General features: G+C 68.5%; 98 protein-coding genes, 5 tRNA genes and 1 riboswitch (1 of these 104 running past the window's edge). Of the genes, 72 read left to right on the top strand and 31 right to left on the bottom strand.

Going from position 1 to position 108,975, the window contains the following annotated elements; all coding sequences use genetic code 11:
• Positions 1 to 294: 294 nt before the first annotated feature.
• The 5 genes from ggt to P7A99_RS04600 form a co-directional block, all read right to left on the bottom strand.
• Positions 295 to 2,067: a gamma-glutamyltransferase gene (gene ggt, locus P7A99_RS04620; RefSeq protein WP_277792759.1), complete on the bottom strand. Its 1,773-nt coding sequence runs from the start codon at positions 2,065 to 2,067 to the stop codon at positions 295 to 297.
• Between the two features lie 232 nt (positions 2,068 to 2,299).
• Complete coding sequence (locus tag P7A99_RS04615) at positions 2,300 to 2,791, bottom strand: heme-degrading domain-containing protein (RefSeq protein ID WP_277792758.1); 492 nt, start codon at positions 2,789 to 2,791, stop codon at positions 2,300 to 2,302.
• A complete protein-coding gene (locus tag P7A99_RS04610; RefSeq protein ID WP_277792757.1) occupies positions 2,788 to 3,858 on the bottom strand; it encodes an oxidoreductase in 1,071 nt (356 codons plus the stop codon). Before P7A99_RS04610 ends, P7A99_RS04615 begins: the two co-directional genes overlap by 4 nt.
• 117 nt (positions 3,859 to 3,975) lie before the next feature.
• Complete coding sequence (locus tag P7A99_RS04605) at positions 3,976 to 5,250, bottom strand: MFS transporter (RefSeq protein WP_277792756.1); 1,275 nt, start codon at positions 5,248 to 5,250, stop codon at positions 3,976 to 3,978.
• A gap of 60 nt (positions 5,251 to 5,310) precedes the next feature.
• Positions 5,311 to 6,126 (bottom strand): 2-keto-4-pentenoate hydratase, encoded by an 816-nt coding sequence (locus P7A99_RS04600; RefSeq protein WP_277792755.1) that lies wholly within the window; start codon positions 6,124 to 6,126, stop codon positions 5,311 to 5,313.
• A gap of 168 nt (positions 6,127 to 6,294) precedes the next feature.
• On the opposite strand from P7A99_RS04600, the gene ligD reads away from it, so the two are divergent.
• The 6 genes from ligD (at position 6,295) to treF (ending at position 15,969) form a co-directional block, all read left to right on the top strand.
• Positions 6,295 to 8,910: a DNA ligase D gene (ligD, locus tag P7A99_RS04595; protein ID WP_277792754.1), complete on the top strand. Its 2,616-nt coding sequence runs from the start codon at positions 6,295 to 6,297 to the stop codon at positions 8,908 to 8,910.
• Positions 8,911 to 8,950: 40 nt separating this feature from the next.
• Entirely contained in the window at positions 8,951 to 9,976 is a 1,026-nt protein-coding gene (locus tag P7A99_RS04590) for an acyltransferase family protein (protein ID WP_277792753.1), read from the top strand.
• A 23-nt stretch (positions 9,977 to 9,999) separates the two neighbouring features.
• On the top strand, positions 10,000 to 10,566 hold the full coding sequence (locus P7A99_RS04585) for an RNA polymerase sigma factor (RefSeq protein ID WP_277792752.1): 567 nt from the start codon (positions 10,000 to 10,002) through the stop codon (positions 10,564 to 10,566).
• An 11-nt stretch (positions 10,567 to 10,577) separates the two neighbouring features.
• Positions 10,578 to 11,651 (top strand): FecR family protein, encoded by a 1,074-nt coding sequence (locus P7A99_RS04580; RefSeq protein WP_277792751.1) that lies wholly within the window; start codon positions 10,578 to 10,580, stop codon positions 11,649 to 11,651.
• 59 nt (positions 11,652 to 11,710) lie between these two features.
• On the top strand, positions 11,711 to 14,284 hold the full coding sequence (locus P7A99_RS04575) for a TonB-dependent receptor domain-containing protein (RefSeq protein WP_277792750.1): 2,574 nt from the start codon (positions 11,711 to 11,713) through the stop codon (positions 14,282 to 14,284).
• Positions 14,285 to 14,376: 92 nt separating this feature from the next.
• On the top strand, positions 14,377 to 15,969 hold the full coding sequence (treF, locus tag P7A99_RS04570) for an alpha,alpha-trehalase TreF (RefSeq protein ID WP_277792749.1): 1,593 nt from the start codon (positions 14,377 to 14,379) through the stop codon (positions 15,967 to 15,969).
• On the opposite strand, the gene P7A99_RS04565 is transcribed toward treF, so the two are convergent.
• On the bottom strand, positions 15,966 to 16,733 hold the full coding sequence (locus P7A99_RS04565; protein ID WP_277792748.1) for a Crp/Fnr family transcriptional regulator: 768 nt from the start codon (positions 16,731 to 16,733) through the stop codon (positions 15,966 to 15,968). The genes treF and P7A99_RS04565 overlap by 4 nt on opposite strands.
• A 44-nt stretch (positions 16,734 to 16,777) precedes the next feature.
• Here P7A99_RS04565 and P7A99_RS04560 point away from each other — a divergent pair, with 44 nt between their 5' ends.
• From P7A99_RS04560 to P7A99_RS04515, 10 genes are all read left to right on the top strand, one after another.
• The gene (locus tag P7A99_RS04560; RefSeq protein WP_277792747.1) at positions 16,778 to 18,802 is read left to right on the top strand and encodes a toll/interleukin-1 receptor domain-containing protein; all 2,025 of its coding nucleotides are present in this window, start codon (positions 16,778 to 16,780) and stop codon (positions 18,800 to 18,802) included.
• 23 nt (positions 18,803 to 18,825) lie between these two features.
• Positions 18,826 to 19,242, top strand: coding sequence for a hypothetical protein (locus P7A99_RS04555; RefSeq protein WP_277792746.1), 417 nt, complete (start codon positions 18,826 to 18,828; stop codon positions 19,240 to 19,242).
• A 130-nt stretch (positions 19,243 to 19,372) separates the two neighbouring features.
• Positions 19,373 to 20,989 carry an adenylate/guanylate cyclase domain-containing protein gene (locus tag P7A99_RS04550; RefSeq protein ID WP_277792745.1) on the top strand — a complete coding sequence of 539 codons (1,617 nt, stop codon included), beginning with the start codon at positions 19,373 to 19,375 and terminating at the stop codon, positions 20,987 to 20,989.
• A 311-nt stretch (positions 20,990 to 21,300) separates the two neighbouring features.
• Complete coding sequence (locus P7A99_RS04545) at positions 21,301 to 22,569, top strand: RICIN domain-containing protein (protein ID WP_277792744.1); 1,269 nt, start codon at positions 21,301 to 21,303, stop codon at positions 22,567 to 22,569.
• Positions 22,566 to 22,706 (top strand): hypothetical protein, encoded by a 141-nt coding sequence (locus tag P7A99_RS04540; RefSeq protein WP_277792743.1) that lies wholly within the window; start codon positions 22,566 to 22,568, stop codon positions 22,704 to 22,706. The genes P7A99_RS04545 and P7A99_RS04540 overlap by 4 nt, the downstream gene beginning before the upstream one ends.
• A gap of 88 nt (positions 22,707 to 22,794) precedes the next feature.
• The gene (locus P7A99_RS04535; protein WP_277792742.1) at positions 22,795 to 25,305 is read left to right on the top strand and encodes a zinc-dependent metalloprotease; all 2,511 of its coding nucleotides are present in this window, start codon (positions 22,795 to 22,797) and stop codon (positions 25,303 to 25,305) included.
• A gap of 49 nt (positions 25,306 to 25,354) precedes the next feature.
• Positions 25,355 to 27,124, top strand: coding sequence for an amidohydrolase family protein (locus P7A99_RS04530; RefSeq protein ID WP_277792741.1), 1,770 nt, complete (start codon positions 25,355 to 25,357; stop codon positions 27,122 to 27,124).
• A 178-nt stretch (positions 27,125 to 27,302) separates the two neighbouring features.
• Positions 27,303 to 28,169 carry a pentapeptide repeat-containing protein gene (locus P7A99_RS04525; RefSeq protein WP_277792740.1) on the top strand — a complete coding sequence of 289 codons (867 nt, stop codon included), beginning with the start codon at positions 27,303 to 27,305 and terminating at the stop codon, positions 28,167 to 28,169.
• 214 nt (positions 28,170 to 28,383) lie between these two features.
• Entirely contained in the window at positions 28,384 to 28,833 is a 450-nt protein-coding gene (locus P7A99_RS04520) for a MarR family winged helix-turn-helix transcriptional regulator (RefSeq protein ID WP_277792739.1), read from the top strand.
• Between the two features lie 102 nt (positions 28,834 to 28,935).
• Entirely contained in the window at positions 28,936 to 29,211 is a 276-nt protein-coding gene (locus P7A99_RS04515; protein ID WP_277792738.1) for a hypothetical protein, read from the top strand.
• Positions 29,212 to 29,225: 14 nt separating this feature from the next.
• Here P7A99_RS04515 and arfB read toward each other — a convergent pair whose 3' ends face one another.
• The 7 genes from arfB to P7A99_RS04480 are packed head-to-tail and all read right to left on the bottom strand — an operon-like array spanning position 29,226 to position 34,057.
• The gene (gene arfB, locus P7A99_RS04510) at positions 29,226 to 29,648 is read right to left on the bottom strand and encodes an alternative ribosome rescue aminoacyl-tRNA hydrolase ArfB (protein WP_277792737.1); all 423 of its coding nucleotides are present in this window, start codon (positions 29,646 to 29,648) and stop codon (positions 29,226 to 29,228) included.
• Positions 29,645 to 30,103, bottom strand: coding sequence for a YaiI/YqxD family protein (locus tag P7A99_RS04505; protein ID WP_277792736.1), 459 nt, complete (start codon positions 30,101 to 30,103; stop codon positions 29,645 to 29,647). The genes arfB and P7A99_RS04505 overlap by 4 nt, the downstream gene beginning before the upstream one ends.
• A 29-nt stretch (positions 30,104 to 30,132) precedes the next feature.
• Entirely contained in the window at positions 30,133 to 30,531 is a 399-nt protein-coding gene (locus tag P7A99_RS04500; RefSeq protein ID WP_277792735.1) for an NUDIX hydrolase, read from the bottom strand.
• Positions 30,532 to 30,560: 29 nt separating this feature from the next.
• Positions 30,561 to 31,652 (bottom strand): serine hydrolase domain-containing protein, encoded by a 1,092-nt coding sequence (locus P7A99_RS04495; protein WP_277792734.1) that lies wholly within the window; start codon positions 31,650 to 31,652, stop codon positions 30,561 to 30,563.
• Between the two features lie 32 nt (positions 31,653 to 31,684).
• Positions 31,685 to 32,554 (bottom strand): helix-turn-helix transcriptional regulator, encoded by an 870-nt coding sequence (locus tag P7A99_RS04490; RefSeq protein WP_277792733.1) that lies wholly within the window; start codon positions 32,552 to 32,554, stop codon positions 31,685 to 31,687.
• Between the two features lies 1 nt (position 32,555).
• Positions 32,556 to 33,557, bottom strand: a complete 1,002-nt coding sequence (gene hemB, locus P7A99_RS04485; protein ID WP_277792732.1) for a porphobilinogen synthase — start codon at positions 33,555 to 33,557, stop codon at positions 32,556 to 32,558.
• A gap of 56 nt (positions 33,558 to 33,613) precedes the next feature.
• A complete protein-coding gene (locus P7A99_RS04480) occupies positions 33,614 to 34,057 on the bottom strand; it encodes a DUF2147 domain-containing protein (protein WP_277792731.1) in 444 nt (147 codons plus the stop codon).
• Positions 34,058 to 34,264: 207 nt separating this feature from the next.
• Here P7A99_RS04480 and P7A99_RS04475 point away from each other — a divergent pair, with 207 nt between their 5' ends.
• The 10 genes from P7A99_RS04475 (at position 34,265) to P7A99_RS04430 (ending at position 43,196) form a co-directional block, all read left to right on the top strand.
• Complete coding sequence (locus tag P7A99_RS04475; protein ID WP_277792730.1) at positions 34,265 to 35,404, top strand: isobutyryl-CoA dehydrogenase; 1,140 nt, start codon at positions 34,265 to 34,267, stop codon at positions 35,402 to 35,404.
• Entirely contained in the window at positions 35,401 to 35,916 is a 516-nt protein-coding gene (locus tag P7A99_RS04470; protein WP_277792729.1) for a hypothetical protein, read from the top strand. The genes P7A99_RS04475 and P7A99_RS04470 overlap by 4 nt, the downstream gene beginning before the upstream one ends.
• A complete protein-coding gene (locus tag P7A99_RS04465) occupies positions 35,913 to 36,518 on the top strand; it encodes a histidine phosphatase family protein (RefSeq protein WP_277792728.1) in 606 nt (201 codons plus the stop codon). Before P7A99_RS04470 ends, P7A99_RS04465 begins: the two co-directional genes overlap by 4 nt.
• Before the next feature lie 8 nt (positions 36,519 to 36,526).
• Positions 36,527 to 37,600, top strand: a complete 1,074-nt coding sequence (locus P7A99_RS04460) for an enoyl-CoA hydratase/isomerase family protein (RefSeq protein ID WP_277792727.1) — start codon at positions 36,527 to 36,529, stop codon at positions 37,598 to 37,600.
• Between the two features lie 89 nt (positions 37,601 to 37,689).
• Positions 37,690 to 38,496 (top strand): class I SAM-dependent methyltransferase, encoded by an 807-nt coding sequence (locus P7A99_RS04455; RefSeq protein ID WP_277792726.1) that lies wholly within the window; start codon positions 37,690 to 37,692, stop codon positions 38,494 to 38,496.
• Positions 38,496 to 39,329, top strand: coding sequence for a hypothetical protein (locus P7A99_RS04450; RefSeq protein ID WP_277792725.1), 834 nt, complete (start codon positions 38,496 to 38,498; stop codon positions 39,327 to 39,329). The genes P7A99_RS04455 and P7A99_RS04450 overlap by 1 nt, the downstream gene beginning before the upstream one ends.
• A 13-nt stretch (positions 39,330 to 39,342) precedes the next feature.
• Positions 39,343 to 40,260: a 3-hydroxyisobutyrate dehydrogenase gene (mmsB, locus tag P7A99_RS04445; protein WP_277792765.1), complete on the top strand. Its 918-nt coding sequence runs from the start codon at positions 39,343 to 39,345 to the stop codon at positions 40,258 to 40,260.
• A gap of 167 nt (positions 40,261 to 40,427) precedes the next feature.
• Positions 40,428 to 41,654: a 5-aminolevulinate synthase gene (gene hemA / locus P7A99_RS04440; protein ID WP_277792724.1), complete on the top strand. Its 1,227-nt coding sequence runs from the start codon at positions 40,428 to 40,430 to the stop codon at positions 41,652 to 41,654.
• A gap of 10 nt (positions 41,655 to 41,664) precedes the next feature.
• Positions 41,665 to 42,306 carry a hypothetical protein gene (locus tag P7A99_RS04435; protein ID WP_277792723.1) on the top strand — a complete coding sequence of 214 codons (642 nt, stop codon included), beginning with the start codon at positions 41,665 to 41,667 and terminating at the stop codon, positions 42,304 to 42,306.
• Between the two features lie 95 nt (positions 42,307 to 42,401).
• Positions 42,402 to 43,196: an SDR family NAD(P)-dependent oxidoreductase gene (locus P7A99_RS04430; RefSeq protein WP_277792722.1), complete on the top strand. Its 795-nt coding sequence runs from the start codon at positions 42,402 to 42,404 to the stop codon at positions 43,194 to 43,196.
• A gap of 12 nt (positions 43,197 to 43,208) precedes the next feature.
• On the opposite strand, the gene P7A99_RS04425 is transcribed toward P7A99_RS04430, so the two are convergent.
• Positions 43,209 to 43,652, bottom strand: a complete 444-nt coding sequence (locus P7A99_RS04425) for a MucR family transcriptional regulator (protein WP_277792721.1) — start codon at positions 43,650 to 43,652, stop codon at positions 43,209 to 43,211.
• Positions 43,653 to 43,856: 204 nt separating this feature from the next.
• Here P7A99_RS04425 and glyA point away from each other — a divergent pair, with 204 nt between their 5' ends.
• The 7 genes from glyA (at position 43,857) to P7A99_RS04390 (ending at position 50,650) form a co-directional block, all read left to right on the top strand.
• A complete protein-coding gene (gene glyA, locus P7A99_RS04420) occupies positions 43,857 to 45,146 on the top strand; it encodes a serine hydroxymethyltransferase (protein ID WP_277792720.1) in 1,290 nt (429 codons plus the stop codon).
• Between the two features lie 32 nt (positions 45,147 to 45,178).
• Positions 45,179 to 45,652 (top strand): transcriptional regulator NrdR, encoded by a 474-nt coding sequence (gene nrdR / locus P7A99_RS04415; protein ID WP_101714276.1) that lies wholly within the window; start codon positions 45,179 to 45,181, stop codon positions 45,650 to 45,652.
• A gap of 81 nt (positions 45,653 to 45,733) precedes the next feature.
• The gene (locus tag P7A99_RS04410; protein ID WP_277792719.1) at positions 45,734 to 46,198 is read left to right on the top strand and encodes a 6,7-dimethyl-8-ribityllumazine synthase; all 465 of its coding nucleotides are present in this window, start codon (positions 45,734 to 45,736) and stop codon (positions 46,196 to 46,198) included.
• Positions 46,195 to 46,650: a transcription antitermination factor NusB gene (gene nusB / locus P7A99_RS04405; RefSeq protein WP_116488824.1), complete on the top strand. Its 456-nt coding sequence runs from the start codon at positions 46,195 to 46,197 to the stop codon at positions 46,648 to 46,650. The genes P7A99_RS04410 and nusB overlap by 4 nt, the downstream gene beginning before the upstream one ends.
• The gene (gene thiL, locus P7A99_RS04400) at positions 46,559 to 47,716 is read left to right on the top strand and encodes a thiamine-phosphate kinase (RefSeq protein WP_277792718.1); all 1,158 of its coding nucleotides are present in this window, start codon (positions 46,559 to 46,561) and stop codon (positions 47,714 to 47,716) included. Before nusB ends, thiL begins: the two co-directional genes overlap by 92 nt.
• Positions 47,717 to 47,775: 59 nt before the next feature.
• Positions 47,776 to 48,300, top strand: coding sequence for a hypothetical protein (locus P7A99_RS04395; RefSeq protein WP_277792717.1), 525 nt, complete (start codon positions 47,776 to 47,778; stop codon positions 48,298 to 48,300).
• A gap of 214 nt (positions 48,301 to 48,514) precedes the next feature.
• The gene (locus P7A99_RS04390; RefSeq protein ID WP_277792716.1) at positions 48,515 to 50,650 is read left to right on the top strand and encodes a sodium-translocating pyrophosphatase; all 2,136 of its coding nucleotides are present in this window, start codon (positions 48,515 to 48,517) and stop codon (positions 50,648 to 50,650) included.
• Positions 50,651 to 50,718: 68 nt separating this feature from the next.
• Here the strand turns inward: P7A99_RS04390 and P7A99_RS04385 are convergent, their stop codons facing one another.
• Together P7A99_RS04385 and P7A99_RS04380 are read right to left on the bottom strand one after the other, a co-directional pair.
• On the bottom strand, positions 50,719 to 51,276 hold the full coding sequence (locus tag P7A99_RS04385) for a response regulator (protein WP_277792715.1): 558 nt from the start codon (positions 51,274 to 51,276) through the stop codon (positions 50,719 to 50,721).
• A 181-nt stretch (positions 51,277 to 51,457) separates the two neighbouring features.
• Positions 51,458 to 51,946 carry an outer membrane protein assembly factor BamE gene (locus tag P7A99_RS04380; RefSeq protein ID WP_277792714.1) on the bottom strand — a complete coding sequence of 163 codons (489 nt, stop codon included), beginning with the start codon at positions 51,944 to 51,946 and terminating at the stop codon, positions 51,458 to 51,460.
• A gap of 121 nt (positions 51,947 to 52,067) precedes the next feature.
• Here P7A99_RS04380 and P7A99_RS04375 point away from each other — a divergent pair, with 121 nt between their 5' ends.
• The 7 genes from P7A99_RS04375 to P7A99_RS04345 all read left to right on the top strand — a co-directional run bounded on the left by P7A99_RS04375 (position 52,068) and on the right by P7A99_RS04345 (position 56,381).
• A complete protein-coding gene (locus tag P7A99_RS04375) occupies positions 52,068 to 52,598 on the top strand; it encodes a ubiquinol-cytochrome C chaperone family protein (protein WP_277792713.1) in 531 nt (176 codons plus the stop codon).
• The gene (locus P7A99_RS04370) at positions 52,583 to 53,122 is read left to right on the top strand and encodes a YceD family protein (protein WP_277792712.1); all 540 of its coding nucleotides are present in this window, start codon (positions 52,583 to 52,585) and stop codon (positions 53,120 to 53,122) included. The genes P7A99_RS04375 and P7A99_RS04370 overlap by 16 nt, the downstream gene beginning before the upstream one ends.
• An 84-nt stretch (positions 53,123 to 53,206) precedes the next feature.
• Positions 53,207 to 54,289: a phosphate acyltransferase PlsX gene (plsX, locus tag P7A99_RS04365; protein ID WP_277792711.1), complete on the top strand. Its 1,083-nt coding sequence runs from the start codon at positions 53,207 to 53,209 to the stop codon at positions 54,287 to 54,289.
• Complete coding sequence (locus P7A99_RS04360; protein WP_277792710.1) at positions 54,286 to 55,263, top strand: beta-ketoacyl-ACP synthase III; 978 nt, start codon at positions 54,286 to 54,288, stop codon at positions 55,261 to 55,263. Before plsX ends, P7A99_RS04360 begins: the two co-directional genes overlap by 4 nt.
• Positions 55,264 to 55,484: 221 nt before the next feature.
• Positions 55,485 to 55,787 carry an integration host factor subunit alpha gene (locus P7A99_RS04355; RefSeq protein ID WP_058346906.1) on the top strand — a complete coding sequence of 101 codons (303 nt, stop codon included), beginning with the start codon at positions 55,485 to 55,487 and terminating at the stop codon, positions 55,785 to 55,787.
• A gap of 12 nt (positions 55,788 to 55,799) precedes the next feature.
• Positions 55,800 to 56,231 carry a MerR family transcriptional regulator gene (locus P7A99_RS04350; RefSeq protein WP_277792709.1) on the top strand — a complete coding sequence of 144 codons (432 nt, stop codon included), beginning with the start codon at positions 55,800 to 55,802 and terminating at the stop codon, positions 56,229 to 56,231.
• Between the two features lie 73 nt (positions 56,232 to 56,304).
• Positions 56,305 to 56,381, top strand: a tRNA-Pro gene (locus P7A99_RS04345).
• A 90-nt stretch (positions 56,382 to 56,471) separates the two neighbouring features.
• Here P7A99_RS04345 and P7A99_RS04340 read toward each other — a convergent pair.
• Positions 56,472 to 56,714, bottom strand: coding sequence for a DUF2842 domain-containing protein (locus P7A99_RS04340; RefSeq protein ID WP_277792764.1), 243 nt, complete (start codon positions 56,712 to 56,714; stop codon positions 56,472 to 56,474).
• A complete protein-coding gene (locus tag P7A99_RS04335) occupies positions 56,705 to 56,956 on the bottom strand; it encodes a GlsB/YeaQ/YmgE family stress response membrane protein (RefSeq protein ID WP_277792708.1) in 252 nt (83 codons plus the stop codon). Before P7A99_RS04335 ends, P7A99_RS04340 begins: the two co-directional genes overlap by 10 nt.
• Before the next feature lie 172 nt (positions 56,957 to 57,128).
• Between P7A99_RS04335 and P7A99_RS04330 the strand changes: the two genes are divergently transcribed.
• Positions 57,129 to 58,160 carry a COX15/CtaA family protein gene (locus P7A99_RS04330; protein WP_277792707.1) on the top strand — a complete coding sequence of 344 codons (1,032 nt, stop codon included), beginning with the start codon at positions 57,129 to 57,131 and terminating at the stop codon, positions 58,158 to 58,160.
• On the opposite strand, the gene P7A99_RS04325 is transcribed toward P7A99_RS04330, so the two are convergent.
• Complete coding sequence (locus P7A99_RS04325) at positions 58,157 to 59,566, bottom strand: alkaline phosphatase PhoX (RefSeq protein ID WP_277792706.1); 1,410 nt, start codon at positions 59,564 to 59,566, stop codon at positions 58,157 to 58,159. The genes P7A99_RS04330 and P7A99_RS04325 overlap by 4 nt on opposite strands.
• 242 nt (positions 59,567 to 59,808) lie before the next feature.
• Here P7A99_RS04325 and rplM point away from each other — a divergent pair, with 242 nt between their 5' ends.
• The 4 genes from rplM (at position 59,809) to P7A99_RS04305 (ending at position 62,244) form a co-directional block, all read left to right on the top strand.
• Complete coding sequence (gene rplM, locus P7A99_RS04320; RefSeq protein WP_058346911.1) at positions 59,809 to 60,282, top strand: 50S ribosomal protein L13; 474 nt, start codon at positions 59,809 to 59,811, stop codon at positions 60,280 to 60,282.
• A 3-nt stretch (positions 60,283 to 60,285) separates the two neighbouring features.
• Positions 60,286 to 60,759: a 30S ribosomal protein S9 gene (gene rpsI / locus P7A99_RS04315; protein ID WP_277792705.1), complete on the top strand. Its 474-nt coding sequence runs from the start codon at positions 60,286 to 60,288 to the stop codon at positions 60,757 to 60,759.
• Positions 60,760 to 60,924: 165 nt separating this feature from the next.
• Positions 60,925 to 61,878: an N-acetyl-gamma-glutamyl-phosphate reductase gene (gene argC / locus P7A99_RS04310; RefSeq protein WP_277792704.1), complete on the top strand. Its 954-nt coding sequence runs from the start codon at positions 60,925 to 60,927 to the stop codon at positions 61,876 to 61,878.
• An 18-nt stretch (positions 61,879 to 61,896) separates the two neighbouring features.
• Positions 61,897 to 62,244, top strand: a complete 348-nt coding sequence (locus P7A99_RS04305; RefSeq protein WP_277792703.1) for a hypothetical protein — start codon at positions 61,897 to 61,899, stop codon at positions 62,242 to 62,244.
• Positions 62,245 to 62,257: 13 nt separating this feature from the next.
• Here the strand turns inward: P7A99_RS04305 and P7A99_RS04300 are convergent, their stop codons facing one another.
• Complete coding sequence (locus P7A99_RS04300) at positions 62,258 to 62,872, bottom strand: DUF1287 domain-containing protein (protein ID WP_277792702.1); 615 nt, start codon at positions 62,870 to 62,872, stop codon at positions 62,258 to 62,260.
• A 59-nt stretch (positions 62,873 to 62,931) separates the two neighbouring features.
• Entirely contained in the window at positions 62,932 to 63,387 is a 456-nt protein-coding gene (soxR, locus tag P7A99_RS04295) for a redox-sensitive transcriptional activator SoxR (protein ID WP_277792701.1), read from the bottom strand.
• 80 nt (positions 63,388 to 63,467) lie between these two features.
• Here soxR and P7A99_RS04290 point away from each other — a divergent pair, with 80 nt between their 5' ends.
• Positions 63,468 to 63,842, top strand: coding sequence for a putative quinol monooxygenase (locus P7A99_RS04290; protein WP_277792700.1), 375 nt, complete (start codon positions 63,468 to 63,470; stop codon positions 63,840 to 63,842).
• A gap of 28 nt (positions 63,843 to 63,870) precedes the next feature.
• Here P7A99_RS04290 and P7A99_RS04285 read toward each other — a convergent pair whose 3' ends face one another.
• A complete protein-coding gene (locus P7A99_RS04285; RefSeq protein ID WP_431307640.1) occupies positions 63,871 to 65,844 on the bottom strand; it encodes a class I poly(R)-hydroxyalkanoic acid synthase in 1,974 nt (657 codons plus the stop codon).
• A gap of 94 nt (positions 65,845 to 65,938) precedes the next feature.
• On the opposite strand from P7A99_RS04285, the gene P7A99_RS04280 reads away from it, so the two are divergent.
• The 5 genes from P7A99_RS04280 (at position 65,939) to P7A99_RS04260 (ending at position 71,263) form a co-directional block, all read left to right on the top strand.
• Positions 65,939 to 66,385, top strand: coding sequence for a hypothetical protein (locus P7A99_RS04280; RefSeq protein ID WP_277792699.1), 447 nt, complete (start codon positions 65,939 to 65,941; stop codon positions 66,383 to 66,385).
• Between the two features lie 107 nt (positions 66,386 to 66,492).
• The gene (locus P7A99_RS04275; protein WP_277792698.1) at positions 66,493 to 67,713 is read left to right on the top strand and encodes an LL-diaminopimelate aminotransferase; all 1,221 of its coding nucleotides are present in this window, start codon (positions 66,493 to 66,495) and stop codon (positions 67,711 to 67,713) included.
• 138 nt (positions 67,714 to 67,851) lie between these two features.
• Positions 67,852 to 69,141: a homoserine dehydrogenase gene (locus tag P7A99_RS04270; RefSeq protein WP_277792697.1), complete on the top strand. Its 1,290-nt coding sequence runs from the start codon at positions 67,852 to 67,854 to the stop codon at positions 69,139 to 69,141.
• Between the two features lie 73 nt (positions 69,142 to 69,214).
• A complete protein-coding gene (gene glpX, locus P7A99_RS04265; RefSeq protein WP_277792696.1) occupies positions 69,215 to 70,165 on the top strand; it encodes a class II fructose-bisphosphatase in 951 nt (316 codons plus the stop codon).
• A gap of 120 nt (positions 70,166 to 70,285) precedes the next feature.
• Positions 70,286 to 71,263 (top strand): class 1 fructose-bisphosphatase, encoded by a 978-nt coding sequence (locus tag P7A99_RS04260; RefSeq protein ID WP_277792695.1) that lies wholly within the window; start codon positions 70,286 to 70,288, stop codon positions 71,261 to 71,263.
• A gap of 40 nt (positions 71,264 to 71,303) precedes the next feature.
• On the opposite strand, the gene P7A99_RS04255 is transcribed toward P7A99_RS04260, so the two are convergent.
• Positions 71,304 to 71,903 (bottom strand): hypothetical protein, encoded by a 600-nt coding sequence (locus P7A99_RS04255; protein ID WP_277792694.1) that lies wholly within the window; start codon positions 71,901 to 71,903, stop codon positions 71,304 to 71,306.
• Between the two features lie 206 nt (positions 71,904 to 72,109).
• Between P7A99_RS04255 and recJ the strand changes: the two genes are divergently transcribed.
• The 8 genes from recJ (at position 72,110) to P7A99_RS04215 (ending at position 76,123) form a co-directional block, all read left to right on the top strand.
• A complete protein-coding gene (gene recJ, locus P7A99_RS04250; RefSeq protein ID WP_277792693.1) occupies positions 72,110 to 73,930 on the top strand; it encodes a single-stranded-DNA-specific exonuclease RecJ in 1,821 nt (606 codons plus the stop codon).
• A gap of 69 nt (positions 73,931 to 73,999) precedes the next feature.
• Positions 74,000 to 74,074: transfer RNA gene (locus tag P7A99_RS04245), tRNA-Glu, on the top strand.
• A 57-nt stretch (positions 74,075 to 74,131) separates the two neighbouring features.
• Positions 74,132 to 74,206, top strand: a tRNA-Glu gene (locus tag P7A99_RS04240).
• 173 nt (positions 74,207 to 74,379) lie between these two features.
• On the top strand, positions 74,380 to 74,970 hold the full coding sequence (cspD, locus tag P7A99_RS04235; protein WP_277792692.1) for a stationary phase survival cold shock domain protein CspD: 591 nt from the start codon (positions 74,380 to 74,382) through the stop codon (positions 74,968 to 74,970).
• Positions 74,971 to 75,050: 80 nt separating this feature from the next.
• The gene (locus tag P7A99_RS04230) at positions 75,051 to 75,533 is read left to right on the top strand and encodes a DUF192 domain-containing protein (protein WP_431307639.1); all 483 of its coding nucleotides are present in this window, start codon (positions 75,051 to 75,053) and stop codon (positions 75,531 to 75,533) included.
• A 77-nt stretch (positions 75,534 to 75,610) separates the two neighbouring features.
• Positions 75,611 to 75,687 (top strand) — tRNA-Pro (locus tag P7A99_RS04225).
• 25 nt (positions 75,688 to 75,712) lie between these two features.
• A complete protein-coding gene (locus tag P7A99_RS04220; RefSeq protein ID WP_277792691.1) occupies positions 75,713 to 76,018 on the top strand; it encodes an ETC complex I subunit in 306 nt (101 codons plus the stop codon).
• Between the two features lie 28 nt (positions 76,019 to 76,046).
• A tRNA-Arg gene (locus tag P7A99_RS04215) sits at positions 76,047 to 76,123 on the top strand.
• Positions 76,124 to 76,236: 113 nt separating this feature from the next.
• Here P7A99_RS04215 and P7A99_RS04210 read toward each other — a convergent pair.
• Positions 76,237 to 77,127 (bottom strand): LysR substrate-binding domain-containing protein, encoded by an 891-nt coding sequence (locus tag P7A99_RS04210; protein WP_277792690.1) that lies wholly within the window; start codon positions 77,125 to 77,127, stop codon positions 76,237 to 76,239.
• 189 nt (positions 77,128 to 77,316) lie between these two features.
• Here P7A99_RS04210 and P7A99_RS04205 point away from each other — a divergent pair, with 189 nt between their 5' ends.
• The 6 genes from P7A99_RS04205 (at position 77,317) to P7A99_RS04180 (ending at position 84,852) form a co-directional block, all read left to right on the top strand.
• Positions 77,317 to 79,752 carry a TonB-dependent receptor domain-containing protein gene (locus P7A99_RS04205; protein ID WP_277792689.1) on the top strand — a complete coding sequence of 812 codons (2,436 nt, stop codon included), beginning with the start codon at positions 77,317 to 77,319 and terminating at the stop codon, positions 79,750 to 79,752.
• 70 nt (positions 79,753 to 79,822) lie between these two features.
• Complete coding sequence (locus P7A99_RS04200) at positions 79,823 to 80,968, top strand: TIGR03364 family FAD-dependent oxidoreductase (RefSeq protein WP_277792688.1); 1,146 nt, start codon at positions 79,823 to 79,825, stop codon at positions 80,966 to 80,968.
• Positions 80,965 to 81,777 carry a phosphonoacetaldehyde hydrolase gene (gene phnX / locus P7A99_RS04195; protein ID WP_277792687.1) on the top strand — a complete coding sequence of 271 codons (813 nt, stop codon included), beginning with the start codon at positions 80,965 to 80,967 and terminating at the stop codon, positions 81,775 to 81,777. The genes P7A99_RS04200 and phnX overlap by 4 nt, the downstream gene beginning before the upstream one ends.
• On the top strand, positions 81,774 to 83,105 hold the full coding sequence (locus P7A99_RS04190) for a DUF5690 family protein (RefSeq protein WP_277792686.1): 1,332 nt from the start codon (positions 81,774 to 81,776) through the stop codon (positions 83,103 to 83,105). Before phnX ends, P7A99_RS04190 begins: the two co-directional genes overlap by 4 nt.
• 172 nt (positions 83,106 to 83,277) lie before the next feature.
• Entirely contained in the window at positions 83,278 to 83,847 is a 570-nt protein-coding gene (locus P7A99_RS04185) for a helix-turn-helix transcriptional regulator (protein ID WP_277792685.1), read from the top strand.
• 30 nt (positions 83,848 to 83,877) lie between these two features.
• On the top strand, positions 83,878 to 84,852 hold the full coding sequence (locus tag P7A99_RS04180) for a proline iminopeptidase-family hydrolase (protein WP_277792684.1): 975 nt from the start codon (positions 83,878 to 83,880) through the stop codon (positions 84,850 to 84,852).
• A 48-nt stretch (positions 84,853 to 84,900) separates the two neighbouring features.
• Here P7A99_RS04180 and P7A99_RS04175 read toward each other — a convergent pair whose 3' ends face one another.
• A complete protein-coding gene (locus P7A99_RS04175; protein WP_277792683.1) occupies positions 84,901 to 85,551 on the bottom strand; it encodes a response regulator transcription factor in 651 nt (216 codons plus the stop codon).
• Positions 85,535 to 89,554 (bottom strand): PAS domain-containing sensor histidine kinase, encoded by a 4,020-nt coding sequence (locus P7A99_RS04170; protein WP_277792682.1) that lies wholly within the window; start codon positions 89,552 to 89,554, stop codon positions 85,535 to 85,537. The genes P7A99_RS04175 and P7A99_RS04170 overlap by 17 nt, the downstream gene beginning before the upstream one ends.
• A 413-nt stretch (positions 89,555 to 89,967) precedes the next feature.
• Here P7A99_RS04170 and P7A99_RS04165 point away from each other — a divergent pair, with 413 nt between their 5' ends.
• Positions 89,968 to 90,564, top strand: coding sequence for a winged helix-turn-helix domain-containing protein (locus P7A99_RS04165; RefSeq protein WP_277792681.1), 597 nt, complete (start codon positions 89,968 to 89,970; stop codon positions 90,562 to 90,564).
• A gap of 31 nt (positions 90,565 to 90,595) precedes the next feature.
• Here P7A99_RS04165 and P7A99_RS04160 read toward each other — a convergent pair whose 3' ends face one another.
• Both P7A99_RS04160 and P7A99_RS04155 read right to left on the bottom strand, forming a co-directional pair.
• A complete protein-coding gene (locus tag P7A99_RS04160; RefSeq protein ID WP_277792680.1) occupies positions 90,596 to 91,582 on the bottom strand; it encodes an alpha/beta fold hydrolase in 987 nt (328 codons plus the stop codon).
• Between the two features lie 78 nt (positions 91,583 to 91,660).
• On the bottom strand, positions 91,661 to 92,419 hold the full coding sequence (locus tag P7A99_RS04155; protein WP_277792679.1) for an alpha/beta fold hydrolase: 759 nt from the start codon (positions 92,417 to 92,419) through the stop codon (positions 91,661 to 91,663).
• Between the two features lie 311 nt (positions 92,420 to 92,730).
• Here P7A99_RS04155 and P7A99_RS04150 point away from each other — a divergent pair, with 311 nt between their 5' ends.
• Positions 92,731 to 93,411 (top strand): isochorismatase family protein, encoded by a 681-nt coding sequence (locus tag P7A99_RS04150; RefSeq protein WP_277792678.1) that lies wholly within the window; start codon positions 92,731 to 92,733, stop codon positions 93,409 to 93,411.
• Between the two features lie 80 nt (positions 93,412 to 93,491).
• Positions 93,492 to 94,367, top strand: coding sequence for an alpha/beta fold hydrolase (locus P7A99_RS04145; protein ID WP_277792677.1), 876 nt, complete (start codon positions 93,492 to 93,494; stop codon positions 94,365 to 94,367).
• Positions 94,368 to 94,423: 56 nt separating this feature from the next.
• On the opposite strand, the gene P7A99_RS04140 is transcribed toward P7A99_RS04145, so the two are convergent.
• A complete protein-coding gene (locus P7A99_RS04140) occupies positions 94,424 to 100,441 on the bottom strand; it encodes a hypothetical protein (RefSeq protein ID WP_277792676.1) in 6,018 nt (2,005 codons plus the stop codon).
• Positions 100,442 to 100,801: 360 nt separating this feature from the next.
• Between P7A99_RS04140 and P7A99_RS04135 the strand changes: the two genes are divergently transcribed.
• Together P7A99_RS04135 and P7A99_RS04130 are read left to right on the top strand one after the other, a co-directional pair.
• On the top strand, positions 100,802 to 102,007 hold the full coding sequence (locus P7A99_RS04135; protein ID WP_277792675.1) for a saccharopine dehydrogenase family protein: 1,206 nt from the start codon (positions 100,802 to 100,804) through the stop codon (positions 102,005 to 102,007).
• A 19-nt stretch (positions 102,008 to 102,026) separates the two neighbouring features.
• Complete coding sequence (locus P7A99_RS04130; protein ID WP_277792674.1) at positions 102,027 to 103,199, top strand: carboxynorspermidine decarboxylase; 1,173 nt, start codon at positions 102,027 to 102,029, stop codon at positions 103,197 to 103,199.
• 13 nt (positions 103,200 to 103,212) lie between these two features.
• Here P7A99_RS04130 and P7A99_RS04125 read toward each other — a convergent pair whose 3' ends face one another.
• Complete coding sequence (locus P7A99_RS04125; protein WP_277792673.1) at positions 103,213 to 105,120, bottom strand: BCCT family transporter; 1,908 nt, start codon at positions 105,118 to 105,120, stop codon at positions 103,213 to 103,215.
• Positions 105,121 to 105,244: 124 nt separating this feature from the next.
• Positions 105,245 to 105,459: riboswitch (cobalamin riboswitch) on the top strand.
• A gap of 189 nt (positions 105,460 to 105,648) precedes the next feature.
• Here P7A99_RS04125 and P7A99_RS04120 point away from each other — a divergent pair.
• Both P7A99_RS04120 and P7A99_RS04115 read left to right on the top strand, forming a co-directional pair.
• Positions 105,649 to 107,829 (top strand): TonB-dependent receptor, encoded by a 2,181-nt coding sequence (locus tag P7A99_RS04120; RefSeq protein ID WP_277792672.1) that lies wholly within the window; start codon positions 105,649 to 105,651, stop codon positions 107,827 to 107,829.
• Positions 107,830 to 107,890: 61 nt separating this feature from the next.
• A complete protein-coding gene (locus tag P7A99_RS04115; protein ID WP_277792671.1) occupies positions 107,891 to 108,853 on the top strand; it encodes an LLM class flavin-dependent oxidoreductase in 963 nt (320 codons plus the stop codon).
• Here P7A99_RS04115 and P7A99_RS04110 read toward each other — a convergent pair.
• Positions 108,850 to 108,975: the 3' end of an ABC transporter ATP-binding protein gene (locus tag P7A99_RS04110; RefSeq protein WP_277792670.1), read on the bottom strand. The gene runs 645 nt beyond the window's last position; only the last 126 of its 771 coding nucleotides appear in the window; its start codon lies off the right edge, out of view; the stop codon is at positions 108,850 to 108,852. The two genes, P7A99_RS04115 and P7A99_RS04110, sit on opposite strands and share 4 nt — an antisense overlap.

Here is a 108,975-nt window from a genome sequence, read left to right as displayed (position 1 = left end):
GGAGCGGTCGACGAAGCCGAAACGCTAAACAAACACACGGTCTCCGGGCTCCGCCCGGCCGCTCCGCGCCTCCCCGACCTAACGCGTGTGAACGCGGGAGACTGCAAAGTCGCGCCTCAAGGAACCTCCCCCAGAGGGGGAGGTTCGCCGATCAAGATCCTCGCCCTGAAGGGGGAGGTGGCCCGAAGGGCCGGAGGGGGAAGTTCCCGCTGACTTCAACGAAGCCGCCAACGCCGCAGCAACTTCCCCCTCAGTCGCTCCGCGACAGCTCCCCCTTCAGGGGGAGCATCTTTCTCAATACCCCAGCGCCACCCCGTCCTTGCGCATCTCGGTGGCGGCCGCATAGCGCCCCGGCCAGCGTTCGATGGCCTGGTAGCCGCCATAGCCGCCGGCGTCGGTCTTCAGGGTCCAGCCGATGGCCTCCAGCGCCTTGCGCGTGGCGGCCGGGACGCCGCTTTCCAGGTCGAGCGCGGCGATGTCCTCGGCGGCGATGCCGGTCGGTTCGGGCGAGCCGCCATGGTGCCAGCGCGGCGCGTCGCCGGCTTCCTGCACGCCCAGGCCGAAGTCGACCATGTTGCTGATGATCTGGGTCTGGCCCTGGGGCTGCATGTCGCCGCCCATGACCCCGAAGCTCAGCCACGGCTCACCCTTGCGCGTGGCGAAGCCCGGGATGATCGTCTGGAATGGCCGCTTGCCGGGCGCATAGACGTTGGGATGGCCGTCGGTCAGGGCGAACAGCTCGCCGCGGTCCTGGAACATGAAGCCCAGGCCGTCGGCCATCAGGCCCGAGCCCATGCCGCGATAGTTCGACTGGATGATCGACACCATCATCCCGTCCTTGTCGGCGGTGGTGAAATAGGTGGTGTCGCCTTTGCTCGGCGCCGTGCCCGGATAGGACGGGGTCCAGATCTTGCCGGGCGAGATGAGTTTGGCGCGCTCCTTGGCGTAGTCCTTGGAGATCAGCCACTCGATCGGCGACTTGTAGAAGTCCTGGTCGGCGTAGAAGCGGGCGCGGTCCTCATAGGCCAGGCGCTTGGCCTCGACGGCGTGGTGGATGGCCTGGGCCGACTGGAAGCCCATGCCCGCGACGTCGAACTGCTCGAGGATATTGAGCATCTGCAGGGTGGCCAGGCCTTGGGTGTTGTCGCCCAGGGCATGGACGTCGACGCCGCGGTAGCCGGTGGTGTGCACCGTGGTCCAGACCGAGCGGTGGGCGGCCAGGTCGGCCTTGGTCATCCAGCCGCCGATGCGCTTGAAATAGGCCTCGATCGTCGTGGCGATCTCGCCCTCGTAGAAAGCCCGGCCGCCGCCCTGGGCGATCAGGCGATAGGTGCGGGCCAGCGCCGGGTTCTTGAAGATCTCGCCCTCGACGGGGGTCTTGCCGTTCGGGGCCCAGACCTTCTTGAAGTTCTCGACCTCCTCGATGTTGGAGGCGGGGTTGGTGAAGCGGCGGTGGCTGCCGGCCAGGTAGAAGGCGACGTTCTGGGTGATCGGGTGGCCTTCTTCGGCGGTGGCGATCGCCGGCTCGAACAGTTCGGCCCACTTCAGCTTGCCGTAGCGCTCATGCAGGGCTCGCCAGGCGTCGACGGCGCCGGGCACGCTGACGCTGACCGCGCCGTAGGAGGGGATCTTGCCGTCCTTGGCGCGGCCGCGAACGGTCTCCAGCGACAGCCCCTTGGGCGAGCGGCCCGAGCCGTTGAGGCCCACCACCTTGCGGGTCTTGGGATCCCACAGCAGGACGTAGCAGTCGCCGCCGATGCCGCAGGCGATCGGCTCGCACAGGCCCAGCATGGCGTTGGCGGCCACGGCCGCGTCGGCCGCCGAGCCGCCCTTCTTGAGCACCGCGATGGCGGCCTGGGTGGCCAGGGGATGGGCGGTGGCCGCCGCGCCGTGGATGCCCCAGGCGGCAGAGCGCGAGGCGAAGGTGGCGCCGTCCACCCGGTCGCCGCCGTGCACGTCGGGGCGCTTACGGTTCGGGTTGGGGCCGGTGATGATCTGCGACTGCGCCAGGGCCTGCCCCGCGAAGGCGACGGCGGGCAGGGCGGCGAAGAAGGTGCGGCGGCGCATGTCTCAAGGTCCCCACGAAAACGGCGAGTCCGTTTCTAGGGGCGGCGGGCGAGGGAGGCTAGGCCGTGCGCGAAAAGTGGGGGAGACAGCAGGAACCTCCCCCTCTGGGGGAGGCGGCCATAGGCCGGTGGGGGGAGGTTTTCAGCTTTCGAGGCATCGGCTGGTCAACCAGCAACTCCCCCCACCGATCGCTTCGCGATCGCCTCCCCCACAGGGGGAGGTTCTTCGATCTCTACCCCAGCGCCAGGTCGTCCAGTTCCTTGCCCAGCACCAGGGCCAGGGCCTCGACCACCAGCACGTGGTCCTGGCGTTGCGGCAGGCCCGAGACGGTCACCGCGCCGATGCAGCCCAGGCCCTTCACCAGCAGCGGAAAGCCGCCCCCGTGGGCGGCGTAGTCGCGGGTCGGCAGGCCGTGCTTGGCCTCCAGCGTCTCGCCCTTGGCCGCCAGGGACAGGCCGATGCCGTAGGAACTGCGGTCGAAGTGCAGCACGGTGTTGCGCTTGCGGCGCAGCCAGTCGGCGTTCTCGTGGGTCGAGCCGGGAAGGGCGGCGTGGAACAGCGGCCGGTCGCGCAGCGAGATGTCGATGGCCAGCGGCGCCTTGCGGGCCAGGGCCGCGTCGCGCAGGCCCGCGCCCAGGGCCCAGGCGGCGTCGAGATCGAAGCGCGGGAAGGCCAGGCTGGCCTCCTGGGCGGCGATGCGGTCCATATCGTCCTTGTGGTTCATCGGGCGGCCTCGACCGGCAGTTCGCGGCGTTCGGCGGCCGAGCGGGCGGCCAGATCCAGCAGCTCCATGACCTGCAAGGCTTCTCGCGCCGGCACGGGGTTGGCCGCACCGGTGAGGATCGCGTCGCGGACGCCGGCGTAATAGGCTGCGTAGTCGCCGCGCAGGCCTTGAACGACTTCGCTCGTCAGGGCGTCGCCGTCGGCGCGGGTGAGGGTCCCCGGGCGCGGATCCAGGCCGAAACCCTCGTCGGCGGGGGTGAGGCCGCGCTTGAGCGCATCCTCCTGGGCGTCGAGGCCCTGCTTGACGAAGCTGCCCTTCGTGCCGTGCACGGCCAGGCGCAGGTCGGCCGCCGCGGTCAGCAGGCTGCCGTGCAGGATCACCCGCAGGCTCGGATAGCGCAGTGTGACGTGGAAATAGTCGTCGGCCCCGGCGCCCTGGCGCTGCACGCCGATGTCGGCGTTGACCGCCAGCGGCTGGCCGAACAGCTGCAGCGCCTGGTCCAGCAGGTGCGGGCCAAGGTCGAACCAGGCGCCGGCGCCCGGACCGGCCCGCTCGCGCCAGCGGTCGCGCACCACCGGGCGGAAGCGGTCGAAGTGGCTTTCGTACTGCGTCACCTCGCCCAGGGCGCCGTCGGCGATAAGGCTCTTCAACGTCAGGAAATCGGCATCCCAGCGACGGTTGTGGAACACCGACAGCAGACGGTCGTGGGTCTCGGCCGAGGCGATCAGGGCGCGGGCCTCGTCCAGGGTGACGGTGAACGGCTTGTCGATCACCACGTGCTTGCCGGCGGCCAGCGCCGCCTGGCCCAGCGGGGCGTGCAGGTCGTTGGGCGTGGCCACGACCACCAGGTCGACCGCCGGATCGGCCAGGGCTTCGTCGAGGCTGGCGACGACCTTGGCCTCGGGATGGTCGGCGGCGACCTTGGCCGGGTCGCTCGACACCACGGTGTGCAGCACCAGGCCCGGCGTGGTGCTGATCAGCGGGGCGTGGAAGGTCTTTCCGACATAGCCATAGCCCACGAGGGCGACGTTCAGCGGGGCGGTCGTGGTGGGAGACAGCGTTGTCATGCATCCAATCTAGGCCGTGATCGCGGCGAGGTCACGGCGCCGGCGAGGGAAATGCACAACGAAAAAGCCCCCGGCGCGGCTGCGTCCGGGGGCTCGATTTCAGCGGAGAGGCGAAGATCAGATCTTCACCGGCTCCATCTTGGGGGTCAGCAGGTGCACCACCAGCAGGGCGACCAGATAGGCCGTGCCGGCGACCACGAAGATCGGGGTGTAGGTGCCGATGTCCTCCAGCACCTTGCCGATGTACTTCGAGAACACCATGCCGCCCAGGGCGCCCAGCATGCCGCCGATGCCGACCACCGAGCCGACGGCGCCGCGCGGGAAGACGTCGGAGGGCAGGGTGTAGAGATTGGCCGAGAAGCCCTGGTGGGCCGCGGTCGCGACGCCGATGATCAGCACGGCCAGCCAGACGTTGCTGGCGAACGAGGCGAACATCACCGGCACGGCCAGAAGGGCGCAGACCAGCATGGTCGTCTTGCGGGCGGCGTTGATGCTCCAGCCGCGCTTCATCAGGTTCGACGACAGCCAGCCGCCGCCGACGCTGCCGACGTCGCTGAGCAGGTAGATGGCGATCAACGGCGGTCCGAAGGTCTTCAGGTCCAGGCCGTAGCGCTTGCCCAGGAAGTCGGGCAGCCAGAACAGGAACATCCACCAGATCGGGTCGATCAGGAACTTGCCCAGCGAGTAGGCCCAGGTTTCGCGCTTCGTCAGCAGCTTGGCCCAGCCGATCTTCTCGACCGGATCGGCCGGATCCTGCTCGATGTGGGCCAGTTCGGCCGCGCCCAGCTTCTTGTGCTCACGCGGGCGGCGGTAGACCAGCAGCCAGATCGGCAGCCAGATCAGGCCGGCGACGCCGGTGACGATGAAGGCCATCTGCCAGCCGAAGGCCAGGGTGATGCCCGGCACGACCAGCGGGGTGACAATGGCGCCGATGTTGGTGCCGGCGTTGAAGATGCCGGTGGCGAAGGCGCGTTCCTTCTTGGGGAACCATTCGGCCACGGCCTTGATGCCGCCCGGGAAGCCGCCGGCCTCGCCGATCCCTAAGCCCATGCGGGCGAAGATGAAGCCGGAGAGGCCGCGCGCGCCGGCGTGGGCGATGTGGGCGATCTGCCAGATGGCGAAGGCGATGCCGAAGCCCCAGCGGGCCCCGATCTTGTCCATGATCTTGCCCCACGCCAGGTAGGCGATGGCGTAGGAGAGCTGGAAGTAGAAGACGAGGTCGGCATAGTCGCCCTCGCTCCAGCCGAACTCCTTGGAGAGGTTCGGCTTGAGCAAGCCGATGGTCTGCCGGTCCACATAGTTGATGACCATCGCCGCGAACAGCAGGCTGACGATCACCCAGCGATAGCGCCCGATCTTTTCAGACGGCGCGGGGGCCGCGGATACGTCCATGGACTTCGTCTTCCTTACCCTAGTCTTTGTTCTGGTTCGTTATTCTGGGGCTGCCCGCCGTCAGGCGGGAACCGCCCTGCAGCGGACCTCGCCCAGCGGGCCGAAGCTTATGGTCGACTCGTCGCCGGCGGCCACATCGTGGATGCCGGTGCTGGCCCCGGTGGTGACGATCATGCCCTTCTTGAGGGGGCGGCCGCGCGAGGCGACGTGGCCCAGCAGGAAGGCCAGGGCCGCCAGCGGCGAGCCCGGGATCGAGGTCGCGCCGCCCTTGCCGACGCTCAACCCGTTGACGAAGGTCTCGGCCGGCATGGCTTCCCAGCCGATCTCGCGCCAGTTCTCGATGACCGGACCCAGGATCTGGCCGTCGTTGTTGCCGAAGTCGGAGACCACGATGGGCGGGCCCAGCTCGTTGATGGTCTTCAGCGGGCTGCCGGCGATCTCGACGCCCAGGATCAGCTCGCCGACATAGTCGGCGGCTTCTTCCGCGGTCCACTCGGTCTTGCCCTCGGGGGCGTCCTTGGAGAGGCGAATGATGAACTCGGCCTCGACGGCGGTGAAGCCGCCGGCGATGGCGCGGAACGGCGTCGGCTCGGCCCCGGCGTCCCAGACGTTCTTCGCAAAGATGCAGCCGGCCAGGCGGTCGACGCCCAGGCGCTCGCGGTGCTGCGGGGGAACCAGGCCGACCTTCCAGCCGACCAGTTCGTCGGGCCACAGGTCGATGGCGATGTCCTGCACCGCATAGCCGTCGGCCATCGACTGGGGCAGGGCGCCGCCGGGATAGCCGGGAACCGAAACGCCCTTCTGGCGGGCTTCGACGAATTGGGGGGCGATCGACGCCGGTGCGAATAGGTCGCTTTGCGCCTCAGAAACGGTCACGCCGCGTAGCCTCCCTCGAATTACTCATGACTGGCCCGTTCGTCGGACCTGCGTCGTCTCTAATGGAAACCGGTGTCATTGACAATTGGTCCACCTAAACATGTCCCGGCGTGGAGGGGAACCGTTCATGCGCTCGGAGACTCTTGTTTTCAGAGAAGGATCGGGACGATGGCGCAGTCGCAACTGACCGAATACCGCCGCAAGCGCGACTTCGGAAAGACCGCCGAGCCCAGCGGCGAGCGCGCCGTGGCGGCCGCGCCGCACCTGCGATTCGTCATCCAGAAGCACGACGCCACGCGCCTTCACTACGACTTCCGGCTCGAGGTCGACGGGGTTCTGAAATCCTGGGCGGTGACCAAGGGGCCGTCGCTGGATCCAGCCGACAAGCGTCTGTCGGTCGAGGTCGAGGACCACCCCCTCGACTACGGCGACTTCGAGGGCGTGATCCCCAAGGGTCAGTACGGCGGCGGCACGGTGCAGCTGTGGGACCGCGGCTTCTGGGCGCCCGAGCCGGGCTTCGAGGATGTCGGCAAGGCCCTGAAGAAGGGCGAACTGAAGTTCGTGCTGGAAGGCGAGCGGCTGCACGGCGGCTGGGTGCTGGTGCGTATGAAGCACGACCGAAACGCCAAGGACGGGAAAGGAAAGCGCAGCAACTGGCTGCTGATCAAGCACGCCGACGAGGCTGCGCGGCCGGGCAAGGGCGCGGCGATCCTGGAGGAGGATCGCTCCATCGCCTCGGACCGCCCTATGGCCGACATCGCGGCGGGCAAGGGCAAGCCGCCCAAGCCGTTCATCTTGAAATCCAAGGGCAAGGCCGATGCGGTTTGGAAATCCCGCACCAAGGCCGAGCGTGAGGTCCTGGCCAAGGAGGCCGTAGAGCTCCGGAGTTTCGCGCCGGCGAAAAAGACGGCCGGGGCAAAGCCCCAGGGCATGCCGCGCTTTGTCGAGCCCCAGCTATGCAAGTCGGTTGATCGCCCGCCGGCCGGCGAAGGCTGGGCGCACGAGATCAAGTTCGACGGCTATCGCCTGCAATTGCGCATAGAGGATGGTCGCGCCAGCTTGCGAACCCGCAAGGGCCTCGACTGGACCGACAGGTTCGCCGGGATTGCCGAGGCGGCCGCCGACCTGCCCGACGCGATCATCGACGGCGAGGCGGTGGTGCTGGACGAGGCCGGCCAGCCCGACTTCGCGGCCCTCCAGGCGGCGTTGGCCGAGGGCGGTGAAGGCGAGATCATCTTCTTCGCCTTCGACCTGCTGTTCGAAGGCGGCGAGGATCTGCGGACCCTGCCGCTGCGCGAGCGCAAGGCGCGGCTGAAGGCGCTGCTGGGCGATGACGAACCGCGCCTGCGCTATGTCGACCACTTCGAGACGGCGGGCGACGCGGTGCTGCTGTCGGCCTGCAGGCTGGAGCTGGAGGGGATCATCTCCAAGCGCCTGGACGCGCCCTATCGCTCGGGCCGCAGCGAGACATGGACCAAGGCCAAGTGTCGGGCCGGCCATGAGGTGGTGATCGGCGGCTGGACAACGACAGGCAGCGCTTTCCGTTCGCTGATCGCCGGGGTAATGCGCGATGGCGAGCTGGTGCATGTGGGCCGCATCGGCACAGGCTTCGGCAAGGACAAGGTCGCAAAGCTGCTGCCGAAGCTGAAGGCGCTGGAAACCGACCGCTCGCCGTTCAAGGGCAAGGGCGCGCCGCGCGACGCCGCCAATATCCATTGGGTAAAGCCCAAGCTGGTGGCCGAGATCGAATATGCCGGCTTCACCGGCGAAGGCGCGATCCGCCAAGCCGCCTTCAAGGGCCTGCGCGAGGACAAGCCCGCCAGCGAGGTCGAGGCCGACGCCGTGCCGGCCAGCAAGGCGGAACTGGCGGAGCCGAAACCCAAAGTGGGAGCCAGGTCCGACAGCGTCGTGCTGGGCGTGGCGATCTCGAAATCCGACAAGGCGCTGTGGCCCGACGCCGGCGACGGCGAGCCCGTGACCAAGCTCGATCTGGCCCGCTACTACGCGGCGGTGGGAGAGTGGATGCTGCCGCACATCAAGGGCCGCCCGGCCTCGGTGATCCGCGTGCCCGACGGCGTCGGCGGCGAGACCTTCTTCCAGCGCCACGCCATGCGCGGGATGTCGTCACTGATCGAGACCGTGACGGTCAAAGGCGATCGCCAGCCCTACATCAAGTTCGACCGGGGCGAGGCTCTGGTCGCAGCCGCCCAGATCGCCGCCGTCGAGATCCATCCCTGGAACTGCCAGCCGAACGATCCGGAGGTCGCCGGCCGCCTGGTCTTCGACCTCGATCCCGCGCCGGAACTGACCTTCGACGACGTCATCGCCGCCGCCCGCGAGATGCGCGACCGGCTTGAGGAGATGGGCCTCGTCTCGTTCTGCAAGACCACCGGGGGCAAGGGGCTGCACGTGGTCACGCCGCTGTCTGACAAGGTTCCCTGGGACCAAGCCAAGGCCTTCGCCCGCGAGGTCTGCGCCCGCATGGCCGCCGACGAGCCCGACCGCTACCTGATCACCATGAGCAAGAAGGCCAGGGCCGGCCGGATCTTCCTCGACTATCTGCGCAACGACCGCACCAGCACGGCGGTGGCCCCGCTTTCGGCGCGGGCGCGGCCGGGAGCGACGGTTTCGATGCCGCTGAACTGGACACAGGTGAAGGCGGGCCTGGATCCGACGCGGTTCACGGTCCGCACCGCGCCGGGCCTGATCGGCAAGAGCACGGCCTGGGCCGACTATGCGGAGGCGGCAAGGCCCCTGAAGGCGGCGATCAAGCGGCTGGGGTAAGGGGTTGCCCCGCGCCCCCGCATCGTGACACCACCATGTGGTGGCGATCGCGGCGACCAGAGACGAAGGACGGTTCACCGCCCTGGACGGGCTGCGCGGCGTCGCGGCTCTGGGCGTGCTGCTCTACCACATCGCCGACTGGTCGGGCCGGCGCGGGCATTTCGCGCACGGCTACCTGGCGGTCGATTTCTTCTTTTGCCTTAGCGGCTTCGTTCTGGCCCACGCCTTCGAGCAGCGGCGGATCGGCTTTGGCAAGTACCTCGTCGCCCGCTGGGTGCGGGTCTGGCCGATGTTGGCCATCGCCACGGTCGCCGGCGCGCTCTTGACCGGCAAGGGCGACGCCGAGACCTGGATCGACTTCGCCAAGGGCCTGCTGCTGATCCCCAAGTTCGCGCCGATGGAGGCGGGGACGTTCCCGTCGCTGTTTCCGTTCAATCCGCTGGCCTGGTCGCTCTGCCTGGAGGTGCTGGTCAGCCTGGCCTGGTATCCGTTCCGTCGCGCGCCGGACATGGCGGTGATCATGTTCATCCTGATGTCGGGCGCGGCCCTGCTGTTCGTGGCCATCGGCATGGGCGGATTGCAGACCGGCTGGGACCAGGCGACCTTCGGCCTGGGCGTGCTGCGGGCGGCCTTTCCGTTCGCCATCGGCTGGATGTGCTGGCGCCACCGCGCCGCCTTCGCCGCCCGCAAGACCTGGCTGCCGGCGGCGCTGCTGCTGGTCGTGCTGTTCCTGCCGGTGTGGCCCAGCCGCGTGGCCAACGGCCTTTACGACTTCGCCTGTTCGACCTTGCTCTTCCCGGTGCTGGTGCTGCTGGGCGCCTACGATCCCGGCGGTCGGCTGGCCAGGCTGTGCGAGCGGCTGGGCGGGGTGTCCTATCCCCTGTACGCCCTGCACTGGGCGTTCTGGTACGTGATGATCTCGATCTATCCTAACGGCTGGAAGCGCGACCTGCCGCTGTGGTTCTGCGTCCTGGCCTTCTTCGTGCTGCCGACGGCCTCCTGGGCCGCCTGGCGCTGGGTGGAGACCCCGCTGCGCAACCGCCTGAAGCGACTGACCGGAACCTGAGACCAGAAAATCGTCGCCCGCTGGTGTGCATCCGGCGAGGATGTGCGTCATGCACTCCGGGAAAGCTGTCGAGACGGACCGTGCGGGCCAAGAGTGAACAGGACCTGGGGAGCTTGGATCGGCGCTATCGGCCAGCGCTGATGGCGTTCTTCATGCGCCGCGCCGCCAGCCACAGCGACGCCGAGGACATGACCCAGGAGCTGTTCGCCAAGCTGGCCCTGAGCGACGGCGAGCGGACGATGGACAACGCCGACGCCTACATCTTCCAGATGGCCGCCAACCTGCTGCGCGACCGGGCGAGGCGCGAGCGCGTGCGGTCGAGCTACAGCGCCGCCATCCGCGCCGAGCCCTTGGATCTAGAGCCTCTCGATCCCGCCCGTGTGCTGATGGGGCGCGAGCGCCTGGGCGAGGTGTCAGACGCCTTGCGCGAACTGCCCGAGCGCACCCGCGCCATCTTCCTGCTGTTTCGGCTGGAGGGCATGAAGCAGGCCGAGTTGGCCGAACTCTACGGCATGACCACCAGCGGCGTGCAGAAGCATATTCTCAAGGCCATGGGCCACCTGACCAAGCGTACGAGGGCCAGGGAATGAGCGGGCCCGAGATGAACCACACACCCGCCGAGGCGGCCCTGGACGCGGCCGCCGCCTGGTGCGTTCGCCTGGCCGAGGGCGAGCTGTCGCCGGCCGAGCAGCGCGAGCTCGAGGCCTGGTTCGACGCCGATCCGCAGCATCGCGAACTGCTGGACGACGCCGTCTCGGCTTGGCGCGCGGTGGACGAGCAGGCCATGAGCCCGGGCATGGTCGCCCTGCGCGGCGAGGCCCTGGAAGACCTGCGTCGGGCCCAGCAGGCGCGGTGGTCGCGCAGGCCCGGACGTCGCGCCGTGATCGGCGGCGCGATCGCCGCCTGCTTCGTGGCGGCCCTGGCCGGCGGCGCGCTTGTCTGGCGCGCCAGCCTGCCGGACGTCTATCGCACCACGGAGGGCGAGCGCCGCATCGTCGAGCTGCCCGACGGTTCGCGCGCGTCGCTGGACGCGGCCACCGTGCTGCGCGTGCGCTATGACGGCGGCCGACGCCGGCTTTGGCTGGACGAAGGGCGCGCCAAGTTCTCGGTGGCCAAGGATCCGCTGCGGCCCTTCTCGGTGGCCGCCGACGGCAAGCTGGTGGTCGCCACCGGCACGACGTTCAGCGTCGAGCGCCTGCCGGGCCAGATGCGCGTGGTGCTCTACGAGGGCCATGTGGCCGTGCTGGACGGGGAGGGCGCCCGGGGGCGTCCGCCGCCGTCCTTGAAGGTCGACGGCGCGCCGGCCGAGCGCCTGCTGACGCCGGATCACGAACTGGTCGCCTCGACCACTTCCGGCGCGACCGTGGTCTCGGCCACCGATCCCTCGCGCGCCGCCTCGTGGGAGAGCGGCCAACTGGTGTTCCAGGACGAGCCCATGGACCTCGCCGTCGAGCGGGTGAACCGCTACGCTCGCGAGAAGCTGCGGATAGCCGATCCGGCGGTGGGCCGGCTGAAGATCAGCGGCGTCTTCACCTCGGGCGACACGCGCGCCTTCGTCGACGGCGTCACGGCCGTGCTGCCGGTGCGGGCCGAACCCGCGTCTGGTGAGACGGTGCTGCGGATTAACCGCGGGCAAAAAAAGATCAGCGGCGCTGGTGAGTCTTCCGCAGAGTGAGGCGTCTCACTCACCAAAGCGCCGCCAAAGAACAATGATCGGCGCGAGGGAGGGAAGTGATGCGCAAGAGCTTCGACCGCCGCCTCGTCTGGGGCTCCACCACCACCGCCGCTGTCCTGGCGACCCTGATCGCGCCGAGCGCCGGTTACGCCCAGGCGCGGACGACCTACAGCTTCGACATTCCGGCCCAGGACCTTGGCGGCGCCCTGCGCGCCTTCGGTCGCGTGTCGGGCCAGCAGCTGGCCTTCGACGAGACCCAGCTGCGCGGTAAGCGCAGCAGCGGCCTGAAGGGCGGCTACTCGGCCGAAGAGGGCCTCAAGCGCCTGCTGGCCGGCTCCGACATGGTCGCCCAGCCCACCGCCAGCGGCGTCTACGCCATCCGCGGCCGCAGCCTTCTGGTCGCCGCCAGCGCCACGGCCCAGGCCGCGCCGGCCGTCGCCGCCGAGCCCCCGGCCCAGCCCGAGGCGCCTTCGGAAGTGGAAGAGGTCATCGTCGTCGGCACCCCCGGCGGCGCCGGCATCGACAAGCTGTCGGCGAGCTTCGCGGTGAGCACCGTCAACGCCGCCGACATCACAAAGGCCTCGCCCAAGTCGAGCGCCGAGCTGCTGGCCCTGGTCCCCGGCGTCTGGGTCGAGACCTCGGGCGGCGTTGCGGGCGCCAATGTCTTCGTGCGCGGTTTCCCAGCCACCGGCGACGCCGAGTTCCTGACCATCCAGCTGCAGGGCGCGCCGATCTATCCGCCGTCGACCCTGTCGTTCCTCGAGAACTCGTCGATCTTCCGCGTCGACGAGACGATTTCGCGGATGGAGGCGCTGCGCGGCGGTCCCAACCCGATCTTCTCCAACGGCCAGCCGGGCCTGACGACCAACTTCATGCTCAAGGAGGGCGGCGAGGAGACCAAGGGCCTGGTGAAGGCCTCGACCTCCGACTACGGCCTGCGCCGCATCGACGGCGTGGTCAGCGGCAAGCTGGCCGACGACCTCTTCTTCATGGTCGGTGGCTACGTCGCCCGCTCGCCGGGCATCCGTGACACCCAGTTCGACAGCGAGAAGGGCCAGCAGTTCACGGTGAACCTCACCAAGAAGCTGGAGAACGGCAAGATCAACCTCTACGCCCGCGCCACCGACGATCACGGCGCCTGGTACCTGCCGTTCGCGATCAACGTGCCCGGTGTCGACAAGGGGACCTACACCCAGCTGGGCGAGCTTTCGCGCCACCAGGCCCTTCAGGTGCACGCCAACGGCGCGACCCGCAGTTTCGACCTAGCCGACGGCCGCGGCTGGAAGGGCTATGTCGCCGGCGGCAGCTTCGAGCACGAGTTCGGCGACGGCTGGACGGTGCGCGATCGCTTCAGCTTCACCAAGGGCGACGCCAACACCTACGGCTTGGTGCCCGACGGCGGGGCGGTCACGGCTGCGTCCGTCGCCACCGTCATCGGCGGTCCGGTGGCGACGCGCGGCGGGACCGTGCTGGGCGCCAATGACTACGTGCAGGCCTGGGGCGCCTGGATCGTCGAGAAGGAGATCGAGGCGCTGACCAACGACTTCAGCGTCTCCAAGACCTTCGGAACCCACGAGGTTTCGGCCGGCTACTACGCCTCCAGCTTCTCGTCCGACGACTTCTGGACCATCGGCAACTTCCGTCCGATGCAGGTCAAGGCCAACGGCGACTACCTGGCCGCAAACGTCAGCTGCGCCAACCTGGCCACGGCCGGCAGCGGCACGGGCTGCTGGAACTACGGCCTGGTCTCGGCGGGCGACGGACGGGTGGACGCGCTGTACCTGGCCGACGCTTGGCAGGCCACCGAAGCCCTGCGCATCGACCTGGGCGTGCGTCGCGAGCGGTTCAAGACCGACTACGTGGTCGACGACGGCAACGGCTATCCCGACGGCCTGGCCATCCGCACCACCGACTACAGCCAGAGCAAGACGTCCTACACGGTGGGCGCCAACTACGACCTCAATGACGTCTCGGGCGTCTTCGTGCGCTATTCGCGGGGCTACAAGTTCCCCAGCTTCGACAACTTCCGCGAAAACCTGACCGACACCCTGAAGGTCGACCAGTACGAGCTGGGCTACAAGCTGCGCAGCGGGCCGTTCGAGCTCTACGCCACGGGCTTCGCCAACGAGTTCAAGGGCGCAAAGTTCGCCGACGTCGGCGGCATCCAGGAAAGCAACACCAACAAGGCCCACGGCATCGAGCTGGATGGTCGCTGGCGGTCGGACTTCGGCCTGTCGCTTGCGCTGAACGGCACCTTCCAGAAGACCGAGATCAAGCAGTCGTCGATCCCGGCCAACGCCGGCAACAGCGCCCAGCGCCAGCCCGACTGGCAGATCCGCTTCACGCCCAGCTGGGACGTGCAGCTGGGAACCGTCGACGCCACCTTCTACGGCACGCTCAGCGCCGTGGACGACCGCTATGGCGACAACGCTAACACCCAGGTGCTGAAGGGCTACGAGAAGTTGGATCTGGGCGCGATCTTCCGCGTCGCCCAGTTCGACGTGCAGATCGCCGCCGACAATCTCACCGACAGCCACGGCCTGACGGAAGGCGACCCGCGCTCGACCAGCGGAGCCAACGCCCGGCCGATCCTGGGTCGGTCGGTGCGCCTGAGCGTCGGCTACAACTTCTGAGGCCTTCGCGGGTTCTGTCCTGCAACGGTTCCTGCGCGCGGGCCGGCTTCCTCCCTGCCGGTCCGCGTTCCTTTTCTTCCAGTGAGGCCCCGATGATCCGCACCCGCCTGCTCGCCGTCGTTTCCGCAGCGGCCTGGACGGCCATCGCGCCGCTCGCCCTGGCCCAGACGCCGGCAGCGGAAATCGCAACGCCGGCGGACACTTACCAGGAGCTGTTCCACCAGGTGCAGACCCGGCGGCTGTTTCCCGACGGCAAGACCTTCGTCGACGCCACGCCTCGGCGTGACCCCGTCGCGATCCTCAAGGACTACCGCGCCAGGGCGCGTTTCACCGACGCCGAGCTGAAGCGCTTCGTGCGCGCCAACTTCGTCGTGCCGGAGGCCGGGGCGACGCCGGCGCTCAGCGCCGAGCGCACCACGCTGAAGGCCCACGTCGCCCAGCTGTGGCCCCATCTGACCCGCGATCCGGTCAAGCCGGTGGCCGGCGGCTCGGCCCTGGCGATGGAAAAGCCGTTCGTCGTGCCCGGCGGCCGCTTCCGCGAGATCTACTACTGGGACAGCTACTTCACGATGCTGGGTCTGAAGCTCGACGGCAGGGCGGAGCTGGTCGAGAACATGATCGACGACTTCGGCGGCCTGATCGACGCCTATGGCCACATCCCAAACGGCGCACGCACCTACTATCTCAGCCGCTCGCAGCCGCCGTTCTTCTACGCCATGGTCGGGCTGTCCGAGGCGACCGATCCGGCGGTGGTCAAGGCGCGCGTCGACTTGATGCGGCGCGAGCACGCTTTCTGGATGGACGGCGAGAAGACCGTGACGCCGGGCAAGGCGTATCGCCGCGTCGTCGCCCTGCCGGGCGGGGCGGTGCTGAACCGCTACTACGACGACCGCGTCACGCCGCGCGACGAGTCCTACCGCGAAGACCTGGAGACCGCCCGCGAGGCCTCCATGGCCACGGGACGTCCACCCGCCGAGGTGTTCCGCGACCTGCGGGCCGGGGCCGAGAGCGGCTGGGACTTCTCCTCGCGCTGGATGGCGGACGGCAAGCACCTGAAGACCATCCGCACGACCGCCATCGTTCCGGTCGACCTCAACAGCCTGATGTACGGCCTGGAGACCGCGATCTCCGCCGGCTGCGCCCGCATCGCCGACGCTCCATGCGTCGCCGAGTTCGACAGTCGCGCCAAGGCCCGCAAGACCGCCATGGACGCGGTTCTGTGGGACGCCGCGCGCGGGGTCTATCTCGACTATCTGTGGACCGGCGGCGAGCGGATCGACACCGTCAGCGCCGCGACCCTCTATCCGTTGTTCGTCGGTGCGGCGTCGCCCGAGCAGGCCAAGGCGGTGGCCGGCGTGACGCGCGCTCAGTTGCTGGCCTCGGGCGGCCTGCGGACCACCACCAACCGCACCGGCCAGCAATGGGACACGCCCAACGGCTGGGCGCCGCTGCAATGGGTGGCGGTCTCCGGCCTGCGCCGCTACGGCGAGACCCAGTTGGCGGCGGATATCTCAAGCCGATGGCTGGCGACGGTCGAGCGCGAGTACCAAGCCAGCGGCAAGATGCTGGAGAAGTACGACGTCGAGGAGGCCAAGGCCGGCGGGGGCGGGGAGTACCCGCTGCAGGACGGCTTCGGGTGGACCAACGGCGTGACCCGCGCCTTGCAGGAGAGCGCGGGGAACTAGAGCTCCGGCTCGTCGCCGCCCAGGCGCTCGATCTCGGCGACCAGGCCGTCGATATCGAGGATGGTCAGGGTGCGGCCCTGCTTGGCGATCAGGTTGCGGGCTTCCAGGCGGTTCAGCTCGCGCGTCACGGCCTCGCGCTGGGCGCCGGCCAGGACGGCGATCTCGGCGTGGGTGGGGGCGCGGGCCAGCACGGCGCGATTGTCCTCGATGCCGACATCGGTGGCCAGGCGCAGCAACTCCATCTGCACGCGGCACGGAGCCGAGACGGCGTTCAGCTCGAAAACCCGACTGCTCAGTGCGCGGACCATGGCCGCCAGATCTTCCATCACCGCGCGGGTGAAGTTGGGCGAGCCGGCCATCAGTTCGGCCACCAGGGGTTCGGGCAGGCGGCCCACCACGGCCTCGGTCAGGGCGGTGACGTTGGCCGAGCGCGGCAGGCGATCGATGGCGGCGATCTCGCCGAAATAGGACCCCGGCTGCAGCCGGCGATAGCCGACCTCGCGCCCCGAACGCGCGTACTGGTTCACCAGCAACAGGCCTTGGACGACGACATAGATCGCGCCGCCCGGATCGTGCCGCTGCACCAGGCGCGCGCCCCGGCGCACCGACAGAATCTCGATGCGGGAGGCGAGGGTTTCGATCTCGGCGGGCGTCATGTGGCGCAGCAGCCGGCAGCCCGTCAGGGCTTGCAGTCGGGAAGCCTGATCGCCGAAGCCCGTCGCATTCGAAGCGCCAGCGGTGGCGGCGCTCGCGGAAGAGTCCATAATCGCCGCTCCTGAGTTCGCGTAAGGGGAGAGTCGAGGGGGCAATGGGGGACTTAAACTACAAGGCCTTCATCAGCTACAGCCATGGCGACGGCAAGCTGGTCGATTGGCTGCACAAGCGCCTGGAGGCCTATCGCCCGCCGAAGGGCGTGGGTCAGGCCGAGACGCGTCCGCTGCGTCCGATCTTCCGCGATCGCGCCGAACTCTCGGCCGCCGCCGATCTGGGCGGAGCGATTCGCGAGGCGCTGGACCGTTCAGAGCACCTGATCGTCGTCTGTTCTGAGGCGTCGCGGGGCTCGAAATGGGTCGGCGAAGAGATCCGCCACTTCCTTTCGACCCACGGACCCCAGCGGGTGATCTGCGTGCTGGTCGATGCGCCGGAAGGCGGTGGCGAGGTGATCGACTGCCTGCCGCCGGTGCTGCGCGAGGCGTTCCCGCCCGGAGGCGAGCCGCTGGCCGCCGACCTGCGTCCGGGCGGCGACGGCCGGCGCCTGGCCTTCCTGAAGGTGGCCTCCACCCTGCTGGGGGTGCGGCTCGACAGTCTGATCCAGCGCGACGCTCGCCGGCGCCAGCGCTGGATGGCCGCCACCACGGCCGGCGCGCTCGGCGTCGCCGTGGTCACTGGGGCCCTGGCGGTGGTCGCTTTCGATGCTCGTCGCGAGGCCGAGGCCCAGCGCGCCGAGGCCGAAGACCTGGTCGCCTACATGCTGGGCGACCTGCGCAAGAAACTGGAGCCGGTGGGGCGCCTCGACGTGCTCGACGGCGTCGGCGCCCGGGCCCTGGCCCACTACGCCCACATCGACGCCCGCGACCTCGACGACGAGGACCTGTCGCAGCAGGCCAAGGCCCAGACCCTGCTTGGAGAGATCCGCGACAAGCGCGGCGACCTGAAGGGCGCGCGGCAGGCCTTCTCGCAGGCGGCCTTGACGTCCGAGGCTCTATCGAACCGCAACCCGCAGGACGGCGCGCGCCTCTATGACCATGCCCAGAACGTCTTCTGGCTGGCCTATGTCGACTGGCGGCTGGCGCGGATCGCCGACGCCGAGGCCGGGTTTCGGCGCTATGGCGAACTGGCCGAACGGCTGACGAGGCTCGATCCTGGCAATGTCGAATGGCGGATGGAGGTCGCCTACGCGCGCAACAACCTCGGCACCCTGTTGCTGAACGAGGGCCGGGGCCAAGACGCTCTGGTCGCCTTCGAGGACGCCCGTGCCCGGTTCGAGGCGGCCGCCAAGGCTTCACCCGGCGCGATCCAGCCGGTGAAGGATCTGGCCGACGCCCATGCCTGGCTGTCGGACACCCACTATCGATTGGGTCATATGGCGCAGGCCTACGAGCAGCGGGCGACGGCGCAGTCGATCTGCGCTGATCTTCTGAAGAAGAACCCCGAGAACCGGCCGATGGCCGCCAAGCTCTATGCCGGCCAGTTGGCTCTGGCGCGTCGTGCCCTGGATCTGGGGCGCATTGACGAGGCTCGCAGGCTGGTCGACGGGGCCAGGCGCGGCTTCCGCGACCTGACCGCCCTGGATCCCGAAAACGCCACCTGGCTGGACTATGCCGCCAATGTGGAGCTGGACGCCGTCGACGTCGCCATGGCCGGCGGCGACCTCCCGGCGGCGCGCGCGGCCCACGCGGAGGCGGCGCGCCGCATCGAGCGGCTGAGGTCGCTCAACCCGGAGGTCTATGCCTGGATGGCGCGACTGAGCGGGAAGTTGCGGGTGCAAGCGATCCGGCTCGCCGAAATCGACGGCAAGTCCGAGGCCGCCAGGGCGGCCGCGCGCGATATCGAACAGTCGCTGGCCGGCAGGAGCGGCAAGAAAGGCGACGCGGAAATGGAGCTCTGGCTGCTGGGCATGTCCTATCTGGCGCAAGGCCGGGCGGGCGAGGTCGTCGGCGCCCTGGGGCCGCGTCGCGAGAGCCTTTCGCCCGAGGCGCTGGACGTGCTGGCCCGCGCCCTGCACCGCCTGGGAAGAATTTCGGAGGCGTCGGCCATAGTGAACAAACTTCGTTTACATGGTTATGCGAGACCCGACTTCGTTGCGTTTTCACGCGATTCATCTTTAGGTTAACTCGCCTATAGGGGGAATTTTCTATGCTCAGCCACAGCGGTACGAACCCGGAACCCGATCTGATCATCGACGTCGTCGTCGGCTTCGACGGCAACCTCAGCTTCATGGACCTGGCGCAGAACCCGCCCGAGCCGCTCGACCTGGACCTGAAGCAGCGCTGCGTGCTCCAGTTCCGTCTCAGCGACGACCTGCTCGCCAAGGGCTGGGGCTTCCAGCCTACCCCGATCTCGTTCGAGAACGACTGGGGCCAGAACTTCTCCAGCTACTACTGGACCCCTTACACGCCGCCGGGCGCAAGCGAGGCGGTGCCGTACGCGCAGTTCAAGGTGATCTACGAGTGCAAGCGCATGGGCATCTTCGTCTACAGCCTGTTCATGCACGACGGCCTGGGCCAGGCGATCGACCTGGATCCGCTGATCGAAAACGGCGTCGGCGTCTAAGCTGACCACCGAGGCGTCCTTCGACGAGCTCGCCGCGCTGCTTCGGCGCGGCGAGCACCTTTCCGCCTATGATCTGGCGCGACGCGCGCTGGACGACGGGGATGGCTCCCTGCTTCTGGCCCACGCGGCCGTGCTTTCGCTGGCTCGGGCCGGCGCCACCGATTTCGCCCGCGCCGAATTCGTGCGGCTGGGCCTTTCGGCTTCCAACGATCCCGAAGCGCTTTCACTGGGCGCTCGCCTGCTGAAGGACGTGGCGCTGACCGCCGATGGCGCGCGTCGGCGGGCCTTTGCGCGAGCGTCGGCGCGCGGCTATGTCGCCGCGGCGGCCAACGGCGGAGGTCCCTATGGCCTCGTCAACGCCGCCACCATGAGCCTGCTGGCGGGCGAGGCGGCCAGAACCGCCGACCTGGCCATGGCCGCCCTGGATGCCGGCGCGGCGGCCGGGCAGGGAGACGCCGACTACTTCCATCGCGCCAGCCGAGCCGAGGCCCTGTTCCTGCTCGGCCGTCGGGACGAGGCTGCGGACATGCTGGCCGCCGCCGTCGCCAGCGCCCCGGCCAGTCTCTCGGCGCACGCCTCCACCCTGCGCCAGTTGTCGATGATCGCCGCCGAGATCGGTGCGCCGACCGCCTGGCTCGAGATTCTACGGCCGCCGGCCACGGCCCATTTCACCGGACACATGTTCGCCGTCCGCGAGCCGGCCGAGGAAGCGGTCCTGAAGGCCCGCATGGCCGACCTGTTGCGCGCCCGCCGGATCGGCTTCGGCTACGGCGGCCTTGCGGCCGGGGCCGACATTCTCTGGGCCGAGACCTTGCTGGCGGCCGGGGGAGAACTGCACGTCGTAGCCCCGCTGGCCCTTGCTTCCTATGTCGAGACCTCCGTGCGGCCGTTCGGCGAGCGCTGGGTCGGGCGGTTCGAGGCCTGCCTGGCGAGGGCGACCTCGGTGCGCTTCGCCGCTCGCGATCCCTACGCCGGAGACGACGAGGTCTTCGCCTATGCCAGCCGTTTCGCCGTCGGCTGCGCCATCCTTCGGGCCGAGGGCCTGTCGACCCAGGCGGTGCAGGTCGCGGTTTGGGACGGGCGTCCCGCCGCCGGACCCGCGGGGGCCGCCGCCGACGTGGCCTACTGGCGCGAGACGGGACGGCCGCAGGCGATCCTGCCCTTCGATCGGCCCGCGCCGGCGTCGCCGGCCGCACCTCCGGCGGGGCTGGACGAGCGCGGGGTCAAGGCCATGCTGTTCATCGACGTGAGGGGCTTCGGCGCGCTGCACGACGCCCAGGTGCCGGCCTTCTTCGAGGTGATCATGGCCGGCATGGCCGAGGCCATCGCGGGCCTGGCCGCCCCGCCCGAGCACGTCGAGACCTGGGGCGATGGCGTCTTCCTGGTGTTCGACCAGCCGTGCGACGCGGCCGAGGCGGCGCTTGCGTTGCTGGAAAGCCATCGCGGCCTGAACCTGCGGGCCCGGGGGCTGCCGCGTCACCTGGCCCTGCGCATCGGCGGCCACTACGGGCCGGTGCACCTGAGGGTGAACCCCATCACCGGCGCCCAGGCGGTGGTCGGCGCCCACGTGGTTGTCGCCGCCCGCATCGAGCCTGACGTGGCGCCGGGCGCGGCCTATGTCAGCGAGGCCATGGCGGGGGTGCTCGCCACGCGCCACGCCGACCTCTACCGCTGCGGCTATGTGGGCCGGACGACCCCCCGCAAGAGCTTTCCGCCGGTCTCGATCTTCAACCTTTCGCGTCGCTGAGAACTCGTCGCAACCCCTGTGACAAATTGCACAGCGGGGCCGTAGGGCTTGGGACATTCTGTCGCAGATCACGGGCGGCCGGGCCGAAAAGCCTCCAGAGCGGACGTCGGCGATCAAGGGACCCGGAGCCGTCTCGCCATGACGGCTCCGGGTTTCCCAGGCCATTGGCGCGCGAGGAAGTCTTGGGGGGCTCTTCGCATGCGGGGCGGGGGCCGCTCGTGACGCTCGCGAGCGGCCCATCGCCGACCCCAGGGTGGAGTAGCGGCGTTGCGAAGCATCGAGGACCGACGGCCAAAGCCGCGGGGCTGGCGATGAACGGGCTTCTGCTCTTCGCCGGCGACGCCAGCGGACGTTCCACCCAATCCGGAAACCTGTTCGACCTGGGCCTCGCCGGCTGGCGCGACGTCGCCGCCCTGGGCCGTGTCGCCGCCGAAACCCGCACTGCGCTTCGGGCCTCGCGTCAGCGCCGCGACATCGTCGATTTCCTGGGCGAGGTGGTCGGCTCGGCCCTGGAGCCCCGTCGGGGCGTCCGCGCCGTCGAAGCCGGAGAATTGTGCGCTGAGGCCCAGCGCCTGATCGCCGCCTGGACCGACCTCGATTGCGTTCTGGAAGGGCAGGGGCTGGACCTGCAACTGGGTCTGGCCGCCTTCGCCCGCGACCTCATCTCGTACGGTCGCGATGTCGCGCCGTCGCTCTATGGCCAACTGCTGTCGGGCGAGCATCAGGCGGCGCTGGAGGCCTTGCGCCTGCAGGTCCGCATGCGCGCCGACCGCGCCACGGCCCTGGCGGCGGCCATGCGCGGCTTCGCCACGCGCGCCGGGGCGTTCGCCGCCGCGTTCGCCGCCTTCGAGCGCGATCCGGCCGTGAGGATCTCCCTGCGCGAGGCGCCCGAGCTTTGCCTCGCCTATGACGACGACGGCGTCGTCATGCTCGAACCGGTCAAGGGCGGGGCCGCCCGCCAGTTCTGGCGGCTGCAACTGGACCAGACCGCCGACGCTCATCGTCTGCGCTCGGCCGCTGACGCGGCGCTGCACCTGCACATCACACCCGACGACAAGCTGTGGACCCTGGCCAACGCCTCGACGCCGTTCGGCTTTCCGCTGGTCAGCGAGGGGCCGCCGCCGTGCGTGGGCGCGCTGGAGGGGCTGCCGGTCGGCGCCGATCTTTTCCGCGTCCCGCCGCGCCAGGGGGCGACGCTCGAAAACGTCGCGTTCCCCGGTCACGCGCTCGACGTGGCCGAGGTGCAGGCCGGCGCGCCCCTGCGCCTGTGGGAGAAGACCGGCCAGTCCACCCAGCAATGGGCCTTCAGTCCGGCGCCGCGTACGCGCCGTGAGATCGCCCTGCACGACCTGGTCGCTCCGGCCGCGGATCTGGCGACGACCGTCGCCGGAGTGCGTGGCCTGCGCGGCGACTGGAACGCGGTGCTCGACGACCTGGAGGCGGGTCTTTCGGTCGCCGATGGGGGAGCGCCGGATCTCGACGCCGTGCTCGCCGGCTGGGAACGGATGGCCGACGCCGCCGAGGCCGCGCTCGCCGAATTCGAGGCGGAGGCCAAGGCCTTCGACACCGCAGGCTCATGATCCAGCTTTCCTCCCGGTGCGCGCCCGAGCGCGGACGCGCCGAACCCCGACCGGTCGAGGCGCGGCCTCCGGCCCTGGATCGTTGCAGGCAGGCCGGCGAACTGGTCGCCCGCGCCCTGGCCCGCGAGATCCGCTAGGGCGTCTTCCGGCAAAAAGGGGCTTGCCTGCGCAGGCCCCGGGCGAAACCGTCGCTCGCCGCGACTTGCGCGGGAATCGGAGGGGCGGATGAGGAAATCGGATCTCGCGGGCGCGTCGCTGCGCGCCCTGGCGGCGGCGGGCGCTCTGGCCGCTCTGTCGCTGTCGGCTGGTCCCGTTTCGGCCGCCCCGGCTCCGCCCGCGCCTGCCGCCGCCCCCGCGAGCGCGCCGGGCCTGCTGGCGGTCAAGACCGACGCCGCCAAGGGCGCGGTGATGGTCACCCTGCCGGCGCCGGACGCCGACGGGATCTCGGGTCGCTTCCTTTATCAGCCCAGCATCAGCGGCGGTCTCGGCGCCACGCCGGTCGGTCTAGACCGCGCCGCCACCGGCGACACCCAGGTCTTGGTCTTCCGCCGCGTGGGCAAGCGCGTGCTGGCCGAGTTCGAGAACTTCGGCTTCCGCGCCGTGGGCGGGGCGGTCGAGGAACAGCGCACGGTGCGCGACAGCTTTCCAGGCTCGGTGGTCTGGTCGGGCGAAGTGGCGGGCGAGGGCGCCGACGGCGGGTTCACGGTCGACCTGGCCGGCTTCCTCCTGCGCGACGCCTTCAACATCACCGGATCGCTGAAGGAGGCCAAGCAGGGCGCGTTCAAGGCCGCGCCGACGCTCAGCTATGTCGACTTCGGTCATGTCGGCGTGTTCCCCGACAATCTGGAGTTCGAAACCCGCCAGACCTTCACCGCCGATGACGCGGGCGGCGAGGTTTCCGGCATCGTCCCCGACGCCCGGGCCGTGACCTTCGGCGTCCACCACAGCTTCATCCGCCTGCCGGGGCCGGGCTTTACGCCGCGCGCCTTCGACCCGCGCACAGGCACGTCCGCCCAAGTGCTGTTCGCCGACTACGCCGTCGGGCTCGACCAGCCGACCGTGCAGCGCCTGGTGCGCCGCTTCCGCCTGGAGAAGACCGACCCGTCGGCGGCGAAGTCGCCGGTGAAGAAGCCGATCGTGTTCTACATCGACCGCGGCGCGCCCGAGCCGGTGCGCGGCGCCCTGGTCGAGGGCGGCCGCTGGTGGAACCAGGCCTTCGAGGCGGCCGGCTATGTCGACGCCTTCCGCGTGGAGCCGCTGCCGCAGGGCGTGGATCCGATGGACGCGCGCTACAATGTCGTGAACTGGATCCACCGCCAGACGCGGGGCTGGTCGACCGGCACGACCGTGGTCGATCCGCGCACCGGCGAGATCGTGCGCGGCGTCGTCCAGCTCGGGTCTCTGCGCATCCGCCAGGACCGCATGATCTTCGAGGGCCTGCTGGGCGCCGACAAGACCGGGAAGGGCGGTCCGGACGATCCGATCCAGATCGCGCTGGACCGCATCCGCCAGCTCTCGGCGCACGAGATCGGCCACGCCATCGGCCTGTCGCACAATTTCGCCGGCAGCGTCTACGGCCGCGCCTCGGTGATGGACTACCCCGCGCCGCTGGTGAAGATCGACGGCGATCGCCTCGACCTGTCGGACGCCTACGCCAAGGGCGTGGGGGCCTGGGACGCCTTCGCCATCGACTGGCTCTACTCGGAAGGCGCGCCGGGCAGCGACGAGGCCGCGCGTCTCGACAAGCTGGCCCGCGACGCCCAGGCCAGGGGCTACCGCTACGTCTCCGACGCCGACGCCCGCGGCGCGGCCTCGGCCCAGCCCTATGGCGCCCTGTGGGACAACGGCGCCGATCCGGTGGTCGAGCTGGACAACGTCATGGCCGTTCGCCGTATCGCCCTGTCGCGCTTTGGCCTGAACAGCGTTCCAGCCGGCTCGCCGGCCGCCGACCTGCGCCGGGCGCTCGTGCCGATCTATCTCTTCCATCGCTATCAGGTCGAAGCGGCGGTGAAGTTCGTCGGCGGGGTCGACTACGGCTATGCGGTGGTCGGCGATGGTCGCGAGGCCGCGCCCGCCACGCCCGCTGCCGATCAGCGCCGCGCCTTGGCGGCCCTGGTCCGCACGCTGGATCCGGCGGCGCTGGATCTGCCCGATCCTCTGCTGTCGGTGCTGTCGTCGGGAATGTCGGGCTCGCGCGACAAGGCCTACGCCATCGAGATCTTCCCGACCTCGGGCGCGTCGGTGTTCGACCTGCCGACCGCCGCCGAGACCGCCGCGGACCTGCCGCTGTCGCTGCTGCTCGATCCCGCCCGCCTCAATCGCCTGGTCGAGCAGAAGCGCCGCGATCCGGGCCAGCTGGACGTCAGCGAGACGGTCGACGCCCTGCTGGCGGCCGTGGCGCCGGGCGGGCCGCAAGCTGACGGCCGCACCGGCGAGCTGCGCCGCCGGGTGCGCGCCCGCCTGGTCGGCGATCTCGTCGCGGTACTCGACGACAAGACCCTGTCGCCCACCGCTGCCGCCCAGATTGACGCGGGCCTTCTGCGCTACGCCAAGACCCTGGCCGGCTGGAAAGGGCAGGGGGCCGAGGCCGATCAGGCCGCCCGCATCTCGCGTCTGCTGACCTCCGGCGACCGCAAGGCCCTGGCCGCTCCGCGCACCGGCGCGGTGGAAACCTTGCCGCCGGGCATGCCGATCGGCGGGGAGGACTGCTGGTTTTGCGCGCCTGGTTCGTCATGAGGAACGGGCGCATCTGAAAGCGCCCGCTTCGAACGAGGAACGACCGCCCATGACCCGCGCCCGCATCCTGCTTGGCGGCCTCTGCGCCGCCGCGCTCTCGACGTCCCTGGCGGCCGCCCAGCCGCTGGCGGTCGTCAACGCCGAGATCTTCGACGCCACGGGCGCGGCGCCGTATCGCGGGACGCTGGTGGTCGATGGCGGGCGGATCCTGGCGGTCGGCCCCAAGGTGAAGGCCCCCAGGGGCGCGACCGTCATCGACGCCAAGGGCGAGGCGCTGATCCCCGGCCTGTTCGACGTTCACACCCACTGGACCCCCAACGGGGTTCCGGACGTCACGCCCAGGATCGCCGACGCCTATGTGGCCGCGGGCGTCACCTCGGTGAACGACTTCCACCAGCAGCCCGAAAGCTTCGCGCCGCGCCGGGCGTGGCTGGGAACCCTGACCGCGCCCCACGTCAACTTCGTAGCCCGGATCAGCACGCCGGGCGGCCATGGCGCCGACTGGGCTGATCAGGCCACCACCCGCTGGGTCGATACGCCGGAAGGCGCCCGCGCCGCCGTCGAGGCGATCGCCGCCTACAAGCCCGACGCCATCAAGGCCTTCACTGACGGTTGGCGCTATGGTTCGGCGCCCGACAACACCACCATGGACGCCTGGACGCTGAAGGCCCTGACCGAGACGGCCCACAAGTACGGGCTGAAGGTTCTGACCCACACGGTCACGGTCGAGCAGGGTAAGGTCGCGGCGATCAGCGGCGTCGATGTCATCGCCCACAGCCTGCAGGACGCGCCGCTGGATGCGGATACGATCGCGTCCATCAAGGCCTCGGGCCTGTTCTACGCCCCGACCCTGGCGGTCTATGAACCCGTGAAGCCGGGCGCCAAGCCGCCGGCCGATCCCGACAGCCCCCGCGCGCGCCAGAGCCGCCTGAAGTTCGGCTACGCCCTGTCCAACGCCAAGGCGCTGTTCGAGGCCGGGGTGCCGCTGGCCCTGGGCACCGACGCCGGCATGACCGGCACGCCGCACGGCGCCTCGACCCTGCGCGAGCTGGAACTGCTGGTCCAGGCCGGCCTGACGCCGAGCCAGGCCCTGACCATCGGCACGGCCGGCAGCGCCAGGGCCATGAACCAGCTGGCCGATCGCGGCACGCTGGAAGCCGGCAAGCGCGCCGACTTCGTAATGGTCGCGGGCAAGCCGTGGGAGACGATCTCCGACGCCCGCAAGGTCGAGCGCGTCTTCATCGACGGCAAGCTGTCCTATGGCCCTGGCGCCAAGCGTTCCGCCGCCAACGACCGCATCGCTCCGCCGGCGGTGAAGGCTCAGGCCCTGATCGACGACTTCGAGCGCGCCGACGGCCGCACCAGCCTCGACACCCTGCGGCTGGACGATTTCGACGGCGGCCGTGACCGCAGCCTCGAGGTCTCGCAGATCATCGACCGCGAAGGCGGCGGCAAGGTGCTTTTCGTCGGCGCCCGCATGGCCGCCAAGGACGACGCCTCGGCCGGCGTGCTGCTGCCGCTGACCCGGGGCTCGGTGGTCCCCACCGACGCCACCGCGTTCAAGGGCCTCAAGTTCGCTGTGCGCGGCGACGGCGGCGCCTATGTCGTCAGTCTGGTGGGGGCCGCTGGCCGCTGGACGACCAAGGTCGAGGCCGGCCCGGGGTGGAAGACAGTCGAACTGCCATTCTCGGCGTTCAAGCCTGCCGGGCGCGAAAAGGCCGCCTTCACCGGAACCGACCTGTTGCAGGTCGGCGTCGCGGGCGAACGACCGGCCGGCGCCAAGCTGTGGTTCGAGCTCGACGACGTGACTTTCTACTAGCCGGGAGGGGCGTGGCGGTTTGACGCGGCGGGCGCTGGAAGGCTAAGGCCAACAAGCGTTTGGCGGGCGACGGGGGTCCCGAATCCCCGTCATTACCGCGATTTAAGTGGTCTAGCGGCGGTGCGGGGCTCAAACCGTTACCAAGCAAGGTCGCTTATCGACCGCACGGAGACCGCCGATGGCCCGCATGGGCATGACACTCGCCGCCGCCCTGGTCATGGGTCTGACGACCCTGGCCGGCCAGGCCCAGGCCAAGGCCTCGATCGAGGACAAGGACGTGGCGCGCCTGGTGTCGCTCGGCGGGGTGTGCGTCAGCTGCGATCTGGCCGGCCGCAAGATGACCGGCGCCAAGTTCAATGGCGCCAACTTCGCCAAGGCCAACCTGATCGGCGCCGACCTGCGCGGCGCGGTGTTCTACGGCTCCAACTTCGCGGCGGCCGACCTGACCCGCGCCGACCTGCGCGGCGCCGAGATGCGGGCCGCCAATTTCCAGGGCGCGAACTTCAACGGCGCCCGCCTGTCGGGCGTGGAGTCGGCCGGCGCCAACTTCCAGAACGCGAACCTGTCGCGCTCGGACCTGACCTCGTCGGAGATGCACGGCGTCAACTTCGAGGCCGCCACCATGATCGACGCGCGCCTGTCCAACGCCGAGCTGAACGGCTCGAACCTGAGCTCGGTGAACGCGCGCGGGGCCGATTTCTCCAACGCCGAGATCAATGGTTCCAACCTCAGCGGCGGCCGGTTCGATCGCGCGCAGTTTCGCAACGCCTCGCTGAGCGCCTCGCACTTCCGCGGCGGCAGCTTCTCGGGCGCGGACTTCAAGGGCGCGGACTTTGGGGGCGTTCGCTTCCAGGGCGTCGATCTCAGCGGGGCCCGCGGCCTGACCCAGGATCAGCTCGACGACGCCTGCGGCGAGGCCCGCCTGCCGCAGGGTCTGTCGCTGAAGAGCTGCGGGAATCGGGTCAAGCGCATCACGGTCATCCGCGGCATGCCTGCGCCGCCGGCTCCGCCCGCGCCTCCGGCCCCGCCTGCGCCCCGGCGCTGAATTCGCCTCTGAGGGGTCTTTCTCGCCTGCGGAACGTGCGGACGAGACAGGCGTTTGGCGACATGGTGAACGCTGCGTTGGCTAGGGACCTCGTGGCGATTGCGCGACAGCAGAGGTTGTGAGATCAAGGCGCACGGCGCGGGGGGACACCATGCCAGAGCATGACTTGAGGGAGGGGCAATCCATGCCCCTGCCCAGCTATTTGAGCTATTTGATGTATCAGACCGAGCAGCATCGGCGCGCCTTGGCGGCCGACCATGTTGCGCGTCACGGTCTGTCGTTCCCGAAATGGGTGGCGATGCTGTCGCTGGCCCGGTTCGGCGAGTGTTCGATGACGCGGCTGGCCAAGCTTTCGGCGGCGGACCGCACGACCCTTACCCGGTCGATCGACGGCCTGATCCGCGACGGCCTGGTCGAGCGCGGCGGGGCGCCGAACGATCGTCGCAAGGTGGTCGTGCGCCTCACCGACGCCGGAGCGGCCCTGCTGCAGCGCATTCGCGACGAGCTGACGCCGCTGCATCAGGAAGCCTGTTCCGAGCTGAGCGCCGACGAGCAGTCGGCCCTGGCCTTCTATCTGAAGAAGATGCTGGGCGGCCTCATTCCGGAGCCGGACTGGAAGGACGAGATCCTCTCGTTCGGCCCGCCGATCCCGCGCCTGGCCTGAAGAAACGCTCGCGACGTCTCGGCTGCAATCTCCGGTTAAGGCGTGCGCGTCTTAAGGTGGAGTTCTGCGGCCGCTAGGGGCGCGCGAGGGGAGCTTCACCACATGAACGTCAGACAGGTCGCCGAGCACATCCAGTCTTACGCCGACGGCGGCACGGGCTTCGCCGTGCAGGCCTCTGGCTCGACCTATCGGATGATGCACTGGGAGGCGATGGTCCAGCATGGCGGCCAGGGCTCGGCCGACATCGTTCTGGCCAATCTCGCCGGGACCATCGTGGGCGACCAGATCACCTGGCTTGACCAGGAACAGGTCTTCCTTGTCCAGCAGCAGGCTGACGGGAAGCGCCTGGGCGTCGGCGTCAATCCTGCCGCTGTCTGACGACCTCTGAGCGGTCAGTCGTCGTGATGGACGCGGCCACGCATGGTCTTCACGCCCGATCGCTTCGACTTGGTCTCCAGCCGCTTGAGCTTGCTGGAATAGGTCGGCTTGGTCGGGCGGCGAGGCTTGGGTTTTTCGGTGGCCCGACGGATCAGCTCGACCAGCCGCTCGCGGGCGTCCTGGCGGTTCAGCTCCTGCGAGCGATGGCCCTGGGCGAACAGCACCAGCACGCCTTCCTGGGTCATGCGGCTGCCGCCCAGCGCGGTCAGCCTGGCCTTGATGTCGTCGGTCAGGGACGGCGAGTTCGTCACGTCGAAGCGCAGCTCGATCGCCGTCGAGGTCTTGTTGACGTGCTGGCCGCCGGGGCCCGAGGCGCGGGCGGCTTTCTCGACCAGTTCGTCTTCGTCGATGCGCAGCCAGGAGGTGATCTCGATCATCGCGGGACCACGCGGCGGGCCTTGACCACGGCCTGATCCAGCGCCTGCAGGAACTTGCTGCGGTCCTGCGGGCCGAAGGCCTTGGGGCCGCTGGTGACCTCGCCCATCGAGCGCAGGTGCTCGCCGATAGAGCGGCTGGCCAGAGCCGAGCCGATCATGTCGTTGGTGAACACCCGGCCGTTGGGCGCGATCGCCTGGCCGCCAGCCTTCAGCACGCGGTCGGCCAGGGGAATGTCGTTGGTCACCACCACGTCGCCGGGACCGGCGCGCTCGGCGATCCAGTCGTCGGCCACGTCGGGGCCGGCGTCGACCACGATCTGCTCGATGGCCGGAGTTGTGGGCACGCGGATCCAGCTGTTGGAGACGACATAGGTCTTCAGGCCGTTGCGGGCCGCGACCTTGTAGGTCTCGTCCTTCACGGGGCAGGCGTCGGCGTCGATGTAGATCGTCGTCATGGCCGCCCTATAGCACGGGTTGGGTCCGGTCAGGCGAGGGCCAGAAGGGCGGGGATCACTTCATCCTTCAGCAGCGGGGCCAGGGGCAGGCCCGCGGGCGGCGCGGCCGGGTCGACCCAGGCCAGTTCCTCGATCTCGGCCTGGGCGGCGATCTCGCCCTCGACGACGGCCAGATAGGTCGCCGACTGCACCGTGAACCCGGCCTCGTTGGCCGCGGGAGCGGAGAACCGGCCCAGCAAGGTCGCCGAGATCAGCCGGCAGCCCAACTCCTCGTCGAGTTCGCGGGCGAGGGCGGTCAGGTCATCCTCGCCCGCGTCGCGCTTGCCGCCCGGCTTCATGAAGATCGCCGTGCCGCGCTTGCGCACCAGCAGCATGCGGCCGGTCTCGTCGCGGATGACGGCGGTGACGATGTCTAGGACCTTGCTCATGCCCGCCAGCCTAGCGGATTCGGCGGCCGTCAGGGCTCGACGGCCGCCAGGATGTGCTCGGTCAGCAGGCGTTCGCTGATGGCGTGCGGCTGGCGGACGCCGAAGTTCACCGTGGTGATCACCGCGACGATCCCGAGGTCGGGGACGATGACCACCTTGTTTCCGCCCGTGCCGCTCATCGCCCAGACCTTGTGGCCGCCGAGGGTCTGCAGCCAGATCAGGTAGCCGTAGTCGGTGTCGGGCCGCGCATTGGCGTGCGGGCTGGTGGCGGCCGCGACGAAGGACGCCGGCAGCACCTGGCGGCCGTTCCACTTGCCGCCGTCGAGATATAGCTGGCCCAGCTTCAGCAGGTCACGGCTGCGCAGGCCAAGGCCGCCGCCGCCCTGCGCCAGGCCGAGCGGCGAAAGCTGCCAGCGCTCGCCCTCGATGCCCAGTGGTCCGAACAACGCCTCGCGGGCGAAGACGGGCAGTGGCTTGCCCACGGCCCCCTGGACTATGGCGCCCAGGGTCGTAACGCCTGCCGTGCAGTAGGAAAAGCTGCGGCCGTATGGCGCGTCGGCGGGCTTCTGCACCCAGTCGGGAAAGCCGCGCACCGGCAGGTCGAGATAGAAACCGACCCAGTCCTCGATCAGGTACATCCGCTCTTCGTTGCCGCGCGAGAACTGGTTGTCGTCGTCGCATTCGGCGATCGAGCTCATGGTCAGCAGGTCCTCGACCGTGACCTTGTCCTTGCGAGGATCGGGCGCGGCGACCGGAGGTCGGCCCTTCAGATAGGGCTTGATCGGCGCGTCGACGCTGGGGATCGCGCCGCGATCGATGGCCGCGCCGGCCAGCATGGCGGTGACGGTCTTGGTCACCGAGCGGGTGTTGCGGCGGGCCTCGGGGCCGCCGTCGGGCCCGCCCTCGTCGTAATAGGCCTCGAACACCAGCTTGCCGTGGCGGGCGATCAGCACGCTGGTGATCTTCTGGAACTCGCCCGCCTTTATGGCGGCGGACATGGCGTCGAGCCGGGGCGCCGACATCCGTTCGGCGGCGGGCGCCGCGGAAGGCATGTCGGCAGCGGCGGAGGCGGGCGACAGCGGCGCCAGGGCCAGGGCGGCGGCGAACAGGAAGCGTTTCACGAAAAGCCACTCCGACGGCGTATGCCGCCAAGCTAGAGCGCGATCGCAGTCTCGTCTTGGACGCCCGCAACATCGGCCCATCTGGCGGGGCGGGGGCTGCAAAGGCGCGAGAACTCTCCAGGTGTCACGCCATAGGCCTGGCGGAACTGTCTGTTGAGGTGGCTCTGGTCGCAGAAGCCCGACGCCAGGGCGATCTCACTGATCGACAGACGACCGGCCATCAGCAGGTCGGCGGCGCGGTCCAGCCGCCGCGTACGCAGGCGCTCGCCCGGCGCCGCGCCGAGCCAGCGGCGGTAGCCGCGCGCCAGGTGAACCGGATGTACGCCGGCGACGCGGGCCAGGTCGGCGACGCCGATCGGCTGGTCGAAGGCGTCGGCCAGATAGGTCTCGGCCAGAGCCAACCAGGGCGGGGGATGGTCGCTGTCGCGCGCCGGGGGAAGGGCCTGCGCCGCCAGTTCCAGGCTGAGCCCTTCCAGGGACAGAGCCTCGGCGTCGACCGATAGCAGCGAGCGGGCGAGGCGCAGGGCGGCGCGGCGGGCGACGGGACCGGTCAGGCGCAGGGCGTCGATCGCCCCACGGCCGTCGGCGAGCTCGCGCCAGTCGCCGGCGCCGAAGCTGACCGCCAGGAAATAGCCGCCGGTCTCGACGAACCGGTCGCGGTGGACCACGCCGGGCGGGTTGTAGACGAGGACTGGCCCCTCGGTTCGCGGACCCCAGGCCGTGGTCTCGTAGCGGCCCTTCGTGGTCAGCACGAAATGGGCGTCGTCGTGGCTGTGTTCGTCGACGAGCTCGGCGCTCATCGTGGCGGCCAGATGCGCTAGCCGCACGCCCGGCAGCCGGCGCTCGATCGTGGGCGCGCCGTAGAACCGTCCGGGTGCGAAGGCGGTTCTCGGCGCGGCCATGTCAGCCCAGCTTTTCGGCCGCCCAGGGCGCGAAATAGGTGATGATCCCGGCGGCGCCGGCGCGCTTGAAGGCCGCCAGGCTTTCGAGGATCGCGCGGTCCTCGTCGATCCAGCCGTTGGCGCCGGCCGCCTTGATCATCGCGTACTCGCCCGACACCTGGAAGGCGTAGGTGGGCATGCGGAACTCGTCGACCAGTCGGCGCAGGATATCCAGGTACGGCAGGCCCGGCTTGACCATGACCATGTCGGCGCCCTCGGCGATGTCGAGGGCGACTTCGCGGATGGCTTCCTCGGTGTTGGAGGGGTCCATCTGGTAGGTCTTCTTGTCGCCCTGGCCTGCGCTGAGCTTTGCCGAGCCGATGGCGTCGCGGTACGGGCCGTAGAAGGCCGAAGCGTACTTGGCGGCATAGGACATGATCATCGTGTCCTGCCGGCCGTCGGCCTCGAGCGCGCCGCGCAGGCGGCCGATGCGGCCGTCCATCATGTCGGACGGCGCCAGGATGTCGGCGCCGGCGGCGGCCTGCATCAGGCCTTGCTCGATCAGCCGCTCGATAGTGGCGTCGTTGAGGATCCTGCCGCCTTCGACCACGCCGTCGTGGCCATGGTCGGTGAAGGGGTCCAGCGCCACGTCGCACATGATGCCGACCTCGGGGGCAGCGTCCTTCATGGCCTTCACGGCGCGCGGGATGACGCCGTCGGGATCGGCGGCGATCGAGCCGGTCGCGTCCTTTCGAGACGGATCGATGTGCGGGAAGATGGCGATGGCGGGAATGCCGAGGTCGCGGGCGCGGACGGCGGCCTTGGCGGCCTCCTTGACGCTGAGGCGCTCGACGCCGGGCATGGAGGCGACAGGGACGGTTCCTTCGCCCTCGTGCACCACCATCGACCAGATCAGGTCGGACGGACGGACTTCCGTCTCGCGCACGAGGCGGCGGGTCCAGTCGGCCTGACGCAGGCGGCGCAGGCGGGTGGCGGGGTAGGGGGCGAGCGGCGGAACGGTCATGCGAAGGGTTTCGCGCGCGCCGCCGGTCGAGGCAAGGCCGGAAGGCCCTTAAGGGGCTATTCGCCGGCCTTGGTGACGCGAACCTGCTGCACGCCGCCGTCGACGCGGGTCCAGACCTGCGACTTGCAGAACAGGCCGCCCAGCACGCAGCCCTTGGCGCGCATGGTGCGGGCGTCGACGAACTCGGCAGTGCCCGAGAGGGTGACCTTCAGGGTCGGAACGAAAACCTTGCCCTTCATGTTTCCATTGCCGGTGGGCGCGAAGTCGCGCAGCACCTGCTGGCCCACCAGGGTGTCGTAGCCGCTCTTCTTGGCGTCAGCCTCGGCCTTGCGGCTGGCATAGACGACCCAACCGCACATGCTCGGACCGCAGTCGGTGATGTGCAGGCGGATGTTGTCCTTCGGGTTGCGCCACACGCCGAGATTCTCGGCGTGAGCCGGCGCAGACACGAACGTGAACAGGGCCGCGACCGCGGCCAGAGCGGTAAAGAACTTGGACATGGGAACCGAGACGACGCCTCCGATGGGCGTGATCTGATACCGACGAGGTGTCGGATCAAGGGAGGTGCGACCTTTCGCACCCATTTTCGCTGCGGCGCCGCAAGCAAATTCGCCAACTGAGATATGATTGACACACTTGGCTGCTCAGGGCAGGTCAGCGGTCAAGAAGGTGAGGGCGGACATGCCCCGCACGGGAGGAAATGGCGCATGGATTTCGCGCTGAACGACGATCAACGCGCCATTCAGGATATGGCCTCGGGCTTCGCCGCGGAACGGCTTGCCCCTCATTCGTCCGCCTGGGACGAGAACAAGCACTTCCCCGTCGACGTCCTGCGCGAGGCCGCGAGCCTTGGTTTCGCGGGCATCTACGTCAATGACGATGTGGGCGGCAGCGGCCTGTCGCGCCTCGACGCCTCGATCATCTTCGAGGCCCTTAGCTACGGCGACGTACCAGTGGCGGCCTATCTGACCATCCACAACATGGCCTCGTGGATGATCGACCGGTTCGGCTCGGCCGAACTGCGCCAGCGTTACCTGCCGCGCCTGACCACCATGGAACTGATCGCCAGCTATTGCCTGACCGAGCCGGGCTCGGGTTCCGACGCGGCGGGCATGCGCACCACCGCCCGCCTGGAGGGCGACCATTACGTGCTGAACGGCGGCAAGGCCTTCATCTCCGGCGGCGGGGTGTCGGACGTCTATGTGGTCATGGCCCGCACCGGCGGCGAAGGCCCCAAGGGCGTCTCGGCCTTCGTGGTCGAGAAGGGGACGCCGGGCCTGACCTTCGGCGCCAACGAGCGCAAGATGGGCTGGAACGCCCAGCCCACAGCCCAGGTCAATTTCGACGACTGCCGCGTGCCGTTGGCCAACCGCATCGGCGGTGAGGGCGAGGGTTTCCGCTTCGCCATGATGGGCCTTGATGGGGGGCGCCTGAACATCGCCTCGTGCTCGCTAGGCGGCGCCCAGTTCGCGCTCGACACCGCCAAGGTCTACTTGGAACAGCGCAATCAGTTCGGCCGGCCGCTGAAGGACTTCCAGGCCCTGCAGTTCAAGCTGGCCGACATGGCCACCGAGCTGGAAGCCGCTCGGCTGATGGTGCGCCGCGCCGCCCATGCCCTCGACAACCGCGATCCCCAGGCCACCAAGCTCTGCGCCATGGCCAAGCGCTTCGCCACCGACGCCGGCTTCCAGGTCGCCAACGACGCCTTGCAACTGCACGGCGGCTACGGCTACCTGCAGGACTACCCGCTGGAACGCATCGTCCGCGACCTGCGGGTGCACCAGATCCTGGAAGGCACCAACGAGATCATGCGCGTCATCATCGCCCGCGAGATGTTCCGGCAGTGACGGCCGTTCCCGAGACAGGGAGCAAAAGGGCCGGGGAGCCGGCCTGGTCCTGGCCCGCCTTGGCCGCGTCGGCGGCGACCTACGGCGGTTGCATTGTTCTGATGGTCCTGGCCATCGCGCCGTTCCGGCAGGGGCTGGACGGCGACACGATCGCGGCGACGGCGTCCGCGCCGTTCTCTGAGCTCCTGGCGGGCGCGCTCATGCTGGCGCTTCTGTTCGGCGTTCCGGTGATGGCGCTTGGGTGGTGGCTGAACCGTCGCTGGGGCGGCGGCCGCCTCGCGTTCGGTTTCTTCGTCGCGGCCCCGCCGACCCTGCTGGTGATCGCCGTGAAGGTTCTGATGGCTGTGTCGGCCGGCATGGAGGGGGCGTCGAACCTGATCCCGTTCCAGCCTTCGGCCTGGACCTATCTGCCCAACTGGCTGGAGGTGGCGGGGACGGCGCTATCGTGTCTTTTCGCCGCCCTGGTCTATACGACGCTCGCGCAAGCGAAGCGGAGTTCCAGGGGCCCATGATCTATCTCTGCCGCCACGGCCAGACCCAGTTCAACCGCGAGGGGCGTTTTCAGGGGCAGACCGAGTCGGACCTCACGGCCCTCGGTCGCGCCCAAGCGCGGGCCATGGGCGAGCTGCTGGCCGACCTCGTCGCGCGCGAGCCATCCGACGCCTGGCGGATCGTCGCCAGTCCGCTGCGCCGTGCGCGGAACACGGCCGAAGCCATCGCCGAGCGCACGGGCCTGCCGCTGACCTTCGACGACCGCCTGCTGGAAATCAGCGTCGGCGAGTGGTCGGGCCGCCTGCGCGAGGATATCCGCCGCGACAATCCGGAACTGTTCGCCAGCTATGAGTGGGCCTTCCGCGCGCCGGGCGGCGAGACCTTCGAGGATGTCACCGCGCGCGTCGCCGGCTGGCTGGCCGACCAGGCCCCGGAAGGCCAGCGGCGCCTGATCGTGGTCAGCCACGGCGTCGCCGGCCGTCTGCTGCGCGGCGCCTACGCCGGCCTGTCGCGCGCCGACACCCTGGCCCAGGAGGTTCCGCAGGACGCGGTCTACCGCCTGCTGGCCGGCCAGATCGACCGCTTCGACTGTGCGCCCGTCGAAGACCCTGAACTCGCTTGAGAACCTTGATGACCGAAGCTCCCCCCAAGCAGGCCCCCGAAGTCCTCGTCAGCGTCAAGAAGAACGTCGGCCGGATCACCCTGAACCGGCCCAAGGCGCTGCACGCCCTGACGCTTTCCATGTGCGAGACGATGATCGAGACCCTGCTGGCGTGGCAGGCCGATCCCGAGATCGACATGGTCATGATCGACCACTCGGGCGAGCGGGGCTTCTGCGCCGGCGGCGACATCCGCATGCTCGCCGAGAGCGGGGCGGGCGACGGCGTCGAGGCGCGGAAGTTCTTCCGCACCGAATACCGGCTGAACCATCTGCTGTTCCACTATGACCGGCCGATCGTGGCGATCATGGACGGGGTGGTGATGGGCGGCGGCGTCGGCATCTCGATGCCCGCTCACTATCGGATCGCCACCGAGCGCACGACCTTCGCCATGCCCGAGACCGGCATCGGCCTGTTCCCCGACGTCGGCGGCGGCTGGTACCTGCCGCGGCTGCCGGGCAAGGCGGGGCTGTGGCTGGCCCTGACCGGCGCGCGGATCAAGGGCTCGGACTGCATGCGCCTGGGCATCGCCACCCACTTCGTCGAGTTCGGCGCGGTCGAGGGGCTGAAGAAGGCGATCCTCGCCGACCATCGCCGCATCGACGAGACCCTGCGCAAGTACCGCGCAGACGCCGGCAAGGCGCCGCTGGTCGGCTTCGAGCAGGACCTCAACCGCCTGTTCGTCGGCGACAGCGTCGAAGAGATCTTCGAGTTCCTGGAGGCCGACTCCTGCGACTGGGGCAAGGCCCAGCTGGCCGTCCTGAAGACCAAGTCGCCCCAGACCCTGAAGGTCGCCTTCGAGCAGCTGAAGCGCGGCGAGGCCATGACCGACTTCGCCGACAACATGGCCATGGAATATCGGATCGGCTCGCGCGTGGTGCGCAAGCACGACTTCATCGAGGGCGTGCGGGCGGTGATCGTCGACAAGGACAACGCCCCGCGCTGGGATCCGCCGAGCATCGAGGCGGTGAATGACGCCGATATCCAGGCGATCTTCGCGCCTCTTCCGCCCGAGGAGGAGTGGACGCCTCTCGCGGACGCCTGACGGCGTTATGCCGTAGCGGCATTGAAGGTGTCGCTTGGCCTCGCTAGCTTGCCGCCAGCCAAAGAAGAAAGTCCGCCGGAAGGAAGACCATGCGTAAGCCGCTTCTCAGCCTCGTCGCCGCGCTCGCCGTGACCGCGTGCGCCACGACCCCGATGGGGCCCGCCGAGCCGCCGCCTCCGCCGCCCGCCGACGCTCCGGTTTCCATTCCGGCCAACATCATCGCCGCGGTCGACAACCCGCTGCGTCCCGAGGTCGACAGCAAGCGCGACGCCGATCGCCTGCCGGCCCAGGTGCTGGCCTTCGCCGGCGTACGCAACGGGGCCAAGGTCGCGGACCTGATTCCCGGCACCGGCTACTTCACCCGCATCCTGTCGAAGGCCGTTGGCCCGCGCGGCCACGTCTACGCCTATGTGCCCGACGAGTTGACCAAGCTGGCCAACCGAGAGCCGGCCGTGAACGCCATCGCCGCCGACCCGGCCTACAAGAACGTCTCGGTGATCCTGAACCTGCTGCCCAATTTCGGCGCGCCGGAGAAGCTGGACCTGGTGTTCACCGCCCAGAACTATCACGACATGCACACCCCGCTGATGGGCAAGCCCGACATGGCGGTGGTCAACCGCAAGGTCTTCCAGTCGCTGAAGCCGGGCGGCGTCTACCTGGTGCTCGACCACTCGGCCCAGCCCGGCTCGGGCCTGCGCGACGCCGAGAAGCTGCATCGCATCGATCCCGAGACCGTGAAGGCCGAGGTCACCGCCGCCGGCTTCATCTTCGAGGGCGAGAGCCGCGTGCTCCGCGACGCCGCCGACAAGCGCAACGCCTCGGTCTTCGACCCGTCGATCCGCGGCAAGACCGACCAGTTCATCTACAAGTTCCGCAAGCCGGCCGGGGCGCGTTGATGGCGTCCTCCTGGCGGCGCGGCGCCAAGCTCGTCGCGCTGCTGGGAGGCGCGCTCGCCCTGACCATCCTGACCCAGGTCGGCGGCTTGGCGCTGCTGATCACGGCCTGGATCGCCAAACTGCGACGGTGGCCCGCATGGCTGTCGGTTCTCGGCTTTGTGGCGGTTTACGGCGCTGTTTCCTTCCTGGCCGTTCCGCCGCTCGCCAAGCTTGGCGGGAGAGAGCGCCTTCCGTGCGTCGTAGGGGTGAATGAGCCCCTTGGCGCGGCCAGTCCGCTGCTCTGCGTCCTCAACCGCAACTATGCGCGGGTGGAGGTTCGAACGACGGTCGCCGCCCTGGCGGGCCACATGGCCCAGGCCTATCCGGGAACCGTCACCCGCTATCTCGACGCGGGCTTTCCGTTCTTCGACGGCTTTCCACTGCCGCCACATCTGTCGCACCGCGACGGCCTGAAGGTGGATCTGGCCTACTTCTATCGCGAGGGATCCGGAGCGGTCATCGACGACGGAACCGCGAGCCCTATCGGCTACTGGGCCTATGAACGGCCGAAGGCCGGCGAGGCAAGGCCCTGCGCCAGCTATCGCCGCGCCAACCTGCGCTGGGACTTCGACGCCCTGCAACCGCTGGCGACACGCCGGGCGGACGCTGTTCGCACGGCCGAGATGCTGCGTTGGCTGAGCCACGAGGGGCGGGCGCTCGGCGTGAAGAAGATCCTGCTCGAACCTCATCTGAAGGCGCGCTGGGCGCCGGACGTCGATATGATCCGCTTCCAGGGATGCAGGGCGGCGCGGCACGACGACCACCTGCATCTCGAGCTGTCCAGGAAGAACTAGAGGCCGAACGGCCCTGCGTACGGAGGAGACACCAATGACCCGCATCGCCTTCATCGGCCTGGGCAACATGGGCGGCGGCATGGCCGCCAACCAGGCAAAGGCCGGCCACGCCGTGGCGGCCTTCGACCTTTCGGCCAAGGCCTTGGAGAAGGCCGTCGGCGCGGGCTGCGTCGCGGCCGGTTCGGTGGCCGAGGCTGTGAAGGACGCTGAGATCGTCATCACCATGCTGCCCGCCGGGCCCCACGTGCGCGCCGTCTATGGCGAGCAGGTGCTGGCCAATGCGCCGAAATCCGCGCTGCTGATCGACTGCTCGACCATCGACGTCGACAGCGCCCGGGCCGTGGCGGAGCAGGCGAGGGCGGCGGGTTTCCGGTTCGCCGACGCGCCGGTGTCGGGTGGGATCATGGCCGCCGAGGCCGGCAGCCTGGCCTTCATGGTCGGCTGCGACGACGCCGACTTCGCCGCTGTCGAGGCGGCGCTGAAGCCGATGGCGCGGGCGGTGATCCACGCCGGCGGGCACGGAGCGGGGCAGGCGGCCAAGATCTGCAACAACATGTTGCTGGGCGTGTCGATGCTGGGAACCTGCGAGGCCTTCGCCCTGGCCGAGAAGCTGGGCCTGGCCGCCGACCGCTTCTTCGAGATCGCCAGCCAGTCGTCGGGCCAGTGCTGGTCGGTCTCTACCTACTGCCCCGTGCCCGGCGTCGGCCCCAGCACACCGGCCGATCGCGGCTACGAGGGCGGATTCGCCACGGCGATGATGCTCAAGGACCTGAAGCTGGCTCAGGAAGCGGCTGCCCGCGCCGGCGCCAGCACCCCGATGGGGGCGCAGGCCGAGGCTCTATACGCCCTGTTCGACGCCAACGGCTTCGGCGGCAAGGATTTCTCGGCCGTCCTGCAACTGCTGCGCGGCCGTATTGCTGAGCTGGTTTGAACAAGGCAGGGTTGCGATCGGCGATTATAGAACCAATCGATGCGACACCACGCCCAATTCCAATTTGTAGGTAGAGGCCCTTAGGTGGACACTGTGCCTACGTGGTGCGAAAAGCCGTGCCAGAAGAAAAGGACCGTAGAGCTTCGGTTCGACGGGTAGAGACCAGCATGGACTACAAAGCCGCGTTCACCGCCGCTGTCTCCCAAATCCGCGACGAGGGTCGCTATCGGGTCTTCGCCGACCTGAAGCGCCACCGCGGCGCCTTCCCGCGCGCCACCTGGACGCGCGCCGACGGCGGCGAGAGCGAAGTCGTGGTCTGGTGCTCGAACGACTATCTCGGCCAGGGCCAGAACCCCGTCGTGCTGGACGCCATGCACCAGGCGATCGACGACCACGGCTCGGGCTCGGGCGGCACCCGCAACATCTCGGGCACCAACCACCATCACGTGGAGCTGGAAGCCGAGTTGGCCGACCTGCACGGCAAGCAGGCCGCGCTGCTGTTCACCTCGGGCTACGTCTCCAACGAGGCCACGCTCAGCGTCCTGCAGAAGATCCTGCCGGGCCTGATCATCTTCTCCGACGCCCAGAACCACGCCTCGATGATCGCCGGCATCCGCAACGGCGGCGGCCCGCGTCACATCTTCCGCCACAACGACCTGGCGCATCTGGAAGAACTGCTGGCGGCCGCTCCGGCCGACGCGCCCAAGCTGGTGGCGTTTGAAAGCGTCTATTCGATGGACGGCGACATCGCCGACATCGGCGCCACGGCGGCCCTGGCCAAGAAGTACGGCGCGATGACCTATCTCGACGAGGTCCACGCGGTCGGCATGTACGGCCAGCGCGGCGGCGGCGTCGCCGAGCGCGACGGCGTGATGGACCAGATCGACATCATCGAAGGCACGCTGGGCAAGGCGTTCGGCGTCATGGGCGGCTACATCACCGGCGATGCCGAGGTGATCGACGCCGTGCGCCTGATGGCCTCGGGCTTCATCTTCACCACCTCGCTGCCGCCGGCCCTGACCGCCGGCGCGCTGGCCAGCGTGAAGTGGCTCAAGCAGCACCCGGAAGTGCGCGACGCTCACCAGGAGCGCGCCGCCACCCTGAAGAAGATGTTCCAGGACGCGGGCCTGCCGGTGATGGAGAACGACAGCCACATCGTGCCGGTGCTGGTCGGCGATCCGGTCCACACCAAGCTGATCAGCGACATGCTGCTGGCCGATCACGGCGTCTATGTGCAGCCGATCAACTATCCGACCGTGCCGCGCGGCACCGAGCGCCTGCGCTTCACGCCCACGCCGTTCCACACCGACGACATGATGCGCAAGCTGGTCGGGGCGATGGAAAAGCTCTGGGCGCACTGCAACGTCGCCCGCATGGGCGGCCACGCGGCTTAAAGCACCCGTCTTGGGTTTCGATCTGGGCTACCTGCGCGAACTGGCCGAGGATGCGTCCGAGCACCCCGGCTGGTCCGGCGCGGCCGATTATTTCCGTCTTCGCCACCAGGGCCTGCGCCGCGAAGCGCTGGAAGCCCTCGACGCCTTTATCGCCGGGGCGGTGAGTTGGCCGCTGGCCGACCGCGTCGCCTTCGCCGCCTGGATTGGCAAAAAGCGCCTGGCCTATCGCGGGCAGCCTGAAGCCGTGCTGCCCGTGCCGCTGTTTCGCCTGCTGGTCCGCCCGACCTTGGAAGAGTGGGCGCAAGCCAAGCCGGCCGATCCCTGGCCGCTGGTCTGGCAGGCCCGCCTGTCGAGCGGCGGCTCGACCTGGCATGCGCCGCCAGCGCCCTTCCTGCGCGAGGCCCTGGCCCGTGACCCGCTGTGCGTGCCCGCTCGCGTCGATCTGGTCCGCGCCATTCTCGCCGACATCGCCTTCCACCAGCACGAGTTGCCCGACGCCTATCTGGGCGAGGCTGCTGGCGATCTACTGGCGCTGGACGAAGCCGAGGACCTGTTGTCCCTGGCCGACGAAGATGCGCGCTTCGACCTGGGCCCTCAGATCGCCTGGGCCCGGTCAGAAGCCAGCGGTTGGCTGGAGCGGGAAGGGGGCTGACGCCTCTCCGCGTGGCGGTTTCCCGTCACGTCATGGCGACAGGACGGCCGCTCTTGGTCTCTAGATGCGGCGTCCTGCGAGGGGAGAGTCGCACCGTGAAGACCATCGTGATCACCGGCAGCAGCCGCGGCATCGGCTTCGGCCTGGCCGAAGCCTTCCTCGAACGCGGCTGCCAGGTGGTGATCTCCGGCCGCAACGAGCGGGTGCTCGCCGAGGCCCTGGCCAAGCTGGAAGCCACGGGCGGCGCGGTCGCCGCCAAGGCCTGCGACGTCAGCATGGTGGCCGACCTGGAAGCGCTGTGGAACACCGCCGTCGAACGGTTCGGCTCGGTCGACATCTGGATCAACAACGCCGGCTCGGTGTCGCCGCGCGTGCGCCTCGACCAGGTGGAAGAGGCCGAGATCGACGCGGTGGTCGCCACCAACCTGCTCGGCGTGATCAAGGCTTCCAAGCTGGCGATGATCCGCATGCTGGCCCAGCCCGGCGGCGGGGCGATCTACAATTTCGAGGGCTTCGGCAGCGACGGCATGACCGCCTCGGGCCTGACGCTCTACGGCGCCACGAAGCGAGCCGTGACCTATTTCACCAAGTCGATGGGCAAGGAGCTGGATGGCACCAGCGTCCGCATGGGCACGATCAGCCCCGGCATCGTGGCCACCGACCTTCTGCAGTCGGAGATGCGCGACGCCTCGGACGCCGACCGCGCCAAGTCGATGAAGCTCTACAACATCCTGGGCGACCGGGTGGAAACCGTCGCACCGTTCATCGCCGAGGGCGTGCTGAAGGGCGAGGCCACGGCCGCGCCGGTGCGCTGGCTAACCATGCCCAAGGCCATGGGCCGGTTCATGACCGCCGGCTTCAAGAAGCGCGACATCTTCTCGGCGGCGTAAGACGGGGAGGGCTCACGCCCTTCGGCGCACGCCCTTGCCCAGGCCGATCTGCTTGGCGAAGTCCGAGCGACGCGCGGCATAGGCCGGGGCGACCATGGGATAGTCGGAAGGCAGGCCCCATTTGCGGCGGTAGTCCTCGGGGCTCATGTCGTAGTGCGAGCGCAGGTAGCGCTTGAGCATCTTCAGCTTCTTACCGTCCTCGAGGCAGACGATGTAGTCGTGCTGCACCGAGCGGGAGACGGGCACGGCCGGCTTCTGCTTCTCGGCGGGCTTGGCCGCCACCGGTTCGCCGTTCAGGCTCTGCAGCGCGCCGTGGACCGTGCGGATCAGGTCGGGCACGGCGGTTTGGGGGATCTTGTTCTGTCCGACATAGGCCGCGACGATGCTCGCGCTCAGCGCCAGCAGATCGGTGTCGTCCGAAAATTCCGACCCCGTTTCGCCGTGAGAAACCGCCATACGCAAACCCGCCCATTTCTGTTCGTTGCACTCGAAAACATCCGGCGCGGTTGCCACACCCCGCCGGAGTTCTGAGCAACGCATGGTTACCGTCGCGGTTCCGTCATTGATCGCGGCGCGAAGGACGCTAAAGAGAGCGCCGTCGACTCCCCGTCGCGGGAGCGCGCCGCCTAGAAGCCCGCCGCCTGTCCCAAGGAGCGCCTGATGACGACTTCCACCGACCTGACCAAGTTCTTCGGCGCCGATCTCGCGACCGCCGACCGCGACATCTTCGATCGCATTGGTCGGGAGCTGGGCCGTCAGCAGAACCAGATCGAGCTGATCGCCTCGGAAAACATCGTCTCGAAGGCGGTGCTCGAGGCCCAGGGCTCGATCCTGACCAACAAGTATGCCGAGGGCTATCCGGGCAAGCGCTACTACGGCGGCTGCGAATGGGTCGACGAGATCGAGACCATCGCCATCGAGCGCGCCAAGCAGCTGTTCGGCGCGGCCTTCGCCAACGTCCAGCCGCACTCGGGCTCGCAGGCCAACCAGTCGGTGTTCATGTCGCTGCTGCAGCCGGGCGACACCTTCATGGGCATGGACCTGGCCGCTGGCGGCCACCTGACCCACGGCTCGCCCGCCAACCAGTCGGGCAAGTGGTTCAAGCCGGTGTCCTACACCGTGCGCCAGCAGGACCAGCTGATCGACTATGACAACGTCGCCGAGGTCGCCCAGCGCGAGAAGCCCAAGCTGATCATCGCCGGCGGCAGCGCCTACAGCCGCGAGATCGACTTCGCCCGCTTCCGCGAGATCGCCGACAGCGTCGGCGCCTACCTGATGGTCGACATGGCCCACTTCGCGGGCCTGGTGGCCGGCGGCGTGTTCCCCAACCCCGTCCCGCACGCCCACGTCGTCACCACCACCACCCACAAGACCCTGCGCGGCCCGCGCGGCGGCATGGTGCTGACCAACGACGAAGCCATCATCAAGAAGGTCAACTCGGCCGTGTTCCCCGGCCTGCAAGGCGGCCCGCTCGAGCACGTCATCGCCGCCAAGGCCGTGGCGTTCGGGGAAGCATTGCAGCCGGCCTTCAAGGACTACGCAAAGCAGATCATCGCCAACGCCAAGGCCCTGGCCGAAGCGCTGGGCAAGTCGGGCGTCAACATCGTCTCGGGCGGCACCGACAGCCACCTGATGCTGGTCGACCTGCGTCCCAAGGGCGTGACCGGCCGCGACGCCGAGCACAGCCTCGAGCGCGCCCACATGACCTGCAACAAGAACGGCGTGCCGTTCGACACCGCGCCGTTCACGATCACTTCGGGCATCCGCCTGGGCACGCCGGCCGGCACCACCCGCGGCTTCAAGGAAGCCGAGTTCACCCGCGTGGGCGAGCTGATCGGCGAGGTCGTCAACGGCCTGGCCGCCAACGGTCCGGAAGGCAACGCCGCGGTCGAGGCCAAGGTGCGCGAGGAAGTCCTGGCCTTGACGGCCCGGTTCCCGATCTACAACTAATGGCCTAAGGCCGCAGGGGAGGGCCCAAGATCATGCGCTGCCCATTCTGCGGCCACGCCGAAAGCCAGGTGAAGGACAGCCGCCCGTCGGAAGACGGCGCGGCCATCCGCCGTCGCCGCCTCTGCCCGGAATGCGGCGGCCGCTTCACCACCTTCGAGCGCGTCCAGCTCCGTGAACTGATCATCGTCAAGCGGTCGGGCCGTCGCTCGCCGTTCGACCGCGACAAGCTGATGCGTTCGATCTCGCTGGCCACCCGCAAGCGGCCGATCGAGGGCGAGCGGGTCGAGCGGATGGTCAACGGCATCGTTCGCCAGCTGGAAAGCCAGGGCGAGACCGAGCTTCAGTCGTCGGTCGTGGGCGAAATGGTGATGAAGGCTCTCAAGTCGCTCGATGACGTGGCCTATGTCCGCTACGCCTCGGTTTATCGCGATTTCCGGGAGACCAGTGATTTCGCGAAGTTTTTGGGCGAAGAAGGCTTGAGCGACGTCGCCGAAGACGAGCTATAGGCGCATTCTACGATTCGTTTTTTCGGGTCGGCGTGTGACGGCCCAATGAGGCCTCCCGTCCGCCCAGGAGTTCAGAGGCATATGGTGGAAGACAGGATTCGTCTGCTGATCGTCGAGGGGCGCCGTTATTCGGGCCTGTCGGACGCGCTGCTGGCCGGCGCCGTGCAGGCGATCGAGGCCCAGGGCGCGGAGTACGAGGTCGTCACGGTCTCGGACGCCATGCAGATCCCCGCCGCCATCGCCATCGCCGAAGAGGCTGGCAAGGGCCCGTCGGGTGTGCGCTACGACGGCTATATCGCGCTGGGCGCCGTTGTGCGCGGCGAGACCTACCACTTCGAGATCGTGTCCAACGAGACCGCCCGTGGCTTGCAGGATCTGGCCGTCGGAAAAAGGTTGGCCATTGGTTACGGCGTGTTGACGGTTGATGACGAGGATCAGGCCTGGAATCGCGCGCGCCTCTCGCAGGGCGACCGCGGGGGCCAAGCCGCTCGGGAATGCCTGGAGATCGTGGGTTTGAAGCGTCAGCTGTCGGGACAAGCGCGATGAGCAAGCGCATCCAGCCCCGTTCCGTTTCCCGTCTGGCGGCCGTTCAGGCCCTCTATCAGATGGAAGTCTCCGGCGCCGGCGTCGACGCCGTCGTGCGCGAGTTTTCCGAGCACCGCTTCGACCGCGCCGTCGAAGACACCGAAGGCGCGCAATTGGCCCAGGCCGACGAGAGCTTCTTCGCCGACCTGGTGAAGGGCGTCGTCTCCAAGCAGGCGATCATCGATCCGGCCATCGTGCGCCGCCTGGCCTCGGGCTGGAAGCTCGAGCGCCTGGACGCCACCGCCCGCGCCGTGCTGCGCGCCGGGGCCTACGAGCTGATGAACCGCCCGGACGTTCCGACCGAGGTGGTGATCGACGAGTATGTCGAGATCGCCAAGTCGTTCTTCGAGGGGCCGGAAGCCGGCTTCATCAACGGCGCCCTGGACGCCATCGCGCGTGACGCCCGAGTCTGACGACGACTGGTTCGACGATCCCGCCCCGGCCGCCGCGCCGGCGGCGGAGGACGATGAGTCATGGTTCGACGACGTCCCTCCCGCGGCCGCGCCGTCGGGTCCGGACGAGTTCGAGCTGATCGCGACCCATCTGCGTCCGCTGACCAACGGTGATCCCGTCGCGCTCGACCTGCTCGACGACGCGGCGGTGCTGCCCTCGCGCCCTGGCTACGACCTGGTGATCACCAAGGACGCCATGGTCGCCGGCGTGCACTTCCTGGCCGGCGAGGATCTCGACATCGTCGCCCGTCGTTTGCTGCGCACCAATCTCTCGGACCTCGCCGCCAAGGGCGCGGAGCCCTACGGCTACTTCCTGGCCGTCGGCTGGCCCTCGGGCACGACGGTCGAGGATCGCGAGACCTTCGCTCGCGGTTTGGCCGAGGACGGCCAGGCTTTTGGCGTCAATCTTCTGGGCGGCGACACGGTCACCACCTCCGGAGCCATGGTCGTTTCTGCGACACTGCTGGGCTGGGTCCCGCAAGGGGCGGCCGTCCTGCGTCGCGGCGCCAAGGCGGGCGACCGGCTGATGGTGTCCGGCAGCATCGGCGACGGCTGGCTTGGCTTGCTGGCGCACTGGGGCGAGGTCGAGGATCCCGATGGCGGCCTCGTGCGCCGCTATCGCACGCCTGCGCCGCGCCTGGCGCTGCGCGAGGCCCTGCGCCAGTTCGCCCACGCCGCCGCCGACGTCTCCGACGGCCTGCTGGCCGACGCCGGCCACATCGCCAAGGCCAGCGGCCTGCAGGTCAAGGTCGACCTCGACCGTCTGCCGCTGTCGACCGGCGCCCGCAAGTGGCTGGAAGCACAGCCCGAGCGCGGCGAGGCCCGCATGTCGCTGGCTTCGGGCGGCGACGACTACGAGGTTGTCTGCGCCGTTCCCGCCGCCGACGTCGCGGCCTTCCAGGCCGCCGCCTTCGCCGCCGGCCTGCCGGTGCGCGACATCGGCGAGTTCGTGGAAGGGGAGGGCGTGGCCGCCCTGTTCAAGGGCAAGGACATCACGCCCCAGCGGCTAGGCTGGCTGCACGGCTGAGGCGGGCCCCGTCCCGCCCGGTAGCGAAACCTCAAGCCTTCTCGGTTAATGGCTCGGGCATGACCCGTGCCATCCTGTCTCGCCGCGCCGTGCTCGCATTCACCGCGCCGCTGGTGCTGTGCGCCGCGCCCGCTTTCGCCTCCGGCAAGGAGAAGAAGAAGGAAGGCGGGGAGGGCGAGAAGGAAAAGGAAGATCCGGTGATCAAGCTGGGGTCGATGGCCCTGCCGATCGTCGTCGAGGGACGCCTGATCAACTACATCTTCGTTGAACTCTCCCTGACCCTGCCGCCGGCCGGGGACGTCACCGCCTTCGCCGGCAAGGAGCCGCTGCTGCGCGACGCCCTGGTGCGCGCGGCCCACAAGCAGCCGCTGAACAAGCCGGGCAGCTACGTCCTGCTCGACGAGGGCAAGGTGAAGGCGATCGTCATGCGCGAGGCCGTCGCGCTGGTCGGCAAGGGCAAGGTCGCCGCGGTGACCATCGGCAAGCAGACCCCGCGCAACTTCGTGCCGCCGCCCAAGCCCGCGCCGAAGGCCGCCGTCAAGCCGGCACCGGCGCCCGTCGATTCGGCCCCGATCATCCCCTGAAGCTTCGCGAACGCCGTTCTCGCAAGCGGTTGCGCGCTAGGCTTGTGAATGTCAGTGTTTCCCCCTGGCGCCGATGTCGGGGCCAGATCAGGGAGCTTCGAGGGGGAATGAGGCCCTAAGGCCCGCCCGCCGCTCCTGGCCTGGGGCGCTCGTCGATCCTCCATGCCGGGAACCGCGACCCCTCGTGATTGAAACACGAAGGGGCACAACACCCATGAGTTCTTGGCTTTACGTAGCCATCGGCGCCGGGCTTCTGGCGGTGCTGTATGGCGCGGTTCAGACCGCCAGGCTTTTGAAGGCCTCGCCGGGCGATGCGAAGATGCAGGAGATCGCCGCGGCCATTCAGGAAGGCGCTCAGGCCTATCTGAACCGTCAGTACACGACCATCGCCATCGTCGGCGTCGTGGTCGTGGCTTTGCTCGCATTCTTCTTCAAGGGCTGGGAGCAGCCCGTCGGTTTCGCGCTGGGCGCGATCCTCTCGGGCCTGGCGGGCTTCGCCGGCATGCTGATCTCGGTTCGCGCCAACGTCCGCACCGCCCAGGCCTCGTCCGAGGGGCTGGGCAAGGGCCTGTCGATGGCCTTCACCTCGGGCGCCGTCACCGGCATGTTGGTGGCCGGCTTCGCCCTGATCGGCGTCGCGGGCTACTTCGCCCTGCTGCTGTCGGTCGGACATGAGGGCACCGACCGTGTCGTCATCGACTCGCTGGTGGCGCTGGGCTTCGGCGCCAGCTTGATCTCGATCTTCGCCCGCCTGGGCGGGGGTATCTTCACCAAGGGCGCCGACGTGGGCGGCGACCTCGTCGGCAAGGTCGAGGCGGGCATTCCCGAGGACGACCCCCGCAACGCCGCGACCATCGCCGACAATGTGGGCGACAACGTCGGCGACTGCGCCGGCATGGCCGCCGACCTGTTCGAGACCTATGCGGTGACCACGGTCGCCACCATGGTGCTGGCGGCGATCTTCTTCACCGGCACCGACGTCGTCGGTTCGATGATGCTGCTGCCGCTTGCGATCTGCGCGGTGTGCATCGCCACCTCGATCATCGGCGCGTTCTTCGTCCGGCTGGGCAAGAAGAACAACATCATGGGCGCCCTCTACCAGGGCCTGATCGTCACCGGCGTGCTGTCGGTGCCGGCCGTGTGGTGGGTGATCCACCAGCTGGTTCCGACCGCGATCGAGCTCGACGGCCGGATGTTCACCGCCGACAACCTGTTCTACTGCGGCCTCGCGGGCCTGGTGGTGACGGCTCTGATCGTGGTGATCACCGAGTACTACACCGGCACGGGCTTCCGTCCGGTGAAGTCGGTGGCGCAGGCCAGCGTGTCCGGCCACGGCACCAATGTCATCCAGGGCCTGGCGATGTCGCTGGAGTCCACGGCCCTGCCGGCCCTGACCATCATCGTCGGCATCGTGGTGACCTATAACCTGGCGGGCCTGTTCGGCATCGCCATCGCCACCACCACCATGCTGTCCCTGGCCGGCTTCATCGTCGCGCTGGACGCCTTCGGTCCCGTCACCGACAACGCCGGCGGCATCGCCGAAATGGCCGGCCTGCCGCCGGAAGTCCGCGTCACCACCGACGCTCTCGACGCGGTCGGCAACACCACCAAGGCCGTCACCAAGGGCTATGCCATCGGCTCGGCCGGCCTGGGGGCTCTGGTGCTGTTCGCGGCCTATACGGAAGACCTGAAGTTCTTCTCCGAGAACGCCGCGCCGGGCAGCTTCTTCGACGGCATGGGGGCGGTTAGCTTCGACCTGTCCAACCCCTATGTCGTGGTCGGCCTGCTGTTCGGGGGTCTGCTGCCGTTCCTGTTCGGCGGCCTGTCGATGACCGCCGTCGGCCGCGCGGCCGAGTCGGTGGTGGCCGAGGTCCGTCGCCAGTTCCGCGACAACCCGGGCATCATGACCTACGAGACCAAGCCCGAATACGGCAAGGCGGTCGACATCCTGACTAAGGCGGCCATCCGCGAGATGATCGTGCCGTCCCTGCTGCCGGTGGTTTCGCCGGTGGCGCTGTTCTTCGTCATCAACGCCATCGCCGGCAAGGTCGACGCCTTCGCCTGTCTCGGCGCCATGCTGATGGGGGTGATCGTCACCGGCCTGTTCGTCGCGGTCTCGATGACCAGCGGCGGCGGCGCCTGGGACAACGCCAAGAAGGTGATCGAGGAGGGCTTCACCGACAAGGACGGCGTCTTGCACAAGAAGGGCGGCGACACCCACAAGGCGGCCGTCACCGGCGACACCGTCGGCGACCCCTACAAGGACACCTCGGGTCCTGCCGTGAACCCGATGATCAAGATCACCAACATCGTGGCCCTGCTGCTCCTGGCGGTGCTGGCCCACGGCTGATCTTGATACCGGTCTGAACGAGAACGCCCCGGAGCTTATGCTCCGGGGCGTTTTTCGTCGCGGAAGGATCAGTAGACCTCTTCGGGATCGAAGTCGTAGGCCGTGTCGGCCTCGCCGCCCAGCAGAGTCGGCGTGGGCTGGGCGCCGCGGCGCTCGTCGCCGGTGAAGTCGTGGTCGATACGTCGACGGCGGCAGGGGCCGAAATAGGCCTGCGTGCGGACGAAATCCCGCGGATTGTTGATGACCTCGTTGATGCGGTGCATCACCCCGCGCGCGTTCAGCGGCTTGGCCAGGAACTCGGTCACCCCGGCCATCCTGGCTTCATCCAGGCTGCGGCGGGTGGCGTGGCCGGTCATCATGATGATCGGCGCGTACGGGTTCGGGCTGGCCTGCGAGTTGCGGATCCAGTGCACGAACGACAGTCCGTCCACCGGCTGCATCATCAGGTCGGTGAACACGATGTCGACCTCGCGCTCGGAAAACAGCTTCAGTCCCTCGACGCCGTCGCCGGCCTCGAGGATGCGCCGCACGCCGGCGGACTTCAGGATCGCGGACAGAATGCCGCGCATGTTGGCGTTGTCGTCGACGATAAGCATCGTCAACGCCCGCAGATCGAGCGCGCTCACGACCTTCTCCCCCAGAGCAATCAGCGCCAGGGTTGGGGCCCCAGCGTCGACCAGACGGAAAGGTTGTGACGGGCGTGCTTGAGGAAACGTTGATGCGGCGACAAAAAGTCGCACGAAATCACGCGCTTATGGTCAAGCTTCGGTAAGGTTGAAGTGTCGGTTAACCGACTTAATCGTCAGCCTAGCGACGGTCGCCGGGGCGGGTGCCGGGCACGCCCTCGTCGTCCTGGGGCAGCATGCCACCGCGACCGACGGTGCCGAGCAACTGCTCCAGCACGGTCATCTCGCGACCGCGGGTCGGGGTTTCGCGACCGTTGTAGGCGATGACCTTGCCGTCCTTCAGGGTGAAGGTGTCGACCGAGGCGACCTTCTCGTCGGCGGCGTCGAACTTGATCGCCACCACGTCGCGCTTGATCACGCGCGGCTTGTAGAAGGCCACGCGGTCGGTGGTCTGCGAGATGTAGTACCAGGCGTTGCTGTCGAAGGTGGACACCGCCGACGGCGAGCCCAGCTTTTCACGGACGGTCGACTTGCTGTCCTCGCCCACCTTCATGTCGGTCGGCTTGGCCTCGATGGCCTGGAAGCCCGAATAGCTCGTCAGCGGCGTGCAGCCTCCGGCGACGGCGGCGAGGCCGATGACGGCGGCGGCGAAAACGGCGGGGCGAGACATTGAGGCTCCGGAACCGGAAGAAGGCTGGACTTTGACCTATCGCCCGCGCGGGCTTAGTTCAATGGCCCGCGTGGATGCTCAGGCGATCTAGAGGCGGCTCGCGGCGAAATAGAGGCGTGGAATGTTTCTGGAACGGCTACTCAAGCCCAGGCCCGCGAAGCTGGCGGGGGAAAAGCTCTATGCCTCGGCGGTCGCCCAGGCCCGCTCTCCGCGATTCTACGCCGAATTCGGCGTTCGCGACTCGATGGAGGGCCGGTTCGAGCTCTTCACCCTGCATGTCGTGCTGGTGATCGAGCGGCTGAAAGGGCAGGGCGAGGCTGCGGCCGAGACCTCCCAGTCGGTGTTCGATTCCTATGTGCGCGGGCTCGATGACGCCTTCCGCGAGATCGGCGTGTCCGACACGGCGGTCGGCAAGAAGATGAAGAAGCTGGCCGGGGCCTTCTACGGCCGGCTGAAGACCTATGACGAGGCGTTCGCGACGCTGCCCGACACCGCCGAACTGGATGCGGCGCTGGCCCGCACCATCTTCGAGGAGCGCGGCGAGGGTGACGTGGCGACGGTTAGCGCCTATGTGCGGTCGGCGCGCGAAGCTCTGGCAGGCCAGTCGCTCGACGCGCTGCTGAACGGAGAGGTGCAATGGCCGAACGTCTGATCGATCCCTGGCCCAGCACCGTCACCCTGGCCCGCGTCGATCGCGGCGGGGTGGACCTGAAGCTGGCCCCCGACGAAACCGTGCTGAAGGCGATCGCCAAGCAACTGGGCCTGGTGTCGCTGCATGAGCTGAAGGCCGACGTTTATCTGCGCTCGTGGATGGACGGCGCCGAAGTGTCCGGCGTGCTGCGCGCCCGCGTCGTCCAGACCTGCGGCGTCACCAGCGACGACTTCGAGACCCCGATCGACGCCCGCTTCAGCCTGCGCGTGCTGCCGGCCAACAGCGAGCACGCCCCGCAGGACGAAGGCGGCGAGCTGGGCCTGGACCCGGAGGGCGATGATCCGCCGGACGTGCTGGAAGGCGAGACCATCGACGTCTCCGAATACGTCATCGAGCACCTGGCCCTGGAGCTGGATCCGTTCCCCCGCAAGCCGGGCGCGGTTTTCGTGCAACCGCCCGAGCCTGTTGAGCTTTCTCCGTTCGCGGCCCTGAAGGGGCTGAAAACCAAGGGCGACGAGGGCTGAGTTGGCCCTTACGCCTCTCGGCGTGATATCACGCCGGGGAATCAGCGGCCGCGTCGCGACCGTCTAAGGAGTCGATAGCGCCTCGTGCCCAAGCCTGTAGTCATCTCGATCGACGCCATGGGCGGAGATCACGGTCCGCCCGTGGTCGTGCCGGCGCTGGAGATCGCGGCCAAGACCCTGCCCGACGTGCGCTTCCTGGTGCACGGCGACGAGGTCGCGCTGAACGCCGAGCTGGCCAAGGCGCCGGCCGCGCGGGCGATCTGCACCGTCGTTCACACCGATAAGTCCATCGCCATGGACGAGAAGCCCGCCCAGGCCATGCGCCGGGGCAAGGGCTCCAGCCTGTGGAACGCCGTCGAGGCGATCCGTTCGGGCGAGGCTGCGGCCTGCGTCTCGGCCGGCAACACCGGCGCCTTGATGGCGATTTCCAAGCTGATCCTGCGCATGAGCGCTGACCTCGAGCGTCCGGCCATCGTCGCCTCGTGGCCGACCATGAAGGGGATCTCGGCGGTGCTGGACGTGGGCGCCAATGTCGAGAGCGACGCCGAGCAGCTGGTCGAGTTCGCGATCATGGGCGCGGCCTTCCACCACGCCGTCCACGGCTCGACCCGTCCGACCGTGGGCCTTCTGAACGTCGGCTCCGAGGAGCAGAAGGGCCACGAGGAGGTGCGCGAGGCGCACCGCATCCTGCAGGACAGCCCGCATTTCGACTTCGACTATCGCGGCTTCGTCGAGGGCACCGATATCGCCTACGGCACGGTGGACGTGGTGGTCACCGACGGCTTCACCGGCAATGTCGCCCTGAAGACCGCCGAGGGCTTGGCGCGCTTCTTCGGCAACGAGATCAAGCAGACCCTGACGGCCGGCCCGCTGGCCATGCTGGGCGCGCTGATCGCCTCGGGTTCGCTGAAGAAGATGAAGCAGCGCCTGGATCCCGGCCGGGTCAATGGCGGGCCGCTGCTGGGCCTCAATGGCATCGTGGTCAAGAGCCACGGCGGCGCCGACGCCAACGGTTTCGCCTCGGCCGTGCGCGTGGCGGTGGATCTCGCGCGCAGCGACTTTACCGCCGAAATCGATCGTAATCTGAAGCGTCTGACCGCGGAAAAAGACCAAGCGGCCAAGGACGACGGCGCAGGCAGCGCCGAAACCCAGGGAGCCGCCGAGTGAGCGTAGTCCGCAGCGTGGTGACCGGCGTCGGGGCCTACCTGCCGCCGCAGATCGTCACCAACGAAGACCTGTCGAAGATTGTCGACACCTCCGACGAGTGGATCATCGAGCGTACCGGCATCCGCCAGCGCCACAAGGCCGCCGACGACCAGGCCGTGTCCGATCTGGCCGTGGAAGCGGCCAAGCAGGCGCTGGAGCGTGCAGGCAAGACCGCCGCCGACGTCGACCTGATCATCGTGGCCACGACGACGCCCGATCTGACCTTCCCGGCCACCGCCGCAATCGTGCAGCGCAAGCTGGGCGCGGGCGTCGGCATCGCCTTCGACGTCCAGGCCGTGTGCTCGGGCTTCGTTTATGCCCTGTCGGTGGCCGACGGCTTCATCGCCCGCGGCAACGCCAAGTGCGCGCTGGTCATCGGCGCCGAGGCCATGACCCGCCTGATGGACTGGAGCGACCGCGGCACCTGCGTGCTGTTCGGCGACGGCGCCGGCGCGGTCGTGCTGGAGCCGGGGCAAGGCGAGGGGACCACGGCCGATCGCGGCATGCTGGGTTTCGCCCTGCGCGCCGATGGGACCAAGCAGGACCTGCTCTATGTCGACGGGGGTCCGTCGACCACGGGCACGGTCGGCAAGCTGCGGATGCTGGGCAACCAGGTCTTCAAGCACGCGGTGATCAACATTTCCGAGGCCATCCACGCCGCGGCCGAGAAGGCCGGGGTGACGGTGCCCGAGGTCGACTGGTTCATCCCGCACCAGGCCAACCAGCGAATCCTGCAGGGCGTGGCCAATCGCTGCGGCATCGACGAGGACAAGGTGATCTCGACGGTGGCGCTGCACGCCAACACCTCGGCCGCCTCGATTCCCCTGGCTTTCGCGCACGGCGTCGCTGATGGCCGGATCAAGCCGGGCGACCTGCTGCTGCTGGAAGCCATGGGCGGGGGCCTGACCTGGGGCGCCTGCGTCCTGCGCCTTTGATGATCACGGGACAAGCTTGGCCTCGAGTCGGGCAGGGCCTGCCTCGGCATATGAGGTATCCGGCTTGACCCTTTGACTTCATGCGGTATTCGCGGCATGCAGTCTCAAGTTGACGAGGTCTTGTAGAGCGAGATCGGGGCTTTTCGTGCGCCCGCTTTCGCGAAGATGAGACTGATTGGCGCGAACTGTGCTGAGTTCGCGCATATGCGTAAGGGGGCGTTATGAAGGGTTCGACTTTGACCCGGGCTGACCTCTGCGAGGCGGTCCACGAGGAGGTAGGCCTGACTCGTCAGGACTGCGCCGGTCTCGTCGAGCGCACCCTGGATCTCGTGGCCGAGGCGCTCGAGAAGGGTGAGACGGTCAAGCTTTCGGGATTTGGCGTCTTCCAGGTTCGCGAGAAGCGGGCCCGCATGGGGCGCAATCCCAAGACGGGCGAGCCGGCCGAGATCGAGCCGCGCCGCGTCATCGGTTTCAGGGCGTCGCAGGTCATGAAGGCGCGCATCGACAGCGCCTTGGACGACTAAGGAGTCCGTGCGGTGGCGAAGGGGCCGAACGCCTTCCGCACGATTTCCGAGGCCGCCGAGGAGCTCGGCGTTCCCCAGCACGTCCTGCGATTCTGGGAGACCAAGTTCTCTTTCATCCGGCCGATGAAGCGGGCCGGCGGCCGACGGTTCTACCGTCCGCAGGACATCGCCGTTCTGAACGGCGTGCGCGCGCTGCTGCACGCCGAGGGCTACACCATCAAGGGCGTCCAGAAACTGCACCGCGAGCAGGGCGTGTCGCACGTCATCGCCGCGGGGCTGGGCCAGAACGGCGCGGCCTTCCTCGATTCGCCCATCATCGACGACTTCGACGATTCGACCGGGCCGACGGCGCCCAGTCCCGAACAGCGTCGGCGCCTGGCCGAGGCGCTGGACGACCTCACCATCATCAAGGCCCGGCTGGACGGGCTTTTGACGCGTTCTTGAGGACTGTGGAAAACCGTTAGATTTCCGATTGCCGAGGCGAAGAGCGGCGCCTATAAGGGCGCTCCTTCCGCGTCGGAGCGTGGCGCAGCCTGGTAGCGCACTTGACTGGGGGTCAAGGGGTCGCAGGTTCGAATCCTGTCGCTCCGACCATTCTCTCTCTGGAGAGAAGATCGCGGAAGAAACGCAAAGGCCGCCCTTCGGGGCGGCCTTTTTCGTTTCCTGATCGGCGCTGGCTCTGAACTATCGCTGCCCGACGTCCAGCGGCTTGTCGGCCTTGCCCATCCAGGTGATCAACGGGATGACCGGCAGGACCCAGCCCATGCCCAGCGCCACGAAGTAGATCAGGTGCACCGCGCGGTTCATGGGCAGGTGGTCGTAGAGGCTGGTGAAGGCCCAGATCCAACCGAGCAGGATCGCGACCACGCCGAGCGAACCGATCAGCTTGCGCAGGCGCGCCGGAATGAGGGGAGCGCTCACGCGGATCTCCGGAAGAGGCCGAGGATGGCCAGGAACAGGGTGGCGCCGACGGCCGAGACCACCAGGCTGCCGAGGAAGCCGGGAATCGCCAGGTGCAGGCGCTGGGCGATGAAGGCGCCGATGAACGAGCCGATCACCCCGATCAGCAGCTTGATGAACAGGCTGTGGCGGCGGGCCAGGGCCAGATCCGCGATCCAGCCGGCCAGTATGCCGATCACCACGGCGCTGAACACGCCCACGCCGCTCATTGCACTTCCCCCTGGAACGCGCCGCGCCCCCGCAGCGGCGCCACCATGCCACGCGCGTTCGGCCGCGTCATGGGCTCCCTTAAGCACCGGCGGGCCATGGACAGCAACGCTGTGGCGGGGGTAGGGGTCTAGCCGCCCCATTTAGGCCCAGAACAGGCGTTTTTTCGGCTTCATGACTTCCTTCCTGCGTTCCGACCGTTCCGGCCCCGTGGCCATCTGGCTGTTCGTCGTGGCGGTGCTGGTCTTCGCCATGGTCGTGGTCGGCGGCGCCACGCGCCTGACCGACTCGGGTCTTTCGATCACCCAGTGGAAGCCGATCATGGGCGCGCTGCCGCCGATGTCGGAGGAGGCCTGGCGGGCCAATTTCGAGCTCTACAAGCAGATCCCCCAGTATCACCTGGTGAACCCCGACATGACGCTGGAGGCCTATAAGGGCATCTTCTGGTGGGAGTGGGCGCACCGGCTGCTGGGCCGGGTGGTGGGGGCGGTCTTCGCCCTGCCGTTCGCCTTCTTCCTGGTGCGCCGCATGCTGCCGCGCCGCCTGATCCTGCGCTGCGGGGCCATGCTGGTCCTGGGCGGCCTGCAGGGGCTTGTCGGCTGGTGGATGGTCTCGTCCGGTCTGTCCGAGCGGGTGTCGGTCGCGCCCGAGCGGCTGATGGTCCATCTGGGCCTGGCGCTTGCGCTGTTCGTGCTGCTGATCTGGACGGCGCTCGACGCCTGGAACGGCGCGCCGCGCGTCGAGGAGCGCAGCGACTGGCGCGGCTGGGCGCTGGCCTTCCTGGGCGCGGTGTTTTTCCAGAGCCTTCTGGGCGCGCTGGTGGCCGGCAACGACGCCGGCCTCGTCTACAATGACTGGCCGCTGATGAACGGCGCGTTTCTGCCCGATCAGTACGCCGGCCTCGGCCTGTGGGGCACGCTGGCTCATAGCCAGGGGGCGGTGCAGTTGCATCACCGCCTGATGGCCTACGCCGTGTTCGCCGCCGCGATCGTCATCGCCGCCGGCGCGGCTCGCGCCCGTCGCCTGCCGCATGACGCCAAGATCCTCGCCTATGTCCTGCTGGGCGTGGTGACCCTGCAGGCGGGCCTTGGTGTCTGGACCTTGATGGCCGCCGTGCCGCTCGGCCTCGGCGTGCTGCACCAGGCCGGCGCGGCCGTTCTGCTGGGCGTCGCCACCGCCTTCGCCTGGCGCGTCCGCCGGCCCTAGGCGGTCTTGAGCGCCGCCCAGGGGCCGGTGATGGCCAGGGTGAAGCCCGGCCACTGCACGTTGACGAACAGTGTCCGGCCGTCAGGTGAGAAGCAGGCGCCGCAGAACTCGCCGTTGCCCTCGAAGACGTTGCGGCCCAGCGTGTAGACCTTGCCGTCCGGCGTCACGCCGCGCAGGTGGTTGGGCTTGGTGGCCGAATAGCGGTCCTCGCAGATCAGGATGTGACCCAGCGGCGAGACCACGATGTTGTCGGCATAGTCCATCACCCGCTGGTCGCGGCTTTCGACGAATAGCTGCAGGCGGCCCGGCTGGTCGGACTCGCCGGCCTGGCCCTCGTGGGCGCTGGGCCGGTAGCGGAAGATCTGGCCGGCCTTGAGCGCGCCGCCGGAGGTGGCGGTGAAATAGAGCTCGCCGTCGCCCCAGTGCACGCCCTCGCCGCGGGCGAAGCGGGTCGCGCCAAGAGCGTGGCCGCGCTTGCGCAGGTCGTCGTGCGGATTGTCGACGCCATCCAGGTCGATCCAGCGCACGTCCGACCAGGCGAGCGCCGCGAAGGCCTCGCCGGCCTCCTGATTGCGCAGGTCCGCGCCCTGGGCCGCGCCGCTCAACGCCAGGGCTTGCAGGCGGCCGCCGGCCGACAGCTTGTGCCGGTCGTTCGGCAGGAAGCGGTAGAAGAGGCCGTCCTGCACGTCCTCGGTCATGTAAACCACGCCGGTGCGCGGATCGATGCAGGCGGCCTCGTGCTTGAACCGGCCCATCGCCGTCAGCGGAACCGGCTGCACCAGTCCCTTGTGGGCGTGCGGAACCTCGAAGACCCAGCCGTGAGACTTGCCGACCCCGTCCTTGGCGTCCAGCACCGTCTCCTCGCAGGTCAGCCACGACCCCCACGGCGTCACGCCGCCGGCGCAGTTTACCGCCGTGCCGGTCAGCGACAGGTGCTGGCCGAGCGTGCGGCCGCTCTTGGTGTCGTAGACCAGGGTGGTCGTGCCGCCGACCAGCGGACGGCCGTCGCCGTAGAAGTCGTAGGCGCCGTCCTTGGGCAGCTTGTCGAGCAGGCGGCCGCCGTAGCCGAACGGCCCGTGGTCGAACATCTCCAGCGTCAATTCGTGATTGCGCACCAGCGCCACCTTGCCCTCGCCGAGGTCGAAGCAGCCCATGCCGTCAAAGGCGCCAGGCACGCGGAAGCCGTCGTCCATCGTCTCGCCGGCCTGGCTGATGACGCGGTAGGTGAAGCCGGCCGGCAGGTCGAGGATACGCTTGGGGTCGGGGATCAGCGCGCCGTAGCCCTCTACTTCGTTGAGGTAGGACTCGGGCCTGGCTTCGCCTTGCTGCGCCGCGCGGGCGGAAAAGCCGGCGAAGGCCAGGCTGGTGGCGGCGGAGGCGACGAAGGCGCGGCGCGAGAAGGTCATGGCGGTGTCCGTTGATACAGGGGGACCTGGAGCGGCTATGCGCGCGGTCGGTGACGGGGCCATGACAAACAAGCGATGCGGTATTTAGATACCACATCACTCAACCCCTTACGCCACAAGGCTTTCCGACTTTCCTGCGTGCGTAATGTTGACAGGCGGCGAAGCCTTGGGTATCAGCCGCCCCTCACGCGGACGGAGCTGCTTCCTTGGCTCCCGAGGCACAGGAATTACGGATCAATCCCATGCAAAAGACCACGGCTTCCCTGAAGCCCGCCGAGGTCGAGAAGAAGTGGATCGTGGTCGACGCCAAGGACGCCGTTGTCGGCCGTCTGGCGACGTTCATCGCCATGCGTCTTCGCGGCAAGCACCGTCCCGACTACACCCCGCACGTCGACTGCGGCGACTTCGTCGTCGTGATCAACGCCGACAAGGTGAAGTTCACCGGCAAGAAGCTGGACGACAAGGTTTACTACCGTCACACCGGTCACCCGGGCGGCATCAAGGAAACCACCCCGCGCAAGGTGCTGGGCGGTCAATTCCCCGAGCGCGTCCTGAACAAGGCCGTCGAGCGCATGCTGCCGAAGGAGAGCCCGCTGGCTCGCAAGCAGCTGACGCACCTGCTGGTCTACGCCGGCGCCGAGCACCCGCACCAAGCGCAAAGCCCGGAAGTCATCGACTTCGCCGCGCGCAACGTCAAGAACACCCGGAGCCTCTAAGTCATGTCCGAAGCTCAAGGTTTTGACGCGCTGGCCAGCCTGTCCAGCAACCCGGAAGCGGCCGCCCCGGCCGAACCGAAGATCGACGCCCAAGGCCGCTCGTACGCGACCGGCAAGCGCAAGAACGCCATCGCGCGCGTGTGGATCAAGCCGGGCACCGGCAAGATCACCGTCAACGGCCGTGACCAGGAAGTCTACTTCGCTCGTCCGGTTCTGCGCATGATGATCGCTCAGCCGCTGCAAGTGACCGAGCGTCTCGGCCAGTTCGACGTGGACGTCACCGTCCAGGGTTCGGGCCTGTCGGGTCAAGCCGGCGCCATCCGTCACGGCCTGTCCAAGGCCCTGACCTACTACGAACCGGCCCTGCGCCCGGTCCTGAAGCCGCACGGCTTCCTGACCCGCGACAGCCGCGTCGTCGAGCGTAAGAAGTACGGCAAGGCCAAGGCCCGCCGCAGCTTCCAGTTCTCGAAGCGCTAAGCGCGTCGTCGCACGCGTTTTGGAAGAGGGCGCTTCGGTTATCCGAAGCGCCCTTTTTCTTGTGACTTCCGATCGGGCCGGACAGCGCCCGAACGCATGCGCCGGTCATACGGCGCTGCAAGACTGGGTCCCGTCCGAGCGCGGTCCGGGCCAGGAGTTGGCATCATGGCGAACACCCCCAAGGTCTTCATCGACGGCGAAGTCGGCACGACCGGCCTGCAGATCCGCGAGCGCCTGATCGGCCGCACCGACCTGCAGCTGATCTCGATCGATCCCGACAAGCGCAAGGACCCGGTCGCTCGCGCCGAGATGCTGAACGCCGCCGACGCTGTGATCCTGTGCCTGCCCGACGATGCGGCCAAGGAAGCCGTCGGCCTGATCGAGAACCCGCTGGTCAAGGTGATCGACGCCTCGACCGCCTATCGCACCAACGCAGACTGGATCTACGGCTTCCCCGAACTGGACAAGGAACAGCGCAAGAAGATCGCGGCTTCGAAGCGGATCTCGAACCCGGGCTGCTATGCCACCGGCGCCATCGCGCTGACCCGGCCGCTGGTCTCGGCCGGCCTGCTGTCGTCCGACCTGCCGGTCTCGTTCAACGCCGTCTCGGGCTACACCGGCGGCGGCAAGGCGATGATCGCCGAGTTCGAGGACGAGACCTCGCCCAACTACACCAAGGTCGCCTACCGCATCTATGGCCTGTCGCTGACCCACAAGCACGTGCCCGAGATCCAGAAGCACGGCGGCCTGCTGTCGCGCCCGATCTTCACTCCGGCCGTTGGTCGCTACGCGCAAGGCATGCTGGTCGAGCTGCCGCTGCACCTTGGCCTGCTGGAAGGCTCGTGCTCGCTGGGTGACATCCACGCCGCGCTCGCCGCCCACTACAAGGGCGAGAGCTTCGTCGAGGTGGCCTCGCTGGACGAGGCCAAGAGCCTGACCACCCTTGATCCGGAAGGCCTGAACGGCACCAACCGCCTGAAGCTCTTCGTGTTCGGCTCGGACACCAGCGGCCAGGCCCGCCTGGTGGCCCTGCTCGATAACCTGGGCAAGGGCGCCTCGGGCGCGGCCGTGCAGAACCTCAACCTGGCCCTCGGCCTGGACGAGAAGGCCGGGCTGTAGGGCGGGCGCAGCGCTCCGATGTACGATCTGATCTTCGGAGCGTGGCCGCACGAGGTGGGCTACTGGCGCGACCATCCGATGGTCGGCGAGGCCGAGGCGCATTTCGATGGCGCGTACGGCTGGGTCAGGCTGAGGTTGGCCCCGCCGTTGAGCGTCGGCCTGGAGACCGTCGCTGCTGTGTCGGATACGGCCGAGGCGACCCGCGCCAGCCCTGACCTCCACTTCTACGGAGAAGGCGATTGTCCGCTGGCGCTCTTTGAAAGCGCTCCGCGTGTCCGCGAACTTCGCGTGTGGACTGAAGGCCCCATAGAGGGAGACGAGCGCAGTTGCTGGTCGGTGGGGATCTGGCTTCACGCAGTCATTTGAGACGGGCCGGGGGTCACACCCGCCAGCGATAGTGCCCGACCGGCTTGTGCAGCTTGAAGATCCACAGGGCCTCCTCGCGAGCGCCGGCGCCGATGTTGTGCACTACCCGCACCTTGTCTGGGCCCTGCACGACCACGCCGATGTGAGGGCGGCCGTTGCCGAACAGGCGCCAGGTCAGCACGTCGCCGGGCAGGGGGTCTGCGAAATCGTCGCCCGAGCGTGCGTCCTGGCTGGCGCGCAGCTTCGCGCCCTGGCGGTTCAGGTAGGTCTCCAGGTTCAGCACCCGTCGGTGGTCGATATTGGCGTCGGCGCTCTTCTGGCCCCAGGCGCGCCTGGCCGGATAGGCCGAGAAGGCGCGGGTCATGTCGGCGTGGATGCGCTCCTGCAGGTCCACGTTCCAGGCGTCGCGGGCCGCGCGCACCAGCACGTCGGCGCAGACGCCGGTCGAGCGCAGCACGTCGCCGCGCGGATAGCTGATCGCGCGATAGCTGGGATCATAGTCGAGGGTCACGCCGATCTGGGTGCGCGCCGCCTGGGCCAGCTTCAGGCCGTCGCCGCGCGCGGCCGCGCCCAGCCAGGGGGCGGCGGCCAGCAGGCTCAGCGCTGTGCGACGGGAAAGATCGAGCATGGGCTGCAAGCTCCGCCGTGATCGGGGCGAGTTTTGGGCGAACGGCGATCTTGCCGGCGTCAAATTTCATCCAGAAGGCGAGGTCCCGGTCCCTGGGCGGCCAGCGAGTCGTCGGGATTGCGCAGCGGGCAGATGGTCAGTGACAGGCAGCCGCAGCCGATGCAGCCGTCCAACTGGTCGCGCAGCTGGGTCAGGCGGCGGATGCGGGCGTCGAGGTCGTCGCGCCACGCCGCCGACATGTCCTGCCAGTTTTGCTGGCTGGGCGCGCGATCATCGGGCAGGGCGCTCAGCGCCTGCTTGATCTCGGTCAGCGGCATGCCGGTGCGCTGGGCCACCTTGATCACCGCCACCCGCCGCAGCACGCCGCGCGGATAGCGCCGCTGGTTGCCTTCGGTGCGCAGGCTGTGGATCAGCCCCTTGGCTTCGTAGAAGTGCAGCGTCGAGACCGCCACGCCGGCCCGCTTGGCCAGTTCGCCGACGCTGAGGGTCTGGAAGGCGGGGCAGGAATCCGGCATCGGCGCTTGACCTCAAGTTTGCTTGAGGTTTTACAGGGGGAGCTCCGCAACCGGCAACGCCCTTACTGGAGCGCCTCCCCATGACATTCGCCGCCGCCACGACCGCCGTCGCAGCCGCCGCCCTGGCCGCCCCGCTCGCGCTGCGGCCCGCGCGGCCCGAACCGGTGATCAACATCAGCGTCATCCGGCCAAAGGACGGGCAGTTCGAGGCCTTTCTGGAGCTGCAACTGGCCCAGCACCGCAGGCTCCGCGGCCAGGTGAAGGGCCTGCGCGGCGCCCGCCTGTTTCGCTCGGGCGAGGGGCTGGTGCTGATCTCTGTGTTCGATACGCCCGAAGACGCCGAGGCCTTCCGGGAGGACCCGCGCTTCACCGAGCACATGGCCCGCGTGCGTCCGCTGATCGAGAAATCAGAGGCGGGTGTGTTTTCCGAGGCCTATGCGGTGGGAATGGTGTGAAAAACCTCCCCCAAAGGAGGAGGTTCGCTTAAGCCGCTTCCGCGTTCGAGCGCACCCGCACGAAGCTGCCCGGGGCGTCCTCGAAGGCCTTGAGCGGACCCTTGGACGGATCGCGGGCCGGGACCAGCTTGCCCGACTTGGCCTTCAGCCATTCCGCCCAGTGCGGCCACCACGAGCCCGGGTGCTCGGTCGCGCCGGCGATCCAGCCGTCGACCGAGCCGGGCAGGTGCTCGTTGGTCCAGTGCTGGTACTTCCTGGCGTCGGGGTGGTTGATCACGCCGGCGATATGGCCCGAACCGGCCATGGTGAAGGTCACTGGGCCGCCGAAGGCCCGCGCGCCGCGATAGACGCTGCGATAGGGCGCGATGTGGTCATCCTTCGACGACTGCACGTAGATCGGCGTCTTCACCTTCGAGAGGTCGAGCTGCTCGCCGCCCAGGCTGAGCAGGCCGCGGGTGAGGTTGTTGTCCTTGTAGAAGTTGCGCAGATAGAACAGGTGCAGCGATTTGGGCATCCGCGTCTGGTCGGCGTTCCAGAACAGCAGGTCGAACGGGCGCGGTTCCTTGCCCATCAGGTAGTTGTTGATGAAGAACGACCAGATCAGGTCGTTGCCGCGCAGGGCGTTGAAGGTGTCGGCCATCGACTGGCTGGGCAGGAAGCCGCCCTGCTGGTCCATCCGCGCCTCGATCTCCTTCAGCCAGGCCTCGTCGGTGAAGAGCAGGAGGTCGCCGGCCTCGGCGAAGTCCTGCTGGGCGGCGAAGAAGGTGGCCGAGTTGATGCGCTTGTCGCCCCTGGCGGCCATGTGGGCCAGGGCGCACGACAGCAGCGTGCCGCCGATGCAGTAGCCGACGGTGTTGACCCGATCGACGCCGCACTGGGTCATGACCTGCTGGCTGGCGTCGTAGATCCCCTCGAGCATGTAGTCCTCGAAGGTCTTGGCGGCCAGGCGGGTGTCGGGATTGACCCACGAGGCGACGAACACCGTGAAGCCCTGGCCGGTCAGCCAGCGGATCATCGAGTTCTCCGGGCGCAGGTCGAGAATGTAGAACTTGTTGATCCAGGGCGGGAAGATCAGCAGCGGGATCTCGTGCTGCTGTTCCGTGGTCGGGTCGAACTGGATCAACTGCAGGATGTCGTTCTGGTAGACCACCTTGCCGGGGGCGGTGGCGACGTTCTCGCCGACCTTGAACTTGGCCAGGTCGGTCTGGCTGATGGCCAGCTGGCCGCCGCCGCGCTCCAGGTCGGCGGCGAAGTTCTCCATGCCGCGCTTCAGGCTCTCGCCGTTGGTGTGCATCACCTCGCGCAGGGCCGCGGGGTTGGAGATCAGGAAGTTCGACGGCGAGAAGGCGTCGGTCAGCATCTTGGTGAAGAACTCAACGCGGCGCTTGGACTGCGGGTCTACGTTCTCCGCCTGGGCCACCAGGCCGTTCAGCCAGTTCGACGTCAGCAGGTAGGACTGCTTCATCATGTCGAACACGGGGTTGGACGACCAGTCGGGGTCGGCGAAACGCTTGTCGCCATGAGCCGGCGCGACGACCGGCTTGGTCTCCTCTCCGGCCGCGCGGCGGGCGGCGGACTGCCACAGCTCCATGTAGCCGCTGAAGAGGTCGGCCTGGGCCCGCAGGAGACGGTCCGGCTGCGCGGCCAGGCTGCCGATCACCTCGTTGAGGGCGGGGGCGACGTGGAACGGGTCGGGCGACAGGGCGGCGGGCCGGTCGGCCTGGCGCAGGGCGGCCTCGGCGATCGCGCCCTGGGCGGTGACCGCCGCGCGGGCCAGGTTGGCCGATAGGGCCTCCATCATCCGCCGCTGCTCCTCGGTCAGCAGCGAGGCGAAGTCGGGCGCGCCGGCGGGCTGGGCTGATTCGGGCTTGGGATCCGGTTCGGGTGGCGGGGGAGGGGGCTTCGGCGCCGCGGCGGCCGTCTTGCGGGGCGTGGAAGGCTTGCGGGGCTTGCCCGCCGCCTTGACGCTCTTGCCCGCGTCCTTGCCGTCGCCCTTGGCCATGCGCGTTCCTTCCGCCTGAATGTCGCTTATCGACCGCCGATTCTCGTTCGGCGCCTTCCGCTCGCCGCGATCATCGCATAAGACCTGAGACAAGATGAACGGCCAAACCGGTAAAATCGTACGTTTCGGCGCCTCGCTCTCGGTCCTCGCGGCCGTGCTGTCGGCTTGCGCCTCGTCGCCGTTCACGCCTCCGCCGGTCGACGCCACCTCGCCGGTGGCCGCCGCCGCCGAGGCCGCCGGCAAGGAGCGGGGCAAGATGCCCAGCCTGGCCGCCATCCCGACCGTCCCGACCGACATTCCGTCGCCGGGCGAGTACAAGGCCCAGGTCCAGGCCGAGCAGGCAGCCGCCGCTCAGCTCCGTCGCGACACCGCGCCGGAGACCTTCGCCCTGACCGACACCGAAGGTTTCGCCGCCCGCGCTCAGCGCGCCGGCCGCGTGCCGCCGTCGGAAATCCCCACCGTCGCCGATCGCGCCGAGACCGAAGCCTTCGCCAAGGCTGCTCGTGGCCGAGCTACCCCGCCTCCGTCCAAGCCCCAATAGGGCGACGGAGGCATAATTTTCCTTGAACTGGCTTGGCTAGGCCTCGCTTGGGGTCTATCCATGCCCGACTTTTCGCTCCTGCAGCGCCAGAGGGCGCACGAGCCATCATGACCGCCGACTTTCACCGTATCCGCCGCCTGCCGCCCTACGTCTTCGAAGAGGTCAACCGCATCAAGGCCCGCCTGCGCGGCCAGGGCGTCGACATCATCGACTTCGGCATGGGCAATCCGGACATGCCGACGCCCAAGCACATCGTCGACAAGCTGATCGAGACCTCGCGCGATCCGCGCGCCGGCCGCTACTCGGCGTCCAAGGGCATCCCGGGCCTGCGCAAGGCCATGGCCGGCTATTACGACCGCCGCTTCGGGGTGAAGCTGAACCCCGACACCGAAGTGATCTCGACCCTGGGCTCGAAGGAAGGCTTCGCCAACCTCGCCCAGGCCCTGACGGCTCCGGGCGACGTCATCATCTGCCCGAACCCGGCCTATCCGATCCACGCCTTCGGCTTCATCATGGCCGGCGGCGTCATCCGTCACGTGCCGGCGCTGAGCCCCGAGCAGTACCTGTCCAACATCAGCCGCGCGGTGAAGCACTCGGTGCCGCCGCCCAGCGTGCTGATCCTTTCCTATCCGTCCAACCCCACGGCCCAGACCGTCGACCTCGACTTCTACAAGGACGCGGTCGCTCTGGCGAAGAAGCACGACCTGCTGGTCATCAGCGACGTGGCCTATGGCGAGATCTATTTCGAGGACAACCCGCCGCCGTCGATCCTCCAGGTCGAAGGCGCCAAGGACATCGCCGTCGAGGTCAACTCGCTGTCGAAGACCTACGCCATGGCCGGCTGGCGCGTGGGCATGGTCGTCGGCAACGCCCGCATCTGCGCGGCCCTGGCCCGGGTGAAGTCCTATCTCGACTACGGCGCCTACACGCCGGTGCAGGTGGCCGCCGCCGCCGCGCTGAACGGTCCGCAGGACTGCGTCGAGGAGATCCGCGGCATCTACAAGGGTCGCCGCGACACCCTGGTCTCGTCGATGAAGCGCGCCGGCTGGGACATCCCCAACCCGCCCGCCTCGATGTTCGCCTGGGCCAAGATCCCCCCGCAGTTCGAGGCCGCCGGCTCGATGCTGTTCTCGCGTCTGCTGATCGAGGAGGCCGGCGTCGCCGTCGCCCCGGGCATCGGCTTTGGCGAATACGGCGAAGGCTATGTCCGCATCGGCCTCGTGGAGAACGAGCACCGGATCAAGCAGGCCGCGCGCAACGTGAAGAAGTTCATCGCCAACGCCGACCAGATCCTGGCCAAGGCCCACACCAGCCTCGAACAAGCCTGATCCCTCCGCGAAATCCTCGCCCTTCGACAGGCTCAGGTGAGGATTTCGACCGCTAAAGCCTGCAATAGCCCTCATCCTGAGCTTGTCGAAGGAGGAGGGCGGCCCCGCTAGGGCCACCCGACCACGAGGAACCGCACCATGACTCAGAAAACCTGGCGCGTCGGCGTCGCGGGCCTCGGCACCGTCGGCGGCGGTCTCCTGCAGTTCCTCGCCCAGCGTCCCGATTTCGCGCCGGCCGGCGATCGCGCCGAGGTGGTCGCCGTGTCGGCGCGGTCGAAGTCGCGTCCGCGCACGGTCGACATCTCGGGCCTGGAATGGTTCGACGATCCGGTCGCCCTGGCCAGCTCGCCCAACGTCGATCTCTTCGTGGAGCTGGTCGGCGGCAGCGACGGTCCGGCCAAGGCTGCGGTCGAGGCGGCCCTGAAACTGGGCAAGCCGGTGGTCACCGCCAACAAGGCCCTGATCGCCGAGCATGGCGCCGAACTTGCCGCCCTGGCCGAGGCCAACGACGTTCCGCTGCTGTTCGAGGCCGCCGTCATGGGCGGCACGCCGGCGGTGAAGATGCTGCGCGAGGCCATGGTCGGCGACGACGTCGTCTCGGTGGCCGGCATCCTCAACGGCACCTGCAACTACATCCTGTCCGAGATGGAAAAGACCGGCCGCGACTTCGCCGACGTGCTGCGCGAGGCCCAGGCCCTGGGCTACGCCGAGGCCGATCCGACCATGGACGTCGGTGGCTTCGACGCCGGCCACAAGATCACCATCCTGGCCGCCCTGGCCTTCGGCTGCGCCCCCAACTACGAGGCCGCCGAGATCGAGGGCGTCAGCGAGGTCGAGCTGCTCGACATCAAGCTGGCCAAGGACCTGGGCTACCGGATCAAGCTGATCGCCGGCACCTCCAAGACCGACGACGGCGTGGCCGTGAAGGTCCATCCGACCCTGATCCCGCTGGAGCATCCGCTGGCCCAGGCCGGCGGCGCCCTGAACGCGCTGTTCATCGAGGGTACGCGCATCGGCCGCATCTTCATCCAGGGGCCGGGCGCGGGCGCGGGTCCGACGGCCGCCGCCGTCGCCGCCGACATCGCCGACGTAATGACCAAGGCCGTGCGTCCGGTGTTCCAGGCCCCGGCCGGCGCGCTGAAGCCGTTCGTGACCGTCGATCCGGCCAAGTCGGTGGGCAAGGCCTATCTGCGGATCATGGTCCGCGACGTGCCCGGCGCCATCGCCGCGATCTCCGAGACCCTGGCCGAATGCGGCGTGTCGATCGACGCTTTCCTGCAGAAGCCTGTCGAAGGGGCGGGCGGCGTGCCGATCGTGCTCGTCACCCACGCTACTCCCGAATCCAAGCTGCTCGACGCGATTAGCCGCATCGAAAAGCTGCAGGCCGTGCTAGAGCGTCCCCGTCTTCTGCGCGTCGCGCGCAACTAGAGACCGCCGATTAGAGCGGTCCAGGTGCTGAAGGCATTGGGAAATTAGCCTCGCCACGGGCTGGGAGACACTGATGAGTTCGAACACCCTGGACCGCTCTCTGGTCCTGGATGCGGTCCGCGTGACCGAAGCCGCCGCCATCGCGTCGTGGACCATGGTCGGCCGGGGTGACGAAATGGCCGCCGACCAGGCTGCGGTCGACGCCATGCGCAATGCGCTGAACGATCTCAACATCGACGGCGAGATCGTCATCGGCGAGGGCGAGCGCGACGAGGCGCCGATGCTCTACATCGGCGAGAAGGTGGGCCGTGGCGGTCCGACGGTCGATATCGCGCTGGATCCGCTGGAAGGCACGACGCTGACGGCCAAGGCCATGCCCAACGCGCTGGCCGTCATGGCCTGGGCGCCCAAGGGCACGCTGCTGAACGCGCCCGACACCTACATGGACAAGATCGCCTGCGGCCCGGGCTATCCGGCCGGCGTGATCGACCTCGACAAGTCGCCGGCCGACAACGTCAAGGCGCTGGCCGCCGCCAAGGGCGTCGAGCCCTCGCAGATCACCGTCTGCGTGCTGGATCGCCCGCGCCACGCCGAGATCATCGCCTCGGTCCGTTCGGTGGGCGCGCGCGTCAACCTGATCACCGATGGCGACGTCGCGGGCGTCATCAACACCGCCGACCCCTCGACGGGCATCGACCTCTATCTCGGCTCCGGCGGCGCGCCCGAGGGCGTGCTGGCCTGCGCGGCCCTGAAGTGCGTTGGCGGCCAGTTCCAGGGACGACTGATCTTCCGCAACGCCGACGAGCGCGCCCGCGCCGCGCGCTGGGGCGTCACCGAGTTCGACAAGAAGTACGACCTGCACGAGATCGTGCGGTCCGACGCCATCTTCGCCGCTACTGGCGTCACCTCCGGCGCGCTGCTGGACGGGGTGGGATTCAAGGATGGCTTCGTCCACACCCATAGCCTTGTGATGAATTCCTCGACCGGGGCCGTGCGCGAAGTGCGCATGAAGCGCCGGGTCTAGGTTTTCTGGGGCCGACGGTCGCCGTCGGCCCGCTGCCGCCCGTAATATTGTCGTACTAGTCTGCGAGTCGCTCGCGCCGCGGCGACTGATCGCCGCCCCGTATAGTTCGAGGCCCTTTCCATGACCGCCCTGATCGATCTCGCCAGCCATCTCGCCGGCGATCCCTCCAGCCCCGCGGTCAAGACCGTCGTCACCGAAATCGCCGCCGCCTGCGCCCGCATCAGCCGCGTGGTGGCCGGCGGGGCCATTCTCGGCAATCTCGGCGCGGCCGGGATCACCAACGTCCAGGACGAGGAGCAGAAGAAGCTCGACATCCTGACCAACGACCTGCTGAGCGACGCGCTCAAGGCCTGCGATCCCGTCGCCGGCATCGCTTCGGAAGAACTCGAGCACGTCGAAACCACCGGTCGCCAGGGCGGCTATCTGGTCACCTTCGATCCGCTCGACGGCTCCAGCAACATCGACGTCAACGTCTCGGTCGGCACCATCTTCTCGATCCTGCCGGCCCCGGAAGGCCGCGAACCTGAAGAGGCCGACTTCCTGCAACCCGGTCGCCACCAGGTCGGCGCCGGTTATGCCGTCTACGGCCCGCAGACCATGCTGGTGCTGACCCTGACCTCGGGCGTGGTGGGCTTCACCCTGTCGGCCGACGACAAGTGGCTGCTGACCCATGCTTCGTCGACCATCCCGGCCGACACCGCCGAGTTCGCCATCAACATGTCGAACCAGCGTCACTGGGCCCCGCCGATCCGTCGCTATGTCGACGGCTGCCTGGCCGGCAAGGAAGGCCCCAGAGCCAAGAACTTCAACATGCGCTGGGTGGCGTCGATGGTCGCCGACGTGCACCGCATCCTGATGCGCGGCGGGATCTTCATGTACCCGTGGGACGCTCGCGAGCCGGGCAAGCCGGGAAAGCTGCGCCTGATGTACGAGGCCAATCCGATGGCCCTGATCGTCGAGCGCGCCGGGGGCAAGGCCACCGACGGCGTCACGCCCATCCTCGACCTGGCGCCCAGCAAGCTGCACCAGCGCGTGCCGGTGGTGCTGGGTTCGGCCAACGAAGTCGACCAGGTCGCCAGGGAAACGGCGGCCGGCTGATGATGGCTGGCGCCCTCTCCGCGAGGGGAGGGCGCGCCCGTCAGCGGGCGAGGGCGGCTTTCGAGCGCAGGGCGGTTGCGGTCGCCAGGATCGAGCCGATCAGAACCAGCTCGCCGGCGTTGCCAAGCCAGAACACGCCGCTGGCGGCGCTGCCGAACATGGCCAGGGCGCCCAGGCACAGCCACGGCACGCCCTGACGTCGCCACAGCAGCACGCCGACGCCGATCAGCACCAGCACCGTCACGATCGACGGGATAGGCGGGCTGGCGGCCGCGTGAGCGTAGCGCAGCGTGCCATGATATTCCTTGAGCACGAGGTTCAGGTTGAAGATCTCGGTATAGGCGCCGAGGGTTACCAGCGCGGCGGTCAGGATCCACACCCAGGCGCGCAGGCGGAGCCTTGCGATCCAGAACACGATCGGGATCAGCAGCGGCGTCAGCAGGCCGTGCGCCACGTAGCGCGGCACCGACAGGCCGACGAGCAGGTCACCGGCGCCGACCAGGGCCCCGGCGGCGACGATGGCGTTGTCCCAGCACAGGGCCAGGATGATGATGGTCAGCGGCCAGATGCGAAGCGAGGCCGCATAGACGCTGGCGGCCAGCATGCCCGCCGCCATCAGCCAGAACACGAGGGTGATCACGAGGGCGCTCCGTCCGATTCGCTGTCTCTATAGGGCGTTGAAGGTAGTCCTGGCGTCGCCTCTGGCGTCTCTCGCGAGCGAACTCGCCGCCACACGATCAGGCCGCACGTCCGTTTTCGCCGCAGCGGCGTGTCATGGATCGAATCCCGTAAAGGCGATAGGGTCGTCCCATGCCCCAAGACGCTGATTTCAGGCTGGTTTAGCCCATGGCCGCCGACGGTCACGCCGTACCCGCCGCCGCCGAGGCCTTCCTGGGCGTCGAGCGCTCGCTGTCCGGACGCGCCTGGCGCGAGCGCGCCGCAGACGCCTCGATCGCCCGCGACATCGCTCGCCTGCACGGCCTGTCCGAGCCCTTGGCCCGCGCGCTGGCGGCCCGGGGGATCGGGCTGGACGGCGCCCGCGACTATCTGCAACCGACCCTGAAGTCGCTGTTTCCCGATCCGTCCAGCTTCACCGACATGGATCGGGCCGCCGAGATTCTGATCGACGCCCTGGAGCAGGGGCGGCCGACCATGGTGTTCGCCGACTATGACGTCGACGGCGCCACCAGCGCCGCCCAGCTGGTCCGCTGGTTCCGGCACATGGGCGTCGAGCTGCCGATCTACATTCCCGATCGCCTGAAGGAGGGCTACGGGCCCAGCCCCGCCGCCTTCAAGACCATTCGCGACTCGGGCGCCGAACTCGTCGTCACCCTCGACTGCGGGGCGGCCGCCTACGACGCCCTCGCCAGCGCCGCCACGATCGGCCTGGAGGTCGTGGTCATCGACCACCACCTGATGCGCGAGGACCCGCCGGCGGCCGCCGCCGTGGTCAATCCTAACCGGCCGGGCTGCCAGAGCGGGCAGGGGGTGCTGGCCGCGGCCGGCGTCACCTTCATCCTGCTGGTGGCCCTCAACCGCGAGGCCCGCAAGCGCGGCCTGTTCAGCGAGGATCGCCCCGAGCCCGATCTACGCCAGTGGCTGGATCTGACCGCTCTGGGCGAGGTCTGCGACGTCACCCAGCTGGTCGGCTTCAACCGCTCGCTGACGGCCACTGGCCTGCGGGTGATGTCCAACTGGGCCAATCCGGGCCTGAAGGCCCTGCTGGACGTCGCCAAGGGGCAGGGGGCAGCTAGCGTCTTCCACGCCGGCTTCATCCTGGGACCGCGAATCAACGCCGGCGGCCGCATCGGCCGTTCCGATCTCGGCGCACGCCTGCTCTCGACGGACGATCCGATCGAGGCTCGGGCTCTGGCCGAGGAGCTCGACGCCCTCAACACCGAGCGCAAGGCCGTCGAGGCCGCCGTGGTCGAGGAGGCAGTGGCGATTCTCGAGCGCAGCAGCAACTTCAACCCCGAAGCGCCGGTGATCGTCGTGGCTGGCGAGGACTGGCATCCGGGCGTGGTCGGCATCGTCGCCAGCCGTCTGCGCGAGCGCTATCGCAAGCCCACCCTGGTGATCGGCATCGACCGGGCGGCGGGAATCGCCAAGGGCTCAGGCCGCTCGCAGCCCGGCGTGAATCTCGGCCGGGCCGTGCAGGCGGCTTTCGAGGCGGGCATGCTGATGGCCGGCGGCGGCCACGCCATGGCGGCGGGACTGACGGTGCGGCCGGATTCGATTCCCGAGCTGCGCGCCTTCCTGGAGGAGGCCCTGGCCGGCGAGATGGAGGCGGTGGGGGCCGAGTCGGTCGAGATCGACGCCCTGGTGCAGCCGCGCGCCGCCAATCGCGGCCTCTGGAGCGAGTTTCAGCAGATGGCCCCGTTCGGGCCCGGCAATGTCGAGCCGACCTTCGCCCTGGCCGGCGTGCGCCCCGAACGGGTGATGGCGTTGCGCGGTGGGCACGTGCGAGTCGACCTGGTCGGCCCCACCGGCGACCGCATCAAGGCCGTGTCCTGGCGCTCGGCGGAGACCGATCTTGGTCGTCGCCTGCTGGCCGGAGGCGGCGCGCTGCACGTCGTCGGCCGCCTGAAACCCGATGATTACATGGGCCGGGAAGGGGTTCAGCTCGAGATCGAGGACGCGGCCGACCCGCGCATGTGGACGGATTAAAAAAATCGCATCTGACCGCTTGCGCTCTCCGGGGAGCCTTTGTATATCCCCGGCTCCTCGCGGCGACGCGGTCCCTTCGTCTATCGGTTAGGACGCCAGATTTTCAATCTGGAGAGAGGGGTTCGACTCCCCTAGGGACTGCCAGTCGCGAGGCGTCTACTTTGAACTACTGCGGATTACCTTGCTTCTGTGAAGCTTAGTGGTCCCTTCGTCTATCGGTTAGGACGCCAGATTTTCAATCTGGAGAGAGGGGTTCGACTCCCCTAGGGACTGCCAACCGCAGAGTTCAGAGTTTCCCATACGACACAGAAGGCGCGACTAAACGTCGCGCCTTTCGTATTGCGCGCACTTCGCATCATTTGGCCATTGACGGCCATCCCTCCCCGAGAACAGTGTTATTCTTGTGGCGCTCGCTCCTTTGGGCTGTTTGGGCGAGCCAGAGGGGCGGAATGTCTGGTTACGACTTGGATGCATCGGGCGCGCACGAGGACCTCGTGCGTATCAGCGGCCGCGTCAAATGGTTCGACGTCGGCAAGGGTTACGGCTTCATTGTTCCAGACGATCCCGGCCAGACGGGCCTGAAAGACGTCCTGCTGCACGTCACCTCCCTGCGCAACTGCGGTCGCGAGTCGGCGCTCGAGGGCTCGGCCATCGTCTGCGACGTGGTCAAGCGGCCCAAGGGCTGGCAGGTCAGCGAGGTCGTCGATCTCGACGAGACCTCAGCGCCGGCGCCCTTGGAGCGTCCCCGCCGCACCTTCGACGAGGCTGCGCCGCGCCGCGACGGCCTGCGTGGTTTCGGCGGCGCCGCACGCCAGTCGCTGGCTCCCGCCGGTCCGCCCGAACGAGCCAAGGTCAAGTGGTTCAATCGCACCAAGGGCTATGGCTTCGTCGTCCGCGACGAGGCGCCCGGCGACATCTTCGTGCATATCGAGACCCTGCGTCGCGGCGGGCTGGAAGACCTCCAGCCGGGCGACGACGTGATGGTCCGTTTCGCCCAGGGGCCCAAGGGCCTGGTCGTCGCCGAGATCACCGCCGCCTGAGAGGGTTTGGGAGGCGGCTTTTCCGGGCGGCGAGGGGCGGGTAGGGTTCTTTCCGTTTTCACCGTTCCGGCGAGGCGTTCTTGGCCCTTCTCGACGATCCGCGTCGGCGCGACGCGCTGCGGCTGCTGGCGGGCGCCGTTCCGGCCTTCGGCCTTCCGGGGACGGCCCTCGCGGCTGGCCCGCGTCTTGAGCCGCTGGAGCTCGTTACGGGGCGCGGCGTCGTCCGATTCCAGGTCGAGATCGCCGCCACCGAGGCCGAGCAGCGCAAGGGGTTGATGTTCCGCAAGTCGCTGGCGCCCGATCGCGGCATGCTGTTCGTCTACGGCAAGCCGCGGCGCGCGGCCTTCTGGATGAAGAACACCCTGATCCCGCTCGATATTCTCTATATCGGGCCGGACGGAAGGATCCTGTCGATGGTTCGCAACGCCCGTCCGCATGACGAGATGCCGCTTCCGTCAGGCGGGCCGGTTCTGGGCGTGCTGGAGATCGCCGGGGGCAGGGCGGCCCAGTTGGGTGTGCTGCCTGGCGACCGCGTGCGTCACCGCATCTTCCCCAAGGGCTGAACCGCATCGAAAAACCCGGCCGCGCAGGCTTGCGTTTCGACCCCAAAGCCGAGTAGGAGCAACCCCTTGCTGATGTCCGGAGCGTAGCGCAGCCTGGTAGCGCATCTGTTTTGGGAGCAGAGGGTCGCAGGTTCAAATCCTGCCGCTCCGACCATCAGCAGAGCCGTTTGGAGAGGCCCATGCTCGCCCGCATCTATCGTCCCGCCAAGAACGCCATGCAGTCGGGCAAGGCCAAGACCAAGGACTGGGTGCTGGAGTTCGAACCCGCCTCGGCCCGCAAGCCTGATCCGCTGATGGGCTGGACCCAGTCGAGCGACATGAACGGTCAGGTGCGCCTCACCTTCGAAACCCGCGATGAAGCCATCGGCTACGCCCAGCGGCACGAGATCTCGTTCCAGCTGTTCGAGCCCAAGGTTCCCAAGCGCATCATCAAGGCCTACGCCGACAACTTCGCGACCAACCGCAAGCAGCCCTGGACCCACTGACGGGTCCAAACGGCTAGGCCGGCGACGCGCGCCCTTAGCTCAGTTGGATAGAGCATTCGCCTTCTAAGCGAACGGTCGCAGGTTCGAATCCTGCAGGGCGCGCCAAGCCTGCGCTTGGATTCGTGGGCGCCGTGCAGCGCCAGGCCCACGAGCAGCAAGCAATCCATAGATGCATGCGCATCCAGGCGTGCGCCGGACCTCTTCATCAGTAGGGGGCGCTAGCCGACGCCTGCATCCGAGAGTTCGCTGGCTATGGCGCGCAGGGCTCGAATGAGTGCGCTGCGTCGGCGATCCTGCTGGCAGACCAGATAACCGCGCAGCGGCTGCTCGCGGACCTGTCCCGAAAGCGTGCGGTAGGCGATGCGGGGGTCGGGCGGGCACTCCGAGGAGAAGAAGACGCTGACGCCCAGGCCCAGGGCCACGGCTTCGCGGATGGTTTCCCGGCTCTGCAACTCGAGTGTCTCGCACACCTCGACCTCGGCGGCGCCCAGGGCCTGCTCGGTGAAGGCGCGGGTCTTGGACTGGGGCTCGCGGATCAGCAGGGTCTCGCCGGCCAGGCTCTGGATCGGCGTCGTCTCCAGCGCAGCCAGCGGATGGCCGACCGGCAGGGCGACGGCGAGATGATCGGTGTAGAGCGGGTCATAGATGAACTGGCCGTCGGCGGGCGGGTCGCTGGCGATGGCCACGTCGATCTCGGCCGCGCTGAGCCAGCGGATCGTCTCGCGGGCGTTGCCCATGCGCACCTGCACGTGGGCGCCGGGATTGCGGGCGCGAAAGCGCGCCACCACCCGGGCCACCTGGGGCGGACAGTCGCCGCCGATGCGCAAGGATCCGCCGTTCAGGCTGACCGCTTCGCCCAGCATGTCGTCGACATCGGCGGCGGCCGAGAACAGCCGCTCGGTCAGGGCGAAGAGATCGCGGCCCGCGCTGGTCAGCTTCAGCGGCGAGCGGCGGCTTTCGAACAGGCCCACGCCATGGCGTTCTTCCAGGGCCTTCAGCTGTTGGGAAAGCGTGGGCTGGGCGACGTTCAGGCGGCGTGCGGCCTGGGTGACGCTGCCTTCGAGCGCGATCGCGTGGAAGGCGCGCAGATGCTGGTAGTTGGCGGCCATGGCGGAGGGTTTCCATAGGCGCGGGATGTGACGACGGCGCGACGGTTCGAAACGTCACGAACGGCGGGCATAGGCGCGACCTATGCCCCCCATCCAACCAAACGCTTGGCCTCGCCGCCGCCCGGCGCCCCATGAAGCGGCCGCCGGGACGGCAGGACGTCCCCGCTCACCGGAGACCAGGGGACACCGATGAAGATCCAGTTCAGGACGCTGCTGAGCTGCGGCGCGGCCGCGATCGCGCTGACCGCCGGCCAGGCTTGGGCGGCCGAAGAGCCCGCCGCCGATGCGGTCGACACTGTCGACACCGTGGTGGTTACCGCCGCGCCGGTGGCCCGCGGCAACGCCATCGTCACCGCTGACGCCATCGCCGCCCAGCCGGCGGCCATGAACATCATCAACGCCATCCAGGACGTGCCGGGCGTGGCCATCCGCGGCTCCGACGCCTTCAACGCCGATCCCTGGACCTACGGCGTCAACATCCGCGGCTTCGACGTCAACCTGCGCTCGTCGAAGATCGGCCAGACCATCGACGACATGCCGGCCTACAACGCCTCGTACTATCTGGGCGGCGCGCCGGCCCAGAAGTACCTGATGAGCGAGAACGTCGCGCGCATCCAGATCGACCAGGGCACGACCAGCGTCGGTTCGGCCTCGGCCTCGGCCCTGGGCGGCACCATCGCCTATGTTACCCGCGATCCCAAGGAAGAGGCCGGCGGCCTGATCTCGGTCACCCTGGGCGACAACGAGGCCCGCCGCTACGCCGGAGTCTACGACACCGGCCGCGTGCTGGGCGACACCACCCGCGCCTATGTGGGCCTGGCCCGCTTTACCGCCTGCCGCTGGGTCTATGGCTGCAGCGACGGCAGCGGCTTCGACGAGTGGCACGCGGAAGCCAAGTCAGTCACCGAGCTGGGCAAGCTGACCATCACCGCGCGGGCCTCCTATGACGACGCCGTCGACGACCCGCTGATCGAGGCCTCGCGGTCGTTCCTCGACGGCACGACGGCCGGTGACGCCTCCGTGCCCAACTGGACCAGCACGCCGGCCGGCGTGAACGAGAACTGGGCCCATGCCTGGTCGGCGCACCGCAAGAACACCCTGGCCTACGTCAAGTTCGACTACGCCTTCAGCGACGCGATCCAGTTCGAGGTCGCGCCCTACTACCATCACCAGAAAGGGCAGGGGGACTGGGCCCCGCCGTACCAGCAGATCGCCATCGACCCCAACGGCGTGCGCACCATCGCCGGCGGCACGGCCCCGGGCTCCAGCCGCAAGCGCGCCTATTATGGCTGGACCGACGCCTCGGGCGGCCAGCGGGCGGTCGTCCAGGGCGTCGACTACACCGACGTCGACGGGACCCGGATCTCCTCGTCACTGTGCTACGGCGCCGGCGGCGCGGTCTCGGCTTCGTGCACGCCGCTGCAGACCTACCGCACCAGCCTCTATGGCCACGACCGCTACGGCTTCACCTCGAAGGGCAAGTTCGCCTTCGGCCAGCACAAGATCGAGGCGGGCGTCTGGTACGAGAAGCTCGACCGCGACTTCGGCCGCGCCTGGCGGCAGATCGTCGATGTCCGCAAGGGCCCTGACTACTATAAGGCGCCGCAGCTGATCGACTTCATGCAGCACTTCACCACCGACCAGTGGAAGCTGTACGCGGAAGATACCTGGACCCTGGGCGACCTGACCCTGACGGGCGGAATCCAGAAGTACCTGATCGACATCGAAGGCCAGACCGAGGGCTGGGACGCCTACGGCAAGTCGACCGCGCCGCTGAAGACCGCGCTGAACGCCGACTCCGACGTGCTGTTCAGCCTGGGCGCGCTCTATCGGGTCAACCCCGGCCTGGAAGCCTTCGCCGGCTTCTCGCAGAACTACGGCGCGGTGGGCGACTGGGCGCTGGAGAAGACCCAGACCGACACCAGCAAGCTGAAGTCCTCGGTCGCCGACGACTTCGAGGCGGGTCTGCGTTTCCACGGCCCCCGTTTCTCGGCCCAGGTGACGGCCTATTACATCGACTACAAGAACGCGATCACCTTCTACTCGGCCGACTTCATCACCGGCGGGCCGACCGGCAGCAACGGCGGCATCAACTACACGGCCGGCACCTCGGGCGCCTACGCCAATACCGGCAAGGGCATCGAGAGCAAGGGCGTCGAGGCCAGCCTGGTCTACGAGCTGTCCGACGCTTTCACGGCCAGCGCGGCGCTGACGCTGAACGACTCCGTCTACCAGGAGGGCTTCACCGGCGGCACGGCCAACGCCGGCGCGGTCAAGCCGGTGGCCAAGGGCAATGACGTGCCCGGCGCGCCTTCGACCCTGGTGTCGCTGGGCCTGGACTACAGCCGCGACAACTTCCGGGCCGGCCTGCGCGGCAAGTACACCGGCAAGACCGCCGGCGACGCGCCCAACACGCCCAGCCTCTACCTGCCGGCCTACACGATCGTCGACCTGTCGGCGGGTTACCGCCTGCCGCTGGAGAACGGCCGCGCCGTCGACCTGCAGCTCAACGTCACCAACCTGCTGGGCGAGAAATACATCGGCGGCATGCTGGACGAATTCACCCAGCGCTACACGCGCGGCGCGCCGCGCACCGTCTCGGTCGGCCTGAACTTCAGCTTCTAGGTCGCCTGAGGCCGCGCGGGCCGCATCGATCCTCGCCGCCCGCGCGGCCGTCCTTTCCCTGACTTTCGGAATGACCAACTTGGAACAGCAATTCGATCTGGCCGTGGTCGGCGCGGGCGTCGTGGGCCTGGCCCACGCCCTGGCGGCCGCCCGGCTCGGCAAGCGGGTGGTGGTCGTCGACCGCGACGCCCAGGCCAACGGCGCCTCGGTGCGCAATTTCGGCTTCGTGACGGTCACGGGTCAGGCGCGCGGCGCGGTCTGGCGACGGGCGCGCCGCTCGGCCCAGGTCTGGGACGAGGTCGCAGGTCCCGCCGGGATCGAGGTGCTGCAGCGCGGCCTGACGATGATCGCCCGCCGTCCGGAAGCCCGGGCCGTTCTGGAAGCCTTTCTCGAGACAGAGATGGCCGAGGGCTGCGCCTGGCGCGAGGCCGGCGACCTGGCCGGCCTGCTGCCCGGCGGCGGCGAGGCGCAAGGGGCGCTGACCAGTTCGGTGGACCTGCGGGTGGAGTCCCGTACCGCCATTCCCCGCCTGGCCGCCTGGCTGGAAGCCGCGCAAGGCGTCACCTTCCTGCGCGGCGCGGCGGTCCGCGGGGTCGAGACGGGGCGGCTGGAGACCTCGGCCGGAACCGTGCGGGCCGACAGCATCGTCGTCTGTCCGGGTGACGACCTCGTCACCCTGTTCCCCGACCATTTCGCCAAGGCCGAGGTCACCCGCTGCAAACTGCAGATGCTGCGCCTGGCCGATCCGGGCTGGCGCCTGCCGGCGCCGGTGATGTCCGACCTCGGTCTCGTTCGCTATCTCGGCTATGCCGACCTGCCCGAAGCGGCCGCCTTGCGGGCGCGGCTGGAGGCCGAGCAGGCCCAGCATCTCGAGCACGGCGTCCACCTGATCGTGGTGCAGAGCGCCGACGGCTCGCTGGTGGTCGGCGACAGTCATCACTACGCCGCCACGCCCGATCCCTTCGCCCGCGACGACGTCGACGCCCTGATCCTCGACGAGTTCGCCAAGGTATTCGGCCAGGCGCCGCCGGCGGTGCTCGAGCGCTGGACGGGCACCTACGCCTCGGCGTCGGGCCACAGCCTGGTCGAGGCCCCCATGCCGCGCGTGCGCCTGGTGACCGTGACCAGCGGCACCGGCGCCTCCACCGCCTTCGGCCTCGCCGAAGAGGTGATCGCCGGCCTCTACGACCTGCCCCAGCAAGGAGCCGCCGCATGAGCCAGTCTCTTATCCAGGCCGTCGTCTTCGACTGGGCCGGCACCATGATCGACTTCGGCTGTCGCGCGCCTGTCGTGGCTCTGCGCGATGTGTTCGGCCAGGCGGGGGTCGAGATCTCCGAAGCCGAGGCGCGGGCGGACATGGGCAAGGCCAAGCGGGATCACGTGCGGGCGCTGCTGGCCATGCCGCGCATCGCCGACCTGTGGCGAGAGCGTCATGGCGCGGCCTCGACCGAGGCCGACGTCGATCGCCTGCACGACGCGGTGGAGCCTCGCATGCGCGAGGCCGCCCGGACCTGCGCCGCCCTGATCCCAGGCGCCGCGGAGGTCGCCGCCGATCTCGCGGCGCGCGGCGTGCGGATCGGCTCCACCACCGGCTACACCCGGCCGATGATGGCCGACATCCTGCCGCTGGCGGCGGGGCAGGGCTATGCGCCACAGGTCGTGGTCTGCGCCGGCGAGACGGCCGCGGGGCGACCTTCGCCGCTGATGATGTGGAAGGCCCTGGTCGAGCTGGGCGCCTGGCCGGCGCGGGCCTGCGTCAAGGTCGACGACGCGGTGGTCGGGATCGGCGAGGGCCTCAAGGTCGGCGCCTGGACCGTCGGCCTGTCGGCCTCGGGCAACGGCGTCGGCCTGAGCGCCGAAGACCTGGCCGCGCTGCCCGCCGCCGAGCGCGCCGCCCGCATCGAGGCCTCGGCCGCCGCCCTCCGCCAGGCCGGCGCGCACTACGTGATCGAGAGCGTAGCCGACCTGCCCGGCGTGCTGTCCGACATCGAGGCCCGCATCGCGGCCGGCGAGGCGCCCCGGTGAGCGGCGCGGCGCAGGGGCCGGTCGGCCGCTGGCTGTCGCGCGCGCCGGCCTGGGCGTTCGCGGCCTATGGGGGCCTTGCCGCCTTCGCCGCCTACTTCTCGATGTACGCCTATCGCAAGCCTTTCGCCGCCGCCGACTGGGGCGACGTCGCCGGCTGGCCCTTCGCCATCGACTTCAAGATCGCCCTGGTGATCGCCCAGGTCGCCGGTTACGCGCTTTCGAAGGTGATCGGGGTCAAGGTGGTGTCCGAGACCCCGCCGGCGCGAAGGGCGGTCATGATCCTGGCGCTGGTCGGCGGGGCCGAGCTGGCCCTGGTGCTGCTGGGCGTCCTGCCGCCGGCGCTGGCGCCGCTGGCCCTGTTCGCCAACGGTCTGGGCCTTGGCATGATCTGGGGGCTGGTGTTCGGCTTCCTGGAGGGGCGACGCCTGTCCGAGGCGCTCGGGGCCATGCTCTGCGCCAGCTTCATCCTGGCCTCGGGCGTCGTGAAGTCGGCGGGCAAGACCTTGCTGTTGCTCGGCGTCGACGAGCGCTGGATGCCGGCCCTGACGGGCCTGCTGTTTGCGCCGCTGCTGTTCGTGGCCGTCGCGGGGCTCGCCCAGATGCCGCCGCCGGACGCCGCCGACGAGGCCGAGCGGGTGCGCCGCGCGCCGATGTCGGCCCGCGACCGCGCCGCCCTGCTGGCCGCGCACGGACCGGTGCTGACGGTTCTGGTCGCCGTCTACGTGCTGCTGACGGCGGTGCGCGACTTCCGCGACAACTTCTCGGCCGAGATCTGGGCCGAGCTGGGCTTCAAGGACGCCGCGGCCATGTTCAGCGTCTCCGAACTGCCGATCGCCGTGGTCGTGCTGGTCGGCATGGCGGCGCTGATCCGTGTCCGGGACAATCGGCGCGCCGTCGGCTTCAACTTGGCCTTCATCGGCGGCGGACTGGCGCTGCTGGGCGCCTCGACGCTGCTGCACCAGACCGGGCTGCTGGGGCCGGTCGGCTGGATGGCCGCCAGCGGGGCGGGGCTCTACATGGCCTACACGCCTTTCAACGGCATGCTGTTCGACCGGATGATCGCCGCCACCGGGACGGTGGGCACGGCCGGCTTCCTGATCTACGTCGCCGACGCCAGCGGTTATGTCGGCAGCGTGGCCCTGCTGCTGGTCAAGGCGTTCGCCCGTTTGCAGCTAGACTGGATCGGTTTCCTGACGGCGCTGGCCTATGTCGCCAGCCTGGCCGGTCTGGCGGGGATCGCGATCGCGGGGTCGCTGCTGAACGCCAAGCCGAAGCCTCGGACACGCTTGACGCCGGCGGAGGCTGATGGCGACCCTTTGGGCGCCTGATCATTTGGATCCCCCGGGCCCCGCCAATGGGGCCTGGGGCGACGATGCCGGCTCGCGGTCCGTAGCGGACTGTCCCTGTGGCGCAAAGCTACCGGCCTTAACCGCGCTTAATGCCGCCTCGGCGACCCAAGGCCGTAGACTCCTCGATGAGATTGTCGAGGGAGTGAGGCGGATGCGCGAGCCCATGCCGGTGCAGGCCGTGGTGCGGGAGCAGCTTGGTGGGCGCCCGCCGGACCTTGCGACGATCACCGTCCTGGTCCGTGAAGGACTAGAGCACCTCGAACACGATCCGGGCGCGGCCCGCCTGTGCCTGGCGGCCGCCGAGCGCCTGCTCATGCCGCGCGATCCGTTCCCGGCCGGCGGGCTGCTGGCGTGGCAGATAAAGCGCGTAGGCAGGTATCTCGACCATCAGCTCGATGATCGGATCACGCTCAAGGCCGTGGCCGAGCAGGTCCGCCTGAGCCCGAGCTACTTCTCCCGGTGCTTTCGCCGCAGCTTCGGCGCGCCGTTCGCCAAGTTCGTCATGCAAAAGCGCATCGAGCGGGCCCAGCAACTGATGGTGACCAGTCCCATGAGCCTGGGCCAGATCGCGCTGGCTTGCGGTTTCGCCGACCAGGCGCACTTCACCCGCGCCTTCACCAACCTCACGGGTGGCGCTCCGGGGAAATGGCGTCGCCAGATCACCGATCGCGACCTGCAGCCGCCGCCGCGCCGCACCGCGGCGCTCGTCTCGGGCCATTAGGCCGGGCCGTATCCAGACCAGGGAGCAGACATGAGCAGGAACATGGAATGGACGCGCCGCGAAGCCTGGCAGGGCGCGGCGTCGCTGGCCGCGCTGTTCGGCGTTGCGGGGTGCGGCGGCCCGGCCGGCGCCGGCATCGTCTCGGAGGAGGGCTATGCCGCGGTTCCCGGCGGCAGGATCTACTGGCGGCGGTTCGGAAGCGGCGACAAGACGCCGTTGCTCGCCCTGCATGGCGGGCCGGGCGCGTCTCACAGCTATCTGCTGCCGCTGCAGGCGCTGGCCGATGAACGCCCGGTGATCCTCTACGACCAGCTCGGCTGCGGCCGGGCGGACGCGCCGGAAGAGGACGGCGTCTATTCGATCCAGCGCTCGGTCGAGGAGGTCGACGCCGTGCGGGCGGCGTTGGGCCTGGAGCGGGTCGCGCTGCTGGGCCATTCCTGGGGCGCGCTGCTCGCCGTCGAGTATCTGTGCCAGGGGCGGGGCGAGGGCGTGGATCGCCTGATCCTAAGCGGCGCCATGGCCAGCATTCCCCAGGTGGTGGCCGGTTTCGAGCGTCTGTTCGCCACCATGCCTGACGGCTGGGGCGAGAAGATCCATGCCCTGGAGAAGGCGGGTAAGACCGGCGCGCCTGAATACGCCGAACTGGTCCAGAGGTTCTACGACGCCTTCGTCCTGCGGGCGCCGCCCAGCCCCGAGGTGCTGGCGACCCTGGAGGCGCTGGCCAGGTCGCCGGCCTATCGCGTGCTCAACGGTCCCAACGAGTTCACGATCATCGGCAAGATCAAGGACTGGGATCGCCGCAAGGATCTCAAGGCGATCACCCAGAAGACCCTGATCACCACCGGCCAGTTCGACGAGATAACCCTCGACTGCCACGAGACCCTTCGCGACGGGATCGCCGGTCCGGCCAGGCTGGCGGTGATGACGGGGTGCTCGCACCTGACGATGAACGAGCAGCCGGCGCGGTATGTCGCTCTGCTGCGGGACTTTCTCAACGAGGCCTGACGCCGGGCCGCCGGCGATGGGGCGATGCTCGCCGGCCAGGCTGCCGGTTCAGAGTTCCGGTCCCGTCTCGGCCTTGGCCAGCCGGTCGGCCATGCGGACCAGGTCGGGCAGGGACTCCGCTTCCATCTTCTTCATCACCTGGCCGCGGTGAAGCTTGACCGTCGCTTCGGTTATGGCGACGCGCTCGGCGATCTGCTTGTTCAGAAGGCCGGCCGCGACCAGGGCGAAGACCTGACGCTCGCGCTCGGAGAGGATCTGGTAGCGCGCACGGAGCGCCTCGTCGCCCTTGGCGTCCTCACGGCGTTTCTGGTCGGCGGCCAGGGCCCGGTTAACCGCTTCCAGAAGGTCCTGCTCGCGCACCGGCTTGGTGAGCACGTCGACGGCGCCGGCCTTCATCGCGCGAACCGCCATCTGGACGTCGACGTGGCCGCTGATGAGCACCACCGACTGCGATACGCCGCTTCTGGCCAAGGCCTCCTGGAACTCCAGGCCGCTGCGTCCGGGCAGCCGAATGTCCAGGACGATGCATCCCGCGCGTCGAAGCCGGCCGGCATCGAGAAACGCCTGCACCGAGCCATAGATTTCGGTCACCAGTCCCACCGACTGGAAAAGCCCGCGCAGGGCTTCGCGAACGCTTTCGTCGTCGTCGATGACGGCGACGACGCGCTCGTTCTCGTCGCCCTTAGCCTTTGGAAACATCAACGCCGTATCCTTCCGCCAAGGGCAGGGTGAAGCTGAATACCCCGCCGCGCGTCTCGTTGTTGCACGCCCAGATCCTGCCGCCGTGGGCTTCGATGATCGAGCGACAGATCGAAAGGCCCATGCCGATCCCTTCGGCCTTGGTGCTGAAGAAGGCCTCGAACAGCCGATCGGGATCTTCGGCCCCGAGCCCCGGCCCCGTGTCGGCGACGCTCACCAAGGCGTCGCTGTCGAGAACTTCGGCGCTCACCGTGAGGCGGCGCTGGCCTGTGGTCGCGCTAGCCATCGCCTCGATCGCATTCATGACGAGGTTGAGGACGACCTGCTGCAACTGGGTGCCATCGCCCCGGATGGCGATCCTGCAATCGCCCAGCTCGGCTCTGGCGACGATGTGGTGGCGCCTGAGTTCGCCTTCCAGCAGTTCGAGCACCACGGGGATCACCCGGTCTAGTAGCACCCGGTCCTGGCGCGGCGTGGACTTGCGGGCCAGGTTGCGCAGGCTGGTAATAATGTCGCCGGCCCGGTGGCCGTCGCGCACGATGCGTTCGGCGGCCTGCCGCGCCATGGCCAGATCCGGCTCTTCGCCATTCAGCCAGCGCAGGCAGGCGCCGGCGTTGGTGACGACCGCCATCAGTGGCTGGTTGACTTCATGGGCGATCGAGACGGCCAGCTCGCCCATGGTCGTCATGCGCGTCGCGTGCGCCAGTTCGTTCTGGCTTTGACGCAGGTCTTCCTCGGCGCGCTTGCGGTTCTCAATGTCCACATTGACGCCGAACCACTGGGTGAGGTTGCCGTCGCCGTCGAAGAACGGGCACGCCCGGATCAGGAACCAGCGATAGGCTCCGTCCGCACGGAGAAGGCGCAGCTCGGCTTCGCCCGGCAGTCCCGAAGCGATCACCCGCTCCCACATCTCGATGATGGGGCCGCGGTCGTCGGGATGGATGTAATTGGCGAAACCGAAGCCCAGCACGTCTTCGAGCCGGGCGCCGGCATAGTCCAGATACTGCTGGCTCCAGAAGGTCGTGGCGCCATGCGCGTCGGACGCCCAGGTCAGGCCAGGGATGGACGAGACGATCTGCTGCAACTGGCGTTCGCTGTCGCGCAGCGCCGTTTCGCTGGCCTTGAACGCATCCTGCGCGTCCTTGCGGTCCTCGATGTCGATGTTGACGCCGAACCATTCCACGACCTGTCCGGCCTCGTTGTAGGAAGGGCTCGCGCGGAACAGCATCCAGCGGTACCCGCCGTCCGCCCTTCTCAAACGTGCTTCATGTTCGGTCGCACGACCCTCTGAAATGGCCCGGGCCCACGCCGCCAGAAGCGCGTCGGCGTCTTCAGGATGGAGGGCGTCTTCCCACGCGCCGGCCAGGGCCAGTTCCGCGTCCAGTCCGATATAGTCCAGATACTGCTGGCTGAGGAACGTGACGGCGCCGTCGGCGGTCGCCGACCAGACGAGACCTGGCACGGCGTTGATGATGTGCTCCAGCCTGCGCTGTTGGCCGCGAAGCGCCGTCTCACTGGCCCGCAGCGCCTCTTCCGCCCGCTTTCTGTCCTCGATGTCGACGACGATGCCGTACCATTTGAGAACGCTGCCATCGCCGTCCAGCAAAGGTTGCTGGCGAAAGGCGAACCATCTGTATTCGCCGTCGCGGCCCCTCATGCGGCCTTCCGTCTCCTGGGGGCGCGTCGAGCCGACGACCTCGTTCCAGGTCGAGCGCAGGCGCTCCAGGTCATCGGGATGGAAAAGCCGATAGAAGCCATCGCCCTCGACCTCTTCAAAGGCGACGCCCGCGAAGTCCAGGAATGTCTGGTTCCACGAATCCAGCATGCCGTCCGGCTTCGTCGACCAGACCATCGCCGGGATGGTGCTGATCGTAAGGCTCAGCGATCGCTCGCTTTGCCGCAACGCCGCCTCGCTGGCCTTGAGGGCCTCTTCGGTCCGCTTGAGCTCCTCGATGTCGAGATCGACGCCAAACCATCGCACCGTTCCGTTCGCGTCATGAAACTTCTGTCCGGCGAAGTAGAACCAGCGATACTCGCCGTCGAAGCGCCGGATCCGAGCCTGCGCGAGCGAGGTGTCCCTGTCCTGGGCCAGGCGCCAGGCTTCCAGCAGGCCGTCCACATCGTCAGGGTGGATCACGTCGGCGAAGCCGAAATCCAGGATCGTTTCGGCGGGCAGGCCGACGTAGTCCAGATATCTCTGGTTCACGAAATCGGCGCTGCCACCGGCCTTGGCCGACCAGATCAGCACTGGCAGTGAATTGAGGATGAGGCTGACGTTACGCTCGCTGGCGAGCACGGCGGCCTCAGCGCGCTTGCGGTCCTCGATGTCCAGATTGACGCCATACCAGCGGATGATCTCGCCCGCTGCGTTCCGCAAGGGGCTGCAACGGCAGATCAGCCAGCGGTACTCGCCATCGGCGCGCCGCGAGCGACCCTCGATATCGCCGCCGACGCCCGACGCCATCATCGCCTGCCACTCGGCGAACATGCGCTCGACGTCGTCCGGGTGGAATTGCGACAGGAAGCCTGTTCCGATCAACTCCTCCAGCGGGCGGCCGAGGAAGTCGAGCATGCTCTTGTTGAACTGGTCGGCCTGGCCATCGGCGGTTGTCGACCAGGCCATGCCGGGGATGGTGTCGAGCATCAGGCTCAGCGTGCGCTGGCTTTCGCGCAGCGCCGCTTCGCTGGCCCGAAGCGCGTCTTCGGCGCGCTGCAGGTCCTCGATGTCGACATTGCATCCGAACCAGCGGACCACGCCGTTGGCGTCCGTCAGCTTGCGGCCCGCGAAGTAGAACCAGCGGTACTGGCCGTCCGCACCTCGGATCCGGCCCTTGAGGGCGGTCTGGTCGTTATAGGTGATGTCCCGTGTCCAGATCTCCATCATGCCCGGCACGTCGTCGGGGTGGTAGAGGTCGAGGAAGCCCCACTCCAGGATCTTGTCGGCAGGCTCGCCGGCATAGTCGCGCCAGCTGTCGTTGATGAAGTCGGCGCTGCCGTCGGGGCGGGCCGACCAGACCAGCACCGGCAGCGAATTGATGATCAGGTTGAGGTTCTGCTCGCTGGCCAGCAGGGCGGCACGCGCCTCCTCGAGCGCGGTTTCGGCGCGCTTGCGATCCTCGATGTCGGCCCCGGCTCCGTACCACTTGATGACGTCGCCGTCGGCGTCGAACAGCGGGTTCTGGCGAAGGACGAACCAGCGGTATTCGCCATCGGCTCGACGCATGCGGCCTTCGACGTCGCGCGGCTGCTTGGTGGCCATGATCTCCTGCCAGGCGGCCAGCAGGTGGGCGGTGTCGTCGGGATGGAAGATCGGCCAGAAGCCCTGGCCGCTGATCTCCTCGGCGGTCCATCCGACGTAGTCGACGAAGGTCTGGTTGCAGAAGTCGATCAGCCCGTCCGGCGTCGTCGACCAGGCCATGGCCGGGATAGTGTTGATGGTCAGGTGCAGCCGCCACTCGCTCTGCGCCAGGGCCTCGGCGGAAAGGGGCTTGTCGCGCGGGTCGACGGGCGGCTGGCGTTCGCTGAGCTGGCGCACCTCGCGGCACGCCAGGCCCGCCTGCGCCGCGGCGAGCTTGAGCTTCGAAAGCTCAATCCGATCGGGAAAGCCCGCTCGGCGCGCGCCCGCCAGGATCACGCCGACCCCGGCGGTCTGGCCAAGCGGGCATTGGATCGTCGACACGCGCTCGCCGCCGAGCATGGGCATGATTGCGGAGGCCTCGCCGGCGGGCCAGCTTTCCAGCGCTTCGCGGATCTCTTCGTCCGGGCAGTTCGCGTTGAAGGCCGGGGCGACGCGCAGGAAGACGTGCGTTGTGTCGTTGAAGCGCAGGCCGACGAAGTCCAGAGCGAGCATCTCGAGCAGGGTGTCGAGCACGCTTTCGGCGATGGAGGTTGGGTCGAGCCCCTTCCAGGCCTCCGGCAGAAGGCTCAGGCGCTCGATATCGCGTTGAAGTTGTTCCAGGGCCTGACCTTCGCTCGGCGATGAGATGACGTGCGGAGAGATCACGGGACGTCCTTCGTGTTGTCTCTCCGACGCAACCCCAACCTAGCGCGCGGGCGTCGCGGCTGCCATCTCACCAAGGTCGAAGCCGGCTCGACCTTCGGCTAGCTGCACGGAGGCCGTCAGACGGAGGCTGACCTCAGGCGCGCCCTGTTGGCGGGCGGTTCGCGAAGTCGCAGCCGCAGCGGGCCTTGCGCCGGACGAGGCTCGCAAAGACGCCGGCGCCGGCTAGACCAAGGTCGAGCGCGGCATGTCCAGCGGAGATAGACGCGCGACCATCGACGAATTGAAGGCCCACGACGGCGAGCGCTAGCGTCACGGTGTCAGCAAAAGGAGGGCAGCGTGCCGAAACTTTCGAGGATCGCCCGCCGGTCGCGCGATGCGGATGGCCTGGATACGCCGGTCGAGGCCGCGCGCCGATGACCAACGCACCTTCCTTTGCCTTCGGCGACTATCTGTTCATTCCCCGTCGGCAGCTGCTGCTGAAGGACGGCCAGCCCGTTCGGATCGGCTGCAGGGCCCTCGACCTGCTGGAGGCCTTTGTCCGGCGTCCCGGCGAAATGCTCAGCAAGCGCCAACTGCTGGAAGAGGCCTGGCCCAGCACGACGGTCGTCGAGGGAAATCTGAAGGTGCACATCGCGGCCCTGCGTCGCGCGCTCGATGATGATGCGGATTTCGCCACATACATCGCCACCGTGAACGGTCGGGGCTATCGGTTCATCGCGCCCGTCGTGGCGAGCGGCGCAGGCGCCGCCGTCGGCGCTGGGGGACAGTCGAAGCTTCCCGGGGGCGAGGTCGGCGACGCGCCTCCCGCGCCCCCGGAGTTCCAGGATATCGTCGCGCTGCTCGCCCAGACCATGCGCTCGACGGTGATCGACCTGCCGCGAGAGGCCGTAGCCGGCGAGCCGGCTACGGCGCTGCGCAGGGTCCTGTTCATCGAGTTGACGGCGCGGGACGAGGCCTGGATCGAAGACATGTTCGCCCAGCGCAGGCAGGCGGTGTCCGCGACGCCGTGAGCGCCGCGGACGTTTCGAGCAGCAGGAGGCGTTATTTCCCGACCTTGCGGTCGAGGAAGTCGCGGATCAGCGGCGCCATCACGTCGAGACGGTCCTCCAGGGCGAAGTGGCCGCTGTCGAGGATGTGGATCTCGGCCTTGGGCAGGTCCCGCAGATAGGGATGGGCGCCGGCCTCCGGGAAGATCTTGTCATTCTTGCCCCAGACGATCAGCGTCGGCGGCTGGCGATCGCGGAAGAACTTCTGGAAGTCGGGATAGAACGGCACGTTGGAGCCGTAGTCGCCCAACATGTCCAGCTGGACATCGCGGTTACCCGGACGGTCGAGCAGCGCCTGGTCGTGCACCCAGTTGTCGGGGCTGATGCGGCCCACGTCGCCCATGCCGTCGGTGTACTGGAACTTGGTGATGTCCAGGGTGACCAGGCCGTTCAGGGCGTCGCGGTTCTTCTGCGAGCGGTCCTTCCAGTAGACCTTGATCGGGTCCCAGAAGGGCGATTGCAGGCCCTCGTCATAGGCGTTGCCGTTCTGGACGATCAGGCCGCTGACGCGCTCGGGATGCTTCAGCGCCAGCCGGTAGCCGATCGGGGCGCCGTAATCCATGACGTACATGGTGTAGCGCTTGGCGCCGAGCTGGGTGACCAGCTTGTCGACGATGTCGGCCTGGTTGGCGAAGGTATAGGAAAACTTCGTGTGATCCGGTGCGTCACTCTGGCCATAGCCCGGGTAGTCGGGCGCGATGACCCGGTACTTGTCGGCCAGCAGCGGGATCAGGTTGCGGAACATGTGCGACGAGGTCGGAAAGCCGTGCAGCAGCAGCACCACCGGGCCGTCCGCCGGACCCGCCTCGCGGTAGAACACCTTCACGCCGTCGACGGTGGCGGTGCGGTAGTGAATGACCGGGGGCGCCGGGCGGGCGGGCGCGCTCGGCGCCGGCGCGGCGAGGGCAGGGGGCGCGGCGGTCAGGGTCGCGGCGGCGAAGGCGACGGCGGCCAGCGCCGCCGACATGAACAGTCGGGTCATCGATATCTCCTTGGATCTCTGGGGAGGAAGGTGGACACGCCGCGCGCCGTGGCGCGGCGAGATCGTCCGGCGGGCCGACTACTTGCTCGCGTCGGCCGCCATCGCGATGAAGTCGGCGACCTCGCCGGGCCGGGAGAGCATCACGGCGTGGCTGCTCGGCGTTTCGGCCAGGGTGGCCTTGGCGCGCACCGCCATCGCGCGCTGCGCCGCGGGCGGGATCATCAGGTCCTGGGTGGCCAGCAGGTAGTAGCTGGGCTTGGCCTTCCAGGCCGGCGCGGTGATCTTGCCGCCGACCGCGCCCAGGCCCCACGGGACCTGCGAGACCGCCATGAAGCGGGTCGCCGCCGGATCGACGTCGGCGGCGAAGGCCGCGGGGAACTTCCCTGGATCGACCTGGATGAAGCCGTCCTTGGGCGGCAGTAGCGGCGCGGGAGGCGCTCCGGGCACCGGCGTGCTGGCCAACTGCAGGACGGATTCGCCCGCGTCGGGTGCGAAGGCGGCCAGATAGACCAGGCTCCTGACCTTGGGATCGGCGCCGACCTGGGTGATCACCGCGCCGCCGTAGGAGTGGCCGACCAGTATGACGGGATGCCTGGCCTGGGCGATGACCTGCCGGGTCGCCTCGGCGTCGCCATCCAGCGTGATGGTCGGGTTCTGGACGACGAGAACCTCGAAGCCCTTGTTCGACAGCAGGTCGTAGACCGGCCGCCAGCCTGAGGCGTCGACGAAGGCCCCGTGGACCAGGACGATGGACACCGGCTTCTCGGCGGCGACGGCCGCGCCGACGGGCGCGACGACGGTCATGGCCGCGATCATTCCAGCTAGGGCGCGCTTCATCGTGTTCTCCATGGGGGCGACAGAGCCCGGGGCGGGCGTCGGTCGACAGGATTAGTCCCCAGGGAGGTCGTCGTGGTGTTAGGCGTGGTAAAGCATCGTCAAGGTTCGGCAGGCGCGAGTGTTGGCGCGCTGGGAGCGCTCCGAACGGCTCCTTTGCAAAAAGCAATGTGTCGTCGAATCGGCCGAGAGATCAGGCCCGTACGGCATTTTACCGGGCTTTACTGGCTCGCCTCGACGCGGCGACGGATTGTCGATTTGCCCGGGGCGTCCTGAAGGAGGCCGGTTCCGGCGGACCATTCGAAGGAAATCCCATGACGACGTCGCCGAACCAGAAAACGAGCGTCCTGCCCACGGGCGGCGGCGCGGCTCTGCTCGATCCCGCCGATGCGGTGATCCTGCTGCTGGATCACCAGTCGGGTCTGTTCCAGACGGTGAAGGACATCTCCGTGGCCGACCTTCGGCGAAACGTCGAGATGGTCGCCCGGCTCGCCACCCTGCTGAACATTCCGGTGATCACGACCGCCTCGGAGCCGGCTGGTTCGAACGGCCCGCTGATGCCCGAAATCCACGAGCTTGCCCCCCACGCGGTCTACGTGCCGCGCAAGGGCGAGGTGAACGCCTGGGACAACGCGGATTTCGTCGACCAGGTGAGGGCCACCGGCCGCAGGACCCTGATCATGGCGGGCGTCTGGACCAGCGTGTGCGTGATGTTCCCCGCGCTGGACGCGCGCGCGGCCGGCTACGAAGTCTATGCGGTGGTCGACGCCTCGGGCGATCCGAGCGAGATGGCTTCTCGCACCAGCCTGGCGCGCTTCGTCCAGGGCGGGGTCAAGCCGACCTCGACCAATGCGCTGCTGAGCGAGCTGCATCGCACCTGGGCGCGGCCGGAGGCCACGGAACTGGCCAAGCTCTACGGCCTGGCGGCCCCCAACTACGCCGCGGTCATGGAAAGCTTCCAGAAGGCTCAGGCCGTCGCCAGGGCCGGCGCCTAGAGACGCGTGGCGGCCGATCCCGAGCTCGGGACGGTCGCCGCCCCCCGTTCGAAACTTGCCATGCAGAGCAGGAGGCCGTGATGGCGCCAGACCCTGTCCGTTCCCAGACCGTCCTGCGTCGCGCCGAGGTCGACGGGGTTTCCGTCTTCTACCGCGAGGCGGGGGATCCCCGGAATCCGGCGATCCTGCTGCTGCATGGCTTTCCGACCTCGTCTCACCAGTTCCGCGATCTGATTCCGCGCCTTGCCGACCTCTATCACGTGGTCGCACCGGACCTGCCGGGCTTCGGCTTCACCACCGCGCCCGAGAGCTTCGACTACAGTTTCGCGCGCCTGGCTGAGACGATGGCCGGCTTCACCGACGCCATCGGCCTCGCGCGCCATGCGATCTACATCTTCGACTACGGGGCGCCGGTCGGCTTGCGCCTGGCGTTGGCGAGGCCCGACGCCATTACGGCCATCGTCTCCCAGAACGGCAACGCCTACGAGGAAGGTCTCAGCGACGGTTGGGGCCCGACCCGCGCCTACTGGGCCGATCCGTCGCCGGCCAATCGCGAGGCGATGCGCGGCATGCTGAGCCTGGAGACCACCCGCTGGCAGTACACCCACGGCGCGCCGGACGAGACCCAGGTGGCGCCGGAGGCCTACTGGCTGGACTACGCCCTTATGTCGCGACCAGGCAATGACGAGATCCAGCTAGGGCTGATCGCCGACTATGCCGGGAATGTCGCGCTCTATCCGCGCATCCAGGCCTATTTCCGTGATCGCCAGCCGCCGCTGCTGGCGGTGTGGGGCGCCAGGGATCCGTTCTTCCTGCCGGCGGGAGCGGAGGCCTTTCTCCGAGACCTGCCAAAGGCCGAGGTGCATCTCGTCGATGCCGGGCATTTCGCCCTGGAGACCCACGGCCGCGAGATCGCCGACTACATCCGCGACTTCCTGGGACGTCATCTGGCCTAGGGGTTGGACATTCATGAGGCAGGAGATCCGCGCGGATCGCGGATCTCCTGCTCTGGTCAGAACTTCCAGTTCAGGCCGACGAGGCCGGCCTGACGTCCGCCGTCGCCGAACTCGCCCGCATAGCTGGCCGAGATGGTCAGCCCCTTGCGGAGGTCGTAGGCGAAGCCGGCGCCGGCGGTGGCCAGGGTGTCGGCCCGGCCGAGGCCCCTGGCGGTGATCACCGTCGGCAGGCCTTCCAGCGTGGCCGAGGCCGAGCTTTCACCGCCGCCGACCATGGATCGGAAGCCCAGCGAGGCGAACGGGTGCAGGCGAGCGCCGGCGTCCTGGCCGCCGATCAGCTCAACCTGGCCGTCGACGAACCAGGTCGACTCCTTTCGTCCCTGGATAGCCAGGGCGAACGCGCCGCCGCCCTGTTCGGCGATCGCCTCGCGGCTGGTCCGGACATAGCTGGCGCCGAGGCGGGGCTGGACGAGCCAGTCGGCACTGAGTTTGGCGCGGTAGGCCAGGTTGACGTCGGCGACCCAGCTTTTCAGGGCGTAGTCGGTCGACACTGAAGCGCCGCCCGGCGCGACACGACGGGTGTCGGCGTCGGCGGCGTCGTGCGCGGCCATCGCCGTCAGATGCAGGCTTCCCAGGCGAACCTGGCCCTGCGCGCCGACGACGAAGCTGTCGGCGTTGGTGCGGGCATCCAGGTCGCGGACGCGCTGGCGGCCGTCGAGGTAGCCCACGAACACGCCGGCCCAGGCCTTCTGCACGCCATAGCCGACGCCGAGCAGGCCGCCTGTGGTTTCGATCCGGCCGCTGGAAATCCCCACGGCCGCGTCGCCGTCCAGCTTGCGGTTGCTGGTGATGGCCTGGCCGAAGCCGAACATGCCCGGCGTGGTCGGCGCGAACCGGCTCTGGGCGCGTGAGGCGTCCACCATCGTCAGGCCGTTCTCGACCGCCAGTTGCGAGGCCGAGGCATAGGCCTCGGGCGTCATCCGGGCGAGGGCGCGCGGGTTGCTCCGGTTGGTGGTGGGGTCGGCCAGGGCCGACATGGCGTCCGACAGCGACGCGCCCACCTTGTTGTCGATGAGCGCGCTGTTCAGCTGGCCGACCAGGGTCGAGATCTGCGAGCCGAAGGCCGTGTCGGTCGAGAACAGACCGAGCGCCTGCAGGCGGTTGGCCGACTGGTCGAGGTGAAGGTTCTGACCTTGCATGCCGTCGACAGTGGAGAAGGCGCCCTCGATGCCGCCGTTGGCGACGATCAGGTCGATGCGACGGCCGGGCGCCAGCGACGCCGCGCCGACCAGCTTCAGGGTGGATCCCTGGGCGATTGTGAGCTTGCCCGAGACCAGCAGCTTGTCGGCCACCGTGGGCGTGATCTCGAACAGCGCCGTCGAGCCCGAGGCGAGCGCCACGTTCCCGGTAACGGTCATCGTGCCGGGGGAAGCGCCGGGGCTCAGCGTGCCGGACACGGCGACGTCGCCGGTCACCGCGCCCGCCGAACCGAAGGTCGAGCCCTGGGCCACCGAGATGCGGGCGGCCGACAGGCGAGACCCGGCCAAGCCGATCAGGCGGCCGTTCTGCACCTCGATGCTGTCGAAGCCGTAGTCGCCGGACATGCTGATCACGCCCGACTGCACGCTGAGGGTTTCGAAACCGTCGAACCGCGTATCGCCCAGAGCGATCGGCGCGGTTTCGGTTCCGCCCAGCGCCAGTTCGAGGCGATCGCGACCACCGCCGCCCAGGGCGGAGCCCGTGAACGTCGCGCCCGTCGTCAGCCGCAGGACGTCGTCGCCGGCGCCCAGATCCAGCACGCCCGAGAAGGCGCCGGCCAGCTTCACCGTGTTGGCGTCGCCTCCCAGGGCGAGGGCGCCGGCGTCCAGCGTCGCACCGGCCGCCAGGGTCAGGTCCTTGCTGCTGGTGATCAGACGCTCGAACCTGGCCGCGCCGCCGGTGAAGTTCAGCGCACCCGTGCCGGTGACCTGAAGGGTCTCGAACTGCTGGAGCTGTTCGCCGCGCAGCGACAGGTCCGAGGTCAGGTCGATGTTGACGCGGTCGTTGCCCGCACCGCCCAGCACCGTGCCCAGCAGCCGGCCGCCGGCCGCCATCTCGAACAGGTCGTCGCCTGCGCCCAGGTCGAACACGCCGTTCAGGACGCCGCCTGAGAGGATCGACAGAGACTGAGCGCCGTCGCCGCTGAAGCGCGAGGTGTCGCCAGCCGTGCCCAGGGTTCCGGAGACGGACATCTGGCCGCCGTCGAGGGCGATGGTCTCGAAGCCGCTCAGGGACCCGGCGATGGTCACGGGGGCCGTCGTCGTGAAGCGGACGGTGTCCGCCCCGGCGCCGCCGGCATAGACGCCGGTCAGGGCGGCGAACTCGAGCTGCAGGTTGTCGTCGCCCGCGCCCAGATCGACCAGAGCGATCTCGGTATCCAGCCGGACGGCCTCGTTGTCGGCCCCGCCCGTCAGGCGACGGACGGTGTAGCCGCCGGACGTCAGGTAGAGATTGGCGCCCGCCAGGCTGACGGCGTCCCAGTTCTGGTCGAGGGTCAGCGTCAGGTTGCCCGCGCCGGTGACGCCCAGGTTCTCAAAGCCGGTGCGGCTGCGCAGGCCCGTTCGGTTTCCGGCCAGCTCGACGATGTAGGTGTCGTTGCCCGCGCCGCCGTTGATCGTGCCGGTGACGGACGAGCCCCAGCCTTCGGTGAAGCTGTCGTCGCCCGCGCCGAGCTGGACCGAACCGCCGATCGTCCCGCGGTTCACCGCGCTGTCGACGCCGTCGCCGAGCGACACCCCGCCGGAGATCGAGCCTTCGACCCGCAGGTGTTCCGAGCCTGCGCCGCCGCTGAAGGTGAGGGCGCCGGTAGTGCTCACGCGGTCGCCGGCCAGCACGACCGCCGAGGCGTTCTCCAGCAGGATGGGGCCGGCCCCGAACGCGCCGACATAGTTTATGCTGCCGCCGCCGATCTGCTTGAAGCTCTCGAAGTTCACGAACTGCGAGGTCGAGACCGTGCCGCCGCCGGTGGAGTCGATGATCAGGGCGTCGAGGCCGAGGCCGCCGTCTACCGTGCCGTTCATCTTGCCGCCGACCCATTGGACGAAGGTGTCGTTGCCGTCGCCCAGGTTTACCGCACCGTTGATCACGCCGTAGTTCTCGATGCGGTCTTCGCCCCAACGCAGGTCGATGTCGCCGTTGATGACGCCGTCGTTGCGGATGGTCGTGGCCGTGTAGGCGGCGATGGCGATGGCTTTGCCGGTGGTGCTGGTGATCTCGCCGCCGGTCTTGTTGACGACGGACAGGGTGGCGGCGCTGTCGATCCGGATCGCGTCGGCGCCGGTGCTCTTGATGACGCCGGTGTTGGTGACAGTGTAAGGGCCAACGCTGTAGGGATAGTCATAAACGGCGTGAACGGCATGGCCGGCGGTGACGATGCTGCCGCTGTTGTCGATCTGCGAGACGTTCCTGGCGCCCACCGCCGCCGCGCCGCCGCTGACCTGGGAGATCGTCCCGGTGTTGACGAGGGCGCCGACGCCGTTCACGCCCACGGCGCCGCTTAGCGAGATTGAGCCCGAGTTGGTGACCGACGCGCCGCCGATGATGGCGCTCACCGTATTGAACGTAGAGTTGGCGCCGCTGACCGAGATCTTTCCGGTGTTCTCGAACTTGGCCAATTGGTGCAGGCCGACGGCGTTGTTCGTCGTGCCCGAGGACGGCCAATCGCCCGACTGGGTGAAGGTCAGTGCGCCGCGGCTGATGATTGACTGCGGCGCCACGGTGTTGCTGGGCTGGCCATAGTCGCCATAGAGGCCGATGACACTGGACCAGTTGGTGGTGATGTCGGCCGTCAGGTCGAGCGCGCCTTCGCCGGTGACTTTCAGGGTCGAGGTCAGCGGACCGGTGGTCACCTTGGCCTGGGCGTTGTTCTGCAGGATCAGACCCAGCCCCTCGAAGCCGGTCGGCAGGGCGATGTTGGTGGTGGTGTCCGCGCCGATGCGCAGCACCAGGCGGTCAATGCCGGCGCCGGCGTCGACCTTGCCGGTCACGCCCAGGAAACGGCCGTCGACGTAGCGGGTCAGGTCGGTGACGAAGACGTCGTCGCCTTCGCTGAGCAATAGGCTGCCGTTCAGCGTGCCGCCGTTGTCGGTATAGGAGTCTTGTGATGGAGCGTAGGTTGGGGTCTGGGTGAAGTCGACGTCGCCGTTGATCACGCCCGCGTTCGCGACCTGGTTGCTGCTGGTCATCCAGCTGGATTTGATGGCGACAGGGCCGGTGATGACGCCGCCGGCCAGGTTGTCGACCGATCCACCGGACATGAGTACGGCTACGCCGCCGGTCGAGGTGATCACGCCGCTGTTGGTGACCGAGGTGAGCGAGCTCACGCTCACGCCGGCGGTGACGCCCGTAATCGTTCCGGTGTTCACCAGGCCGCCCATGTAGTTGCCGTAGCTTTGGGATACGCCGATCGTGCGTGACCGGATCACGCCGTTGTTCTGGAACCCGCCGGACGAAGACACGCCCCAGTCGTCGGCGTCGATCAGGCCGTTGTTGACGAAGGCTTTCACCTCTCCATTCCGAAGCGCCAGGCCCTTGCCGCCGTTGGTGGCGAAGATGTCGCCGTTGTTGGTGAAGGCGGTCGGGCCATCGACGACGAGGGCGTAGTCATTTGACAAGCTGTAGCCCGGCGAGGAGGGGTCGCGGACGAAGTTGATGTCGCCGTTGTTGACGAACTCGATCCTGGGGGAGGAGTTGAAGGGCTTCCTGAGGTTCAGGCCCTGGGTCGTCGAGGCGAAATTGGTGTTCGACACCACCTTGCCCGTGCCCAGGAACGTGAAGCCGTTGAGCGAGGCGTTGTTGAACGTCGCGGTCGCGTTGGAGGCGAGGCGGACCTGCAGGCTCTGGAAGTTGGTCGGCAGCGCGATGCGTCCGTCCAGGCCGTCGAGAACCGCATCCTGCGATAGGTCCATCATCAGGATGTTGTTGCCGCCGCCGCCGTCGATGCGTCCGGTGATGCCCAGGATGGCGCCGGTGGCCAGGTCGATGTTTGTGATCAGGGTGTCGTCGCTGGATCCCAGCAGGACGTCGCCCTGGATCGTTCCGCCGAGGTTGTCGAACTGGTTGCTGGAGCCCGAGCCGTAGCCAGCGCCGGAACTGACCACCGAGCCGATGATCGTCCCGCGGTTCTTCATCCACAGCGAGTAGTTGCTCGCCTGGATGGCGATCGGCCCCGCGGACGAGATTACGCCGCCGGCTTCGTTCTGTATCGACAGGTAATAGGCCGAGCTGATCGCCGGGCCCGCGCCCAGATTGATGATCTGGCCGGTGTTGGCGATGGAGCCGCCGGTGAACTCCAAGGCGATGGTCGCGGCGGTCCCGTTCGACTGCATCAGGCCGCTGTTGGTGATCGGACCGGCGTAGGGGCGGGAGTTGGCCGTGCCGCTGCGGTAGGCGCTGAGCGAGCCGCCGTCGATGACGCCGTCGTTGATCAGGTTGGCGACGGCCGCGTCGATACCGCCGATGAAGCCGCCCTGCCGGTTCCTGACCGTGCTGAAGCCGGCATAGTCGCCGGCCTGCAGGGCGGGTCCCGAGGTCGCGGTGACCTGGCCGCTGTTGTCCAGCGATATCGTCGCGGTGGCCCAGAAGTTGGGGGCCTGCGCCTGGATCGCCGTCGAGCCGGTAATTTCGCCTGCCGCGCCGACCGTGATGTTCAGGGTCACGTAGTTGGTGTTCGGCGAGGGCAGGGAGCTGGCGAGCACGCCGACGTCCGCGCCGCCGTCAATGCGGCCGTTCACGTTCAGCGTATAGGACTCGCTGTAGAGCGAGGCCGCATCGATCGTCGCGACGAAGGCCGCGTCGTCGCCCGCTCCCGGCGCCAGGACGGCGCCCGAAAGGATGTTGGTGGTGATCGAGCGCGTGACCGTCAGGCCGTCATTGCTGACGCCGGAACAGTTGATCGGGGCCGTGTTGTAGAGAGGCGGCGGATCTGGCAGGCATGCCGCCAAGGCGCTACCGCCCACGCCCATCGTCAGGGCGATGATGCTGGCGCCCAACAGACGCTTACGCTTGGAACGCTCGAAGCCAATCGACTCTACCACCGGAAACTCGCCCCCAGAACACACTACGTAAGCGGGTCCTGTAGCTGTGCTGTAACGTTCCGTCGAGCGTTGTTGCGAAGTTGTCGCATAGCGTTACTTGTTGCTCTGATTGAGCGAAGTTCACGTGCGCTTGGAAGGCGCGCTAACCCGGCGGCAGCCTTGAGGCCGGCCCTCGCGAGCGCGTCGCAGCGCACTCGTCATCAAGCTCGTATAGAGGTTCGGCATCCAGCCGGCCTCGACCTCGTTATATGGTTTTCTAGTGCTGAGGGGGGCGAGGTTGTTAGCGAAGACGCGATCCGCGTGATAAGAGGCCGCCCCCCTGAATCAGCGAGGGGGTCGTTAGACGTAGGAGAACCCAGAATGAGCCGGGTGCTTGTTATTGGCGCGGGTGGCGTTGGGTCTGTCGCCGTCCATAAGATGGCGATGAACAAGGATATTTTCTCGCACATCACCTTGGCGAGCCGGACGAAGTCCAAATGCGACGCCATCGCCAAGTCGGTGCTGGAGCGCACGGGCGTGACCATCGACACGGCCGCGATCGACGCCGACGATGTCGCCGCCACGACCGCGCTGATCAAGTCGGTGCAGCCGGCTCTGGTCGTCAATCTGGCCCTGCCTTACCAGGACCTGGCGATCATGGACGCCTGCCTGGCGTCGGGCGTGAACTATCTCGACACGGCCAATTACGAGCCGCGTGACGAGGCCAAGTTCGAATACAGCTGGCAGTGGGCCTACCAGGACCGCTTCAAGGAAGCCGGCCTGATGGCGCTGCTGGGCAGCGGCTTCGACCCGGGCGTGACCTCGGTGTTCACGACCTACACCAAGAAGCACCTGCTGGACCGGATCGACACGCTCGACATCCTGGACTGCAACGGCGGCGACACCGGCCTGCCGTTCGCCACCAACTTCAATCCCGAGATCAACCTGCGCGAAGTAACCGCGCCGTCGCGTCACTGGGAAAACGGCCAGTGGATCGAGGGCCCCGCGCTCAGCCACAAGCAGGTCTTCGACTTCGAGGGCGTCGGCCCCAAGAACATGTACCTCATGTACCATGAGGAACTGGAGTCGCTGGCCAAGTTCTATCCCGAGATCAAGCGCATCCGCTTCTGGATGACCTTCGGCGACAGCTACCTCAAGCACCTGGAAGTGCTGGGCAATGTCGGCATGACCAGCATCGAGCCGATGATGTTCCAGGGCCGCGAGATCATCCCGATGGAGCTGCTCAAGGCGCTGCTGCCCGAGCCGTCGTCGCTGGGGCCGCTCACCAAGGGCAAGACCAACATCGGCACGATCGCCACCGGCGAGAAGGACGGCAAGGCCCGCACGGTCTACGTCAAGAACATCTGCGATCACGAGGAAGCCTACGCCGAGACCGGCAACCAGGCCGTCAGCTACACGACCGGCGTTCCGGCCATGATCGGCGCGGCCATGATGCTGACCGGCAAGTGGCAGGGCGCGGGCGTGTTCAACATGGAGCAGCTCGATCCCGATCCGTTCATGGACATGCTGAACCACCACGGCCTGCCGTGGACGGTCGAAGACCTGGCGGCTCCGCTGGACTTCTAAGGACTAAGAACGAGACCCCATGGAAACCAGGGCTGGTGATCCGGGCGCCTTCGCGCATTTCGATCTGAACCGCGTCGCTTCGCCCGCCTTCGTGGTGGACGAGGTTGCGGTGCGGCGCAATCTGGCCGTCCTCAAGGACGTGCGGGACCGTGGAAACGCCCGGGTCCTGCTGGCCCTCAAGGCCTTTTCCATGTGGTCTCTGGCGGACGTCGTCGGGGAGTATCTCGACGGCGTCTGCGCCTCCGGTCTGTGGGAGGCTCGGCTGGCCCGCGAGTTCTACAAGGGCGAGCTGACCACCTATTCGCCGGCCTACAAGGCGCAGGACCTGCCCGAGATCCTGCGGCTGTCCGACCACGTGATCTTCAACTCGCCCGACCAGGTGGCGCGTTTCGAAGGTCTGATCGCCAAGGCCCGCGCCGAAGGCGAGGTGTTCGAGATCGGCCTGCGGCTGAACCCCGAGCATTCCGAGGGCGAGGTCGCCAAGTACGATCCGGCCCAGCCCTGTTCGCGCCTGGGCTTCCCGGTGTCGCAACTGCGGCCCGAGCACATGCAGGGCGTCGATGGTCTGCACATCCACGCCCTGTGCGAGCAGGACTTTGAGCCGCTGGCCCGCATCTGGGCGGCGGTGGCGCCCAAGCTCGCGCCGCTGCTGGGCGGAGTGAAGTGGCTGAACCTGGGCGGCGGCCACCACGTGACCCGAGCCGACTACCAGACCGACCGGTTGGTCGCGTTCCTCAACGACGTGGCCCAGCGTCACGGCGTGCAGGTCTACCTGGAGCCGGGCGAGGCCGTGGCGCTGGACGCCGGCATCCTGGTCGGCGAAGTGCTGGACGTGTTCGACAACGGCATGCCCATCGCCATCACCGACATCTCGGCCACCTGCCACATGCCCGACGTGATCGAGGCCCCGTATCGCCCCGCCATGCTCAAGGAGCCGGCTGAAGGCGTCGCCGTGCGGCTGGGCGGTCCGTCGTGCCTGGCCGGCGACATCATCGGCGACTACGTCTTCGCCGAGCGCCCGGGGCCGGGAACGCGCATCGCGTTCCTGGACCAGGCCCATTACTCGATGGTCAAGACCAACACCTTCAACGGCGTGCCGCTGCCCGCGATCGCGCTGTGGAACAGCCAGACCGACGCACTGACCCTGGTGCGCCAGTTCGACTACGCCGAGTTCCGCGACCGCCTGTCCTGACGAGCCGCCGGCCCTACGCCATTCGCCAGCGCTGAAGATGATCCAGGACGTCGGCCACGAGTTGGTCCTGCGTGAAGCCCGTCACGTCCCTGTGCCGCGCGACGTCGTCGGAATGGGCCATCAGGCGCCACTCCATCGCACGGCGGCCTTCGGGAGCGTCCAGCGCCGTGAGGGCCGGTCGAGGCCGGGCGCGGGCGGTCAGGCGATAGTGGAACAGCTTGCCGCCTTCGCCGACCTGGGCGGTCAGGGCCAGGCTGTCGTCATCGCGGGTCACGGCGGCGTTCAGGCCCTCGGCCTCGAGGCCGGCGCGCACGCCTTCCAGCGCGGCCACGCCCGCGCGGTCGATCTGTCTGCGGATCTCGCGCCGGCTGGCGGGCGACAGGATCCGTTTCAGCTGTTCGGCCAGCGGCGCGGTTTCTGTCTCTATCGTGCGACCGGCCACGTCGGCGTTCATCTGCCGCACGAGGCCGACTGAGAGCAGGATCATGATCACGGTGAAGGGCAGGGCGGCCAGAAGGGTTGCTGCCTGCAACGCGCCCAGACCGCCGGCCAGCAGCAGCGCGGCGGCCACCAGCCCCAGCAGAACGCACCAGTACATGCGCTGCCAGCGGGGCGTGTCGTCCGCGCCGCCCGAGGCGATGGTGTCGATGACCAGTGCGCCGGAGTCGGCGGAGGTGACGAAGAACACCGCCACCAGCAGGATCGCCAGGCTCGAGGTGAAGGTCGCGCCCGGCAGTTCCTCGAAGAAGTGGAAGAGGGCGGTCGACAGGTCGGCGGTCACGGCCCGCGAAATGGCCCCGGCGGCCTGGCCCATGTCGAGGCTGATGGCGGTGTTGCCGAAGACCGTCATCCAGAGAAAGGTGAAGCCCGCCGGAACCAGCAGGACGTTGAGCACGAACTCACGCACGGTGCGGCCGCGCGAGATGCGGGCGATGAACATGCCCACGAACGGCGACCAGGCGATCCACCAGGCCCAGTAGAACAGCGTCCAGTCGGCCATCCAGGCGCGCGGCTCGTAGGCGTAGAGGGTGAAGGTGCGCCGGATGAAGTGGTCGAGATAGGCCCCGAAGTTCTGCACCAGGGCCTTCAGCAGGAAGCCGGTCGGGCCGATGACCAGTACGAACAGCATCAGCAGGATCGCCAGCACGAGGTTCAGTTCGGACAGCCGTCGGACGCCCTTGCCGACGCCGCTCATCATCGACGCCGTCGCCGCGCCCATAACCACGGCGATCAGTATGACCTGCACCCAGGCGGTGTTGGGCACGCCCAGGAGGTAGTTCAGGCCGCTGTTCATCTGCGCCACGCCGAAGCCCAGCGAGGTGGCGATGCCGAAGGCCGTGCCCCAGATGGCGAAGATGTCGACGGCGTCGCCGATCGGCCCGTTGATGCGGCTGCCCAGCAGCGGTGAGAGGCCCGAGCGCAGGGTCAGCGGCAGGCCCTTGCGGTGGGCGAAGAAGGCCAGGCTCAGTCCCACGACCGCATAGATCGCCCAGGCGTGGACGCCGTAGTGGGTGAAGGTGATGACCATCGCCTCGCGCGCGGCCTCGAAGCTGCGGGGCTGGACCTCGGGCGGATTGATGTAGTGCTGGATCGGCTCGGCGACGCCGAAATACATCAGGCCGATCCCCATGCCGGCCGCGAAGAGCATGGCCAGCCATGAGACGTACGGGAAGTCCGGCTCGGAATCGTCGGGACCCAGCTTCAGCGCGCCCGTGGGGCCCAGCGCCAGGAAGAGAACCAGGCCCAGAAAGCCGGCGACGGCGGCGACGTAGAACCAGCTGAAGGTGTCGATTACCCAGGCCTGGGCGGATTTGAAGACGCGGTCGGAAAACTCCGGAGCGGCGACGGCGAAGACGAGAAGCAGCCCGATGATCAGGCTGGCGCCCCAGAACACACGAGGGTTCATCTTGGTGGTCAGCATCGTCCGACCTTAATGGCCAAGCCCCCGACGCGCCACCCGCGGAGGGCGAGGCGGTTTCGTAACGCCTGGACATCGGAGCAGAATATCGACAGAACGCGCTCGCCTGCGGGTCTGTAACCCTAGGGCGAAATAGCGCGCCGAAGCCTTCGGGCTTAATCGGGAATGCGGTGCGGGGGTCCCCCAAAGCCGCAGCTGTCCCTGCAACTGTAAGCGGTGAGCGCACGGACCTCGGCGAGGCGGCTAGTCCGCTTTTCCAGCCACTGGGGCCTTCTGGCCCTGGGAAGGCGGCCCGTGACGCGGCGACCCGCGAGCCAGGAAACCGGTCGGTGTGCGTCGCTCGCGCCTTCGGATCAGTGTGAATCCGCGGCACGGAACTCCGTCTGAGCGACGAACAGGAAACGGTGGAGAGCCGTTTCGACCGGCCTGGCCGGGCGCTCGCGTGCGCCTGCCGCGGCCGTCGTCTCGCGTGGCCATGGCCGCGCGGGAGGCTCTTCGCATGGTCGTTCGCACGCGAGTACGGGGGCTTGGATGTCCAGGGGTCTTCTTTTCAGCGCCGGCGCAGCGGCGCTTCTTCTTTCATCGCCGGCGGCGGTTTTCGCCGAAGAGGGGGGCGAAGCCGTCAGGACCGCGCCGGTCGAGGTCGACAGCGTGGTCGTGCTGAGCGCGGCCGAGGCGCTTCCGGGCGAGCTGTTGAACGGTAAGGCCAAGCTCGGGATCCAGGGCGACAGGTCCGTGATGGACATCCCCTATTCGCAGATGAGCCTTACCGCCAAGACGCTGGAGCTGTTCCACGATCCGAGCCTGCCGCTCGGCAACGTCCTGCAGAACAATCCGTCGATCCGTTCGAGCACCAGCTCGCCGATGTACAGCGACTTCAGCGTGCGCGGCGTGAACATGAACGGCAACCACATGATGCTGAACGGCATCCCGAGCTTGTTCTCGCAGTTCACGACGCCGCCGTCGCACGTCATCGAGCGGATCGACATCACCTCTGGTCCCAACGCCGGGGTGAACGGCGTCAGCATGTCCAACAACGGCACCGACAGCGGCGCGACCCCCGCGCCAGGCACGATCAACGTCGTCACCAAGTCGGCCCCGAACGTGGACGTCAATCGCGTCACCGGCACGTTCTCGGGCCGGGGCAATGTCGGCGCCTATGTCGACGTCGCCCGCCGGTTCGGCGAGGACAAGGCCTGGGGGCTGCGGGTCAATGGCGAGCACCTGAAGGGCGAACTTTCGCTGCCGGGCGCCGAGAACAACAGCGTCAACCTGTTCGCCAACCTGGATCATCGCAGCGAACGCAGCGCCACCAACCTGTTCGCCGGCTATTTCGACCTGCGGATCAACGGCGGGCAGCGCTGGTTCACGTTCAGCGGCACGGGCGCCAAGCTGCCGACGGCGCCGGACGCCAAGACGAACTACGATTTCCCGGAAACGACCAAGCTCATGTACGGCTATGTCGTCGCCCTCAATCACGAGCAGCGCCTGACCGACAGATGGTCGCTGTTCGCTAACTACGGGGCGATGGAGAAGCAGGGCTACAAGTACAATTCCAGCTCGGCCCTGCGCTTCAACGACGCCGGCGCCTTCGTGACCTCCAACGTCTCCAACGCCCAGGTGGAGGCCACCGAGAACCAGTACGCGCAGATCGGCCTGCGGGGGCGGTTCGACACGGGTCCGGTGAAGCATAGCGTCGCCTTGGCCGTGGACTATTCGTTGGCCAAGTACTGGAACGACACCAACAACAGCGCCACGGGCCTGATCGGCGGCGGCCTTTACAGCGGCGTGGCCTACGGCGCGCGGTTCTATCCGCTGCCGGCGCGGCGCGCGGCGGTGTTGCAATGGAACGAGAAGAACACCGGCGTGACGCTGAGCGACGTCGTCTCGCTCGGCAAGGTCGATGTCCTGCTCGCGGCCTCGCAGAAGAACGAGAACTTCCTCAACGCGCTGAACGGCCAGCGGATCGAGAACGACAACATCCTGCCAACCTATGGCGTGACCTACAGGGTCTCGCCGACGATCTCGATCTATGCCGGTCACACCGAGAGCTTCTCGCGCGGTGCGATGGTCGGCAACGACGCCCGCTACGTCAATCGCGGCCTGGTGCTGGCGCCGATGAAGGCGACCCAGGACGAGGTCGGGCTCAAGGTGATGCGCGGAGGCATGCTCACGACCCTGGCCGTCTTTGACATGGACCAGCAGAACCTGATCGACGTGGTGGTCAGCCCGACCACCTTCAGGCGCGAGGCCGACGGCAAGAACCGCTATCGCGGCGCCGAGGTCTCGACGGTGGGACGACTGACCGACCGCGTGACGGTCACGGTCGGCGGGCTCTATCTCGACGCCGAGCGCGAGAAGACCAACGGCGGCGCGGCGGACGGCAAGTTCGTCAACGGGGCCTCGAAGTGGAGCGGCACGGCGGGGCTGGAATATCGGCTTATCGACGCCGTGGGTCTGGTCGGGCGCGCCGTCTATAACGGCGAGGCCTTCATCGACTCCGGCACGAACGGCCGCACGGAAATCCCGTCGTTCGTGGCGTTCGACGTCGGCGCCAACTACCGCGCCACCGTCGCGTCCCGCCCGATCCGCCTGAGCGCCATGGTCTTCAACGCGACCAACCAGAGCTACTGGATGGGGCGAGGGGGCTCCACGACGTTCGGCCTGTCGATGCCCAGGACGCTCATGCTGTCGGTTCAGGCCGACTTCTAGGGGCCGGGCGCTATGACGGCGGCCGTTTCCCTCGACCCCTTCGGCAGTGCGAGAGCCCCCCATGCGCATCGACCTCTACGGCTGGACTCGCGACGCCACGCGGGGCGACCATCGCGATTTCCTCTCCCTGTTCGAAGAGGCCGACCGGCTGGGCTTCGACGCGGTCTGGTTCAACGAGTTCCACTTCCAGGATCCGCCCCAGCCCTATCCCTCGACCCTGCTGCTGGCCGCGGCGCTGTTCGCTCGGACCGAACGGATCCGGGTCGGGACATCGATCCTGGTCCTGCCGCTGCACGATCCGCTGCTGCTGGCCGAAGCCGTCGCCCAGCTCGATTGGCAGGGCGGCGGACGGCTCGACGTCGGCATCGGGCGAGGCACGAACCCGGAGACCTTCGCGACCCTGGGCATCGATCACGGCCAGGCCCGCGAGCGGTTCGAGACGGCCTACGACGCCATGGTGCGGGTGTGGACCGAGCCGCTGTCGGACAGTCACCGCGCCAGCGCGCCGCCCCTGCAGCAGCCGCACCCGCCGATCTATGTCGCCGGGACCACGACGGAGACCATGGCCTTTGCGGCCCGGCGGGGCTTGCCGCTGTTGCTCAGCCTGGAGCCGCCGGAGCTGCGCCAGCTGGCCAACTATGCCGACGCCCTGGCGCAGACCGGCGGCGCGAGCGCCATCGCCCGCTCGTCGCTATGCCGCTACGTCTGCGTCGGACGCGACATGGCCGACGCGGAGGCCGCGGTCGACGACCTGCTCTCGCGCCGGCAGGTGGCGCGCGACGCCGCCGCGCGGGCCAGGGGCGCGCCCGGCGTTCCGCTGGATCGCCAAAAGGTCCTAGCCGAGCAGGTGGTCTGGGGAGATCCCGACCAGTGCGCCCGCCAGATCCATGCGCTGCGTGAATCCGTGGGCGTGGGCGAGCTGCGCTGCGTCTTCAACGGCAACGGCGTGCTCGGCAACGACGCCGCCCTGGCCGGCATGAGGCTGTTTGCCGACACGGTGCTTCCCGCCGTGCGCGACGCCTAGCCGTCGATCTCCGTCGGGATGACGTAGGGCAGGCCGCTGTCGGCGCCGGTCAGGGCGCCGACGCCGTAGACCGAAGACAGGTTCGACGGCGTCACCACCTCGCGCCAGCCTCCCTTGGCGAA

Source organism: Caulobacter endophyticus (assembly GCF_029543245.1).
GTDB lineage: Bacteria > Pseudomonadota > Alphaproteobacteria > Caulobacterales > Caulobacteraceae > Caulobacter > Caulobacter endophyticus_A.
The sequence above is the reverse complement of the archived record's forward strand: the minus strand, read 5'-3'. Positions and strand labels throughout refer to the sequence as shown.

Bases quoted from the DNA above. Each gene is read 5' to 3' on its own strand.
- ggt (WP_277792759.1), bottom strand. From the start codon at position 2,067: ATGCGCCGCCGCACCTTCTTCGCCGCCCTGCCCGCCGTCGCCTTCGCG.
- P7A99_RS04615 (WP_277792758.1), bottom strand. From the start codon at position 2,791: ATGAACCACAAGGACGATATGGACCGCATCGCCGCCCAGGAGGCCAGC.
- P7A99_RS04610 (WP_277792757.1), bottom strand. From the start codon at position 3,858: ATGACAACGCTGTCTCCCACCACGACCGCCCCGCTGAACGTCGCCCTC.
- P7A99_RS04605 (WP_277792756.1), bottom strand. From the start codon at position 5,250: ATGGACGTATCCGCGGCCCCCGCGCCGTCTGAAAAGATCGGGCGCTAT.
- ligD (WP_277792754.1), top strand. From the start codon at position 6,295: ATGGCGCAGTCGCAACTGACCGAATACCGCCGCAAGCGCGACTTCGGA.
- P7A99_RS04580 (WP_277792751.1), top strand. From the start codon at position 10,578: ATGAACCACACACCCGCCGAGGCGGCCCTGGACGCGGCCGCCGCCTGG.
- P7A99_RS04575 (WP_277792750.1), top strand. From the start codon at position 11,711: ATGCGCAAGAGCTTCGACCGCCGCCTCGTCTGGGGCTCCACCACCACC.
- treF (WP_277792749.1), top strand. From the start codon at position 14,377: ATGATCCGCACCCGCCTGCTCGCCGTCGTTTCCGCAGCGGCCTGGACG.
- P7A99_RS04565 (WP_277792748.1), bottom strand. From the start codon at position 16,733: ATGGACTCTTCCGCGAGCGCCGCCACCGCTGGCGCTTCGAATGCGACG.
- P7A99_RS04560 (WP_277792747.1), top strand. From the start codon at position 16,778: ATGGGGGACTTAAACTACAAGGCCTTCATCAGCTACAGCCATGGCGAC.
- P7A99_RS04555 (WP_277792746.1), top strand. From the start codon at position 18,826: ATGCTCAGCCACAGCGGTACGAACCCGGAACCCGATCTGATCATCGAC.
- P7A99_RS04545 (WP_277792744.1), top strand. From the start codon at position 21,301: ATGAACGGGCTTCTGCTCTTCGCCGGCGACGCCAGCGGACGTTCCACC.
- P7A99_RS04540 (WP_277792743.1), top strand. From the start codon at position 22,566: ATGATCCAGCTTTCCTCCCGGTGCGCGCCCGAGCGCGGACGCGCCGAA.
- P7A99_RS04535 (WP_277792742.1), top strand. From the start codon at position 22,795: ATGAGGAAATCGGATCTCGCGGGCGCGTCGCTGCGCGCCCTGGCGGCG.
- P7A99_RS04530 (WP_277792741.1), top strand. From the start codon at position 25,355: ATGACCCGCGCCCGCATCCTGCTTGGCGGCCTCTGCGCCGCCGCGCTC.
- P7A99_RS04525 (WP_277792740.1), top strand. From the start codon at position 27,303: ATGGCCCGCATGGGCATGACACTCGCCGCCGCCCTGGTCATGGGTCTG.
- P7A99_RS04520 (WP_277792739.1), top strand. From the start codon at position 28,384: ATGTATCAGACCGAGCAGCATCGGCGCGCCTTGGCGGCCGACCATGTT.
- P7A99_RS04515 (WP_277792738.1), top strand. From the start codon at position 28,936: ATGAACGTCAGACAGGTCGCCGAGCACATCCAGTCTTACGCCGACGGC.
- arfB (WP_277792737.1), bottom strand. From the start codon at position 29,648: ATGATCGAGATCACCTCCTGGCTGCGCATCGACGAAGACGAACTGGTC.
- P7A99_RS04505 (WP_277792736.1), bottom strand. From the start codon at position 30,103: ATGACGACGATCTACATCGACGCCGACGCCTGCCCCGTGAAGGACGAG.
- P7A99_RS04500 (WP_277792735.1), bottom strand. From the start codon at position 30,531: ATGAGCAAGGTCCTAGACATCGTCACCGCCGTCATCCGCGACGAGACC.
- P7A99_RS04490 (WP_277792733.1), bottom strand. From the start codon at position 32,554: ATGGCCGCGCCGAGAACCGCCTTCGCACCCGGACGGTTCTACGGCGCG.
- hemB (WP_277792732.1), bottom strand. From the start codon at position 33,557: ATGACCGTTCCGCCGCTCGCCCCCTACCCCGCCACCCGCCTGCGCCGC.
- P7A99_RS04480 (WP_277792731.1), bottom strand. From the start codon at position 34,057: ATGTCCAAGTTCTTTACCGCTCTGGCCGCGGTCGCGGCCCTGTTCACG.
- P7A99_RS04475 (WP_277792730.1), top strand. From the start codon at position 34,265: ATGGATTTCGCGCTGAACGACGATCAACGCGCCATTCAGGATATGGCC.
- P7A99_RS04465 (WP_277792728.1), top strand. From the start codon at position 35,913: ATGATCTATCTCTGCCGCCACGGCCAGACCCAGTTCAACCGCGAGGGG.
- P7A99_RS04460 (WP_277792727.1), top strand. From the start codon at position 36,527: ATGACCGAAGCTCCCCCCAAGCAGGCCCCCGAAGTCCTCGTCAGCGTC.
- P7A99_RS04455 (WP_277792726.1), top strand. From the start codon at position 37,690: ATGCGTAAGCCGCTTCTCAGCCTCGTCGCCGCGCTCGCCGTGACCGCG.
- P7A99_RS04450 (WP_277792725.1), top strand. From the start codon at position 38,496: ATGGCGTCCTCCTGGCGGCGCGGCGCCAAGCTCGTCGCGCTGCTGGGA.
- hemA (WP_277792724.1), top strand. From the start codon at position 40,428: ATGGACTACAAAGCCGCGTTCACCGCCGCTGTCTCCCAAATCCGCGAC.
- P7A99_RS04425 (WP_277792721.1), bottom strand. From the start codon at position 43,652: ATGGCGGTTTCTCACGGCGAAACGGGGTCGGAATTTTCGGACGACACC.
- glyA (WP_277792720.1), top strand. From the start codon at position 43,857: ATGACGACTTCCACCGACCTGACCAAGTTCTTCGGCGCCGATCTCGCG.
- nrdR (WP_101714276.1), top strand. From the start codon at position 45,179: ATGCGCTGCCCATTCTGCGGCCACGCCGAAAGCCAGGTGAAGGACAGC.
- P7A99_RS04410 (WP_277792719.1), top strand. From the start codon at position 45,734: ATGGTGGAAGACAGGATTCGTCTGCTGATCGTCGAGGGGCGCCGTTAT.
- nusB (WP_116488824.1), top strand. From the start codon at position 46,195: ATGAGCAAGCGCATCCAGCCCCGTTCCGTTTCCCGTCTGGCGGCCGTT.
- thiL (WP_277792718.1), top strand. From the start codon at position 46,559: ATGTCGAGATCGCCAAGTCGTTCTTCGAGGGGCCGGAAGCCGGCTTCA.
- P7A99_RS04395 (WP_277792717.1), top strand. From the start codon at position 47,776: ATGACCCGTGCCATCCTGTCTCGCCGCGCCGTGCTCGCATTCACCGCG.
- P7A99_RS04390 (WP_277792716.1), top strand. From the start codon at position 48,515: ATGAGTTCTTGGCTTTACGTAGCCATCGGCGCCGGGCTTCTGGCGGTG.
- P7A99_RS04380 (WP_277792714.1), bottom strand. From the start codon at position 51,946: ATGTCTCGCCCCGCCGTTTTCGCCGCCGCCGTCATCGGCCTCGCCGCC.
- P7A99_RS04375 (WP_277792713.1), top strand. From the start codon at position 52,068: ATGTTTCTGGAACGGCTACTCAAGCCCAGGCCCGCGAAGCTGGCGGGG.
- P7A99_RS04370 (WP_277792712.1), top strand. From the start codon at position 52,583: ATGGCCGAACGTCTGATCGATCCCTGGCCCAGCACCGTCACCCTGGCC.
- P7A99_RS04355 (WP_058346906.1), top strand. From the start codon at position 55,485: ATGAAGGGTTCGACTTTGACCCGGGCTGACCTCTGCGAGGCGGTCCAC.
- P7A99_RS04335 (WP_277792708.1), bottom strand. From the start codon at position 56,956: ATGAGCGGCGTGGGCGTGTTCAGCGCCGTGGTGATCGGCATACTGGCC.
- P7A99_RS04330 (WP_277792707.1), top strand. From the start codon at position 57,129: ATGACTTCCTTCCTGCGTTCCGACCGTTCCGGCCCCGTGGCCATCTGG.
- P7A99_RS04325 (WP_277792706.1), bottom strand. From the start codon at position 59,566: ATGACCTTCTCGCGCCGCGCCTTCGTCGCCTCCGCCGCCACCAGCCTG.
- rplM (WP_058346911.1), top strand. From the start codon at position 59,809: ATGCAAAAGACCACGGCTTCCCTGAAGCCCGCCGAGGTCGAGAAGAAG.
- rpsI (WP_277792705.1), top strand. From the start codon at position 60,286: ATGTCCGAAGCTCAAGGTTTTGACGCGCTGGCCAGCCTGTCCAGCAAC.
- argC (WP_277792704.1), top strand. From the start codon at position 60,925: ATGGCGAACACCCCCAAGGTCTTCATCGACGGCGAAGTCGGCACGACC.
- P7A99_RS04305 (WP_277792703.1), top strand. From the start codon at position 61,897: ATGTACGATCTGATCTTCGGAGCGTGGCCGCACGAGGTGGGCTACTGG.
- P7A99_RS04300 (WP_277792702.1), bottom strand. From the start codon at position 62,872: ATGCTCGATCTTTCCCGTCGCACAGCGCTGAGCCTGCTGGCCGCCGCC.
- soxR (WP_277792701.1), bottom strand. From the start codon at position 63,387: ATGCCGGATTCCTGCCCCGCCTTCCAGACCCTCAGCGTCGGCGAACTG.
- P7A99_RS04290 (WP_277792700.1), top strand. From the start codon at position 63,468: ATGACATTCGCCGCCGCCACGACCGCCGTCGCAGCCGCCGCCCTGGCC.
- P7A99_RS04285 (WP_431307640.1), bottom strand. From the start codon at position 65,844: ATGGCCAAGGGCGACGGCAAGGACGCGGGCAAGAGCGTCAAGGCGGCG.
- P7A99_RS04280 (WP_277792699.1), top strand. From the start codon at position 65,939: ATGAACGGCCAAACCGGTAAAATCGTACGTTTCGGCGCCTCGCTCTCG.
- P7A99_RS04275 (WP_277792698.1), top strand. From the start codon at position 66,493: ATGACCGCCGACTTTCACCGTATCCGCCGCCTGCCGCCCTACGTCTTC.
- P7A99_RS04270 (WP_277792697.1), top strand. From the start codon at position 67,852: ATGACTCAGAAAACCTGGCGCGTCGGCGTCGCGGGCCTCGGCACCGTC.
- glpX (WP_277792696.1), top strand. From the start codon at position 69,215: ATGAGTTCGAACACCCTGGACCGCTCTCTGGTCCTGGATGCGGTCCGC.
- P7A99_RS04260 (WP_277792695.1), top strand. From the start codon at position 70,286: ATGACCGCCCTGATCGATCTCGCCAGCCATCTCGCCGGCGATCCCTCC.
- recJ (WP_277792693.1), top strand. From the start codon at position 72,110: ATGGCCGCCGACGGTCACGCCGTACCCGCCGCCGCCGAGGCCTTCCTG.
- cspD (WP_277792692.1), top strand. From the start codon at position 74,380: ATGTCTGGTTACGACTTGGATGCATCGGGCGCGCACGAGGACCTCGTG.
- P7A99_RS04220 (WP_277792691.1), top strand. From the start codon at position 75,713: ATGCTCGCCCGCATCTATCGTCCCGCCAAGAACGCCATGCAGTCGGGC.
- P7A99_RS04210 (WP_277792690.1), bottom strand. From the start codon at position 77,127: ATGGCCGCCAACTACCAGCATCTGCGCGCCTTCCACGCGATCGCGCTC.
- P7A99_RS04205 (WP_277792689.1), top strand. From the start codon at position 77,317: ATGAAGATCCAGTTCAGGACGCTGCTGAGCTGCGGCGCGGCCGCGATC.
- P7A99_RS04200 (WP_277792688.1), top strand. From the start codon at position 79,823: ATGACCAACTTGGAACAGCAATTCGATCTGGCCGTGGTCGGCGCGGGC.
- phnX (WP_277792687.1), top strand. From the start codon at position 80,965: ATGAGCCAGTCTCTTATCCAGGCCGTCGTCTTCGACTGGGCCGGCACC.
- P7A99_RS04185 (WP_277792685.1), top strand. From the start codon at position 83,278: ATGCGCGAGCCCATGCCGGTGCAGGCCGTGGTGCGGGAGCAGCTTGGT.
- P7A99_RS04180 (WP_277792684.1), top strand. From the start codon at position 83,878: ATGAGCAGGAACATGGAATGGACGCGCCGCGAAGCCTGGCAGGGCGCG.
- P7A99_RS04175 (WP_277792683.1), bottom strand. From the start codon at position 85,551: ATGTTTCCAAAGGCTAAGGGCGACGAGAACGAGCGCGTCGTCGCCGTC.
- P7A99_RS04165 (WP_277792681.1), top strand. From the start codon at position 89,968: ATGACCAACGCACCTTCCTTTGCCTTCGGCGACTATCTGTTCATTCCC.
- P7A99_RS04160 (WP_277792680.1), bottom strand. From the start codon at position 91,582: ATGACCCGACTGTTCATGTCGGCGGCGCTGGCCGCCGTCGCCTTCGCC.
- P7A99_RS04155 (WP_277792679.1), bottom strand. From the start codon at position 92,419: ATGAAGCGCGCCCTAGCTGGAATGATCGCGGCCATGACCGTCGTCGCG.
- P7A99_RS04150 (WP_277792678.1), top strand. From the start codon at position 92,731: ATGACGACGTCGCCGAACCAGAAAACGAGCGTCCTGCCCACGGGCGGC.
- P7A99_RS04145 (WP_277792677.1), top strand. From the start codon at position 93,492: ATGGCGCCAGACCCTGTCCGTTCCCAGACCGTCCTGCGTCGCGCCGAG.
- P7A99_RS04135 (WP_277792675.1), top strand. From the start codon at position 100,802: ATGAGCCGGGTGCTTGTTATTGGCGCGGGTGGCGTTGGGTCTGTCGCC.
- P7A99_RS04130 (WP_277792674.1), top strand. From the start codon at position 102,027: ATGGAAACCAGGGCTGGTGATCCGGGCGCCTTCGCGCATTTCGATCTG.
- P7A99_RS04125 (WP_277792673.1), bottom strand. From the start codon at position 105,120: ATGCTGACCACCAAGATGAACCCTCGTGTGTTCTGGGGCGCCAGCCTG.
- P7A99_RS04120 (WP_277792672.1), top strand. From the start codon at position 105,649: ATGTCCAGGGGTCTTCTTTTCAGCGCCGGCGCAGCGGCGCTTCTTCTT.
- P7A99_RS04115 (WP_277792671.1), top strand. From the start codon at position 107,891: ATGCGCATCGACCTCTACGGCTGGACTCGCGACGCCACGCGGGGCGAC.